The organism is Aestuariibaculum sp. M13 (genome assembly GCF_024723255.1).
GTDB lineage: Bacteria > Bacteroidota > Bacteroidia > Flavobacteriales > Flavobacteriaceae > Aestuariibaculum > Aestuariibaculum lutulentum.
The window spans coordinates 288357-403699 of the sequence record NZ_JANIAC010000004.1 but is presented as its reverse complement, the minus strand read 5'-3'; the positions used below and the strand labels follow the sequence as shown (position 1 = coordinate 403699).

Here is a 115343-nt window from a genome sequence, read left to right as displayed (position 1 = left end):
TAATCACCAAAACTCCAGTTTCCTAACATTTCGAATAAGGTGTGGTGATAGGTATCGTACCCAACTTCTTCTAAATCGTTATGCTTTCCTGAAACACGTAAACACTTTTGTGTGTCGGCAATACGATTGCTTTTAGGCACGGCATTTCCTAAGAAATACTCTTTAAAAGGTGCCATACCCGCATTGATAAACATTAGGGTTGGATCGTCTTTTAACACCATAGGTGCCGATGGTACAATTGTGTGCTTTTTTTCTTCAAAAAAACTTAAAAACTTAGATCGAATATCTTGTGACTTCATTTATATAAAATGGTTACTATGTTTATTAAATTACATTAATTACAAAACAAATTTTTATCTTTACTTCCTTGACAAAATCAAACTTATAAAAACTACTTTACATTTGCTATCCTTAGGGTTCACTTCTAATAATAATTCAAATGTTTGGTCGTTTGCTTTAAGAAAAAACAAATTCGAATTGCATTTAATATAAAGTGCAAAAATAGAATAAATTAAGAAATGAGTAAGGTAAAATATTATTACGATTCAGAATCGTTATCATATAAGAAAATAGAACGCAAAAAAAGGACAACTTTAAAGTATGCTTTTGTGTTTATATTGGGAGCTGCTCTTTTTGGTTTTCTGTTTGTTTTTATTGCAAGTCAATATATCGAATCGCCTAAAGAGCGTGCTTTAAAGCGTGAACTACAAAATTCTCAATTACAATTTGAATTATTAAACAAAAAAATGGCGGAAGCCGAAGCCGTTTTAACCGATATCGCCGATCGTGACAATAATATCTACCGCGTTTATTTTGAAGCCAACCCTATTCCGGAAGAACAACGCAAAGCTGGTTTTGGGGGTATTAACCGTTATAAAAACTTAGAGGGCTTCGATAATTCGAAACTGATTATAGAAAGTAACAAGCGATTAGACATCTTACAAAAACAGATTGTTGTACAATCGAAATCTCTGGATGAAATTACTAAACTTGCTGAAGAAAAAGAAAAATTACTGGCAGCCATCCCTGCAATTCAACCGGTAAGCAATAAAGAACTAACACGTATGGCCTCGGGTTACGGTATGCGTTCAGATCCGTTTACTAAAGTTCGAAAAATGCACTGGGGTATGGATTTTACCGCCCCTCGAGGCACTCCTATTTATGCCAGTGGAGACGGCGTTGTTGAACGTGCCGACAATGGCTCCAGTGGTTACGGAAACCATATTCGCATTAATCACGGCTATGGTTACGTTAGTTTGTATGCCCATTTGTATAAATACAATGTTAAAAAAAATCAGAAAGTACAACGCGGCGACCTTATAGGTTTTGTGGGTAGTACCGGTCGCTCTGAAGCACCGCATTTACACTACGAAATATTTAAGGACGGGCAACGTATAAACCCTATTAATTTCTACTACGGAAGTTTAACTGCCGAAGAGTTTAACGAGTTATTAGAACACGCCTCAATGGAAAACCAATCATTAGACTAATGCAAATAGAACTACCCGAAAAACGTTATTATAGTATTGGCGAAGTTGCTAAGGCATTTAATGTGAACACCTCGTTAATACGCTTTTGGGAAAAAGAATTTGATGCTCTTAAACCCAAGAAAAATGCCAAAGGTAACCGTAAGTTTACACCAGAGGACATTAAAAACCTGAAACTTATTTACCATTTGGTTAAAGAACGTGGGTTTACTCTTGAAGGTGCCAAAATACATTTAAAAGAAGGCAAAAAAGACACCCTGTCCAATTTTGAAATTATAAGTAAACTCGAAGAAGTTAAAAATCAGCTTATAAAAATTAAAGAGCACCTTTAATTGTTAACTTTTAGAAATTCTTTTTTAGATGAAGTAACATTCAGTAAAAAAGTGCGTCTAACAATCGTTAATTAAAAACACATTAAACTTATATAATTATGAAAAAATGGTTACCGTGGATTATTGTTGCAATAATTGTTTTCGGATTATACTCATGGGGTAAAGGCTTTAACAATACAGCTGTTACTCTAAACGAAAATGTTGGTGAAGCCTGGGGTAATGTACAAACCTCTTACCAACGCAGAAACGACCTTATTGGTAATTTGGTAAACACAGTAAAAGGTGCTGCCGATTTTGAACGCAAAACCCTTACCGATGTTATTGAAGCACGTGCTAAAGCTACGTCAATCAGCATCGATCCTAACAATATTACACCAGAACAATTAGCCCAGTACAACCAGGTGCAAGGTGGCTTAAGTGGTGCGTTAAAAAGTTTATTAGTAACCGTAGAGCGTTACCCGGAACTGAAAGCCAATCAGAATTTCTTAAAGCTTCAGGACGAATTAACAAGCACGGAGAACACGATTCAAACGGCAAGAACACGTTACAACGAAGCTATTAAACCTTATAATGTTCATATAAAAACATTCCCGAATTCGTTATTGGCTGGTATATTAAACTTCGATAGCAAACCGTATTTTGATGCTGAAGCTGGTGCTGAAAAACCTGTGGATGTAGAATTCGATTTTAACTAAAACACCATGTCTAAAGTAGAAGATTTCCTTACTGAAAGCGAAGAACAGGAAGTCGTAGAAGCCATACGCAAAGCCGAGTTAAAAACCTCTGGTGAAATTCGGGTACACCTTGAAAAAACATCAAAAGGTGATGCCTACAAACGTGCCTTGGAAGTTTTTCATTTATTAAAAATGGATAACACCAAAGAACAAAACGGCGTATTAATTTACGTGGCTGTTGAAGACAAAGCGTTTGTTATTTGTGGTGATAAAGGCATCAACGATGTGGTACCTAAAGATTTCTGGAATAGCACCAAAGACGTTATTCAATCACATTTTAAAGCCGGTAATTTCAAGCAAGGCTTAGTTGATGGCGTTTTAAAAGCAGGCAAAGAACTCGAAACACATTTCCCCTGGCAACATGGTGATGTTAACGAACTGTCGAACGACATTTCTAAAGGCTAAAAAATATGCAATTTTTCAAAACATTACCCCATTTGAAGACCTTAATCGTAACACTAACGCTCATCCTATTTGTAGGAAACCTTGGTTTTGCCCAATTCAATATACCCGAAATACCAAAAGAACAAACCAGTGTTTACGATTATGTAGGATTACTTTCTAATGCCGAAAAATCGAACTTAGAGCGTAAACTCATTAAATATTCCGATACCACCTCAACACAAATTGTAGTGGCTATTATTGGATCAACCAACGGTGAAAATATTGGTTTATTAACACCGCGCTGGGCACACCAATGGGGCATTGGACAAGCTAAGGAAGATAACGGTGTTTTTATTTTATTAGCGAGAGACGATCGCAAAATATGGATTTCTCCGGGCTATGGTGTTGAAGATAGATTGACTGCTGGTATTGTTGGTGAAATTGTTAGAAATGTTATTATCCCCGAATTCAAAACAGGTGATTATCATCAAGGCTTAAATAAAGGTACCGATGCTATTTTTGACGTCCTTACCGGAGCTTACAAAGGCACACGAAAAGCAGATGCTAAAAAAGATAATTCATCAAAGTTCTTTTTCATATTAATCATTATCATCTTTATCGTTATTGCCCTTTCCAAAAACAAACGTGGAGGTGGTAATAATCATAGAGGCGGAAACAGACATGGCGGTTTCGACATTTGGGATGCCATCATTCTGAGTAATATGGGACGTGGCGGATTTGGTGGAAGCTCCGGCGGAGGTTTTTCCGGTGGCGGCGGATTTGGTGGTGGTTTCGGAGGCGGCGGTTTCTCAGGAGGAGGCGCTGGTGGAAGCTGGTAACAACAAAACATAAAAAAAGCGCTGAATGGTATTCAGCGCTTTTTTTTTATATCTATTAATCATTACTTCTTACGCATATAAACACTTACAGGAACCCCTGTAAAATCGAAGTGTTCACGAAGTTTATTTTCTAAGAAACGTTTGTACGGATCTTTAACATACTGTGGCAAGTTACAGAAAAATGCAAACTGTGGTTGCGGTGTTGGTAACTGCATCACGTATTTAATTTTAACGAATTTACCTTTGTATGCCGGTGGCGGATAATTCTCTATAAGCGGTAAAAAGATTTCGTTAAGCGTACTGGTTTTAATTTTCTTCGTACGGTTTTGATATACTTCAACAGCTGTTTCAATAGCTTTATAAATACGTTGTTTGGTCATTGCTGAAATGAAAACAATGGGCACATCGGTAAATGGAGCTATTTGTTTTCTAATCGCTTTCTCGTATTCTTTGGTCGATTTGTGATCTTTCTCTACTAAATCCCACTTATTCACTAAAATAACGATCCCTTTACGGTTACGCTCGGCTAACCAGAAAATATTTTGTACTTGCCCGTCAAAACCACGATTAGCATCTAAAACCAATAAACACACATCGGCATGTTCGATAGCACGTACACTACGCATTACCGAATAAAATTCTAAATCTTCTTTTACTTTCGATTTACGACGGATTCCAGCGGTATCGACCAAGTTAAATTCAAATCCGAAACGGTTATATTTTGTATCAATCGCATCACGAGTTGTTCCTGCAATATCAGTTACGATATAACGATCTTCACCAATTAAAGCATTAATGAATGATGATTTCCCTGCATTTGGACGACCAACCACAGCAAAACGTGGTAACTCACTCTCTTCTACTTCTTCCTTTTCTGGTAAAGCAGCCACAACAGCATCCAACAAATCTCCTGTTCCGCTACCGTTAATACCTGCAACGGTATAATATTCACCTAAACCTAAAGCATAAAACTCTACAGCATCTTCAGCACGTTTGGCATTATCTACTTTGTTAACCACTAAAAACACAGGCTTATCAACACGTCTTAATAAGTTAGCTACATCTTCGTCCATTCCAGTTACCCCAGACTCAACATCAACCATAAAGATAATCGCATCAGCTTCATCAATAGCCAATTCTACCTGCTTATCAATTTCAGCTTCAAAAATATCGTCGCTACCAACAACATATCCACCAGTATCAATAAGAGAAAACTCCTTTCCATTCCAGTCGGTTTTTCCGTAATGTCTATCTCTTGTCACACCACTTACGGCATCAACAATAGCTTCTCTACGTTGAATTAAGCGATTAAAAAACGTTGATTTACCAACATTTGGACGACCTACTATAGCTACAATATTGCTCATATTCTCTTATGATAAAGCAGTTTCACAACTGACTTGATTACTATTTAAATTTTTTGCAAAAATAGGAAATATACATTAGCTAATCTTCTTTTTTAGAAAAGATTAAAAATGTTTTCATTTTAAGTAAATATCGCTAATTTATGCGAATAAAAACCGACAAACTATGTCTACTACCAACGACATTATTTTACGTCCCAGATTTAAATTTGAAAAACCTGAAAAGCATCAAGTGCTTTTACAATTATTTAAAGACGCTAAAACCAACCAATCTGATTTTATAATTGTGGTTGTAGACGGTCATGTGTTTATAAAATACCCTAAACACAAACAGCATTTCTGGTCACCTCAACTTCATCTGGAGATTAACGAAATAACCAACGATACTTCTGAAGTAAAAGGATTGTTCGGACCTAACCCAACGGTATGGACCTTTTTTATGTTTGTTCACTTCTTTTTAGCAGGTACTTTTATAGCTTTAGGCATCTGGGCTTATAGTAATTGGGTGATAAAAACAAGTGTTTTTCCCCAATTAAGTGGTATGGCTATTATAATTGTAGCCTGGATTGGGCTTTATATTGCCGGAACCTTTGGAAAAATATCGAGTAAAGACGATATGCTTGCCCTTAAAGATTTTATGAACAAAACATTAAATCAAAATTACTTTTGATTGTACCCGAAACGTCTTAACTGATTTTGATTACTACGCCAGTTTTTATTCACTTTCACATAGGTTTCCAAGTGAATTTGTTTCCCGAAGAAAGCTTCCAAATCCTTTCTGGCTTCAACACCAACACGTTTTAAAGCGCTTCCTTTATGCCCGATAATGATTCCTTTTTGTGTATCGCGCTCCACCATGATTACGGCACGCACACGAATAATATCATCCTCTTCTAAAAACTCTTCAGTTTCGATTTCTACAGCATAAGGAATTTCCTTTTTGTAATGCAAAAGAATTTTTTCGCGAATGGTTTCGTTAATAAAGAAACGTTCTGGCTTGTCTGTTAACTGATCTTTTGGATAGAAAGCCGGTGATTCCGGTAACAATTCAATAATTCGGTTGAATACTTCCTGAACATTGAATCCTTCTAATGCTGAAATAGGGAAAATTTCTGCATTAGGCACTTTCTCTGCCCAAAGCTGTACTTGTTCTTCCAATTGTTCCTGATTAGAGGTATCAATTTTATTTAAGAGCAATAATACAGGCGTTTTTGAGTTGGTAATTTTGTTGAAAAACGCTTCATCTTTTAATTCCTTCTCCCCGATTTCAACCATATAAAGTAGTACATCGGCATCTTCGAAAGCAGATTTTACGAAATCCATCATAGATTCCTGTAACTCATAAGCTGGCTTAATAATACCCGGTGTATCTGATAATACCACCTGAAAATCATCACCATTTACAATACCTAAAATTCTATGGCGCGTGGTTTGCGCTTTCGATGTGATGATTGATAATTTTTCACCTACAAAGGCATTCATTAATGTAGACTTCCCCACATTTGGATTTCCTATAATATTTACAAAACCGGCTTTATGACTCATAACTACTCTTCATTTTCTTGCTGCAAATTTACAACCTTGATTTGTTAATTGTACTATAATGCACGGTTATAAACGAAAAAAGCAGAAAAATAAATTTTCTGCTTTTTAATATATCGGTTAAAAACCTTTTAATTACTTAACAACCTCTAATAATTCTACTTCAAAAACTAATGTAGAGAAAGGTTTGATTTTTGGTCCTTGTTGTCTGAAACCGTAAGCTAAATCCTGTGGAATGTAGAATTTATATTTAGAACCTACAGACATTAACTGTAAACCTTCTGTCCATCCTGGAATTACCTGTCCCACTCCAAACTGAGTTGGCTCTCCACGATCTACAGAGCTATCGAAAACAGTTCCGTCGATTAATGTACCGTGGTAGTGAACTTTTACTCTCGACGTTGCTGTTGGTTTCTCTCCTGTTCCTTCTTTAATAACTTCGTATTGTAAACCACTATCGGTAACTTTTACGCCATCTTTAGCTTTATTCTCTTCTAAGAATTTTTCACCTTCTGCCTTGTTTTCAGCGAATTTCTCCTCAGCCTGCTTTTTCATATCCTCCTCTTGCTTCTTTCTGGCTTCAGCTTGTTTCTTTTGGAAATATTTACTTAAAACCATTTGCACTTGCTCTTCTGCAATTAATACATCAGAAGAATCAGATGCATTCATAAACCCTTGCATAAAGATTTCTCTATCAACTTCTGAAGCATTCGCATTAATGTTACGGGCTACATCCATTCCTATCGCATAACTTACAGAATCTATTTCTGTTTTCAACGCTTTATTAGGAACTCCTCCATTTTGATTACAAGACACCATTGCTAATCCAGCTGCCGCAACACCTAAACATTTAATTAATTTCATTATATTATTTTTTTATTAGTTTAAAAATTCGAAGGCTAAAGTAACAAATTTAATATCAGATAGCAGATAGATTTTTGCTATTTTTTAACGAAACAAACGTAAAAATTACCCTTTTTAAAAGACCTCAAACACTTTTAAAATACTTTTAAGCCCTAAAAAAATGGTAATCGCCAGAATGACGATTCCTAAAACATTTTGCTTTAAACTATTCTTATAAATTCCTAACACCGAAGTTCGGTTCATTACCCAAATCAAAAAGCCAGCAACCACAGGCAACAATATCCCATTTGCTACCTGAGCAAATTTGATGATTTCGATAGATTTAATTCCTAATGAAGAAGAAGCAATTCCAAAAATTAAAATAAACACCCAGATGCTTCTGAAACGTATTGATTTTAAATTACTGGTCCACCCCAAACACCCGCAAGCCACATAGGCTGCTGCCAAAGGCGCTGTAATGGCACTGGTAATTCCAGCAGCAAACAATCCAATAGCCAAAAAGTATTTTGAATAAGCTCCAAATAAAGGCTCTAAACCTTTAGCCAAATCGGCTGCACTATTAATATCTTCAGTTTGTATAGCGGCTGAAGACACGATGACGCTCATAGACACCAATCCACCAAGGATTACCGCTACTATGGTATCTTTTCTAGCATATTTTAAATCGCTTTTATCATGCCATTTTTCTTTAACCAACGAGGCATGTAAAAACAAATTATAAGGTACAACGGTAGTCCCAATTAAACCAATAATGGTAAAAATGCTATCCTGTGGATACGTTGGCACAAAAGCACCCTTTACAATATTAATAAAATTAGGTTTAGTTAAAATTGCTGTAATGAAGAACGCCAGACTCATTAAAATAACCAAAGCTACTAACACGCGTTCTATAACTTTATAATTTCCGATGTATAATAATATAAAAGCTAAAAGGCCGATAATTACACTAAACATGTTGAACGAAAACCAATCTGTTTGAATGTTTTGATCACCAAAAATAGCTTCAAGACCTAAAACGCCTCCACTAATATTTCCCGCTTCATAGGCTGTATTACCAACCACAATAGCTGATAATATTAAAAAGACCGCTAAACCTTTTAATACAGGTGATTTTATTTCCGCCCGAATGGTCTGCGCTAACCCCTTCTGAGTAATAATTCCCAATCTTGAGGACATCTCCTGAAGTACTATGGTGGCTATAACCGATAGTGCCATCGCCCAAAGTAAGGCATACCCAAATTTTACACCTGCCAAAGTACACATCGTTACCGTACCCGGACCAATAAAAGCCGCTGCAACCAATGGTCCTGGACCTATATTTTTAAACCAGTTTTTAATCATGAAAGCTATTTAAAAGGATTACTGCTTCCATAAGTTATTAACACGATATAACGGGTCGGTAGCCTGTAATAATTTATTTTTTAGCACAGGACTAAAATTAGGATTGTCCGCTAAAAACTGTTGCAAAACCTGATAAGCTTCAGGCGAAGTGTATTCTCCTATAGAAGCCACTAGCCAGGCTTTAGGAAAGAAGATATCTCCTGTCAACTGTATTTCTTCCAGTAAATCTAAACACAACCTTAAATGCTTTTGCCCCGATGCCTGACGTAACGGATGGTGAATACAATCTAAAGCATCCAACACCCAGGATTCCTTTTCACGATTTTCAGGTTTAGCCAGCGATTTCATAAAGGCATCTCTTACTTTCACATCGTTAGATAATGCAGGAAGAATAAATTCGAAATTCTTTTTTCTATCGGCATTAGTAATTTGCTCGTGCGCTATTTTTAAAATCTCATCGGCTTTCTCATGTTTATAAATGGCTAATGCCGAAGCAATACCTGTATAATCGTTTTCATTTAAATACACATTGTCTAACACGATAGATTTATTCCAAACGTTATATAAAAAGTCTTTTCCAGACTCAGAATATGCGACACTTTTATACAAATTGAAAACCGTTTTCTTAATACTCGGATCTAAATGTTCCTTTAAACGTTCCTGCAAAAATTCTTCCAAAGGAGGAAGCATTGCATGACGTTCTTCTTCTGTAAAGTATTTCCAGAAAATACTTTTTATCTCTCCGGAAACTAAGTTGATGATTAAATCTTCATTTTCAACTTTAAATCCATTAAGTAACTGATTGAATGCGTCTATAGCTGAAATTTTTCCGCTTAACATATTTTCATATAAATTGATGTAAGCAAAACCTCGAGCTACATCATCTTTTATATCATAAATATGATGATTTTTAATATCGACAGGAAAAACACCATACCCTAAACCATTGTAATTATAAACAATAGCTTCCGGCTTTGGCATACCTTCCAGCGTGTTTAAAGAAATTTGTTTAGCATTTAAATTTACTTCTTCTAAATGCACTGAATCTTTATACACTAACCCAATATTGAACGCCTGAGTCCAGATGTTATCTGTTCCGTCTTCGGCATGTTGAGAAACTTCAAAACGTTCAATTTTACCATCGGCATTATAAATAACCTGATCTGAGATTACCGGACGTCCCGATTTTGTTACCCAAACTTCGCTCCATTGCTTTAAATCTATTGGGGTTTCGTTGTCTAGTAACTCTACCAAATCGTTCCAGGTCGCATTGTCGTTAGCATATGTTTTTATGTAATTACGCATACCTCGACGGAAAGGTTCTTCTCCCATAATCACTTCCAACTGACGCATCATAATAGGCGCCTTATGATAAATGATATTTCCGTAAAGCGTTCCTGCATTTTTTAAATTCCCCAGATTCTGACGAATAGGTGTTGCCCCCTGCGTTCGGTCTTCGCTATATGCCGACGGATAATGTGATGTTAAAAATTTTAAATCGTGATTAATATTCGGAAACGAGCCATTAACCGTTTTATCGGCCATAAAATTGGCAAACACTTCTTTTAACCAAACATCGTCGAACCATTTCATGGTAACTAAATCGCCAAACCACATGTGTGCAGTTTCGTGAGCTATTAGTCGTGCACGATTTAATAAGCGTTCCTGAGTTGTTGTTCCATCTAAAAATAAAGATGATTCTTTATATTGGATAGCCCCAACATGCTCCATGCCACCATACTGAAATCCTGGAATGGTTGCATAATCCATTTTTTGAAATGGAAACGGATATTGCGTATACTCCTCTAAAAAATTTACAGCCTTTTGATGATGTTCAAAAATAGCATCGATACTGGCTTCAATTTTTGCTGAATCGTTTTCACGATACAACAAGGTCATTTCCATATTTTCAGGTTTTTGAGATGTTTCATTAAACACACCTGCTACAAATGAAAATAAATAAGTACTCATTTTATCGGTTAATCCGTAAACGTGTTTCGTATAATCATTTACTGTTTCTTCAGACACTAACGGTCCGCCACATAACACCTTCCAGTTTGAAGGCGCCGTAATTTCTAACTTGTAATTTGCCTTTAAATCCGGTTGATCAAAACACGGGAACAAGGTACTTGCACGGTCCGGCACTAAAAGCGTGTATAAATAATCGTCATTTCTGTTAAGCGACACTTCACCGGCATCGAAGGAAACAATTACTTCATTGTTTCCTTTAGCTAAATACTTCTGCGGAATTATTAAGTGTTCTCTTTCATGTAAAACCTCAATCGTTTTTCCATTCACTGAAACCGATTTTAAATGCGATTTATCCTCATTAAAATCTAAATACAAAGGATACTCCAAATCGTTAACCTGAAGCGTTAAATGAAGTTGAGAAGCAATCGCCTTTTCTCTTTCTAACGGAATGCTGAAAGACAGATTGTAAACTACATCTGAAACCTGCTTTTTTCTGTAGGTTGCAAGTTCTGATGAAATACCTTCGACTAATAAATAATTTTCTTCCTTTGGTTTTTTATTACATGATACTACGCAGGTAAGCAAAAAAACAAAAAACAAATTCCTCATGAATATAATTTAGTATGATATATTAAAAAACAACCCCGTGGTTTTATCACGAGGTTGTTACTTATTTTTTTTTTGACCTCAATATCAAAAATCGGTTTTTACAACTACAATTTTGACTATCGAGTAAAAATAAACTTTTTTTTATTTTGATTAAGCCTCTTTAGCTGCTAAATAACGTTCTGCATCTAAAGCTGCCATACAACCGGTTCCGGCTGCTGTAATCGCCTGACGGTATACGTGATCTGCAGCGTCTCCACTTACAAATACTCCCGGCACATTAGTTTTAGCTGTTCCCGGTGTATTAATAATATAACCCGTTTCATCTAAGCTGATATAATCTTTAAAGATATCGGTGTTTGGTTTATGTCCGATTGCCACGAAGAATCCTGTTGCTGGAATTTCATGTTTTTCGTTGGTTTTATTGTTATAAACTCGAACCGCTGTTACTACTTGTCCGTCACCAATAACTTCATCGGTTTCTGTATTGAATAAAATGTCAATATTTGGAGTGTTAGCTACACGTTCTGCCATGATTTTAGAGGCTCTAAACTCATCACGTCTTACTAACATGGTTACTTTTTTACATAATTTTGATAAGTAGTGTGCTTCTTCACAGGCTGAATCTCCTGCGCCAACAATCACCACTTCCTGATTTCTGTAGAAGAACCCGTCACATACTGCACATGCCGATACACCGCCACCTAACTTCAAGTATTTTTGTTCAGATTCTAAGCCTAAATATTTTGCTGAAGCTCCGGTTGAAATGATTACCGTATCACAGTGAATTTCCTTCTCGTCGTTTACCCAAACTTTGTGAACATCACCTGAAAAATCAACCTTAGTAATCCATCCGTCTCGGATATCAGCTTCAAAACGTTGTGCTTGCGCCTGTAACTCCATCATCATTTCTGGTCCTGTAATACCTTGTGGATATCCTGGGAAGTTCTCCACTTCGTTAGTGGTTGTTAACTGGCCTCCTGGCTGTGTTCCCTGGTATAATACCGGACTCATATTAGCACGTGCTGCATAAATCGCTGCGGTGTAACCTGCAGGTCCCGACCCGATAATTAAGCACTTTACTCTTTCTATTGTATCTGACATAATCTTTTTTCTAATTTGATAATTTAATTAAAACCAACCTTGTGTGATCTCTGCTTCAACGTGTTTGTTTCCGTTGTGAACGAATTCATTTTTAGCAGCGTTATAGGTATAATCATTTTCCCAAGTCGCAAAATTTTTGGCTACCTGCTCAATCGCATCACAAACAAATTCAACTTCGGCATTGGTCATGGTTGGGTGAACCGACATACGAACCCATCCCGGGCGCTCAATCATACAACCTTCTAAAATTTTCAACTCAATAGATTTAGAAGTCGGTTGGTCTACATTTAATAAATAGTGACCATAAGTCCCAGCACAAGAACACCCCCCTCTGGTTTGTACACCAAAACGATCATTCAATAATTTAACAACTAAGTTATAGTGTGCATGCTCGATATAGAATGAAATAACCCCTAAACGATCTGTGTGGTTCGGTGCTAAAATGGTTAAGTTTTTAATCGCTGATAATCTTTTGAAGATGATATCATTTAATTCATGCTCACGATCTAAGATATTTTGCACTCCCATTTTTTCTTTCAACTGAATAGATAAAGCTATCCTAATGGCTTGTAAGAAACCAGGAGTACCACCGTCTTCACGTGTTTCAATATCGTCTACATAATCGTGGTCTCCCCAAGGGTTTGTATAACTAACAGTTCCTCCTCCAGGGTTATCAGGCACTAAATTTTTGTATAATTTTTTATTAAAAATTAACACCCCTGAAGTACCAGGACCTCCCAAAAATTTGTGAGGAGAGAATGTTATAGCATCTAAATACTCTTCTTCATCTTCCGGGTGCATATTAATCTCTACATAAGGTGCAGAACAGGCGAAATCCACAAAACATAACCCGTTATTCTGATGCATGATTTTTGCTACCTTGTGATAAGGCGTTCTAATACCTGTTACGTTAGAACATCCTGTAATTGCAGCAATTTTAATTGGTGTTTCGCTATATTCCTGAACCAATTTTTCTAAAGCGTCTAAGCAAGGTAAACCGTTTTCATCAGCAGGAATAACAACCACTTTTGCGATAGTCTCCAGCCAAGATGTTTGGTTTGAGTGATGCTCCATGTGCGACACGAAAATGATTGGTCGCTTTTCATCAGGAATAGTTGTATGATCTTTTAAATTCTCGTTTACCTTAATTCCTAAGATACGTTGAAATTTGTTGATGGCTCCAGTCATACCAGAACCTTCAGTAATTAACACATCATCTTTCGATGCATTAACGTGTTTTTTAATAATCTCTCTGGCATCGTGATAAGCGTGTGTCATCACACTACCGGTGATAGAGGTTTCTGTATGTGTATTAGCAACATAAGGACCTATTTCATTTAATAACTTTTCTTCAATAGGTCTGTATAAACGCCCGCTGGCAGTCCAGTCGGCGTAAATGATTTTTTTCTTACCGTAAGGAGAAACAAAGTACTGATCTACCCCAACAACATTATTTCGAAATTGCTCGAAATATTTCTCTAATTCTGTTTCGGTTTTAGGTTGTGATTTAAAAAATCTTTTTAGTGCATTCATGCGTGAAAATTTAATAAGAGAAGCCTCCATAAAGAAGGCTTTCAATTATATATCTAAAGTTTTAAATAAGTCAATTAATTTACTGCTCGATGGTCTAGGTGCGTTAGCATCAACCACAATTCCAGCAGGATCGATAAGAATAAAACGAGGAATACCTGATACCATATAAGCTCTGGCAAAATCGTTATCCTCTTTGGCGAAAAGCTGAATTCCAGACAATTCTTTGTCTTTTACCATGCGTCTCCATGTTTCATAAGCGCTATTTCTATCTAACGAAATACTCACGAAAGCAATATTCTTATTATGATACTCCTTCTCAACAGCTTTTAAATACGGGATCTCCTGTTTACATGGTCCGCACCACGTAGCCCAAAGGTCGATATATACATACTTGCCTTTTAAATCATCAAGAGACATGTTGCCGCCTACATAATTCTCGTAGTCCACAAATTTTGGAGACTCCTGTCCTTTTAATGAAGAAACAGCCATCTTTTCATTATACATACGGCTAAGATCCTGCTTAATTCGCTCTATTTCTGTCCCCTGACCATTAACAAACGTTGAATCTAAGTGCGCAACAGAATTCAAAAGATCTTTAAACGCTTTATCGTTAGCCTCTAGCTTCGCATTAAAAGCAGCTTCATCTAGAGTGAACAGTTCATTAAAATCAATTAACTGTTCTTTTAAAAGTCCTTTTTTCGCTAAGAAATTATTCGCTTCTGATCCTTCTCCTTCGTAAGTGATTGATTCATCAAAAGATTTGGTATCTGCTTTAATGTTAAGATCGTAACCATTTTGTAAATATACAATGGCACGCTCCTTTCCATCGTAAAGCAAATAGTTTCCATCTTCAACTTTTAAGGTATCTGAAAACGTACCGTCAGGATTTACTTTAATGGTTTTAATAATGCTTCGTTGTGCAACGCATAACGAATCTGAATTCGGATTCGTTATGGTGCCTGAAAGCGTTACATAATCTTTTGGTTCCTTTTTACAAGCTACAAATGCCAGTGCGAAAGTTAAGGTATAGATTACTTTTTTCATGTTTGGTGTTTTAGATTACCTATTTACCAAATTTTGAAATCCCTTCGTTTAACCAAGATTTGTACTCGGCAACATCAGGTGTATATCCAACAGGATCGATTAAGCTGTTTTCCTCATGATCCATAATCACATAAAATGGTTGAGAATTTGCTTTATATCTGCTTGCCTGTAAGTCGCTCCATTTATCACCGAAGTCTTTCATAAACTTCCCTGGACGAGATACGTACTCGACTTTCATATCTTCAGGAAGTTCCTTTTTATCGTCTACATAAAGTGAAATTAAAACGACATCATTCTTTAAAATCTCTAAGATTTCTGGTTTTACCCAAACATTATTTTCCATTTTTCTACAGTTTACACAAGTGTAACCTGTAAAATCGATCATGACTGGTTTCCCTACTTTTTTAGCATAAGCTAAACCTGTTTCATAATCGTGGAATGCCATAATATTATGTGGTGCCATTAAATGCGCTCCTTCTGGTAACGCTTCATGACTATCGGCAGCTGCAACACCTCCACCTGCATTCTTATAACCTACACCGTAAGGTGATTCACTATAATTTGGCGGTGGTGGAAATGCACTAATTAGGTTTAATGGTGCTCCCCAAAGACCGGGAATCATATAAATGGTAAAGGTTAACGTGATAAGACCTAAACCTAAACGCCCTACCGAAATATGTGATAATGGTGAATCGTGTGGTAATTGAATTTTTCCGAATAAGTAGAATGCCAAAGCTCCGAAAACCGCAATCCAGATGGCAATGAATACTTCACGCTCTAAAATATGCCATTGCATAATATAATCGGCATTCGACAAGAATTTAAATGCTAAAGCCAATTCTAAGAATCCTAAAACTACTTTTACTGTATTTAACCATCCTCCAGATTTTGGTAATGAGTTTAACCATCCTGGGAAGGCTGCAAATAAAGCAAATGGTAAAGCAATAGCTAAAGAGAACCCTAACATTCCAACGATAGGTGCGATACCTCCTTTTGAAGCGGCTTCAACTAATAAGGTTCCAACAATAGGACCTGTACATGAAAATGACACAATGGCTAAAGCTAAAGCCATAAAGAAAATTCCAACTAGACCACCACGGTCTGCCTGAGAATCTACTTTGTTAGCCCAAGAGTTTGGTAACATGATTTCGAATGCTCCTAAGAATGATACAGCAAATACCACTAAAAGCACAAAGAATATAATATTAAACCAAGGGTTAGCTGCTAACGCATTCAATGCATCGGCACCAAAAATACCGGTTACAGCTGTACCTAATAACACGTAAATTACAATAATACAAATACCATAAATAATCGCATTTTTAATTCCTACCGCTTTGTTTTTACTTTGTTTCGTAAAGAAACTTACCGTCATTGGAATCATTGGGAATACACATGGTGTTAATAATGCTGCAAACCCAGATAAAAAAGCAAGAATAAAAATAGTAAACAAGCCTCTTTTAGAGTCTGATTTATCTGAACCTTCTACCGATTCTTTAACAACTGTATCATGAGTGCTGGCAGCAGCTACTTCATGAGAAGCTTCAGGAGTTTCCGTTACATGAGTTTCTTCTGACGCTGTAACATTTGCAGCTGTTTCATTTCCTGATGCAGCAACTGAAACTTTAGGTAAATTAAATGTTAATTCAACTTCAGAAGGAGGTAAACATCTGCTATCGTCACATACCATAAACTCCACAAAACCGTTTACTGTAGCTGCGCCTTCTTTTACCTGAATACGTTGTTTGAATGTAGCTTTATTTTCGAAATACTTAATTTCCATTTCGAAAACAGGATCCTGAATCGTGTGTCCTTCTTCCTCGGTTGTATTACCTACAATAGTGAAATTACCTTCGCTATCGTCGTAGATAAATGATGTTGCAATTGGTCCGTCGGCCGGAACATTTTGCGAATATAAATGCCAACCTTTTTCGATGGTTGCTTTAGATACTAAATCGAATTCTGTATCTGAAACTTTTTCTACTGATGTTGACCATTTTACTGGCTCTAATATTTGCGCAAACGCAGCTGTAGATAATACTAAAGCTGCGCATGCTAAAAGAAACTTCTTCATTTTAAATTTTCAAAAAATTATTTTACGTTGAATACTAAGTCTACTTCTGTAGGAGGTAAACATCTGCTATCATCACAAACCATGAATTCAACAGTACCTTTTACTTCAAACGGGGCTTTTCCTTTTAATTTAATACGTTGTTTAAAATCTGCTTTCTTCTCGAAATATGTGATCTCCATTTCGAAGATTGGGTCTTGAATGGTGTGCCCTTCTCCTTCAATAGTATTCCCTTTTTTAAGGTAATTTGCATTTCCTTCGTAAGCAAAACTAGTTGGAATTGGTCCGTCTTGCGGAACATTTTGAGAATATAAGTGCCATCCTGCATCGATTGTAGCTGTCGCCACTAATTCGTATTCTGTAGCTGATATTTTATTTACTGAAGTGCTCCATTTTACCGGCTCTAATATCTGTGCTTGCCCTACAAATGCTGCCAATAAAGCAAAAAATAAAAATACTTTTTTCATGTGTATTAATTGTTAAGAATTAGTTTTATTGTTTTGGTTTAAATATGATTTCGTATGACTTACCACCTTTAAGAATTTGCTTAGCCATTTTTTGAATGTCTTTTGCAGTTATGTTTTTAACGATGTCTACAAAATTCTTAGGATCGTTAATATTTTCATTATATCTGAAATATCTTGTAAGCATAGCCATGTCGTAACCATTGTTATCTTTTGCCTGCTCGTTTTCTTTCAGGTAGTTTGTTCTTGTTTTGTTTAAGTCTTCTTCATTAATTGTGCCATTTGCAATTTTTTGCAATTCGTTTTTCACAATATCAACCAAACGGTCTGCCATATCCGGGTTACAATCGAAGCTAAAGCTTACGTAAGCAGCAGATTGAGGCTCTCTTGAAAAACTTGCTCCTGCTCTTGGGCTATAGGCTCCCCCTTCAGATTCTCTTACGGTTTCTGTAACACGTAATTGTAACATATCTCCTAAAACACTTGTATAAACAGCATTTTTCTTAACATAAGGCATTTCCTTTTTGTAAACCACATTTACACTTGCTTTAGGATCTTCCATAGCAATGTAAATATCTTTATCGATAGTATTAGCAACCCACTCTACTGAATTATCTTTATAACTCTCTTTTGTATTGTGTGTTGGTAAGCTGGCAATATATTTTTCTATAAGCGGTTTTAATTGCTCTTCTTTTACATCACCTACTATAAAGAACTCGAAATCTGAAGCATCAGCAAATCTATCGGCGTAAATAGCTTTAATTCTATCGAACGATACTTCGTCTATATATTTCTGGTCAAAAATACGCTTTTTTGGGTTATTTTTTCCGTAAAGGGCATAAGTAAGACTGTCTTTCATTTTCTCACCTATATCTTTACCTCTTCTTAATAAGTAGTTATCAAGATTACTTTCTAAAACTTTGTAAGCATTCTCATCGAAACGAGGTTTTACGAAGTACACGTGCACTAACTGCAACATGGTTTCTACATCTTTGGTATTTGAACTACCTGAAACAGATTCAGAAATATCACCAAGTCCAACTTTAACATTAGCCGTTTTTCCTGCAAGTACCTTTTTTAAATCGGTTGCATTGAAATCACCTAATCCAGACATACTTACCATACCTGTTACAAAGTTAGCTGAAACTAAATCGGCATCACTTAATAAAGACTCTCCACCGTAGCTAACAGCGTTCAACGATACGATATCCTTTTGTTTATCGACAAACTTGTAGTGAACCTTTACGCCATTGCTTAAAACAAAGGTGGTTGCTCCAACTTTATCTTCATGAGATATTTTACTAATTGATCCAGGAACAATATTTAAATCTGAAACCAAAGTTTTTCCTTCTAAAGCCTCTGTATATGCTTCAATAGTATTATCGTTTTCTACAGATGCAATAATTTGTCTTACTTCGGTTTCTGTAATATTATCTTGACCTTCAACACCCGTAACATTTACAAAACGGTTATGCTTTGCATAAAGTCTTTTAATCGTGTTATGCACATCTTCTGCCGTAATTTTAGCAAATAACTGTTTTGCTATTTCGTATTCTTTCTCAACATCAGACATGGTTGAGTTAGACAAATAATTGCTTTGAATAGCACTTTCTATACTTTTATGACCTTTATCGTCTTTCTTAGCAATTTGGTTCTGGTAAGAGTTATCGAAAATGGTAATAGCACGGTCTATTTCAGATTGCGCATAACCAAACTTCACAGCTCTAACAACTTCAGTCAACACTTCTTTTAAAGCTTCCTTTTGCTGATTTGGCTTAGGGTAAATACTCATACTAAAAACCTTAGACGTTCTAGACAGTCCACTATAACCTACTCTACCAGATAAAAATGTAGCTTCCGGCTTTTGTGACACTTCTCTAATTCTTGAAGAAAGCGCACTAATGGCCATACTTTCTAATAAAGATTGTTTTAAATCGGCAACGGTTTCATCTGCCAAAGACTTTTTATGACGAATACCGAATGAAATAGACGCTGAAGACACCTCTGGATCCATACCAAAGCTAAACATCATATCTTCATTGTCTGGAATATCTACCGTATAACGCTCTTTAGGATTTTCTACTGCAGGAATCTTTGAGAATCTGTCGATAATTTTTTGTTCAATTTCAGCAACATCTATATCTCCAATAACAGCGATCGCCTGTAAATCTGTTCTATACCAATCATGATAAAAATCGCGTAAGGCTTTGTATTCAAAACCTTCTACAACCGACATTAAGCCAATCGGCATTCTATCTGCGTATTTGGCATGGTTGTAAGTAATAGGCATTGAAACCTCATATAAACGCATTTGCCCATTTTGACGCGTACGCCATTCTTCTTTAATTACACCACGCTCATTATCAATTTCCTCATCGGTAAGTAATAAATAATTAGACCAATCTTGTAAAACAGTTAAAGAAGTATCTACTAAACCATCTTTAGTTGGAATATTGCTTAAGTTATAAACCGTTTCGTCAAACGATGTGTAAGCGTTAATGTCTTTTCCAAAAACAGCACCGTGTTTTTGTAATGTATTTAAAATACCTTTTCCTGGAAAGTGTTCGGTTCCGTTAAACGCCATATGCTCTAAGAAGTGAGCCAAACCGCGTTGGTTTTCGTTTTCTAAAATGGAACCTACATTTTGAATGATATAGTAGCTCGCTGCGTCTTTAACAACATCGGTACTTTTTATATAATAAGTCATACCATTAGGTAAAACTCCTTTTTTTATACTTTGATCTACTGGTAAGGGCTGACTTAAATCTTGTGCGGTTACACAAAAAACAGATGCTACTACTAGAACATACGATAAAACTGTCTTCATTTAATTTTGTGTTTACAATTGGTTAATTATTATTTGTTTAATAAAAGTTCAACATTTATTATAGTTTTTCTCATTTTTAACCTTTTATTAAAAATAAAGAAACTTACTACGAACATTTCCCTTACAATTTTAAACCAGCCAAAACTAAAACTTTGAATATAATTTAAGATTAGTTTTAAGAAAGTTTTAATAAAAGAGGGCCGTATTAAACAGCCCTCTTTACCTTTCCTTCAATTTGTTTAAACGACTAACTCAAACAAAATTAAATATGAAAAATAAATGCCATCTTAGTTAACATCTACATTAATAAAGACGCAGAAATTCATAAGGGTGTTGTTAATCTTTTGTTAATTTTAAAAATCTCTTCTTCAACAACTTAGCAATTTTGGATAAAACTTTCCAAAACGCTCTCATTTTCAACTTATAATTATCTTTTTAATCCTAACGACTAACACTTGTATGACGCATTTTTTTAATGTTACCCTTATTAAGAATATGTTAAATTTTATTTTTTTAAGATTATTGGTGACTTTTTTAAAGATTTTTCAGCGAGAAAGAGAATTTATTTTTAAATAGCTAATGAACTTAATAATTAAAAAAAGGGCAACTCTAAAATGAGTTACCCTTTTTTGAAAGAGTGACTAACAAAACTTATCTCTCTCGATAAGCTATACTTTTAATTTTACCAAAACCGGTATAAGTTGCTTCTAACTCTATTTGTTTATTAACCTCGGGCACATAATATAATCGCATCGCTCCGTTTGAACCATCTTGCTCAGAAGGGTCATAACTGCAAACAATTAATTTTTTATCCATACCAGCATAAACAGGATTCCACCAACTTAAAAATGGTTCAAATTTTATTAATGTTATTTCTTCACTTCCCAAATCTTCCATAAGTTTGGTTTGTTTAGTGAAAATATCATATTGATACAACTTACTACCTACAGCGTAGAATAAATACCCATAATTTGGACTAATAGCGTAAGTCGTTGCCTTGTCAAAATCGGTCGCTTCAATTTCGCTGTAATGTTTTTGCTGCCCACTCCAACTTATAAACTGAGCAACATAAGACTTACTAGTTGCCGGGTCTTTTAACAAAGCAAATATGTTACTATAATAAAAATCACCGCCAAATGTATTATTTACCATATACAATATATCCTTGCCTGTTGTATAATCGAACAACCTTGACTCCGGAGCAGGATTAGGCATAACCGAAGAAATACCGAATTGCGAATTTCTAACAAAACGTTTATTGGTATTATCGTAAAACATAGCATAACCTCCATAAGTTAACTCCATGCACGAGATAGGAGACGCCTCAAAAGGTTCATTGTCTATATAATTTACTTTTACACCATAAAATTTACCAAGCGCATTGTAATAATGATAGAGATCTCCTCCAACATTTGCATATCCCCAATTAAATAATGTCCCCATTACTTTATCGGCCCTTAAATCTGTTGGTTGAGAAGTAACAAATTCACTTGATAAATTATAAATTGACTTCCACTCAAAGGTGTCCGGTTCTAATTTTATTGTTCCATTTCCTGAAGTAGATACGTAAATACCATAAAAGTTGGGTTTATAAGGGTAGGTGTAAACAAAATCGGCTGTACCAGATAATTCTATACCAGAACCTTCCAACACATTATAAATAGGATTAAATTCTCCCCCTACTTTAGACACCATATCTAATCTTGCTCCATTATTGGTATCACTTAACAATAACCATCCTTCTGAAAAACCAGTTACTACCTTTAGTTTAAATTTTTTATGAACCTCTAATTCGGTTGTTAAGTCCTTTACTGTATAATAAAGTTCGTATTCACCAGGTGTTAATGTTACTCTTTCCAACAAATCTCTTTCGGTAGACAACTCAAAAACCTTATCTCCACCAATAACATTTAAAGTTTGGATAGCTTCCCACTTATAAGAATATTTTCCCTGTTCATTCTCATCTAAAGTAAAACTGAGTTCAGGAACAATATTAAAATAATCTAACTGAAGCACTTCATAATTGTCTGGCAATCCGTCAATACTAACCTCATTAATTTCTATATAATCATAGTTTCCTTCATCTTCCATACAAGCGGAAAACATCAAAACCATTACTAAAACAATAGCGTGTTTAAATTTTATATAATTTGACATATTCTTTAATTTTAAGTTATAAATAAGCAGCATAAGGCCCTAAAGTCATAGGCGTCCCGTCGTCTTCCAACACCGGTGTACCACGTAATTCCTGAATTGTTAAATACTGTTTAAACACCGATGCTGATGCACGAAATGTTAAATCGGTTTGCGGATTAACTTTATTCCAATCCGGAACAGGCACTTCTAACACCTCAGCCCACAGATAAAGTTTTTTCTCTGAATAATCGCCTAAATATGCTGTTGGCCAGTATTGAGGTTGCGTTAAAATATCTGAAACCGCAATTTCAAATTCAGTATAACTCACCAAACGATCTCCGTTAAGCACCTTGTTGGTTTCAAGTAAATTATTATTGAAATTTTCATTCTCTTCTAATTTCAATTTTAATGATAACTCCTGCTCTTTCATATCATCTGTTCTAAGCAGAGTTACCGGCAAATAACCATTAATACTGTCTGCCTTAATCACCACTTTGTCTGGTAATGTAAAATGTACACCTTCCTGAGCTGTAGAACTACTTAAAACAGAAACACTTACTTCTCTATCAAAATACTTAACTGAACCCTGTACTTTAATTGGAATTTCGTAGGTTAACTGCTTTACTTCCGGAAGTTCATAAGCAAAAGTTATTGAAGTGCTATCTATATAATCTGGATTAAGAACCAACGGGTTAAGACTTTCTACAGCCCATTTATAATAAATAACATCCTTCCCTTCAAAACCCATAATTTCGTCATTTCCACATGAAAGAAATGTTAGTACTACAGATAATGATACTGTAATTATTTTTATAATATTTTTCATATTCTGAAGTTTTATTAATTAGCGATAATCTGTTTCTGACAATGGCAGAGGCACGACGTATTGTGCTGCAGTCATATCAATTTCTGATGACGTCGTTCCACTTTGAATTGAAGACATATTCTTTCTTTTATAGTAAAAGAACAATTGTCCCTCGCCTATAAATTCCTTTCTGTATTCTTTAAATATTTCATTTTGCAAGTCAACACCCGGAATTAATTGCGTACCGTCACCTAAACCTCTTTCTTCTCTAACCGTGTTTAAATAATCTAAAGCCGTTTGCTCATCTTCCGCCGTTTCAGCCGCGATATAGTACATTTCACTTATGCGAATCAGGGGTTGCATAAACCTTGAGGTTTTATCTTTATCTTCTATATCTGCAAACTTGAAGAAGGTTTCATAGTCTTTTGAAGCTTCATTAGAAATAAACCATGAATACGAAAAACGATAGTCCTGATTGTAATTTTCAAAAACTTCACCTAAACGATCTCTTAAAGGTGCCAAAATATTATCATACTCAAGACTCGCATCAAAATAACGCGTTTGGCGATTGTAAAGTTCTGTATTGTCTAATGCAAAAAGAACTTCTGTTGAGAAAATACGATCAATATCGGCCCCTCCAGAAACAATTTCTTCATCAACTACCCATGGAAAAAACTCTGTAGCTTCGTCTATTACAGCGTTAGCCGCAACAAAAGCAGCCTGATTATTTTCGGCATATAAGTTAACTCGTGCCTGCAAGGCTTTAACTGCGAAATAGTTTAAACGTAAATTTCTGAATCTAAAAAAGTTAGCACTAAAGTCACTGCCAGCACTTCTCATAGAACCGTTAACTCTTACAGGATCTTCGGCCAATAATATTTCTGCTGAATCTAAATCGGCTAAAATCCTTGATATAACCTGCTCTGCAGTTAACATTTCTGCCATTTGCGCTTTAGATTCTGTGTAATACGGAATGGCATCGTCCTGAGCATTTGTACTATAAACAGGCCCGAATAATCGTAACAAATCGAAATGCAACATCGCTCTTAAAGCATAAGCTTCACCAGCTACAATACTCTTTCTTTCTGCACTCAAAACATCTGGGTATAACTCTAATCCCAGTAGTAAGTTATTAACATTTAAAATACTCGTGTATAAGTTAGTCCAAATGGCATCAAACTTACCTTGTACGCCGCCATCAGTATAACTATAACTGGCATAAGGGTATTTTGTATGTCTGGAGTCGATATTATATTGTTGCGCCATAATCTCAATGGTACTCATGGTTAAATCGCCACCATAACCGTTTTCTGAAACTATTTTGGCATACACACCATTTAAAGCAGTATAAAACCCTTCTTCGGTACTGAACAATTGTTCCTCAAGGAACTTATCTTCCGGCTGTACATCGAGGTAATCGTCACAAGACAAAAAACCTATACACAACCAAAGACATAAAATATGTTTTATATATGTTTTCATTTTCTTTTATATTTTTTTGTTAGAACCTTGCATTTAAACTGAATGACACATTTTGAGCAAACGGATAATCGATACCACGCTCCACCTTAACTGATGACAGACGGAATGTATCATTCATATAAGCATTAAGTCTTAACTGACTTAAACCTAAACTTTTAACAAAACCGGTATTACTGAAATCATAGCCTAAATTGATGGACTCCCCAATAAGTACATTTTCTCTTTGAATAAAACGCGAAGAGATTGGTGTCGCATCAAAATTGGTAATACTTTTAAACATGGCCTCATCTCCAGGTTCTTTCCAACGTTCGGTTAATGCTCTTAAATCCTGATTACTGAAATCGTACTTACGAATATTTTCAACCTTATTAAACAATGCAGTATTTAACACATCACCACCTACTCTATAACGGAAATTAACACCAATAGATAAGTTTTTAAAACGCAGATTACTACTTACAACTCCCTCTACTGTAGGTCTGGAATTCCCCATAACTTTTACGTCATCTGAATTGTAAACATAAGTTGGCACTCCATCTAAAGTTTGAAACACCTCTCTACCTGTTCCTGGATCAATACCTAAAGATTCTACCGCCCACATATCGTCTGGACTATAACCATCTGTGTAACGAATTAAACTTGCATTTTGACGTTCCTGATCGTTAAGCGATTCTAAAATATTATTAAAGCCCCCATATTCATTTTTAAGTGCGCTTGCCGTTAAGCCAAGCGTCCAAATAAAATTCTCTTTTGGATTATAAATTGGCGATACTCTTAAAATAGCCTCTATACCTCTTGTATCCATATAACCGGCATTAATAGGATATCCGTATACACCAGTTGATGATGGCAGGTCAATTTTAACTACTAGCGGATCTGTCTTTTTTGTATAGGCATTAAAAGTAGCATTAACTCTATTTCCAAACATGGTCATGTCTATTCCCACACTGGTTGTTAGGGTATTTTGCCATTGTAGGTCGGGGTTAGCCAAGGTATTCACGGTAACTGCCTGACCAAAAACATTTACATACTGCTCAAAACCATAAATTGTAACCGATGACAGATTTCCGAAACCTTGGTTACCCACAGAACCTATATTTCCTCTTAACCTTAACTGAGACATTACCTCTGGATTAATATTGAATGCACTATGTAAATTAACACCAGCACCAGCAGACCAGAATGGCGAATATTTCTCATTAGAGCCAAAGGAAGTAGACCCATCAAGACGATACGTTGCATCTAAAAAATATGTATTATCGAAAGCATAGTTTGCACTTGCCAATACATTTACTCTTCTATATTTACTTTGAGCCGTTGATGGCTTAGAATCTGGCTGATAACTAAAAGCATAAGCAGGATTACCATTTGTCCCTAAAGGAAATCCAACCGCTTTAACTGATAAGCGATCAAAACTTGTTTCTTCTACTTCACCACGAATATTTGTTGTGACACTGTGTTTTTCGTTAAATACCTGAGCATATGTGGCCATGGTATTTAATCTGAAATTAAAATTGTCTGTTCGTGTATTTGTGTAACTACCACGTTGTTTGTAATTGGCACCTTTGAAGTCTGTATGCTCAGGTGGTAAAAACACTTCCGTTGTTGTTATACCTTTACTAAGCTGAAGACCAGACTGTACTCTAAACTTACTATTAAAGGAATAAATAGCCTGAAGGTTGTTGGTAAGTAATAAATTATCAGTATTGTTAAGCACATTAAGTGTTCCGTTATACAAAGGATTATTGTAGCTTGTTCCAAACAACCCATCGATATCTAAAAACTTCGTAATATTTCCTTCTTCATCGGTTTTTCTGAAATAAGGATTGGCCTTCGCAAAATTTGAAAAAGAACCATAAGGCGATTCGTTTGAGTCGTACCCATTAACTCTTAATCGGTTGGTGATATTCAATTTATCTTTACGATAAGTTAAATCAATATTGGCTCCCCAGGTCTCTCGATTAGAACCCTTCATTACACCTTTAAGATTTCTATAATTCACGCCTACACCGTAGGTAAAAACATTATCCCCTCCGTCGGCATAAATAGAATGTCCTTGAGTAACCCCAACCTGTAATGGTTCGTTTAACCAATACGTATCCACACCTCTTTTTACTTCTGCCAGTATGGTATTATATCTTCTATCGAATATTTTTTGATCGGTTGCATCTGCTGAATAATATAACCCTGACAGTTTCTCATATTCAAGCTTTTGCTCGGCATCCATTAAATTATAGTCGGTTAAGTCTGGCATTTCTAATCGTAAATCGGCATTATACATAATTCTTAATTTTCCCGATTTTGGTTTTACTGTTTCCACAACAATAACACCGTTAGCTGCCTTTGCCCCATAAAGCGCCGTAGAGGATGCATCTTTTAAAATAGTAATAGATGCCACACGACTCATATCTAAATCTATAATTGCACGAAGGGTGGTTTCAAAACCATCTAAAATAAATAATGGCTGGTTTGGATTATTCCCAAATTCATCTCTTAAATTATCTGTAGACACACTGGTTTTTCCTCGAACTTCTATATCTGGAATTCTATTAGGGTTCGATCCTAAATTATTATTTTCTACTATAACGAACGAAGGATCTAAAGTTTTTAAACTTTCTATAATATTTAAATTGCCAATGGCTTTTAACTCTTCACCTGAAACTGTTGTTACAGCCCCTGTAAAACTTTCTCTCTTTCTTTCAACAATTCCGGTAACTACAACCTCTTCCAGTTCACTTAAATCCGGTTCTAGAACCACATCTATTTTAGTTTTTTCACCTACAACAATCTCTGTGGTTTTATACCCAATATAACTAAATACCAAAACGGTTTCATCGTCGGCATAAACAGCATATTGTCCGTCAAAGTCGGTTGTTGTTCCTTTGTTAGTTCCTTTTATTAAAATTGTAACTCCCGGAAGAGGCATTCCGCTCTGGTCTTTTACAACACCCCTAATGGTTTCCTGAACCAGTTTAGGTTTCTTTATTATGATGGTATTAAATTCAGAAATCGAAAAATTCAAACGATTTGAAATAATACATTCTTTTAATAAATCAACAATTTTAATTTTTCCTTTTTTAAGATGTACCAAAGACATGTTTTCAAACAAATCATCAGAATAGATAAAATTATAATCTGTTTGATGACTGATCATGCTAAAAACTTGATCTATAGTTACGGCTTTATCTTCATCTACCACAATTTTGGTATTCTGAGATAACGTATTTGAGGGCGCCAAACTAAAGACTGTAAAACACCAGGAAAAAATCAGAGTTCGCATCATAATTTTTAAACACCGTTTACCCAACAAGGCACGGAGGTTAATTAAGTTAATTTTCATAAATTTGCATGAATTAGTTAGTTAAACCTTTTTAATTAATTATTTTCAATGTATAAGGAGGGAGAAATATTCACGGTCCAAGGTTTATATTCTTTTCCCTCTTTTTTTTTATTTCAAAATGATTGTTTTTCCTTTTATTTCATAAGACTCAAGCTTTTCTGTAGTCTTTATTAATTCTAATATGATTTCTAAATTTTGTTTTCGGCTTAATTGCCCGTTAAACTTTTGATGTTTAATTGATTCTCCTTGAATAACAAAGTCCACATCATACCAACGCGACAATACCTTTATAATATCCAGCAATGGCTTTTTATTAAACATAAAGTCGCCATCAATCCAGGCTAATTCGGCATATACATCGGTGATTGTTTTACTAATTTCTTTAGTTTTTGTATTAAAAACAGTCTGTTCTCCTGGCTCTAATAAAAATGTTCCGTTCTCACTTTCAACTTGTACTTTTCCTTCAGCTAAAGTGGTATAAATAAAGTCCTCATCTTTATATGCCTTCACATTAAACTTTGTACCAACAACTTCTATGCTTTGACTATTATTCAATACAAAAAACTTGCTTCCCTCATTTTCATCACTTGATGATACTTCAAAATAAGCTTCCCCATAAACAAGTTCTACTTGTCTGGTCCTTCCTTTTATAAAGTTTACAGGATATTTTATTTGAGTTTCAGAGTTTAACTGAACCTTAGTACCATCAGAAAGTTCCATAGAAAACTCGCCGCCTCTTGGTATGCTTAAGGTATTGTAAACAACAACATTGTTTTTCTTAGCCTGCGATTTGTAGACTATTTTTTCGCCGTTACTAACAATGTTTTCTTTCTCATAATTAGCTCCGTTTTCTAAAGCGATTTGAGTGCCATCATCTAAAGTTAAAATAGCTTTATCTACTCCAGGTAAAATTTTAGTCGTTACAAATTCTTGTGAAGATGATGATTCTTTTAAAAGCTTAGTAAAAACCGGAACGCTAAGTAAAATAACTACCATCGCTGCAACAGCATATTTCCAATATGATGATGTTTGGTTTTGAGAAGCTTTTATTTTTTCCTCAAGAAGTTCCCAGGCAGCGTCTTTATCAATATCGATATCATTTATTGAATCTGAATAGTTATTCTTGACGTGTTCGAAATAATCCCGATGTCTTTGAGATTCCTGATACCAAGATTCAAACTGAATGTTCTCCTCCTCTGTTATGGTATCGTTTAGTTTTTTAATGATTAATTTGAATTCCATTTGTTTGGTTTAATGTCTTCGTTTAACACTACGACAACACAACCTTAACAATGGGTGACAAATTTTTATAATTTTTTAACAAAAATGTTAAAAACTTTCATTTATCTCTTCAAATCGAGTAAAACTAAAACAACTGTAATCATTTCTGTAATTTTTATTTTTGATCGCTTAAGCTGCGTTTTTACCGTGTTTACAGAAACACCAAGCTCTTCAGCTATTTCAAGGTAAGTATAATTTTGAATAAATTTTAAACGGACTATTTCCTGCATTTTTTCGGGAAGCGAATCGATAATTTTTAAAATTTGATGATATATAATTTTTTTATCATCTTCTGAAGCAGTTTCAACAACATGCTCTGAAAACAATTCTATATTAAATTCGAGTAATTTAAAATTATCAGTAATCTTTATCGATTTTAAATAATTAAAACAACGATTTCTAACCATTGTGTAGAGATAACTATTTAGCGAAGTGTGCACGTCCATTTTAGAAGCATTTTCCCAAATGTAGATAAATACCTCCTGTACTAAATCTTCACTCGCGTCCTTATCAAATAAAAAGCCATTAGCATAAGCTACCAAGCCATTATAATGACTATCGAACAAGTTTTTAAAAACTTGTTCATCTTTATTTCTTATGCCTTGTAAAATAAGGTTCATCATCTTGACTTAGAGCGAATTTAATTATAAATCTAATAAAAAAATCTTACATAAAACAAAACGGCAATTCAAATGAATTGCCGTTTTGTTTTTGTTTTTATTTTAAGATTTCACAATATCTAATAATTTGTGAATTGCTTCTTTATTTGATGGTCTTGGCGCATCGAAATCTACAATATTACCTTGCGGATCGATTAATATAAATCTTGGAATGGAATTTATATTATAGGCCAAAGCAAACTCAGATTTTGTAGCATTTGGAGCCAATATTTGTACTCCAGACATATGTTTATCTTTCACCATTTTGCTCCATTTTTCCTTATCTGATGGTTTATCAACAGACATACTAACAAAAACGATATTCTCATCTTTATACTCCTTTTCCAATTCTTCTAAATAAGGAATTTGAGCCTTACACGGTGTACACCAGGTTGCCCAGACATCTATAAACACATACTTACCTTTAAAATCTGAAAGCGATGTTTTAGAGCCATCATAATTTTCATAATCAACAAATTCAGGAGAAACGCTCCCTTTATCTAACTTTGTGGCAAAACTATGTTCTTTCTCATATTTTGAAGTAATATTTTTAATATAGCGCTCTGTAAAAGTATTTTCTTTTTCTATTTGCTCTGGAGTAATAGTTTTATAGGAATGCAAAGCAGTATTTAAGGTTCCTCTTAACGTATTAACATGTTCTTCAAATTCAGCTTCATCAAAACGATACCAAATTTTAGGGTCGAAACCTATATCAGAGCTGATAATTCTGTATTTCTCACTTTGATAATTATTATAATCAGCAAAGTCATTACTAAACTTTATTGTATTTTTAAAATCACTTGCATCTACCTCTAAATAAATATTGGCTCCATTCTCGGCATATAATTTAGTCATCACCTGATCTTCGTTTAATAACATTTGAAAATCTGATTTACCGGACTTCACAGCGAACGTATCTTTAAAGGTTCCATTTTCCTGAATGGTAATTGTTTTATTATCACCTCCCATAGTATAAAGCGTAACCTCTTTAGATTTAGCATTATGTATAGTTCCTGATATTTCAACAAAATTAGGATGTGACCGATTTGCTTTGCAGGCAAACACACCACCTACCACAATTAATAATGCTAAAGTTTTAATTTGGTTCATTTTAATTCTAAATTATCTTTTCTGTTTTTAAATATATATCTATTTCTTTTCTATTTCGATTCACCTCTGTTTTTTTCAAAAGTTTTATCAAAACCTTCTCTAAATCGTTCCCATTCACTTTCGGTAAAATGAGGCTTAACCTTCCTTAAAAATTTATTAAAACCAGAAATATCATTATTACTCGCAAAAACCTTTGCTTTTAAGTTCACTGTAGAAGCGATATAGTTTCGTACAGGGACATGTCCATAAGCACTGGAAAGTGACGATGCATTTTCTATAATATAATCGGTATATTCACCTCCAATTCGTAGACCTGTAATGATTAAAAATGGTATTTCTTCACTTAAATTTTTCTGAGATTTTAGATACGCATCGACCACCTCGAAAGGCACTTGTCGTTTGTTCTTTAGGTATGCATCATTGTAAAATTCGGGGTACTCTCCTTCTAAAGCTTTTGAATACGCTTTAAATTGCTTTTTACTCTCATTAGACTTTGCCAATTCTAATACCGCGACTAATTCCTCTACACCATGATACCCTGAAGTAACCTCTATAGTATTCCCGTTAGCATCTAAAACAATAAACGAAGGAAACCCTGTGACACCATATTTTCGGGCAATTTTTTTACCAATATCTTCCTTAAAAATATCTGATTTAAAAGCGATAAACGATGTATTTAACACCTCAACCACTTTAGAGTCTGGAAACACTTTATCGTCCATTTGCTTACAAGGAAAACATCCTGTAAAATACAAATCGACAAATATTAATTTGTTTTCTTTTTTGGCTTGTACAAGTACTTCTTCCCATGATGCTTTATAAAAATTTGTTTGGGCAGAATTTAATAACGGACTAAACAATATAAATATAAAAACAAGACCTTTAATAATGGTTTTCATAAATTTTATTCGATTTTTTTGAGCCAAAACTTCAAATATTAACATAAAGGGTTGATTATTAAAACCAACCCTTTAATAATTTATCTTATTCTATAATACTTATCGCTGTCTGTATGCCACGCTTTTTACTTTACCAAATCCTGAATAAGAACTCACTAAATTTAATGGGTTATCAAGATTTTGAACATCATAGAACTCTAAAGTTCCTTCTATTCCATCATGACGACCAACAATTAAATGGTTTTGCATTTCTACGTACGATGTATTTACCTCTCCTGCGAAATCATGAAATTTAAGCAAGGTTATCTCATCGCTACCAGCGTCTAATTCTAATCGCACCTCAGGTGTTACCTTAGTCCAGTCGTATCTATACACTTTAGAGCCGATATTGTAGTAAATATATCCATAAACTGGATTTATAGCAATATGTTCTGCCTGAGCAAACGGCGCTTCTTCATCACCTGTTATTTCTTCATAGTAAGTTTGAGACGAATTACCAATATTAAAGTTGGCTAAGTAATGTTTAGAAGTAGCTGGATCTTTTAGTATACTAAACACATAATTTCCTTTTAACCCAGAATAATCATTACTTGTCATATAAACAAGATCCATTCCTGTGTCATTGTAGTTGAATTTAGTAGATCTCGATGCGGGCATCGTATACATAGCCCCTCGGTAAGCTCTTACATAACGCTTATTGGTTGTATCATATAAAGCTGCAAACGTTTGATAACCTTTTCCCATCATTGGAGATACATCAAAACGCTCTCCTGCAATAGTATTTAGTGGACTACTATAGGCTCTTTGCATACTAAAGTTATAAAAATAAACATTGTTATCAACCAAGGCAAAGCTGCTAAGCCCTACTGGAGACTCTAATGCATCCAACTCCAAATCTTCTGGTTGTGGACTTTGAAACTCCGCCGATACACGCATTTCTGGCGACCATTCAAAGGTGTCCGGATCTACTCTGGTTGTTCCATTACCTGTGGTAGACACATAAACACCATAAATAATCTCTCCCGTAGTCATATTCCTAGTAAAAGTGTAGCAATTCATGAATTTTGCTTCTCCACTAAGTTCTAAACCATTTTCTGCAAACACATCATAAAAAGGCTGATATTCTCCATTATACAAGGAAATCATGTCTACTCTTGGATTTTGGTCGGTATCGCTTAACACCAACCAACCTTCGTAAGTAGTATTAATCACTTCCAAGTTAAAATCGTATTGAGTTTCAATTCCTGTTTTTTCATCGGTAACAAAATAGTAACCAATATATTCCCCAGGTTTTAAATTAATAACTGCATCAAGATTTTTGGTTGTTCCCAACTCGGTTGCTTGTTGCTTTCCTGAAGCATCTGTAACGGCAACCCATCTATACGAATACTCACCTGCACCGTCTACATCTATACTGAATTTAACTTCAGGATTTATAACTAGGTTTGTAAAACGTTCTACGGTATAATCTTCGCTTACAGCATTAATTTCTACTTCATTAATATCTTTATAATCGTAATTCCCTTCATCGTCCATACAAGATACTCCCAATGTTAAGGCACCTGTTAGAGCAAGAAAATGTAATTTTATTTTATTTAATCTCATAATTTTTTAAATATTATGTAATTCAACAACTTATTAAATTGAGTAAGCATTATCTCCAACTCTCATCTCACTACCATCGGCCTCCATAACAGGATCGTTAGCTGCTCGACGTTCATCTAAATAATCTCTTAAAATTCTTGTGTCGGCAAATAACCCAGAAGGTGTGGCATATCCTGAAAAGAAGCTATCTAGAGGTTTGCCTGTTAATTCAACTAACAAATAAATTTTTCTTGAAGACCACTCTCCCAAATAGTTATCATATATAGACACCCAATAGGAAGGCTTAGTTAAAATATCAGAAAATGTAATTTCGAACTCCGTAAAACTTAATGGACGATCTACATTATGATATTCTTCTGTTGTATAAATATCTGTACCAAAATATTGGTTTGGTAACAACTTAAAACTTACAGATTTAATTTCCTCTCTTAAAGAAGCATCTCTAAATAAGGTAACTGGAATATAAGCTCTAACTGAATCTGCTGGTAATACCACCGAAGTAGGCATTGTAAAATTCACACCTTCTTCGGCTGTAGTTTTATCGCTTAAAATCTTTATATTAACTGTTCTGTCCATTTTAGAAGTATATCCTAAAATTTTAACAGGCACATTAATAATGGTATCTGTTACCGACTGATCAAATTGCACAAAAGAAAAATCTAAACTATCTAATGTTTGAGTATAATTTTCTCTTCCTTCTTTAGCCCATTCAAAATAAACATTGCTAACAAGTGTATCGAATTCCTGTAGTTCATCTTTAGCACAAGCCACTAAACTAAGAAGTGTGCTGCACGCTAAAATTGATATATAAATATATTTTTTCATCTTCTTAAATTTTAATTACGGTAATCAGTTTCAGACAATGGTAATGGCACCACATATTGATCGGCTCCCATAGTATAAGGAGATACACCTTGTGTTCCACTATTTATAGTTGGTACATTTAAGCGTTTGTAGTAAAAGAACAACTGACCTTCACCGTAAAACTCTTTTTTATACTCCTTAAAAATTTCGTTTTGTAAATTGCTAGGCTCTATATCTCCTGCTACACCTCTGTTAGCTCTAACCGTATTTATGTATTCAGCAGCTACCGCAGGGTCTGGCTCTGTTTCTGCCGCTATATAATACATTTCAGTCATTCTAATTAATGGCTGTTTAAACCTAAAATCTGAATGATCTTTATTTGCTACGTCAGCGTATTTATAGAATAAATGGTACGCTCTACCTGATTGTGGCACAATCCATGTAGTTGTAAATCGGTAATCTTGCAAAGTCTCAAAGGTGCTTAACAAAATACTATAATCTGCTGTTAAAACATCTTGATCTCTATTAGTGGTAAAATAATCAATTTGTCTACCATAAAGGTCTGTATTAATTAAACCAAAAATTACTTCTGTAGAAAATGTACGATCAGGGTCATTACTATCAAAAACTTTATCTTCATCTGTCCAAGGGAACCATTGAGACGCATTATCTATAATATATTTGGCGGCTTGTAAAGCTTCTGTTTTATTTCCTGCATATAAATTTACACGAGCCTGTAATGCTTTCACAGCATAGTAATTAAAACGATATTGTCTTAATTGATTTAATTTGTCCGCTTCTGATTCTAAAATTTCTAAACCTGGATCACCAAAACCATACAAATCTGCAGGACCTTCACTAATAATAGCATCGTTTTCTAAAAAGGTTTCTGCTAACTCCAAATCCGTTAATACCAATTTTATAACTTCACTTGCCGATAAAAATTCTAGGGTATTTCCAGAGTTATCTAAAGAATAAGGTATAGCTTCCTTCTCTGGGCTTACACTGTATACAGGTCCATACAAACGTAATAAATCAAAGTGCAACATTGCACGAAGGCCATAAGCTTCGCCTTTAACAATATTCTCCTCTTCTACTGTTAATACGCCCGGATACATTTCTAATCCTGTTAAAAAATTATTTAATGCTAAAATGGTGGCATATTGCGTAGACCAAATACTATTAAATGCACTTCTTGCTTTAGGATCTTCATAATCGTAATGAGCAATCCCATACCAAGAATGATTCTCTCCAGGTGTTTTATACTGCTGCCCTAATAAATCTACCGCACTCATGGTTAAATTTCCTCCATAAGTTTCTGGGCTCGCCATGTTTGTATAAATACCATTTAAAGCAGCTAGTATTGATTTCTTAGACTCAAACACTTGTTCTTCTAAAAACTTGTCTTCTGGTTTTATATCCAGATAATCGTCACAAGACACTAACACAACAAGCATTATTAGTGTTATAATATGTTTTATATATACTTTCATAATATATCTGTTTATTCTTTTTTTAGAAATTAGCATTTAAACTAAATGATATCGATCTGGCAAACGGGTAATTTATACCGCGCTCAGATTGAATTGATGACACACGGAAAATATCGTTCATGTAAGCGTTTAACTGTAAACGCTCCAATCCAATACTACGCATCCATGCTTTATTTCTAAACTGATATCCCAAATTAATAGATTCTCCAATAAGCACGTTTTCTTCCTGAACAAAACGAGAAGACATATTAACTCGCGTAAAATTGTCAATAGCCTTAAATAAAGTTACGTCCCCAGGATTTACCCATCTTTCGGTTAAAGCTCTTAAATCTTGATTATTTATAACATTAACTTTAGATATGTTTTCTACTTTGCTGTATAATGCATTATTAAACACATCACCTCCTAAACGGTATCTTAAATTCACACCCACAGTTAAATCTTTATATCTAAAGGTGTTTCCTATTACACCTTCAACAGATGGACGGCTATTACCTACCTTTTTAATATCACTAGCGCTATACTCGAAAGTAGGGAGACCTTCTTTTGTTAAAAACACTTCTTCTCCGGTTGCTGGGTCTATACCCAAAGATTCTACAGCCCATAAATCGTCTGGACTATAACCATCATAATAACGTTGTAAAGAATTATTTTCAGTCGCCTCGTCATTTAACTTTTGTAGAATATTACTGAAATTATCATATTTACTGGTTACGGTTGCAGTATTTACACTTACCGTCCATATAATCTGATCTTTAAGATTATAAACAGGAGAGAATCTCACCATACTTTCTATACCTGTTGTATTCATTAATCCCGCATTAATAGGGTATGATACAATTCCTGTAGATGATGGCTTATCTATTTTAACCACTAAAGGATCGGTTAATTTTTTATAAACATTAAACTGTGTAACGATTCTATTTTTCAATAATGATGCCTCAATACCAAAACTGTAATCCAATGTTTTTTGCCATTCTAAATCTGGGTTAGCTAAGGTTATTAAATCTAACGACTGGCCAAAATTATTAACACTTTTAAAGAAGTTATAAATACTTGCATCAGACAAATTACCAAAACCTTGATTTCCTGTTTGACCAACACTACCTCTCAATCTTAATGAAGACACATAATTTTCATCTAAGTCAAATTGATTCGCTAAGTTCCAACCTGCCCCAGCCGACCAGAATGGTGTGTATTTATTGTTTGCTCCAAAAACTGTAGATCCATCTAAGCGGTAGTTTACATCAAAGAAATACATTTTGTTATACTCATAGTTAGCACTACCTACAACATTTACTCTTCTATAAACATTTGAGGTATTTGAAGGTGAAGAATTATTCTGGTAACTAAAGGAATAACCAGGATTACCATTTGTTCCTAACGGAAATCCTTCGGCAGCCATGCTTATCCGTCTATTATCACTTTCTTCGACAGATCCTCTTAAGTTGGCCGTAATTCTATGTTTATCGTTAATAACTGTAGCATAGGTAGCCATGGTATTTAAATTATAGCTAAACTGCTCGGTTTGATTAAATTTATAAGTACCTGCCTTAGTAAAAGCTGCTTTCGCAAAACTTGTATGAGATGGATCTAAGAATACTTCGCCTGTTGTACTAGACTTATTGATTTGCAATTGTGTAGTTAAACGTAACTTAGGATTAATCGTTAATATTGCTTGTAAGTTGTTTGTTATTTGCGTGTTCTTAGTTTCATCATAAGAATTTAAACTCGCATTGTACAAAGGGTTTCCTATTAATGGTTTTAACAAACCATCATCACGTGTTTCTCCAACCCAATAATCGTTGATATCTAAATATTTAGGAATACTTCCGTCCTCATTATATTTTCTGAAATAAGGATTCGCTTTTGCGAAATCTGAAAATGACCCGTAAGGCGACTCGGCGGCATCATATCCATTAATACGTAAACGGTTGCTAATATTTAACTTTCCTTTTCTGTAGGTCAAATCGAAATTGGTTCCCCAGGTCTTACGCCCAGAACCTATCATAACACCTTCCTGGTCTCTATAATTTACACCAACACCATAAGTAATGTTTTCTGCTCCTCCGCTTATATATAATGAGTGCGCCAAAGAAGTTCCTACCTGTACTGGTTCGTTTAACCAATAGGTATCTACACCACGTTCTATTTCAGATAAAATATTGTTATACTGCTTATCTAATTCAAACTGACCAATATAGTTTTCTGTATTCGAGTATGTCCAATATCCAGCTAATCTTTCATACTCTAACTTTTCTCTGGAATTCATTAAGTTATAACCACTTAAATCTGGTGCTTCAATTCTAAAATCGGATGTGTAATTAATTTTTAATTTTCCAGCAACTGGTTTTACAGTTTCTACGACAATCACCCCGTTAGCGGCTCTTGCACCGTATAAAGCAGTAGATGCAGCATCTTTTAAAATAGTAATCGATGCCACTCGATTCATATCTAAATCGATAATATTTCTTAAAGTGGTTTCGAAGCCATCTAACACAAATAATGGCTGATTAGGGTTTCCTCCAAATTCATCGCGAATATCATCAGTAGAGATACTTGTTTTACCACGAACCTCAATATCTGGTAAACGGTTAGGGTTAGACCCTAAAGCATTATTCTCAACAATAACAAATGAAGGATCTAAAGTCTTCAAACTTTCAATAATATTTAAATTACCTATAGCTTTTAAATCTTCTCCTTTAACTGAAGTTGTTGCTCCTGTAAAGCTTTCTTTCTTACGCTCTACAATACCAGTAATAACGACTTCTTCTAATGCACTTACTTCTTCTTCTAAAGTAACATCTAATTTTGTTTTGCCTTTAACCTCTAATTCAACAGTTTTATATCCTATATAGCTGAATACTAATATTGACGAATCATCCACTGTTAATGCATAATTTCCGTCAAAATCTGTTGTGGTTCCATATTTTGTACCTTTTACGATAACGGTAACACCAGGAAGTGACATTCCACTTTTATCAGTAACAACACCAGATACTTTAATTTCATTTTCAAAAGATGCTGTATATTTCGGACTGATTAAAATAATACCATCCTCTGTTCTTTGAACATTATAAGTGTTCCCTAACAAAGTATATAAAGCATCTATAACATCAGCATTATTAAAATTAGCAGAAACTATGCGGTCTACATTTACTTCTTTATCACTGTAAAAGAAGTCTACATCTGCTTCCTTTTTAATTTCTTTTAGTGCATCATGCAATGTAACTTTCCCCATTTTAATGGAGATTTTCTGAGAAAAAGAAAAAGCAGTGATACTGAAAAATGCGATACATAACATGAGAGAACGTTTCATGAACCGTATAATTAAAGGGTTGAGTTTACTGAGTAACCTACAAGTTGTTGTGGTTAACTTTTTTTCCATAAATTTGTGTGTTTAGTTAATTAATTGAGTTTTAATAGTTTTTTATTAGCTAACAAATACTTACATGGGGAATGTTGCAGCATTTCCCATTTTTTTTGCTGCTAATATTACTTGGTTAGCGTTATTTCATACTTTTCTGTTTTGTTATTTTTAGTTATTTTATAATTGACTTTAGTGGTTTTACTTATCATATTTAGCAAATAGTCTACCTGCTTATTTTTATACGCTACACCGGTAAATGTTTCGCTTTTTAAGCTTTCATTTTCTATAATAACATCTACATTATACCAACGACTCATTTTTACAAGAATTTGTTCTAAACTTTCTCGCTCGAAATAGAATTTACCTTCTTTCCATGCCGTGTAGACTTGAGTATCTACCGAAGCCACATCTATACTTGGATTCATCTTTTCAATTACGGCACGTTGTCCAGGTGCTAATATTGTACTACTTTGATCCTTTAAATTTGAATTTAATGCAATGCTTCCTTCCACTAATGTTGAAGAGAAATATTCATCATCGTCATAAGATGATACATTAAACTGTGTACCAAGAACAGTGATATCTGCCGAATTGGTTTTTACTATAAAAGGACGCTTGCTTTTAGTCACTTCAAAATAGGCCTCTCCTTTTAAAGTTACCACACGTTGATCTCCAACAAAACGTTCTGGAAACTCTAACGATGTTGCCGAATTTAACCACACCTTTGTCCCATCAGGTAATTTTATTTGATACACACCACCAACTGGAACATTTAATGTGTTTATTTTCGGCTGTTCGGTAATTAATTCTTCCTGATTTGTTAATGCATCATACACTAAACCTTCTTTTGTATTTTGAATACTTGCAAGCTCGTCTTTCGAAATTAATTCGTCCTGATGAGCCGCCAAATCTACAACGCTACCATCAGATAAAACCAATGTTGCCTTTTGATCACCCGGAAGGATTTCCTTTAGAGCATTTTCGACAATAACCTCTTCATTTTTATACGTCTCATTATACACACCAATTCCAACGGCAATAAATAAAATTAATATTGCAGCATACTTAAATACCGTTTGAAGCTTAAATACTTTAGGCTCCTTACGTATTTTATTCATTAAAGTTTCGACCGTAGCTTTAGTATTCGGATGATTTACACTATAAGTAATAGCATAATTCGTCTTCACAAATTCTTTAAAGATTTGCTTATTTTTCGAATCTTCCAACCATTTTGAAAGCTGTCTTAATTCCTCTGGATTAGCCGATTGCGATAAATACTTTAATAATATATCTTCTATTTCTTTAGACATGTATTTCTACGTTGTTTTTTTAATTAATACTCAACAAAAATTACCCACCCTTGCTTTTATTCTTTCTTTTTTTACTTTTTATTATTTTTTTTGTGACATTTACGAAACATTTCCTTTTTTTTGACACAAACTATTTAATGTCTGCATCACATGAGCATAATATAAATTTAATCCTTCTACTCCAAAAAGGAGATGAAGAGGCCTTTACCAACCTTATAAACACCTACCACAAGCCTCTTTTTATTTATGCACTAAATCTATGTAAAGATCATGATACAGCAGAAGACATTGTTCAAAATACATTTTTAAAAACCTGGAAATACAGAAAAAAACTAAACCCTGATTTACCAATAAAAAACCTGTTATATAAATCTACCTTTAACAATTTTATTAGTCATTACCGCAAAGAAAAGCCTTTTCAATCAATAGAAGACACTTATATTGAAGCTATAAACGAAACAATTGATGAAGATAATGGGGAAATGTTAGCTAAAAAAATAGCGATGGTTACTCAAGGGATCGAGGAACTTCCAAAAAAATGCAAGGAAATATTTTTACTGAGTAAGCAGGACGGATTGACCAATATTGAAATTGCAGAATACTTAAATATATCGGTAAAAACGGTTGAAGGCCAGATTACAAAAGCCTATCGCATTTTAAGAGACTTAATAGGAAGTCAGTTAAAGGAAATACTGTTTATTCTATTCGATATTATGAAATAATACTATTTCGCAATTTCATTCTCAATTAACTTTTCTAATTCCTTTATACGTTTCACTTTTTTAGGCTTTCTGTACTTTTTAGCAAACTCGGTGAGGTATTTGTGATCTTTCAAAAATGTTATCTGCATTTTATTCCACTCCTCAACATCCAGATTAAACCCCTGATTATTCAATTCTTTTAAAAGCTGATCTCCGGTAACATAAAAATCTCTTCTTCCCAGATAATCCAAATCTGAATCACATATTATTTTTTCCAAGTTAGTTTTTGGAGATTGTGGCACTTTGGTGGCCAAAATCAATCCTTTAACAATTTTAATATCTTTTTCAGAGAAGTTGTACTGATGCATTAATCGCTTGGCTATAACAACACCTTTTTCTTCATGATTTTCTCTTCCAACGGTAAAGCCAATATCATGAAGTATAGCTCCTATACGTAATAATTTAGCATGATGATTATCAATTTTTTGTCTTCGAATATATTTATTGACCACGTTAAGAACATCAAGCGTATGAATAATATTATGATAACAAAGTTCTTCAGGTAATTCTGTGTTTAAAATATGTAGAGCATGTTTTCTTAATTTTAAGTAGCCTTTCATACGCTATTGCTTTATTCTCCAATAATCATTGGATTCAACAAAGATTGAATTATAATATTTTTCCTATTAAATATAATAAATTATTTAAACAGCAGTCCTATTCAATTGAAGCCGATCTAAAAATCCCTGATCTTTTATTCCGTTTACGAAAAACATTTTCATAATTCCACGGTTTTTCACTTCAATCTCACCCCGATATTTACAGTCGAAAACGTCTTTAACAATGTCATAAGTGTTTTCAGAAATATTAATTCTACCGGGTTCTGATAGCGACTCCATTCTTGAAGCTACATTTACAGTATCTCCCCAGATATCGTAAGCGAACTTATGAATTCCAACAACTCCGGCAACTATGGGTCCGGTATTAACACCAATACGAATATCGAATGTAGTTACGTTTTTTCCGGCATTTCGTTTCGATTCATCAATAAACTGCGCAATTTCGAAAGCCGCCATAATAACTTTAAAAGGATGATCGGAGGTTGGGAATGGCAAGCCTCCTGCACACATATAGGCATCACCAATAGTTTTTATTTTTTCGATGCCATATTTTTCCATGATTTCGTCAAACTTAGAAAAGTAATAATCTACACTATTTACAAGGTCTTCCGGAGACAAATCTTTAGCAAAATAGGTAAAACCTTTAAAATCGGTAAACAATACTGTAACAGATTCAAACTTCTTAGCTTCTACTTTACCTTTTTCTTTTAGCTCAACTGCCGTTTCTTCAGGAAGAATATTGTGTAATAAATTTTCTGATCGTTTCTTCTCCTGCTCAATAATTAGATTTGTTGCCTTCACAAACTTATAGCGTTTATATAGTCCCACCGCTGATATAAATACAACGAGAATAGTTAACAAAGAAACCAAAATAACACTTTTTTGTCTTTTTTGCTTGAGCTGCATAATTTCTGAATCTTTCTCTAAAAGACCAATTTGATCTTCCTTTTTCTCTAAATCAAAATCAAACTGAAGTCCTCTTATTTTATCATCTGTTTCTAGGTTAAATAAAGAATCTTTTTTAGCTACGTATAATTCATTGTAGTAGTAAGCTTTTTCAAAATCACTATTCATCGCATAAGTACTCGACAAACCTTTGTATATATCTCTCAACTCATCGTTAGCCTCAATACTTTTTGCTAAGGCTTCTGCCTCTTTGTAGGCTGCAACAGACTTTTTAAAATTTTCCTTTCTATAAACTTCTCCTAAAGCATCTAAGGCCTGAATCTGAGATAGTAATAACTCATTGGATTTTGAAATCTCATAAGCATCATTAAAATTTTGTATTGATTTCTTAATCTCATTTTTCTTTAATAATACTTTACCAATTTTAAGAAGATTGTCTACACGTTTAGAAACAATGTTATTAATAACCAAAGCTTCCTGATAATAATAAAGTGCTTCATCATATTGTCCTTTTTTATAGTATACTTCTCCAACTCCCATTAAGTATCCTATTAAAAGTTTGGAATCATTATCATTAACATTTTGCTTATAGTCATTAAACTTATTGAAATACTCCAATGCCTTATCATAATTCCCCATTTCTGCATAGAGCCCTCCAATATTTAACAAAGTTTGAGCTACATTATAATTGTCTTTAATTTTCTCCGAAATACTTAAAGAACGTAAATAATAATCCAATGCCTTAACATTTCCTCCCTGACTATAGTAAATAACTCCCAAATTATTTACTACTGTAGCCATACCAATTGTATCATTAATAGATTCAAATTCCTTTAATGATTGCGTCCAGGAATTAAGTACATCAAGATACTTCCCTTGATAAAACTGAGTTAGTCCTATATTTTTTAATGAATAAGCCACTCCCCTCTTATAATCTATCTCAATAGACAAATCATTAGCTTTCTTTGCAGCTGAATAAGATTCGTTAAAATCACCTATACCGATTAATTCCTTACTTAATTCATTTAAAGCAATAACCACTGTGGTATCCTTAACACCTGAGTTAACAATTCTTTTAAGACTATCTATAGAACTATTTTGGCCGAAACCTGAATAAGCTAACAGAAAAAACACACAAATAAAAAGTAACCCTTGCCTTAAATTCATAGAAACATTTATTCTTTTAAAATATTATAGGTTCTTATCTCTGATTCGCTGGCTACCTTAACAACATACAGACCTGTTGGTAAACTTGACATATTGATTTCCTTAGTACTAAGAGGGCTATCAAATGTTCCTGCATCGATGACTACAAATCCGTACATATTAATTACCAAAACTGAAACATTACTCTCCATAATATTCTGCTCAATATAGAGCGTGGTCGAAACTGGATTTGGATAAACGGAATATGCTCCATCCAGTTTAGCATCACATTTACCGCTTTCACTAGTAGATGCCGAGGATACCGAACTTTTTTGTGTACCATCATAGGTTGTTAGACTCCAAACCAATTGAGTCCCATCAAATTGAATCTCAAATATTCCTTCTCCTGGCATAAATACCGTTGGTAAAACACCACTATGAGGAGCACCTGTTAGCTTATTATCTTCTCCTTCATTAACATATACAGGATAATTATTATCATTTTCATATCTGTAAACTACTGTATATTTTAAATTACCTATAGCATTCGGATCGTAAGCAACACAATCGGCATAAGTTCTTACCTTTCTATTGCTATCTGAAGGGTTCACGAATACATGAGATGTATTGGAAATTATAATGTAATTTTCAGGTTCTGTTATTTTAATATAATACGATCCAGGAATACTGGTATCGTTAAAACTATTACCTGTATCATCTACAAAATAATAAGGCACACCACTTGGAAAGACCGTGCTTTCATCATCACCGGAGACAAAGCCATCAAATTCGAAAGCTAAATCGGGGTTTTCACCTTGAAGTACAACAGAATCATCAGGAGAAATAATAACATGAAGTGTTGCAGGGGTTATGGTTAAAGCGCCATAGGATTCATCATACAAAGAATTTATAACGTAATTTTTAGGATCTCTTATTTTAATCTGATATTCACCTAATGTACTAAGCTCTGACAATTCAAACTCCTGATTATCTTTCACAAAATAGAATGGCACGCCATCAGGAAAAACAATTTCAACAGACTCCATAGCTTCACCTTCAAATGCCCAACCATCAAATGTTGTAATATCCAAAAGCATGGCTTCAGTCAAATCAGTTCCATAAGGAATGGAAATGTTTTCTGTACTTACATTTAAATCCTTAGGATTAATAATAACATTCCCTATGCCATACGTAATATTAAAGTTTGCCGACATTTCATTCAAAAATGCTCCTGGATACACATAATTCTTATCTTCCTCCGTTGTTACATCTATACCAGTTAACATATTTAAAGCATAAATTTCAGAAATAGCCCGTTCATCATCAGTCCCATCTTCAGGAGGCGCATCCTCAGCATCTACTATTGTAAACACCTCAGCATACCCTTCATAAGGCCTCTCCGGATCATCTGAACTTACTAAAGCCTGAAATTTACTAACCAATGCCTGAAATTTATTTTCTATACCTAACTCCACATCGCCAGCAAATAAATCTTCAGCGCTTACCAAAGCTTGAAACTTACTCACTAAAGCCTGAAACTTACTTGTTGTTCCACTATCAAAATCTTCGCGTGCATCTATATAGTTAGTAAAATTATCATTATCTAAACTTATCACACTCATTCCACTAACTAATGCCTGAAATTTATTTTGAATAGTACGTCCGGAAGCACTCCAACTACCTCCATTTAAAAAGGTCATATCATAATTACTAACTAAAGCTTGAAACTTACTAACTAAAGCCTGAAACTTACTAGGAATACCATCCTTAAAATCACTGGCATGGGTTTCATCAATCAATAACCTAAATCCTTCTTCATCAGATATTCCTGTTCCATTAAATTGATAATTAAATCCAATAGTAATTGGATCCCCATAAGTATACTCTACATCTTCAGGCGTAATTGTTAAATCTTTTTTAGTAATCGTCAAATACCCTATTTTACCTATTTCCGGATCTGAATCGATATAGCCTGAAACGAAGTTTACCTGATATTTCTCGGATAACTCAGTAGATAACTCTTCTGCAAATGATGGTGTTATCACATAATCAAAAACAATGGGATATTCTCCTAATGCCAATTTTTCGTCCGCTCCCGAACTTAACACGACTTCAGGAAATCCTAAAGCTGCCATAATCTCAGGAAAAGATAAGGTTGAATCACCAATATCTTCAGGAGGCAGACCTTGAACATAATATGATAAACTAATATCCTGACCATATTCAAAAATAGCATTATTTGGCACAATATTGATAGCATATCTGCCATCAGGTAAAATTTTAACCGGATCGGAAAACCCACCATTCCCTTCAGTTCCAGGTTTTGGTGCTGTATAGATTTTTAAATCCGGGTTTCCTGTAAACTCTGGAATTATTGCTATAATTTCAGTATCGGAAATCACCTGAATATCCGTAATTTCCTTACCATCAAAATATACCTTGGCCGGATATGGCTCTTCACTTAAAGACGGAAAAAATTCTCCTATAATAGAAAGCTGAATAGGTTCTGCTCCCGGATTCCCTGTTAAAATAGTTAAAGACGTAATATTAGCTGTCTGTGCCGCCAGACTTTTAAAAGCATTTACCGTATTTAAAAACTGTGCTGCTCCGCCATCCCGAGCTGTGAAACCAACCGCTGTATTCTTAAACGTTGACAAGGCATCAGCATCTGAAAATGTTGAGGCTCCCGAACCATCAGGGTACCAATATGGTAATGCCGACTTAAGTAATGCCATGGCGGCGGCGGCATGAGGTGCTGCAGCAGAAGTTCCATAAAAATTTAGTGCATCATCTTTATCGCAAGTGTCACATGTTGCCAGTTGACCAATAGTTGTGGAAGCTGTATTCCCGCCATCTGGCGCATACATATCAATTTCTAAATTTACACCATCTTTTAATAACCCTCCATAACTTGAAAACGCTTCTGCTACCGGACTATCTGCAAACCTATAATCTACAGCTCCAACGGTAATGGATTCCGGTGTCATGGCATGTCCACTAACTGTAGGTGCTCCCGTACCGAAGTACTCTGGGAATGAAAGACCATCTGGTGTACCGTCTTCGGCCGTTGTTCTGAACGCAATATATCTAAATGGCACATTTGTTGGTCCGTTTGCACTCGTTATTAAAATATTCGCATCGCCTGTCCCTGTGGCTTTAAATACTATAATTTCAGTCGGGTCTCCATTCACATTTACACGATTATTTCCAACTAATAATCGACCCGAATCATCAACAATATAAATATCCAAATCGTTATCGGCTCCAACCTGATTTTGTTGTGATGCCACATCCTCCTTCCATTGCAATACAACCAAATAAGTTCCCGGAACAACACTTATTTTCTGTAAATAATCCTCGGAACCATTAGAATTCGTTCCAAAAACATGAGCAACTGTAGGTGTTCCGGCTGGTATAAAATTCGTTATTGGCGTTCCTGAAGAACTATTAAAATTAGCCTGATAACCTTTATTCGCAATGTTACCGGCGGAGGTATAATGAAAGCCACCTGTTTGACTTACAAAAGCCTGAACACTCTCTGAAATTCTACCAATCCCGAAGAAGGGTTCAGTAATAAACGTTATATCATCAACTATCAAATCGCAACCAGCATCTTTTAACGCATTAAATCCCACTTCAAACTGTCTTGGAGAAGCCGTTGCCGTATGAAATGCCAAAGAAGCTCCGGGCGCTACATCATGAATAATCTGTAACATGGCCCGACCTTCATCAGATGATTTATATTTATTATCAGCTAAAACCTGAACACCAGAAGGTAATTCCCCATTTTCAACATCTAGAGCAGCATATTCCGGACCTCCCAAGGCCATATCATAACTATCAGATAACACCCCTACCTTTACTCCCGTTCCGTCTACAGGTAAAACCGTTCCATCGCTTTGAATGATTCGAAAGGATTGTCTCACCAAATCTGAAGTCTGTGCGCCATCACCTTGCGAAACAATTCCTCCGGAATTATTGTAAGCCGGATAAACGGGCCTTGCAAAATTTATAATATCTGAATAATTATTAAGGAGACATACATCAGAAGGGATAATATACACATCAATTGCAGCAAGATTAAGGTATTCAGATACAGCCAGTAAGAAATCGGAATCAGGAATATTGAAGACCGGGCCTTGCAATAAATCCAAAACCGCTTGCATTTCACCGGCCTTAGGCACAATCTCTACTAACACCTTTCCTTCATCAATTTGAAAAATTAAATCGGAAGGTGTTTCTCCTGCAACACCATCACATAAAGCTGAAAGTTTCTGACCAATAATATCATAAGATTTTCCATTATTCCCCACCACAGGGAAAACAATACCATCGTCATCATAACATTTATTCGAATTAGCATTCGCTATAACGGTATGGGTATTTCCGTTACTAATAATAGTCCACTCTACATAATCATGCGGTCCATATATCTTTGTAAACGCCTTTTCAACAGACCCTGGCTTGAATTTATTTAAACCTTTAGCTACTTTTTTTCCGTTATTTGTTTTAACAATACTACCCGACTCATCAATTACAACTTCCTTATTAGTTGGGTTATAATAGCTAAAAGTAGCCTGATACAGACCATTGGTTAAATCTTTTACACATTCAACAACTGGCATAATATCTTTATTCTTTTGTGCAAAAGACGGTAATGAAATAAAAAAAACTATGAGGCAAAACAAAAAGACATCCTGAGGTAAGTAATTTTTTTTCATAAAAACAGATTTAATGTTAAACCCACTTTCTACGATGCGCTAATTCGTAAAAAATGATTAAAAATTACTATAACATAAATCTTAGAGAGGTTGAGAGGTGACCCGAGAAGCCTCGTAAATTTACCACAAATAATTGATTCTTAAGTAAATAAACCAATATTTAACATAGTCTCACTTTTTATGTTAATAAGTTAAATATTCATCAATAAAACCATCGATTATTTAAAAACTAATCATGTTTTATTTTTTAACTGATTATCAAATACTTAACAAATGCAATAACAAACACCAATTTTAAGCAACAAACACCACAAGAGGTTTTACTATTTCTTCACCAATACTCCAACTATATATTTTTTTGCGTACCTTAGACTAGCCTCAACCAAAACCAGAACCACCTCTTTTCGAATTAATTAGCAGCAATCTATAAGTTTCATTATTTAATTTAATGTCTATGAGTCATGTTAATTCTGAAGAGTTACACTTCAAAACCATTTTTTCGTTCAGATCCTTATCCTTAACCCTTTTAGGTGTTTGTTTTGCGGTATTTGCCATAAAAGGTTTTATGATACCAAATCATTTTCTGGATGGTGGTCTTTTAGGTATTTCCATTTTAATTCATGAGTTCTATCACATTAGTGTGAGTATACCTCTGGTTTTACTTAATCTTCCTTTTGTGTATATAGGCTATTTAAAAATTAGCAAAAATTTTGCAGCCAGCTCATTTATTGCTGTTATTCTATTAGGACTTATGATGCACATTTTACCTGTACCGGAAGTCACTAACGACCATTTTTTAACCGCAATATTTGGTGGTGTTTTTGTTGGATTAGGTATTGGATTTGTTATACGCGGAGGCGGTGTAATAGACGGACTTGAAGTTATTGCCGCTTACACCAACAAAAATATTGGACTATCTACCGCTGAAATTATTATGACAATTAATACAACCTTATTTTTAATCATTGCCTTCTATTTAGGCATCGAAAAAGCCATGTATTCTATTGTCACTTTTTATACGGCACTAAAAACATCTGATTATGTCGTTGACGGATTTGAAAAACTTATTTCCTTAACCATAATAGCCCCAGACTCTGAAAAGGTAAAATCGTTAATAGTTAACGATTTTAAAAAGGCAGTTACCGTATACAAAGGCGAACGCGGTAACTTACCTGGGTCTTACGGTATAAAACAAGACTGTGATATTATTGTTGCCGTTGTCACCAGAATTGAGGTGCATAAAATAAAAAAAGCGATTAGCAAAGCAGACCCAAAAGCCTTTATGTATGTGCAAAATATTAATGAAGTTGGAGGCGGTATTGTAAGCAAACGAAGCAACCACTAAAACCATTAATTTTCAACATTTTAATTAAAAAATAACGCCAGAGGTTCGATTCGTTTCTTGCTCGGGTTTTGTTCGAGTTTCGTTCGAGATTTGTTCAGTTATAAAAACAGGGGCATTTTCATGTATTTTATCAAAAAGTATCGCTAGACGAACAACCTCACAACTTAACTCATATTAAACCAAAGTATTAGTCTTTCCATTCAATTTTAATTCACCTAAGTTATCTAAATATTAAAATTCGAAAAGATGTAAGAAAAAGTGAAGATAATTCACTAAATTTAAGACAGAATATGTTAAACCTAAACCTTTTACAATGAAATATTTATTTATACTATTCTTTTTAGTTTCTGTTGCTACACAGGCTCAAAACGACAACTGGAAAAAATTAGCAGAAAAGACTGTTGCTTTTCAAAATGAAAAAGATAAAGTATCACTTTCAGGCTCTGAAAAAGACATTACCAAAGTAAAAATAACCTGTACGCAGGGTACTCTGGAATTAAAAAGTCTAACCATTGTTATGGAAAATGGTGAAAAAAAGGAATATGATGCCAAAGGCCTTGGGGTTTTAACCAATGGCATGTCCTCTGTACCTTACGCCGTGCCAAGTAAAGGCGATAAAGTAAAATACTTAGAAATGGAATACGACACTAAAGGCAAGGTCCTTTTAACCAAAAGAGCTAAAGTCGAAGTTTGGGGTAAAAAAGGAAAAGATTAAAACATAATTAAAAGCCAGATTTCATGAACATTAAAGTGAAATCTGGCTTTTTTGTCTCTATACCTAAAGCATTTTAACAAAACATTTTATGAAAAAACTCTTAACCCTTTTCAGCCTTTTTGCTGTTTGCTTTTCTCAGGCACAGACAAAAAGTATAGACTCTACAGCTGTTTACATTCTGGATAAAATGGCAGACATCATTGGTAGTCTTGAATCTGTAAAATTCGATATTAATACAGCAACAGATAAACTAGACGATAATGGTAATTTAAGCACTTATTATGCAATGAGCCATATAGCTATGACAGGTCCTGATAAATTCACCTCAACAACTACCGGTGACTCAGGTAATTTTGGATACTGGTATGATGGCGAATATGTTTCTTATTATTCATTAAGTGAAAATAATTACGTTACTCTTGAAGCACCAGACACTATTTTAACCATGATCGACTCCATGCATACCGCATTCGATTTTAAGTTTCCGGCAGCCGATTTTTTCTATCCATCATTTACAGATGATCTTATTGAAGATTTCAACACGATAAGCTATGAAGGACAACGCAGTATTGATGGCGAAAAATGTTTCTACATTACTGCAACAAATAATGAAAAACACATTCAGCTGTGGATAACAAGCAACACAACCATGTTACCAAAACGCCTGATTATTGTATACAAAAAAGAAGGCAACTTACAGTTTGAAACTAATTTCAACAACTGGGAGTTAAACCCAAATATTCCGGAAACCATATACAATTTCACCCCGCCACCGCATGCCAGTTTAATCAGTATTATGGCAAAATCCTAACCTTAAATAAACATAACTATGAAACTTATATTAAACAGCATTAAATACTTTTCAGCTACAGCCTTAATAGTTATTTTAAGCTTGGGAACCACCGAAAACTTAAACGCACAACGCTTAAAACATCCGGTGTCAAGAGGTGGCAATACAAGCATGGCTCACAAACCGGCAAGTCGCCCGGTAAGCAGACCCACTACAGCAAACCGAAAAGTCACAACCCCAACAAACCGAGGCGGCTCCATAAATGGTGGTCATACCAAAGTGGTTAACAGAAACAATTTACCTAACCGAAATACAAACAACAAAACGACTATAAACAGGAACAAACCGACTACAAACAATAATAACAAACAGGTTATTAACAGAAATAAACCAACAAATAACAAACAAGTTATTAATCGAAATAAAAATACTTCAAATGTAAAAACGGTAAATCGAAGACCTGGAAATACCGGTGGTGGGCACAATAACATTAACATTAATAACAGTCATAACAATATTAACATCAATGTTAATAACAATCACCACAACCACAGAAACACTTATGTAAGACACAGCCATTCGCATTATTCGCGACCACCTTACATTTTTGGAGGTTTTAGATTTTACTGTCACAGACCATATTTCTACCACCCGTATCGTCCATACTACTGGGGTCCACACTGGCATCCATGGGGTTATTTTGTAACCACATTAGCCACAACAGCCATTATTGTTGCCATTATTGACGACAGCAATGATAATAACGAGGAATACCATTACGACAATGGCACGTACTATTTAAAAACCGAAGATGGTTTTGAAGCGGTTCAGGCACCAATTGGTGCTCAGGTACCTTCTATCCCTACCGAGGCCGAAAAAGTCACTGTTAACGAAACTAATAACTACTATTACGGCGGTGCTTTTTATGAACAAAATGCCGATGGCTATATTGTAGTACCTGCAACAGCCGGAACTATTGTACCTAACTTACCGGAAGGTGGTGAAGAAGTTAAAATTGGCGACCAGACCTTTGTACAGTTTGGAGACACGTATTACCAACCTATTCAGGTAGACGGTAAAGACATGTACGAAATCGTAGATGTGCTTGAAGATGAATAAAAACAACACTAAACAATTAATGGGAACACCATAGCAACCATAGCAACGCTCTCTTTTAATGAGGGCGTTTTTTTTGAAATATAAATTCCTTATTCTTTTTTTTTTTGCACAGCAAGCAAGGGTTTACTACTTTTTGTGTGTTATTGATTAATAAACAATCAACTCAAATCCAAGAACTAAAACTTTTTGAGAATACACCTTTTATTAAATGAAACCATACAAACTTCTATCTTACACTTTATTATTATCCGTTTTCATATTTTCATGTAAACCTCCAAACACTTCTGAAAAGCCACTTGAAAACACCACACTCCATCCTCCATTAATGGGCTGGGCATCGTGGAACAACTATCGCATAAACATTAATGAAGACATCATTAAAGGACAGGCTGATGCTTTAGTAAATCAAAAATTAAATGATTATGGTTACACGTACTTAAATATTGATGATGGATATTTTGGAGGTCGAGATGAAAACGGGAAAATAAAATCTCATGAAACTCGTTTTCCCACTGGCATGAAAGCCATGGCGGATTATATTCACTCCAAAGGATTAAAAGCAGGCATCTATTCTGATGCTGGTATTAACACTTGTGCTTCTTACTGGGATAAAGACACCATTGGTGTAGGCATGGGGCTATACGGTCATGATAAACAGGATTTAAACTTGTTTTTAAAAGATTGGGATTTCGATTTTATAAAAGTAGACTGGTGTGGTGGCGAATGGTTAGGCCTTGATGAAGAATCGAGATATACTGAAATTGGTAAACTTGCCAAATCGATAAAACCTTCTGTAATCTATAATGTTTGCCGCTGGAAATTCCCTGGCAAATGGGTAACACAAGTCGCTAATTCCTGGAGAATAAATGGTGATTTAGCAGATACTTTTGAATCGGCTTTAAAAACCATTGACGCCAATGCCGACTTATGGCCTTACAGTTCCTACGGACATTATAACGATATGGATATGCTTCAGGTGGGACGTGGTATGACTTACGAGGAAGATAAAACTCAGTTCTCGATGTGGTGCTTAATGCATTCGCCTCTTTTATTAGGAAATGACTTAACTACACTATCGGAAGAAACCAAAGAAATCATAACCAACGAAGAACTTATTGAATTAAACCAAAGCACATTTGTTTACCAAGCCAGAAGAGTGATTGATTACGGCGAAACTGAAATCTGGGCAAAACCGGTAACCTCAACCATGAGTGGTATTGTAGCGGTTGCTTTATTAAACAGAACTAATGAACAACAAGACATTAGCTTTAATTTAAAAGATATTGGAATTGACGCTTCAGATGGTTATGACACTAAAAATTTGTGGTCTAAAGCTACTCAACCATCTTCAAAATCGTCTTCTATTACAAAAACGGTACCTGCTCATGGGGTTGTGGTTTTAAAAATTACTGGGACATCAATTCCGTACAACGTTTTTCAGTATAAAGACAAAAAACAAAACTAACAGACATAAAAAAGGCTTGGATAAACCAAGCCTTTTTTAATATTTTCAAACTGAATATTAATTGCAGTTTACAACCACTTTTACCGATTGACTACTATCTGCCTGAACTTCAAAAGCCTTTGGCAATTCATCTAATGGAAAACGGTGTGTAATAATTGGAGTTACATCAACCTTACCACTTTCAACCAACTCAATCGCTTCTGCAAAATCTTCATCTGTATAAAATAAAGACCCTTGTACATTTAAACGTTTGTAAACAACCAAATTAGGGTTCAACGTTGTTTCTTTACTGTAAATAGCCAAAACCGTCATTTTCCCATCTGGAGCTAAAAGTTCTAAACATTGTGCAAACAAAGCACTCACTCCCGTACATTCGAAAACCGAAGTTAAATTCGGTAATTTCCCTGTATAATCAAGAGCATTAACCTCGCCATACTGCTCAACAATAAAATCTTTTAAATTCCCATCTTTTGTTGGATTAAACGTAAACTTAGCTCCTAAGGTTTTAGCTAACTCTAGACGTTTTTCACTAATATCAGTCGCGATAATGTTCTCAATACCTTTACTTTTCAAAGCAGCAATAGTTACTAAGCCAATGGTACCACAACCCGACACTAATACATTATCTGATGACGTTAAATGTGTTTTATTAATCGCTGCCAAACCAACGGTTAACGGCTCTAAAAGCGCGCCTTTTTCACTGTTAATTTTATCAGATATTTTAAGGATGTTTTTCCCTAACTGTGCCTGATCAATTTTTACTTGTCTAGCAAATCCGCCAGGAGCCAACCCTAAACCTACACCATTATACATCGGATTAACCACCACGCGATCGCCAACATTTAAGCCTTCAACATCTTTACCAACAGCTGTTAGCTCTCCACTAAACTCATGTCCTAAAACAGAACCTGCTGGCACTAACCCTTCGTGGTAGATATGCAAATCTGTTCCGCAAATACCGGTTGCTCCTACTTTAATTATTACGCTATCGTCTGTTAAGTTTGGTAAATCTCTTTCTTCCACTTGTATATTATGGATACCCTGGAATACACCTGATGGATTATTTTCTTTCATCTTTTCTTCGCTATTTTTTAATCATTTTATACTTATAGTAAAGATACAACCTTTACAATAGTTGATTATAAGGGTTTAACAAAATACAACACTGAAAATCGAAAATTTAACAACAGATTAAGAAATTTAAGACTTTGGTAATATTGACTTATTAATCTATTACATGTGGTGTTCGTCATGAGATTCAGCCGCGTTTTCTCCAGACTGATTCATCTCCATAGCATGGTCATACTGGCAACACCCCGGTAAATTTTTATAAGCTTCTTCGCTTCCTGCAACTTTTTCTGTATCGTATCCTGAAGCAGCAATAGCCTTATGAATGGCCATAGCATCGGTTTTTGAACCATCAAAAGCGACATCGATTTTCTTTTTGTTAACATCCCAATCTGCTTTTGCTACACCTTCAACAGCATTAACTGCTTTCTCAATAGTATTTTTACACATCCCGCAATTACCGCGAACACCAAAAGACAATTCGGTTAACGCAACATCTCCAGCCATTTCTGTTTGTGTTGATTCGGCTTCTCTCTTTGTTTCATTTTTGCAGCTTACTAAACCTAACACTGCAATAACTGCTAAACTTAAAATTACTTTTTTCATGATTTTTAATTTATTTGATTATTCTATAATTTGTTTTACTTCTCCACAGGTTAACATGGCGTCTCCGAAATACGGATTTAAAATTTTATCTTCTTTGCTTAACCAATAGGCTCCGTTATTATCATTGGCCATTGGGCAAAACTCTAAAAAGACTTTTTCATTTATTCCGAAGGATTGAACAGCACTTATTAAGGCATCCGACAATTCTTTAAAATACTGTCTTTGCGCATCAATGTTAGAAGACTTTAAAATAGACGCTGTATTATTTTCTATCGCTTTTAACTGAGACATCCATCGCATGTGAGCTTCATTTTCTTTCAACAACTTCATATCGACTTTCATCAGGCTTTTTTCTAAACTTTGAGATGCCTTAGAAGCTGTTTCTGCATCTCCTTCAACCAATGCGTCTTTCAAAGTTATATATTCATCATACACAGATTTTAGCTGCGACTGAAAATCTTTAGACACTGTTAACCTATTTGTTTCCTGTTCCTCAGATTCCATCTTCATTTCTTTTGGATGGTTCATCATCGATTTTTTGCCTTGTAATTGCGCTGCAGCATCAACAGTAAAGGTGCCGTTAGTAACAATTTCATCACCAGCATTTAATCCTTCTAAAATTTCAAAAGTCTCTCCTAAACGATTTCCTAAAGTCACTTCACGCATTTCGAAAACAGAGGCTGTTTGACTGGCTTTTAAGTACACCACTGAACGCTCTCCCGTCCACATCACAGCGGTAGCTGGAATGATCAACATGTTTTCACGGTGTGCATTACCTCCTTTAATTTCAGCCTGAACAAACATCCCTGGTTTAAATTCTCCATCTGTATTTTTAAGAACCACACGTAAACTCACAGTTCTTGTATTGGCGTTAAGTACCGGATCTACAAAATCGACTTTACCATGAAATACTTTTCCCGGATAAGCTTTTGCTGTAACCTCAATATCCTGTCCCTTTTTAAATTGTGATATTTGATTTTCATACACATCGAAATTAGCCCATACCGTGCCTAAATTGGCAATTTTTAAAAGTGGCTGACCTTGTTTTATATAATCACCCTGATTCACTAATTTTTGAGTTACCACACCAGATACTGTTGCATACACAGGAAGATTTTCCTTAACCTTTCCAGTGGTTTCAATATTATTGATTTGACTATCGGAAAGTTTCCATAATTTCAATTTATTCCTCACAGCCTGATACAAATCCGGTTGGGATGCCTTCAACGAAAGCGCTGTTAACAATTCCTGCTGAGCCGCGTACAATTCTGGAGAATACACTGTTGCTAACAATTGTCCCTTTTTAACAGCTTCCCCTGTAAAACTAATATTCAATTTTTCAATTCTACCGGAAACGTAACTTACCTGAACAGCATTTTCACTTTCATTTTCAGCAATTTTACCTGATAAATTAATACCATGTTCTTCGCTGGCCACATTTCCAACCACGGTTGTTTGAATATTTGCTAAAGCCATGGCGTTTTCAGTTAGCTTAAACTGATCGGCACTTAACCCCTCTGAACCGGCTTCAGCTGGTATTAAATCCATACCACAAATAGGGCAATCTCCAGGTTCAGGCTGCATAATTTGTGGATGCATCGAGCAGGTCCACATTTGGGTTTCCGATATTTCAGCATCGTGAGTATGCTCTGTTTCCTGCATTGATTTCCCTCCAAATAATACCCAACCTAACAAAAGGCCAACACCTAAAATCGCCGCGTATATAATATATTTTTTCATTATTTATATTTTTACTTTTCTTAATCTTAATGCATTTGTTATTACTGACACCGAACTAAAACTCATAGCCAATGCAGCAATCATTGGGGATAATAAAATACCGAAAAACGGAAACAACACCCCCGCTGCCACTGGCACACCCAGCGTATTGTAAATTAGAGCAAAAAACAGATTTTGTTTAATATTCTTCATTACCGCATGACTTAAATGCCTCGCTTTTACAATACCTTGTAAATCGCCTTTTACCAAGGTTATCATAGCACTTTCTATAGCGACATCGGTTCCTGTTCCCATAGCAATACCCACATTACTTTTCGCCAATGCAGGCGCATCGTTAATACCGTCGCCGGCAACAGCAACCAGTCTTCCTTTATTCTGAAGTTTCTCTACTTCTTTCAATTTATCTTCTGGTAACATACCTGCCTTAAACTCCGTCAGATTTAACTCTGAAGCCACTGCTTGTGCCGTATCGTGATTATCACCTGTAAGCATAATCACATCAACCCCCTTGCTCTGCAATTCCTTTATAGCCGCTTTACTGGTTTCTTTAATTTTATCCCCAATAACCACATAACCTACAACCTCATTTTCAACAGCCAGGTAGGACACCGTTTTGCCTTGTTTCTGATAAGTTTTAACTTCCTCTTCCATCTGCGAATTAATATCAGCTTTTACATAATCCATCATTTTAGGATTTCCCAAAGCCAGGTTTTTTCCATCAATAACCGCTTCAACACCTTTTCCGGTAACCGCATTAAATTGCTCCGATTGTAGAGTTTTAGTTTGATGCATCTTACCATAATTCACCGTTGCTTCAGCTAATGGGTGCTCACTATTCGTATTTAAAGAAATTATATATTGTAATACCACATCTTCAGTTAAACCCTCACCAAAAACTCCAATTTTTTCCACACTTGGCTTACCTTCTGTAATGGTTCCTGTTTTATCGATAATTAAAGCATTAACTTTATTCATCAACTCTAAGGCCTCGGCATTTTTAATAAGCACACCATGCTGTGCACCGCGACCAACACCAACCATAACCGACATAGGCGTTGCCAATCCTAAGGCACAAGGACAGGCTATGATTAATACCGCAATCGCATTCACCAAAGCAAAAACATAGGCAGGGTCTGGACCCCAGATAGACCAAACGACAAATGTGATTATTGAAATAATAACCACAATGGGCACAAAATAGGCAGATACTTTATCGGCTAAATTCTGAATGGGTGCACGACTTCGGCTGGCATCATTCACCATATGAATAATTTGTGATAACAAGGTATCGCTACCAACCTTCTCGGCTTTCATTAAAAAAGTCTGATTACCATTAATTGTTCCACTACTAACCTTATCTCCTAGCTGTTTATCTACAGGAACAGGTTCTCCGGTGATCATCGACTCATCGACACTCGAGTTTCCTTTAACCAAAACGCCATCTACCGGAATTTTGTCACCGGGTTTTACTTTAAGAATATCGTTAATTTGAATGCTATCAATTCCAACCTCAACCTCATCATCATCTATCATTTTAATCGCTTTGTTTGGAGCCAGTTTCAATAATTCCTTAACCGCTGAATTGGTTTTACTATGTGCTCGCGCTTCCAACAACTGTCCTAAAAGTACCAACGTTAAAATCACTGTGGCTGCTTCAAAATAAACATGCACCGCTCCTGATTCAGTTTTAAACTGTGCCGGAAACATATCTGGTAACAGCATACCGACCACGCTAAATACCCAGGCCACACCGGCACCAATGCCGATTAAGGTAAACATATTTAGGTTCCACGTTTTAATACTTCTATAAGCACGCTCGAAAAACATCCACGCTGCATAGAACACTACAGGAAGCGATAATACAAACTGCACCATGTTCCAGTATTTTTGTTCCATAATATCGTATAATGGATTATTATGAAGCATCTCGCTCATCGCTATTAGGAAAATTGGCAAGGTAAACGCCGTGGCTATCCAAAACTTTTTCAACAGCGATTTATAGGTTTTCTCTTCAGCTGATGCTTCAAGCTTTAAAGACACGAGGTCCATGCCGCAAATTGGGCAAGAACCGGCTTCATCTTTCACCACTTCAGGGTGCATAGGGCATGTCCACTGTTCTGACGTTGTTACCAACAAATTTTGTTCTTCAACTAAATCCATCCCGCAAACCGGACAATCCCCAGGTTTACCATAAGTTTTATCACCTTCGCAGTGCATCGGGCAATAAAATACCCCTGTTCCTTTACCTTTTGGTTTTTCCACTTTTTTGGGAGCCTCATGGTGGTGATGTCCCGGCATATGAATACTGTATCTGCCGCCATCATTTTTTAATGCTAGCTGCAACCTTTCAATAGGAATGTGGTTTTCCATCTCTATCGTTGCCTCAGCCTTTGCCAAATCTACCGATGCATTGGTAACGCCTTCCACTTTAGCAAGTGTGCTTTCAACATGACTGCGACAGCCATTACAAGTCATTCCGTGTATGTGATATGTATGTTTCATCATTTTCTCATTTTAAAATTTACCATTCAAAATTACCGCAACTCTAAAATTTTGGGTTTTCTAATTATGGTTAATCTTTATACAATTTGGTCTATCGATTTTCTTTCCCAATTCTGAAGGTTTTTATAATCCGTCATCGACATGCCAGTCACACTTTTAAATTGCTTCGCCAAATGGCTACTGTTTTTATAATTAAGACTATAGGCGATTTGTGAAAAATTAAGCTGTTGCAACTGAATATACTCCTTAACCTTTTCAATCTTTAAATTTATCAGATACTTCTCAAGCGTGATGCCTTCATGCTTACTGAAAGTCTTGCTTAAAGCTGAATAATTCTTCCCAAGCTTTTTAGCAACTTCCGAAAGGATCACATCGGCATCACCCTTTTCAACGTCTTCTATTAAAGCTATTTTTATCTGCTCTACTATCGCTTCATTTGTTTCTTTAATAAGCTCAAAACCTAATTCATTCAACTCAATTTCCAAATCGGCATAATTATAATCTTTATTTTCAGCTACCACGACTTTTCCTAATTCAACAGACTGTACCTCAAAACGTAGATCTTTCAACACTTTTAAAACCGTCATTTTACAACGATCGCAAACCATATTCTTTATCATTAATGTATGCGACATAACTACTGAATTAAATAATTTATGATGGTAGACTGCATATAATAGGCTCTTACCGCTTCAATTTGATTCATTTGAAACTTTAACTGCAATTCCTGTATATCCAGAACATCGTTAAAATTTATAGTGCCTGTTTCATAACTCTTAATGAGAATGCTTTCGGCGTCTTTGGCTTGCTTTAAATTTTTAGTCTGCGTATTGAAACTAATACGTGCCGAAGTTCTATCGTTTATAGCTTTATCCAGAGTGGTTTCTAGGGTATTGTAACGTTCCTGCTTTTGAAAAACAATTTCCTGCTGCTGCAATTCGTTTTGCCTGGTTTGCGATTTGTATTTTTTATTGAAAATTGGAATGGAAACAGAAACCATCGGCATAATAATATCCTTACCATTATCCGTAAAATCCATATCAGGGCGCTTTTCAACATTAATGTAATCTAAACCAAATCCTATCATCGGGCTGCTTTCCTTTTGATTTAACAACTCCGACTCTTCAACCGAATGAAACAACTTATCGTACTTTATCAATTCAGGATGTAATTCCAATTGACCTAAAGTTTCATCAAAATCTGAACTTGGAATTTCTAAGTCCTGAACCACCTCAATTCTCGTATTCTTATCTCGATTCAACAATTTATTCAACTTGGTTTGCTCAGCCAAAAACTGCTGAGACAACACGTCTTTTAACTGTTGTAAATCGTTTTGACGCATTTGTAATCGCAATACACTTACCGCTGATGCTTTTCCAACTTCAACTGAAGTCAGCGCCATCGTTTCGTAGGTTTTCAACAGCTTTATATTTTCTGTTAATACTTGCTGTTTAGACTGAATGGTGTACAATTCGTAGTACGATTGTGATACCGAAGCCATAAGTTTTCGCTTAGCAATCACGTAGTCTTCATATTTAGCATCAGCCATAGCACCGACATAATTTTCTCTGGCTGTAACATTCCCAAACCAAGGCAACATTTGTTTCGCCGAGACTTTAAATTTTTGTGCTCCTGTTCTGGTTTCCGGTTCACTAACAAAATATCCAACCCCAAATTCGGTGTTTGGAACGGTATTGACTTCATTAACCTTTTCGGAAGCGATTTGATATTGCGTATCGAATTTCTGCAGTTCCGGATTATTACCTACTGCTTCATTTATTAAGGTGTTTAATTCTTGTGAATATCCATTCAGCATCGAGAATAAAGAACCAAGAATAAAGCCCCCTTTTATATTGAATTTTATATTCATCCTCTTTTAGTTTTTAACTTTCATTTCTGCTTTCCAACTGTATAATACAGGTACCACAAAAAGTGTTATCAAAGCAATTAACATCCCGCCAAAACTTGGAATCGCCATAGGAATCATAATATCACTACCACGACCCGTTGATGTTAACACCGGTAATAAAGCAAGAATAGTTGTTGCCGTGGTCATTAAACACGGTCTGATACGTTTTTCTCCGGCTTCAACAACCGATGCTCTGATTTCCTTTCTAGTTTCAGGTGTGTTTCTATCGAATGTTTGCGTTAAATAAGTCGCCATGACCACACCATCATCTGTAGCAATACCGAATAAAGCAATAAATCCAACCCAAACAGCAACACTTAAATTGATTGGATGCATTTGAAATAAGTCGCGAAGGTTTTCACCGAAAAAGGATATGTTTAAAAACCAACTTTGTCCGTATAACCAAATCATGATAAAGCCTCCTGCAAAAGCCACTGCAATTCCAGAAAACACCATAAGAGAAGTACCTACCGATCTAAACTGAAAATACAGAATTAAAAAGATAATTATAAGTGCAAGCGGCACCACTACCGATAAGGTTTTCTCTGCTCGCAACTGATTTTCATAACTCCCCGTAAACTGGTAACTAATCCCTTTTGGCACAACTAAATCCCCTGAATCGATTTTCTCCTGAATGAGCTTCTGCGCACTTTCAACTACATTAACCTCGGCAAACCCATCCAGTTTATCGAATAACACATAACCCACCAAAAAGGTATCTTCACTTTTTATTACCTGTGGACCTTGTTCGTAACGAATGGTTGCCAGTTCACTAAGCGGCACCGTACTTCCGTTTTCTACAGGAATATACACCTGCTCTAAATCGGTTGGGTTGTCACGTAATTCTCTTGGATAACGCACCCGCACCCCATAGCGCTCACGCCCTTCAACCGTTTGTGTTAACACCATGCCTCCAACGGCTACTTTCAACACATTTTGTACCTGTTCGATACTCACACCGTATCGGGCAATTTTATCACGATCGATATCAATTAATAAATACGGTTTACCAACAATTCTATCGGCAAAAACAGCTTCCTGCTTAACACCTTCCGCATGTTTTAATACATTTTCAAGTTCCATCCCAAAGGCTTCAATTTGTTTTAAATCCTGACCTTTTACCTTAATCCCCATAGGTGCACGCATACCCGTTTGCAACATCACTAATCGGGTTTCGATAGGTTGCAGTTTGGGCGCTGAAGTGACTCCCGGAAGCTTTGTTGCTTTTACAATCTCGTTCCAAATATCGTCTGGAGATTGAATTTCAGGACGCCAGTTTCTGAAAAATTCGCCATCATCATCAGGAATAAGTTGTTCCTTAACGTTAAGAGATTGCCACGCTTCGTGCTCTTCCGCTCGCAATGTCATTCCGTTTTTTAATACAAACTCTCCTTCGTCATTTACCTTATAACGCTGACGAACACCACTAACATTGAGCATATATTCAGGTTTGTACTGAATAATATTTTCGTACATCGACAATGGTGCCGGGTCTAAAGCCGATTCTGTTCTTCCTGCTTTACCAACTACAGTTTCTATTTCCGGAATATTTGCTACAGCCATATCAAGTTGTTGTAACACCCGTTTATTTTCTTCAATTCCCGAATGCGGCATCGACGTAGGCATCAATAAAAAGGAGCCTTCATTTAGAGATGGCATAAATTCTTTCCCGGTATTTTTCATAATGAAAAAACCAGCAATTACAATGGCTGCCGGAACAGACAAAAACATTACTTTATTATCGAGACACCAACGTAATATTCTGGTGTAATACATTCTGAAAAGCGTAAAAACACCTAATAATCCGAAACAAATAATAGCTACAAAAATGAGATTCCAAAAAATACTTCGATCCACCCCGAGAGGTCGCCAGTATTCGGCTAAAAGAAAAACAATAACTAAAGCCGAAATAATAATATTAATACTGTTGTTTGAAAGGCGAATCTGTTTATTAAAAACTAAAAACTCATAATTCTCTTTCCCAAGATACAAACTCATTAAAGTAACCCCTGCGAAACCAACAAGCACAAACCCCAACCAATATCCATTCACAATTGCCAAAATACCAACAGCTAATAAAATGATATTAACACCATAATTAAGTTTCCTTTTGATATCATGCTTCTTAAATATGAATGCCGCAAACGGTGGAATTAAAAATAACGCCAGAATAATGGAAGCCGTTAAGGCAAATGTTTTTGTGAATGCCAAAGGACGGAACAGTTTCCCTTCGGCACCTATCATAGTAAACACTGGAATAAAACTAATAATCGTGGTCATAACGGCAGTAACAATGGCTCCCGATACTTCGGCAGTTGCATTATAGACCACTGTATTTATAGAATGTGTTCCATCATTTTCATCAAGGTGCCGAATGATATTTTCAGAGAGGATCACGCCTACATCAACCATAGTCCCGATGGCAATGGCAATACCAGACAGTGCCACAATATTGGCATCAACTCCGAAGAATTTCATGGCAATAAACACCATTAGAACCGCCACAGGTAATAATCCGGAAATTAGTATGGAAGCGCGCAAATTGAAAACCATAACCACAATAACTAAAACAGTGATTAGGATTTCTAAAGTCAGTGCTTCATTTAAGGTACCTAAAGTTTCCTGAATAAGCTCCGAACGGTCGTAAAATGGCACAATTGTTACCTGAGATATTCTACCATCACTAAGCTCCTTCGATGGTAAGCCTGAACTTAACTCGTTTATTTTTTCCTTAACGTTGTTAATAACTTCCATTGGGTTCGCACCATATCGTGCCACGACCACGCCGCCAACAACTTCAGCACCTTCTTTATCTAAAATACCACGCCGCGCCGCTGGACCCAACGATACTTTAGCAACGTCCTTAATTTTTATAGGCGTAAAATCTTTTGAAGTCACTACTGCATCTTCGATATCGGCAATAGACTTCACATAGCCCAAACCACGCACTAAATATTCAGCTTGATTAATTTCTAAAGTCTGAGCTCCAATATCTCTGTTACTTTCTTTAACGGCTTTTACAATTTGCTGTAATCCGATATTATATTGGCGCATTAATTCTGGATTAACATCCACCTGATATTCCTGAACATAACCGCCTATTGAAGACACTTCGGAAACTCCACTTGCCGATGACAAGGCATATTTCACGTAATAATCCTGAATGCTTCTTAATTCCTGTAAATCCCAACCGCCGGTAACATTACCCTCCTGATCGCGACCTTCAAGCGTGTACCAGAATATTTGCCCTAAACCAGTAGCATCAGGGCCTAAAGCCGGACTAACCCCTTCTGGCAGTAATCCGCTAGGTAAAGCATTTAACTTCTCCAGAATACGACTTCGACTCCAGTAAAACTCCACATCTTCTTCAAAAATGATGTAGATACTCGAAAACCCAAACATAGACGAACTACGAATAGTTTTCACTCCGGGAATTCCCAACAAAGATGTGGTTAAAGGATAGGTAATCTGATCTTCAATATCCTGTGGCGAACGGCCGTCCCATTTAGTAAATACAATTTGTTGATTCTCTCCAATATCAGGTATAGCATCGACTGCAACTGGATTACTTGGCAAAAATCCTGTATCCCAGTTAAAAGGTGCATTTACTGTACCCCAACCTATAAAAAGGACAAGTAACAGAACAGCAACCAATTTATTTTCTATTAAAAACTTAATGCTTTTATTCAGCATGGTTTTGAAATTTTAGTAATTAAAATAGTGTATAAGATAAAACTGAGCGCTTAAAAAAATGCTCTAAACACAACAAGGTCACAACACATTAATGCATTATAACCGTTTTACTAAAATCAAATTAAATAGGTCTCGACCAGCTTGTAGATTTGCCTGCTGACGAGTGGTGGCTTGTAAGCCGTATAAAAATTAACAAGTTGTTTTTCCCCTTCAAAAAGATTGATAAAGGTGTAAACAAAAGACGTTACAAATAATTGTTGATTGAATGCTATTTTTTCTAAAGTTTGCTGAAGTTCGTCTTGTCCGTCAACAATTAACTGTTTATCATCACAACAATTTTTCTTTGTAATCGCACATGCATCGGTTGAAGGTGTATCCATTTCCATGCCGCAGCCTTTGGCTTCATGAAACACAGCCATTTCAACTAAGGTATCTCCGCAATAATGCATATCTACAGTAAATGACATGGTGGTAAACAAGACCACAAATGCCATTGAAATTGCCATTATTTTTAGAAATATACTTTTCATGATTAAAACAAAGTTACAAAATTTTAATTATGAGTATTCTATTTAACAGAAGTTTAGATTATTCTTCATACAATTCTAACACAAAACAAAAAAGGTTCCTAAAACAGGAACCTTTTATCTATTCTTATTTTTCTTCTGCTAAACTATGCTTAGCATAATTTAAATTCATGGCTCTATAGCGTTCTATTAAATTAGGAAGTCTTAATTTAAAATCACTCCAGTCTCGCTGGTCTTGAGCTGACCAAACCACCTCACTTAAAGCAGTCATTCTTGGCAAAATCATGTACTCCACATAATCGGTTGTTTCCATGTATTCTGTCCATACATTTCCCTGAGCACCTAAAATATACTTCTTCTCTTCTGCTGTTAATTCTTCCGGCTCCGGATTATAAGAATACACCTTTTCTACAGTCGTAAAACCACCAATAGCCAAAGGTTCACTGTCTTTATCTTTAGACTGATAATGGTCGAAATAACAATGAGAACCCGGTGTCATAATGACATCATGGTGTTGTTTTGCAGCTTCAATTCCGCCCTTAGTACCTCGCCATGACATTACGGTCGCATTTGGTGCTAAACCGCCTTCCAAAATTTCATCCCAACCAATAATTTGTTTGCCTTTTGCATTAACAAACTTTTCTATACGTTGAATAAAATAACTCTGCAACTCATGCTCATCATGCAAACCTAGAGCCTTGATTTTACTTTGACAATTTGGACAACGTTTCCAGTTTCCTTTCGGACATTCATCTCCACCAATATGAATATATTTTGATGGGAATAATGGCAATACTTCAGATAATACATCTTCTAAAAACTTAAAGGTATGTTCTTTTCCTGCACAGTACACATCACCAGTTACACCCCAAGTTTCATAAACCACTTTAGCCGTTCCGCTAGCTTGAAGCTCCTTGCTTTTTTCAGACATTGGACTTTTTCCTAAATCGGTTGGCTCCTCAGGAAAACAGCTTAATTCAGGATAGGCTGCAATGGCCGCTGCACTATGACCTGGCAATTCTATTTCAGGAACAACTGTAACATGTTTACTTTCTGCATACGCAACAACTTCTTTAATTTCCTCTTGAGTATAAAATCCGCCATAAACTTTCTGGTCGTTAGATGTTCCCGGATGATGCCCTACAATAGTTCCGTTTCTGTAAGCCCCTACTTCTGTAAGTTTTGGGTATTTTTTAATTTCAATTCTCCACCCTTGATCTTCGGTTAAATGCCAATGGAAAGTATTCATTTTATGCATCGCTATTAAATCGATGTATTGTTTGATGAAACTTACTGGAAAGAAATGACGCCCAACATCAAGATGCATTCCTCTGTAAACAAACCGTGGTTGATCTTTTACAATAACCGCAGGAATCGTGAAAGCACTTGCTATTTTGGCAGCTTTTTCTATTTCAGAAGGCATTAACTGTTTCAACGTTTGAATACCATAAAATACCCCCGTGCTAGTTTTTCCTGAAATAACAATTTCATTAGTATTAACCACCAATTCGTAACCTTCAGCATTCTCAATAGCATCATCTAATTTTAAAACAATAGCTCCCTTTTCGGCTTTAGTTTCAATTTTTAATGTTTTCCCTATTGCAGCACCTAAAATCTCAGACAAATAACTGGCTTCCTGATTAAGTTCTTCATTACAAACTATTTTTGTTTTTTTATCAACCTTAAATGTTCCTTTTAAAATTTCCTGAAAAGCAGGCTTTGGAATGATTTTATAATCGCTTGCCTTGTTTGCTGTTTGACCAAAAAGACTGGTATTGAACAAGATTAAGAAAACAAATAGCATTAATGCTGAAAATTGAAGTTTCATGTTTTATGTTTTAGTTTGACCGACAAGGTATTTGAATTCTCCAATTTTCAAAAAAAGTTTAGACGGAAGTAGTTATTTTAATAATGAACGACATGTTTTCATAAAAAAAGGCCTCCAATTACCTAAACTGAAAGCCTTTTAAACAACTAATTACACTATTCGAGCAAACGTTTTTGTTTGCCTTCTTTTATGACACCTTTTACAAGTTCGAACAACTCTTTTTTAAGTGCACGATACTCATTTAAAAAGGCGTTTACTTTTATAATAAGCTTACGGTGTTCGTCTCTATAAGCTTCCTCTTCTTCGTATTGATCTAACCCGTCGACCATAATTTCCAATCCATTTTCATGACGTTTTACTTCTTCAAGCAAATCGGTAATTTCATTATGAACTTTACTAATTTCCTCAGACATTTTTTTACCATCTTCAAAATGTTTGGATTCAATTAACTGAAGGGTGTAAGACTTGATCAAATCATTAAAAAACAATTGTTCGTCTTTTGCAAATTCTAACTCAGACACCCATTTAAGAGTACTTTCATGCATATTTTCGGAGTTTAGCCATACGCGATACCCTTTAACTTCTTGTGTTTTCATCTTTAATGCTGTTTTTATATCTCTTATTTAGTTTTTAGTTTAAATATTTCTCCTTCTATTCTGAAAGAGAATACATTTCAATTATTTCTTCATCAAACAACTTTGGAATAGTGGCATTCCAACCAAAAGTGCTCTTTAATTTTAGTCGTAAGGCATCTAAAGCTGTAGGTTCGCCATGTATTAAAAACACCTTTTCAGGAACATTCATAATATTGTTCATCCAGTCCAGTAATTCATATTGGTCGGCATGTGCCGATAGACTATCTATACTTTTCACGGTCGCTTTTACCGGATAGTATTTCCCGTAGAATTTTAGTTCGTGTGCCCCTTCTTTTAAAAGACGCCCACGAGTACCTTCAGCCTGATAGCCTACCAATAAAATAGTTGTTGAACGCTGATCGATAAGTTGCTGCAAATACGTTAGTACGCGACCACCGGTTACCATACCACTACCGGCAATAATTATTTTAGACCGGTTATCATCAATGGTTTCCCAGGTTTCTTTGTACGACTGAATAATATTCACATGATTGCACATGGCTTCGTACTCTGAATCAGATAGTTTATGCCACTTGTTGTATTGCTTAAAGACCTTGAGCACGTTGGTTCCCATGGGACTATCAACAAAAATGGGAATGTTAGGAATTTTGTTTTTCTTGTACAGTTTCCAAAGTAAAAACACCAAGGTTTGTAACCGTTCTACCGCAAAGCTTGGAATAATTAAATTGCCATGTTTGCGAATGGTTTTATTAATAATTTCAGACAGTTCCTCTTCAACATCATCTTTTGGATGCAGTTTATCGCCATAAGTACTTTCTACAAATAAATAGTCGGCCCACTCCGGTTTTTTAGGTGGTTCCAACAAATAATCTTTAATTCGCCCCACATCGCCAGAGAAGACAAAACGTTTACCATTAATATCTATTTCTATAAAAGTTGACCCTAAAATATGGCCATTAGATTGAAAACGATACGAGATGTTATCGGACAGGTAAATCCATTTGTTTGGCATTTCAACCTGAAACTTTCTAATAATGCGTTCAACATCTAATTTGGTATAAAACGGCAAGGCCGGATGGTGCTCGGTATAATCTTCCTTGTTCGCCTTTTCGGCATCTTCTTCATGTATTTTGGCGCTATCTAAAAGTACAATTTCGGCAATGGATAAAGTAGGTGCTGTTCCAACAATTGTTCCTTTAAAACCTTGTTTTAACAGTCTTGGTAAATAACCCACATGATCGAAATGTCCGTGGGTAAGTAAAATAACATCTATAGTACTTACATCTATGGGTAAATCGTTCCAGTTTTGTAACCTTAACTCTTTTAAACCTTGAAACATTCCGCAATCTACCATGATATTTTTTTCGGCTGTTTCAATAAAAAATTTTGAGCCTGTAACGGTTCCTGATGCACCTAAAAATGTTATTTTAACAGAATCGTCCATAATTATTGATGACATAACATGTTTATTTCGTTTAATATTTTTTCTTTTCTTTTTTCTGAAATCCCTAAATGGTCGAGATAAAAGGCATCTCCAACCAATTGCCGGCATAACACCACATCGCGACTCAACAAAAATTGCTTTTCTCGTTGCGTTAGTAAAGTAGAAACGGTTATGGGATACAACCCCAATCGATCAATCCGGTCCTTTAACCCATTATTTCCAGGATAATCCCAACTTAGCAAATACAAATTGACACATTGTCCATATTTTAGGGCATCCTCTGTAAACCGGGTATTTGTAACCACCCAGCCTTCGGTTAAATCAGAGGTGTTTTTGGGATTTTTATCCCAATGCGTTTTTATATCGTTATATCGGGAATTGATATACAGAGGCACTTTTACATTGCATTTAAAATTCTTCTCGCTATGAAACTTACACTCTACAATAGTGGTTGAATTATTCTTTGTCGCAACAACATCTACCTCATGTGAAATGCAATGTCCCTGCAATACTTTATCGACTTCGGTAGTGTAACCCGAATACATTAAAATTGCACTTATGAATCGTTCAAACGGAAAACCAGTTGGACCCAATTCATAAATGGCGCGTTTCAGTTTATATTTTGAAGCCAAATAACTTTTCTCCTTTCTTAACAAAGCAAAAGCTCTATTATAAATTTCCTTGGTAGAAATATTTTCATATAACTCCCCAACTACAATATCAACAATCTCATCTACCGTGGCCTGTTTAGCTCCACTTCTTAGCAAAGATTTCCTTAATTTATCTATTGAAAACTTCACCTTTTCACCAGAAGATTTTATGATATCGACAGTCGTTTTCATATTTTAATAGTTAGCTTCGAACTTTTAAAATTAAAAAACCTGTTACCCTCTTGCTATGATATTTATCAGTTTACTTTCTTCTTAAAAAGTCTTTTCATTTTTACTATCTTAGGTTCTTAACTTGTTATAAACACTTTCATGAAACTTCTAATATCCAAATCATTATCATGCTGCTTCATCATTTTTTCTTATTTCAACGTTTATGCGCAAACCTATGCTAAAAACGGCATGGTAGTATCGAGCAGTAAAATAGCTTCGGCTGTTGGTGTGGATATTTTAAAACGAGGAGGAAATGCTGTAGATGCTTCGGTTGCTACGGCTTTTGCTTTAGCTGTAACACACCCATCTGCAGGCAATATTGGTGGTGGTGGTTTTTTAGTTTATTTAGACACAACCGGCTTCTCTACAACCATCGATTTCCGAGAAAAAGCGCCTTTAAAAGCAAGTCCTGAAATGTTTTTGACCAAAGAAGGTGACTTACCTAAAGGGATAAATTTATATGGAAAAGAATCAACAATAAATCACATCGGGTTAAAATCGGTTGGCGTTCCTGGAACCGTTGCCGGTTTATATGTGGCACATGGTAAATATGGAAAATTACCTTGGAAAACTTTAGTGCAACCAGCCATTGATCTGGCCGAAAACGGCTTTGCTCTTCCTTATTCCATTGCTCAGTTTGCCATTTACACTAATGATAATTCTGATATTCAGTTTTTAAAAGATTATTTTAAAAATGAAAAAGGTGAACTGGTAAAATTTGGTGAACTATGGAAACAACCTGCTTTAGCGCATACTTTAAAATTAATTAGAGACAAAGGTAAAGACGGATTTTACAAAGGAGAAGTTGCCAACGACATTGAAAATTTCATGAAAAACAATGGAGGCATCATCACTAAAAAAGATTTAAAAAAGTACGAAGCTATAGAGCGAAAACCTGTAAAAGGAACTTTTAAAGGTTACGAAATCTATTCCATGCCGCCGCCAAGTTCAGGTGGGGTTGCCCTTCTTGAAATGATGAATATAACGGAACAGGCCAATTTAGAAACCATTGAATTTAACTCAACCGAATACGTACATCTTTTAGCTGAAGTAATGCGCCGAACCTTTGCAGATCGCGCCGAATTTCTTGGTGATCCCGATTTTAACCCAGATATTCCTTTAGATAAACTAACTTCTAAAACATTTGCCAAAACACGTTTTGAAAATATTGATATGACGCATGCTTCACCAAGCAATCCATCTAGATTCGGACAAATTTACGACGGTGAAAACACAACCCATTTTTCGGTGGTAGATAAAGACGGAAATGCTGTTGCCCTAACCTACACACTTGAACATTCTTATGGTTCTGGGATGGGTTCAAAAAAACTTGGTTTTATATTCAACAATGAAATGGGCGATTTTAATGCGAAACCCAATGTTACAAACGAAGAAGGTTTAATAGGCACTAACCCAAACATCATACAACCTGAAAAACGTATGTTATCTAGCATGACACCAACAATTGTTGCTAAAGATGGAAAACCTTATTTAGTAATTGGGAGCCCAGGCGGAAAAACAATTATTAATACCGTTTTTCAAACCGTATTAAATGTTTTAGGGTATAATATGCCTGTGGACAAAGCTATTGAAGCGATGAAAATTCATCACCAGTGGTTACCCGACAGAATTACTTACGAAGCCGATAAATTATCTCCCGATACCAAGAAAAATCTTGAATTCATGGGACACAAATTAACGCCAACCAATCGTTTGGGTGAATTAATGGGTATTCAAATAGATAACGAAAACCACATTCTTATAGGCGCATCAGATTCATCGAGTGCTGAAGGTGCTGCTGTAGGCTACTAATAGCTTAAGGCACAAAATACTTTAAACAAAAAAGAGCAACGTGTAGTTGCTCTTTTTTGTTTATTATCAATAATCTTAATTTCCTTTTTTTATCAGTTCTGTAAGCGCTGAAACAGGAATGGTAGCTTTCAATACCATTTGTGTTTTAGTTGCATCGTCGGAATGCTGAAGTGTTTTTGTATAAGACACGGTTCCTATAACATTTCCAAATTGATCAATAATGGCCGAGCCACTTGAACCTGCAGCAAAATCGGCAGAAATAGCCATAATATTTCTATAACCTCCAATATTAATTTCACTAAACTTATCGGTTACCATTCCCGAAGAAAAGGCATAATAATACCCTTTAGGATGACTAACAATAAAAACCGGATCACCAATTTCAGCATCTTTAGTTGCTATTGGTAATACAGGAAGTTCTCTACCTTTAGTGTCTATTTTTAAAATCGCCAAATCGTTTTTTTGATCTGCAGATAATATAGCTTCGACAGGAAAAATTGTACCATCTTTAAGCATTACCACCATAACATCTCTGGCATCTTTGTTATACTTCGTTATATAACTATTAGCAACATGATAGTTGGTTACGATAATTCCTTTTGAATCGATAATATAACCCGATGCTGGGTAGGTATGCACCTTATCACATGCTTTACCCTTCTCATCAACCTCGCCACATCGACCTGCAGGAGAAACAATAACAATAGATTCAGAAACACGATTATACAGTTCACTTGGTTTCAGACTTTTTTTCTTTGGTGATTTCAGGTTTACTTCTACCGGAGCATACCCCTTATTTTTAAAAGAAGGACTAAGAGAATCGGCTGAAATCACATGACCTGCATCAATAAGTTTCCCTGCCTTTATTGCTAATGGCACTTTATACTGACGGATGTTACTTTTATAATTCTGAGCCTGAGCTGCTACTGTAAACGCACATAATACAAAAACAATTTTCAATACGTATTTCATGATATAAAATGATAATTTGTCTGAATTCGACAACTAATAATAATTAAAATTTAAGAGCTCAAAGGTACATTTTTAGTACTAAAGCTTTCTTAGAGCTTTGTTAAAACTAAATTTTAAAACTAATATCACTAAATTAAAGAATAAAAAAGAGAACCTATTTCTAGATTCTCTTGCTTCGTAGCGGGAACAGGACTCGAACCTGTGACCTTCGGGTTATGAGTTCATCACCTGACAAATTCACGACACAAAATAAGGACTTCCCGGATGCTATATTTTAAATTCGTGTTCCAAAACGTGTTCAGTTTTGTGTTCACTTTGTTATTTAAATTTCTAATGCAATATAACAAAAAATGAAATACTCAATTTTAGAATTTTGAATCCAAAGTTTTGCCCCACTTTTCTATTAACCTTTTCGTTTCAAATTCTGTAATTGGAATAACTGTTCCATGTCTTGGGTGAAAATCCATTGAAACACTTTCATCTACAATTTTGAAATTGATTAGGTCTTTGGTTTTTGTAAATTGGTATTTACCCTGATTATAAACATCGTACATTAAAATATAGTCATCAGAACCAATTAACTTAAATATACTTGAGCCTTCTACAGCTTCATCGGTTTGATCCATAAAACCATCTACCTCTTCATATCCTTCTGTTAAACTATTGGAAACTGCCTGCATAATACCCTTTTTTCCTTCATCTTCATTTTTAAAAAACAAGTGATATTTACCATCTTTATATATAATATCTCCATCGATACAAGCACTATTTGTAGGACTGAAATATAATTGTTCTGGCGTCGTTTCTAAACCTGTAAAATCTGCATTAGCATAGGCATAATATATTTTATCTGGCCCAGATTCACCTAACATAGACCAATAAATCATATACTTTTTAGCCTTATTATCATAAATGGTTTGCGGTGCCCACACTCTTACAATATCTACAAACTTATTTGGAAAAGTCCTTGGAATATTAACCACTGTCGATGTCCAATGAATTAAGTCTGTAGATTTCATTAAAACCATAGCTCTGTTAGAACTCCATCCATTAGCTGAAACCATATCGGTTACAACCATAAAGAACGTTTTCCCATCATGCCCACGTAATATATGAGGATCACGAACACCACCTGTAGAGCTTATGTCTCCAGAATCTATAATAGGTTCATTATTGTTAAGTGCATAGTAATTAAAACCATCACGACTTAGTGCAAATCTAATAGACTCCTCTTCTGGACCATTACCCACAAAATATGCAAATAGGTAATTTTTAAACTCACTTTGAGTTTCTAAATTTTCATTACAAGAAACAAGTATCACAAAAAAGCAAGCTATAAATAACCTATATATCTTTTCAATATTTTTCATTCTTAATTCATATTTATTATAATCCTGTTCATCTGTAACAAATTTTACAATTAATGATTAACTATAATTTTTTTAGTAATATTTCCTGTATCGCTTGTCATTTTAAGAATATATAACCCCGACGTTAATCCCGAAACATCTAATTGTATATTATTTGAAAAGTGGGACTGTTTTTCAATTAACAGCTTTCCATTCAAACTATACAAAAACAATTTATAATTTGCCAAATGTGATTTTTCTGAAGTCGTAATATTTAAAAAGTCATCTGCAGGTACAGGCCACAAGTTAATCTTGTTAGCTATTAGTTTATCATCTTCTATAGACAGCGCATTATAAATTGCACCAACTGTACCTGGAGTCATTTGATAATTATAAATTCTGAAATCATCAACAAGTCCTTCAAAATACTTTTTATTACCTGTATTTACGCCTAAATAATTCAAAAAAGGCATAATATCAATCGGTCGTATGGAAGCGATTTCTGATTGTGCAACCACTTGCCCATTTATGTAAAGAAACATTCCTAAATCTCCTATCGTAATAGCAACATGAGCCCATTCTCCTGCTGGCAATGCAGCCGCATTTAATTTTTGTTCCACGCCATTGTGCTTAATTGCAAATTCGGTAAACCCGGAAATAGAAGGAGATAAATAAAAATACTCATCACTACCATTACTAAACTCAAATAGATACTGTCCTACATTAAACCCCGCCCATTTAACCCAAGTTGAAATGGTTAACTCTTCATAACTAGCTATATCTGAAGACAATTGCATAAAATCTGAACTTCCGTTTAAAGACACGGCTCCTTCGCCGTTTATTCCTGAAACAAAGCTCCCTCCATTAATAGCTGCATGGTTTAAATTTACAGTACTATCCTTAGTGTCACTATCTAAATTAAGACGAACAACCATATCATTTGCGCCGTTTACACTTGTAGTTACCTCATTTGAAAAATTTGACTGATTTAAAGATTGGTCAACTGCCTTTATTACATAAAAATAAGTTTCTCCCGCAAGCACTGTATTATCTACAAACTCCGTTGTAACCACGCTTCTTGATATGGTATTGTAAGCACCTCCCATTGTTTGAGATCGAAGAATATCATAGCCTAAAACATCAGATTCCGGACTCGCACTCCAACTAAGTTTTACCGATGTCGGTCGACTTTCTGCAACTAAATTCGTTGGTATGCTGGGTGCATCGAATTCTATAGGAGCGTCAACAGGAAGAAAACGCCACTGCTGGTTTTGTGAATTAGATTTTTCTCCTTGAACCAAATTACCAGAACCATTTATTTCTGCGCAATAAGAACTTTCTCTGCTTCTAATATAAAACCATCCATCTTCAGCGTAATCTAAATACCATTGCTGATTTCCATAGGGCCCATTATCCCAAATACTAACCTTCCCTCCTGGCTCTAATGAATACCCGTACAAATCCAATCTTCTATTGGCACTTGACACAGGTTTAATTCGATAGTAACTAAAATCGCCTCCTACTCTGGAGTCTACAGGAAACACTTCCCAGTGCTGTGTTAGTTTCCCTGAATAATTACCTTGATAAACACCTGCTTCGTTAAAATCGCCTGCAACTTCAAGTACTTGTCCTGTAGCTCTGTTTACCAATTTATAGGTTCCGTTTATTACTGGTTGTATATCGTCTCCCCAAGAGATGTTTATAACGCGCTCTGCATTGGTTTGACCTTGACCGTATCCTGTGCCTCCTGGCAACTCCAAAACAAAGCTTCGTTGAGGCCCATAACCATCATAATAAACTACCCTATCTTTTGATAAATAATTATATGTTGTCGTTACGGCCTGGCGTTCTGATGTTCCTCCGAAGGCCTGAACTTTCCCTTCTGGATTTCTGTACACGGCAGCTGCTGTCCAGTTAGATCGATGTTCTGCATACCCTAATCGCTCGCCATCAAAAGCCTTCACCATTTCCCCACTGGCCAGATCGATATCTGCCCACCAAATACCAGTTTGCATACCATATTCATAGCCAACCAAAGCTTCTACAATATTATGAAGTTCATCAAGTGTTGCATGATGTCCATTGGCTCTAACATTTTGAAGAAAGCTGGCAAACCCATTAAAACTGCCAGCTAACTGATGTGTATTCCCCTCATCAACACCCGCAGGCACTAAATAATCATACCATCCCTGAGCTTCATCACAATTTAAAGTATTACCTCCGGAAAGTCTAATCGCATCATAAAATGAATTATTGTTCATTAGATTAGTAATATCATACATATCCTGAGCTGAACCCTGACCCCAGCCATAATCCGGCTCATTGAATGCTCCTATGGTAACGATAGAATGCCCTGCATCGATAAACTTTTGCGCCGTAGTTCTAATTAATTGTTCCCAACGTGCCGGATTCCCGACATACCAATTATCTACCCAAGGATGATCGCAATTAAGCGCCAGGTTTGTGTTAGGCCCCACATAAGTATTAATCAAATTCAACCGATTATTAAGATCGTTAATTTGCTCTGTTGTAAGATCTGTCTCGTTGACCAAAGGATAGGTTGGCTGAAAAGATGCTCGAACAATATCAATTTGATCCAACCCCATAAAAAGGATATTACGACGAAAGTTTTGCATATCGGCCCAAGCTAAATCAGGACCAAATTCTATAGTTTTTGAAATTCCGTTTGCGGACAAATTAAAAGGTACTTTTCTATCAGCGATTGGCACTACTACCAAATTATCACTTGCACTAGCTATTTGCGCATATATACATTGTATTTCAATACTAGAAAGTAATATCAATACAATTAAAAGTTTAGTTGTTTTCATGATTTGCAATTAAAAGTTTCTATGCTCTTTTACTCTGCAAGGTTTACTATTAAAGACGCTTCAGTTAAACCAGAAGAAATTGCTTTAAGTTTTATTTCACCAGCTTCCTTTCCTCCTTTTATAACGACTAAAGCTCTCCCTTTCCAAACTTTATGAGTATGTACATTATATGCTGTTTCGTCCTTTAAATTTGCATTACCAACCCCTATAATTTTACCAGGACCAGTTATAGTAAATGATACACTATTATCTGCATTGGACACCAATTGACCATCGCTATCTTTTACCTCAACGGTTACGAATGTTAAATCCTGACCATTTGATTTTATAGTATTTCTATCTGCAGTTAATTTTATTTGTGAAGCCTCTTTTTCAGTTTTAAGTATACACGATTCTAATTCCTGATTATCCTGAACTCCAACTGCTTTTAAAATTCCTTTTTTATAAGGTAATGTAAAGATCGCTTTATACTCTTGATCTAGTCCTGTTTTTTGCTCTGCAATTAGTTCATTGTCTAGGTAAAGACGTACCCTTGGATATTTAGAATAGACCTCAACTTCAATAGGCTTTCCTTCATATCCAGGCCAATTCCAGCTTTCCCAAGTTGGCCACACAGCCCACATGGTTGTTTTTATTTCGCCTTCACTTGGATTTGGCTCACGAACTGCCATATAAATCTTTTCGGTATTATTCCAAAGAAGATCTCTATAGTGAGAAATAGGTTTACGCCATCCTATTAAATCAATATCACCACAATAAGCCCCATGCCAAGGGTAAAAATCCTGCTTCCAATGTTGTCCTTCAGGTTCTCCTGGATAATAGTAGCGTCCAATACTTGATTCCCCTAAATAATCCATAGCTGTCCAGACAAAATCTCCTATAATATAAGAGTGATCCTGAACCATTTTCCAATTATAAAAGGCATCTTTAGGATAAGACTCGGTTTGAACGATAACCCGTGAAGGATCTCTTTCATGATCGCCCTCAGATTCATGCATCATATAATTATACCCGCAAATATCATGCTCGGCCATTAATGGATCGAAAATATCCCAACCCTGATCCCATGACGTCATAGCCGAAGTTACAGGTCTTGTTGGATCAAGTTCTCTAATATAGCTATTAAGCAGTCTAGCTGTTTCTACGGCTTCGGGTTTTGTTCGCTCTATAATTTCATTACCACTACTCCACATAACAATTGATGGATGATTACGATCACGTAAAACCATAGCCTCTATATCTCGTTGCCACCATTCATCAAAAATACTAGCATAATCGTGTGTTGTTTTTTTCTCACGCCACCCATCAAACGCCTCATCAATAACCAATAAACCCAGTCGATCACAAGCTTCTAAAAAGCCTTCTGAGGGCGGATTATGTGCAGTTCTAACCGAATTATATCCAGCAGCTTTTAATAATTCAACTTTTCGTTCTTCAGCTCTATCGTATGCTGCCGCACCTAAAATTCCATTATCATGATGAACACAACCTCCATTTAATTTAATAGACTCTCCATTTAAGATAAAGCCCTTATCGGCTGAATATTCAATTGATCGTATACCAAAGCTATTTTCCTCTTGATCAATATTTTCTCCTCTCTTTTTTAATGTAGATGTTGCTACATATAAATTTGGGTAATCAGGGCACCATAACTTCGGATTGGTCACCTCTATATTTTGTGTAACCACTTGTTTGCCATTAGGCTTGAGCTCTATCTCCTGTTCTTCTTTTCCTGCAATTTCTCCACTAGAATTTGAAATTTTAGTAATCAACTGAAGACTTTGTATTTGATTCGTTTCGTTTTGAATGGTCGTATTAACTTGAACAGTGGCCCTTTCGCTGGAAATCTCAGGTGTTGATATTCCCACGCCCCAATTAGCTATATGTAAAGGCGAATTAACTTTTAACCAAACATGACGGTAAATTCCCGAACCACTATACCAGCGACAATTTTTTTGCTGTGAATTATCTACGCGAACAGCTAATGTATTTTTATTTCCATATTGAATGTAAGGACTTAAATCATGTTCAAAAGAGGTATATCCATATGGATGAACACCCAAAGACTTTCCGTTGATAAAGACTTCTGCATTCATATAAACACCTTCAAAATATATGCTTATTTTATTTCCTTCTAGTTCTTTTGAGATATCGAAATCTTTACGATACCAACCTATGCCAGCGGGAAAATACCCACCGTCATTTCCAGTAGTATTTTCTGGACTGATCTGACCTTCAACACTCCAGTCATGAGGTATATCAAGAGTTCTCCAATTTTCATCGTCAAAATTTAAATTGGCAGCCATGGGAAAGTCTCCCAATTTAAATTTCCAATTGAAATCGAAATTTTGTTTTCCAAATACATTCTCATTTTGTTGTTCTTTGTTGTAAGAACAAGCGAATATTGAAATACTTAAAAGAACAAGAAAATTGATTTTTAAATAGTGTTTCATGATAGTTAAGCTCTAAATTTTAATCTTTTATTTGATTATTTTACTTTAAATGTATTTAAGGAATGAGGTGGCAATGTTACATTTAAAAATTTTCCCTCTAATTTTACCGATATGGTTTTACTTTGCTCATTAAAGTTACCTGCAAAAACTAAATCTTCTCCATTGGGGTTTGTAGCTAACATTACCGGCAACTTGTCTTCCTTACCTGGTTTAAATGCTTTTATTATACTACCAGGAGTTAGGTACCGTGTATAATGCTTTACTGCAAAATATTCTGGTGTATAAGTTGCTTTTCGTGTTTTAGAATCGACACGAATTAATGCATTTTGCTTCCACCCCCAGCCACTTACACCTTCATCGTATAAAATAGCATTCCAAAACGTATATTCCTCACAACCATTACCTAAGTAATGATTTATTAAATTAAAGGTGTGTTCTGCTGCGCCCCAATCAAAAGCGCCCCAACCACATTCACTTTCTGTTTGAACATATTTATATTTTGGATATTTTTCACGAATGCGTGATAAAATTTGCCCGCCTTCCCATTGAAAACCAATTCCGCTAAATGTTTCTGGTTGAGTTAAATTGGACAAAACCTCATCAATTACTTCATAATGATTAGTATTTATTGTTCCAAAATATAAATCTACATTAGGATGCTGTTCTTTTAATGTTGGCCCCAAATACTCCTCGTTAAAACGAATTATCCCTTCGGGTGTCCAAGCACAACCTGGATAAGGGGTATAACTCCAAGGTTCATTTTGAAACATAACCATTTTAATAGGAATCCCTTCCTGTTGATAAGCTGTTATGAACTTACTAAAATAATTGGCATAGGTTTGTAAATAGCGTGGATCTTGAATAAAATAGTCATTAACTGCCAATTTCTGAGGAAACTGATTTTCATATTTTTTATCATTTCCTTCAAATAGCAAATAATCTAACTTTGGGTTTAGCTCATTATACTCTTCATTACTAACAACCGAATAATAATTATTAATTTTCATCCAGGATGGAGGTGACCAAGGCGAAATCCAAAACATTAAATCAGGATTGTATTCCTGTGCTGCTTTTATAAAAGGGATTAAAGTTGTTTTATCTCGATCTATATTAAAGTATTTTAGCTGAAAATCACCATTAACTTCATCGCAGCTATACCAATCGCGAGCATAATCGTTTGCATTCATAGAAAAACGTCCCATAGTAAATCTTAAATCACCTTCCGGAGAAAACAACTGACTTAAAATTTTTTCCTGATTAGTACGTGATAACATATTAATTGCATCCCATCCACGCTCATTAAAACAAGTTCCCCAAGCTTTAAAAACTAAACTCTTATAATCATCGTTAATCTCCAGAGTAGGAGTTTTTGTTCCTGTTTTTTCCAACTTAGAAGTTAAGTATTCATACATATTTTCTTCTGTGCTGCATACCCACTCCACTGCTTGCCCATTCATTTTAATCGTGGATATCACAAAAAACACAAGCATAAAACATTTAAAATACATCTATTTATTTTTTTTTCAATTTGAGGATTAACTTTTATTCTAATTTAAAAGAAAGACGTAGGGACACCAACTCCTACGTCCTTCCAACTACAATAAAACTAAATAATAATCTATTTTGCCATTAATACAATATCATCAAATCCGGTCCAGCCATCACCTCCATCAGCAGCTGCCGTATTAATTTCTATTCCTAATCTTGCTCCTACAGATTCTGCTGTAGCAGATGCACTTAATTCGATAGGGTTCCATTGAGACGAGACAAGATCTACTGTTTGCGTTTCAATAACATTTCGAACGCCATCGCCATTATTATAATACAGCGTTACTGTAAACTTGGCTCCATTCCAAATATCAAAAGCATCGACAGTTAATAGAAACTCTTCTCCCTCTGAAATCATATGATTCGTTAAATTATAAACCGGTGCATCTCCACTAAACTTATACCCCGCATAATCACTATTATCTGAGCTCATCCACCAAGCAGATGCTTCTACTCCAGAATCTACTGCCCCAGTATCACTACTCCATCCTGGAACATTTGCCCAATTCGTATATTTCGAATCACCTGGTAATTCAAAATCTGAATTTTCAACAACTACCGCCTCAAAAACAGGAGCATTAAACTCTACCATAATGTCTTTTGAGACCATAGCAGGTGTAGAACCTTCCATTCCATTTACTGTTAATGACACTGTATAAGTCCCATAATCGGTATAAGTATGGACAGGGTTTTCTTCGGTAGACGTTTGACCATCCCCAAAATCCCAAGAAAATGATTCTGAAGCAGTAGTTGTACTTGTAAACATTACCGTTAAATCTTCAATAGTTGCTGTGAATTTTGCCGTTGGATTTTCAATAACCGTTACTGATTTTGTAACTACAGCAGGCGTAGATCCTTCTTCTCCATAAACTGTTAACTTTACCGAATATGTTCCTGCTGAAGGAAATGTATAATCTGCACTTTTAGCAATTGATAATCCCCCATCTCCAAACTCCCATGACAGTGTTTTTCCATTCGTAGCTGTAGCTTCGAAAGAAACCAATAACGGATTCTCTGAATCAACTTCATAAGTAAAATCTGCTGTTGGATCCATAACATTTTCGTCACTACACCCCACAACAAACACAGACATTAGCATAGCTAAAGCTAAAGCTAAAAATCTTAAATTATATCTATTAATTATTTTCATTTTTAATTCGTTTAAAAATTATCTTATCTATGTTAGATTTGGCAGCCCTCTTCACTTTGTTATGCTCCAAGGGCCTACCAACTAAAATTTAGTAACCAGGATTCTGGATCAACTCATTATTTCTATTCAACTCATCCAATAAAATTGGAAGGAAATACGATTTATTATCATTCCATGCTCTCCCTTGAACATTATCAAGAACAGAATATGTTGGGGTGCTACTTCCGTAAGGATATACAATTTTAATACCCTCGGCTGGAGTAATTACATCTGGAGCAATCATCCATCGTCTTATATCAAAATAACGATGTTGTTCGTATGATAACTCGATACGGCGTTCGTTTCTGTAACGTTCCATTAAATCTACTCCTGTTTCACTTACTGGAACATCTGGCATGCCTGCGCGGTTACGTATCATGTTTAAATACGTTTTAGCCTCACCTTCTTCTCCTAACTCTATACATGCCTCAGCATAATTCAATAATACTTCGGCATATCGCATTTGTCTCCAAGGATATTTTTGCATGTTGGTAGCCGTATGATTTACTGCAGGATCTATAAACTTTCTCAAGTAATATCCCGTATACGTACCATTCCAGTCTTGCACCGGTCCCTGACGGGTATCTAGACCCGGGATGGTTGTACCATCTGCCTGAACATATGATCCTGTTTGTACTCTTCCGGTAGGATCAGTTCCTGCTGTAGACTCCGGACGTGGTTTCCAATATGCGCCATCGTAAAGAATGTTAGCATAAAATCTTGGATCTCGATTTTCATAAGGTGCAGCTGCCTGATCTGGATTGCTCCAATCAAAATAAGTTCCGTCTGCCATTTCATAATCATCAACCAATTGTCCAATTGGTGTATTTCCTCCCCAGTTTTCCCAGCCGTTAGGTCCGTTAAACAAACCAACGTTTGGGTTATCCCAGTTATTAGCATTATTAGCATGATCAAAGAAGCTTAAGAAAATATCTTCTTCATTTCCATTGTTCAAGAAAATATTGATGTAATTCTGTGTAGCAGCCTCTTGAGAATCAAAACTTGTACCCCCATAAAGACTATACACTCCCAGGTTAATAACAGCTTTAGCAGCATCTTTAGCCGCTTTCCAACGATCCATTTGACTTCCACTGGTATAACTGATTAATTCAGGATTTTCATAACCATTAGTCCATGATGCTGAAGCAAACAAATCACTAGCTGCGTATAATAAAATCTTAGACTTTAAAGTTAAAGCAGCTCCTTTTGTAGCTCTTGCTTTATCTCCAGATGCAGGCAACATCGCTGCAGCTGCATCGCAATCTGCAACAATGAAATTCACAGTCTCTTCCAGCGTATTTCGAGGCACTAAAAACTCATCTGTTGGTGTATATGCCTTATCTATTATTGGAACACCTCCGTAAAAGCTCATTAACCATCCATAGAAATAACCTCTTAAAAAGTGAACTTCACCTTTTAACTTATCGATATCGTCACCTTCTAAACCTGATTTTTCAATATTTTCAAAAAACAAATTACAAGCTCTAATATTTTTATAAAGACTATTCCAGGTTAGATTATAATAATCTCCTGTCCAATGCCAAGGGCTCAGTACACCTAAATAACTATCACTAATTTCACTGTTTAAAATTGGTTTTGCTTCCCAATCCCAAACGTCCATAGATTCATCACTTAGCGAGGACATCATTTCTGTTTGAAACGCATGATGTTGCCCCATGTAAATATTATCTACGTAAGCGGTTATTAAAGCCGGATCTGACCACACTGCCGAATCTGAAAATCGATCTAGCGGTGCTACTTCAAGAAAATCATCATTACATCCTGTTATTAACAAGATTAGTAATAATATATATATGTTTTTTATACGATTCATGATACTAAAAATTTAAAAGGTTACATTCAATCCTAGGTTAATAGCTTTATTCAACGGATAACTGTATCCTGCATAACCAGTTTGAACCATCTCAGGGTCGAAGTCCTTCATATCAGGACTGTGCGTCCATAAATTGAATCCATTCACATACATTCTTAGGTTATCAATCTTAATTTTATCGGTAACCGATTTAGGTAAAGAATACCCTAATTCTATTGTTTTTAAACGCACATAATCTGTTTTATGCAACCAATAAGTATTTGGCTGATTTACCCAGTATTCACCTGTTCTGTTATAAGTTCTTGGATGCTCTGTACTAGGATCTAACTCTGTCCAGCGGTTGTCGTAAAAACTCTTAAGATAATTACCGAACTCACCTGATTCTGTTCCTTGATAGAACACACCTCCAAGAGCTCCTTGAAATAATAGGTTTAAATCGAAACCTTTAAATCCGAAATTCATATTTAAACCTCCGGTAAATAATGGCGTGCGGCTTTTATCGTATCGCACCATATCTTTGCCATCTAAAACACCATCTTCGTTGTAATCTTCAAAAATGATATCTCCAGGTCTTGCTCCTGCTAAATGCGGATACGCATCTATTTCATCTTGATTTTGGAATATTCCAATCGCATTATAATATAAAGAAGCTCCAAGTGGTCTTCCTGTTGATTGTTGGTATACAGGTGCTCCAGGCGGTTCATCCCAGAAAAGTACTTTGTTTTTAGCATATACTCCGTTTACCCCAACACTATAAGTGAAAGCCGATGAATTATTACTGTACACTACATTAAAATCGAAACCTTTATTCTCGAATTCTCCTATGTTTTCATCTGGCAAGCTTAAACCTGTAGAGTTAGGTACTGAAGCATTTCTGCGAGCAAGAATATCGGTACGCGTATTTTCAAAATAATCGGCAGTAAGCGTTAATTTTCCATCAAAGAAATGTAAATCAACACCAACATCTTTTTGTGTAGCCGACTCCCAGGTTACCCCTGTATTTGGAACCACACCTTCATAAAGTACTTTATTGAATTGTGTTCCTCCATTAGAAACAAACGATAATCCTCCAAAAGAATATGATGACAAGTATTGATATGGAGAAATTAAATCGTTACCTGTTTGACCCCAAGATGCTCTGAATTTAGCAAAATTGATAAACGGAATGTTTTTTTGCCAAAAACCTTCTTTAGAAATGACATACCCTAAAGATACTCCTGGGAAAAACCCATAGCGACTGGATTGCTCAAAAATATAAGAAGCCTGATATCTCCAAACAAACTCAGCCAAATACTTATCCTTATAACCATAATTGGCTCTACCAAAATAGTTTAAACGTGTTTCTTCATATGCAGAACCACCGTTATTTATATCTTCTAAACCTCCGGCGAATAATTGATCGACCGCTGTTGACACAAAGTTTCTTCTAAAAGCCCAGAAGTCACTTCCTTTACCTTCAATTCGTTCTACACCTCCCATTAATTTTAAGCTGTGATCATCTGAAAAACTACTTTCATAATTAATCATTCCTCTGGTAAGTATATTTTGATTATCCCTTGCAGATTGACGTAATCTTGGGTCATCAAGACCTTGTTCAGAACCCACCAATAACGGATCGCCATTATCATCATAACTTACATTATCCCAAGAATACACAGTCCATGGTGTACTCCAGTTCTTAACAAAATTGAATGACTTATCTAAAGAGGCGTTTAAATTTACTGATAAACCTTTTACACCAGGAATATCGATATTCAATTGAAAATCGGAGTTTAAAACATACCATCTATCTTTTGAATATCCCGTATCATCTGTAACTAAAACCACAGGGTTATCTCCTCCTTCCATACCAGGCCCTGGTAAACCATTTGGCCAATAAGCAGGAATGATAGGTTTAGACCTCATCAGTTTATTAAATATCTCAGGTGCGCCACGTTGCGGAAAGTTTCTATCTTCATATCTTCCTGAAGTGTTCATTCTAAAATTGATATAATCATTAATTTTTATATCAAGGTTAGATCGCATGTCATATTGCTCAAATTTAGTTGAACTATTTCTGTAGAATGCGTCTTGAGACTTTGATGAAAGACTCACAAAATATTTTGTATTTTCAGTCCCTCCACTAATAGAAAGGTTGTTATAAGTTTGTGCCGACCAAGGTTTTAGAGTCTCTTTAATATAATCGCTATTAGGATAATTCCAAGGATCAGATCCATCTCTGAACTTCTGAATTTCATCTGGTGAATATCTTGGTCCTCGTCCTGCATAAAGATCTATTTCATTTAATAAAGTCGCATACTCTGCTGAATTAGTTAATTCAGGCATTACAGTCGGGCGAGTTAAACCGTAATTCGTAGTAAAGTCTATTTTTGGCTTACCTGGCGTACCACGTTTGGTTGTGATCAGAATAACTCCATTCGCCGCCTGTGCTCCATAAATAGCTGCAGAAGCATCTTTAAGTACAGACATACTTTCGATAGTACTTGGATCTATTCTTTCTAAAGATCTTCCAGGCACTCCATCAACAACTATTAATGGTGAAGCATTTCCAAAGGTATTAACACCACGAATAAGAATTGACACTCCGTCATAACCTGGTTCACCACCATTGGACACTGCAACAACACCAGGCAATCTTCCTGATAACCCTTGACTAACATTGGTTACAGGAATACTTTTTAATTCTTTACCTTTTACTGAAGAAACAGCTCCCGTTAATGTTGTTTTCTTTTGTGTTCCAAAACCTACTACAACTACCTCATCTAATTGTGCGGTATCTTCCTCCATGGTTACATTAATGGTGGACGTTCCTGCTACGGTTACTTCTTGTTGTTTCATACCTACATATGAAAACAGAAGTATATCTCCTTCCTTTACATCTGAAATAGTGTACTGCCCGTCAAAATCTGTGGCAGTACCGTTAGAAGTTCCTTTTACTATAATGGTAACTCCCGGAACCGGCATACCTGCACCATCTACAACAGTACCGGATATTGATTTCTGCTGCTCAAGTGCAAATGTTGCACAAACAGACATTAAAATTAAAATAACTGTTAGCCAGTTGGCCTTAGTTACTTTTTGCAAACACGGTTTGAAACCGTGAAAACATCGCTTTTCATTCATAATTAGTTTAGTTTAAGTTGCTTTTTATTTTTTATGAAGTAGAAATATTACTACTATAATCTCCTCTTAATTTTTATAACTTGCTCTTATTCCTTATCATCTCATTGTTTAATTTATGTTGTACTTCCTTTTGTTTCCACTAAAATATTTCGAAGTAAATAATTCAAGAATCTCAAATCAGTCAAATAGTGTCTGTATTTCACAACCCTCTATTTTTCAATAAAAAACAAATAAAAAAACAGTCTTATATTTACTTTATTCGGGCCCATGTATTAGTTTGGATAGAATCCTTTACAACCAGCCAAACGTGGTTGTAAATACCAAAACTGTCACTATAAATACCATTAGATTGTTTATTCTTACTCAATTTTACCAAAACAACATTCTCCCCTTCACTTTGCAAATAAGACGTTATGTCGCTTTCGAAAATTTCTGATGTATTATGATTAACACTAAGACATTTCCCGTTTATATAGATTTCATAAGGATTCGAAATCCCCTGAAACTTGATCCATATATTTTTACCATTCCATGATTCTGGGATATCAAAATGCTTTCTGTACCAGACTACTTTCGTTTCACCTGAAGGAATCCTTGTTATTGTGTGCGATTTTAAAAGACCATAGTCTTTATTGCAGTCGTGAGGTAAGTCTAAATTTCTCCAAACCTGATCATTATATTTAATATCCTCTGGAATATTAGTATTCCCATAATAAAATTTCCAGTTTAAATCGAAAAGCTGAGTTTTAACCACTTCTTTTTCCTGGGTATCACACCTTGAAAAACATGCCAAAACCACCAGATAGATTAACAAATATGTTATAGTATTTTTCAAAATATAATTTGATTACAACGTACAAAGAGCCATTTAAAATTTAACTCTGAGTAAAACTACCAATACGTAGTTCCGGAAGACATCGTTAATTCGTCAATCGTAGCTTGAAAACTCGTCAAACCATAATTCTGTTAAAAAGCACACGTGGAGGGCTTGTCTATTTTATTTAAATTTACATATCGACTAAACATTTCAAGCACGCTATACAAATGAATTATTGTAAACTATTTGTCATTATTTCTTTTTTTATTATTAGCTCTTTCGTAACTGCTCAAGAAATTCAAATTGAAAAATTAGGAATAGAAAAAGGACTTTCTAACAGCAACATATCCTGTATTACTCAAGATAGAGAAGGTTTTATATGGATTAGCACAAAAGATGGTTTAAATAGATTCGACGGGAGTAATTTTAAAATTTTTAAAAAAACTGACAATGAAGAAAACTCCATTTGCAGTAACATTCTCAACCATGTTTATGCTGATGAATTTGATGACGTCGTGTGGATTGGTTCAGAAAAAAATGGTGTCGATGCCTACAATTATAAAACCCATACATTTAAACATTTTGAACATAATTATGATTCACCTGAAGAAAATTCTATTAGTGCCAATGGAATCACCCATATTGATGCAGATGAAGCAGGCAATATTTGGTTCGCAACTTATGATGGCGGCATAAATGTATTAGATAAATCAAATAATAAGTTTACATATTACAATACCGATAATACTAAAGGCTTAGGATCAAACTTCAATTGGTGTCTTTACTATGATGACCCTGAAAACATATACATAGGCCATGTTAATGAAGGTTTTAGCATATTAAATTCAAAAACGAAAACGGCCATAAACTACAGACACGACCCGGAAAACCCTTCTTCACTTGTTAATAACACAGTCACTTCGATCACTAAAGATTTTAAAGGGCGTATTTGGATAGGTACCCGAGAAGGCCTCACATTATATGATCCGGCTAGTACGAAAATGATTAATTTTCAGCACAATCCAAAAAATCCAAATTCGCTATCAAACAACTTTGTTCAACAAGTCATTGAAACAAAAGAACATAAACTTTACATTGGTACTGAGGGAGGCGGATTAAATATTTTAGATTTAAACGACTTAACCTTTAACTTTAATCTATCCGATTTAAAATTTAGCCACATACTGGAATCAGACACTTCCAATGGACTATCCAGTTTATCCGTTCAAACCATTACCCAGGATTCTTTTGGAAACATTTGGCTTGGTGGACAAGGAAGTAATTTAAATTTTATTTCAAGCAAGCCAAATCAATTTAACAAAATCACCTACCTGCCATATATTTCAAACCATAATAGCTTGAACAATTCATGGGCGCATAGCCTTTGCGTTGATGCAGACCAAAATATTTGGGTTGCAAATGGCTCAGGTGGTCTGGCTATCTATAAAAATGAAAATAAAATTAGACAATACGATTATATAGATATCAATTTTAAAAATGAAAACATTATAAGTACTTACCAAGGACAGCAATACACCTGGATAGGAACATCAGACGGCAGAATTTATTACTACGATAAACAACAAAATAAATTTAACAGACTAGCCTGTTTTAGCGACATAGAAAACACGCCGGTATACTCCTTTTTTGAAGATTCTAAAAATAACATATGGATAGCTACCGATAAAGGCTTACATAAATATAATACCGAACTAAAAACCTGTGATATTTACACCGATAAGAATTCTGAGTTGCCAGATAATATCATTAGGGCTATTTCCGAAGACGGTGAGGGTAATTTGTGGGTGGGAACCTATATTGGAAACTTAAGTGTTTTTAATGAAGACTTCAATTTAATTAAAGAATACAATCCTTCGTATGCCTTTTATGCGATTAATTGCATTTATAAAGATTCTAAAAACCGCATGTGGATTGGTAGTCAAAACGACCTGTTCTTAATTAAAAACCATAACGACGACTCCATTTTACGAATAGGTGAAATTTCGGGTTTGGCCGAATCAAATATAAGAGCCATTACCGAAGGCAAAAACGAAAATACAATCTGGTTTAGCACGATTAATGGAATTAGCAAAATTGAGATTAATACCATGCATGTTACCAACTACAGTTTTAATGATGGAATTGTACATGGTGAATACCTATACAGATCTGTAGCAAAAACTAAGGATGGTAATCTGTTTTTCGGGTCTCAAAATGGAATTACCTGGTTTAATCAAGACATTGAAATTCCTTCTTTCGAATCACCAAAACCAAGTATTACAAGTATTTTAACTCCAATCAACAAAAACAACCTCAATCAATTTAAGCCTATACCTTTCAACGAAAAACTAAAACTAAACCACAACCAAAATACAATTCAAATAAAATTTAATATTCTTGATTATGCATTAACTGATATGGCCGAATTTGCTTATGAAATGAAAGGCCTCGATCAAGGATGGTTTCTATTAAAAAACGAGAGAGAAGTTACCTTTAGAAATTTAAAACCAGGAAACTATGTTTTCAATCTAAAATCGAAAATAAAAAACAGTGAATGGTCAGATCAGCTAAACACCATATTTATAGAAATCGATCCTCCTATCTGGCTTTCCTGGTGGATGAAACTTATTTATTTAATTGTTTTTTCGGCAATCTTTATTTTAGTTTCCAGATTTTACCAAAGAAAATTAAAAGTTGAAAACGCACTGATTTTAGAGAAAAAAAGCAGACAACAGGAGCATGATTTAAATGAAGACAAGCTTAAATTCTTCACAAACATTACCCATGAACTAAGAAGCCCAATGACGCTAATTCTGGGGCCTTTAGAAGACTTGATTTCTGAAAACTCCTTGACAGAAGACCAGTCGAAAAAACTTCAAATGATTCAGCGGATTGCCAATCGATTATTGAACATTGTAAACCAGATTCTTGAATTTAGAAAATCTGAAAATAAAAACAGAAAACTTAGCGTTATAAAAGACGACTTAAACCAATACATTCATGAAATTGGTATAAAATATAAAGACCTCAATCAAAACAAAGCCATTGATATTCAAATTAATGAGCCTAAACAAAAAACAGAAATGTTTTTCGACCCTAACGTTGTTACAATTATTATAGACAATCTTATTTCAAACGCTCTAAAATACACGCAAAAAGGCTCGATTACTGTAGATTTCAACAATTACTTAGAGGATAATATCGATTATACAGAAATAACCATTTCAGACACTGGTTATGGCATTTCTAAAGAAGATTTACCCCATATTTTTGACCGATACTACCAAGCCAAGAATGTTTCTCACCCGGTTAAAGGTACCGGAATAGGCTTAGCTTTAGTGAAAAATATGGTCGAATTACATGAAGCTAATATTGAAGTTTCCAGTGAGTTGAACCAAGGCACCACATTTAAAATTAAATTCTTAACCAATAACAGCTACCCCGATGCCATACATTATTACCCGGAAGAACCAGAAAATGAAGAAGATGACAAAAATGTTGTTTTAATTGTAGATGACGATCAGGATATCATTCAATATATAAAAGAATCGCTAAGCGATACTTATAAAATCATCTCTGCCGAAAATGGTAAAGTTGGTCTCGAATTGGCTAAAGAATCGATTCCTGATATCATTATTAGTGATGTCATGATGCCAATTATGGACGGTATAGACATGTGTAAACACCTAAAACAAGATATCGACACGAGTCATATTCCTGTTGTTTTATTAACGGCTAAAGTGTCTTTACATGATCAAAAAGTAGGTTACGATGTGGGGGCAGATTCCTATTTAACCAAACCGTTTAGTAGTAACCTTTTAAAAAGCAGACTCAAAAACATTATAGATACCAGAAAACAATATTCTTTAACCAGTGTTTCTAAATTTAAACAAAAACAACAACTGCTAAATGAATCGGTAGGTGAATTGGATAAGGAGTTTTTAAATAAATTAACTGAAGTAATTGAGGAAAACTTAGAAGATGAAAAAATGAACATTTCCTATGTTGCTGCACAGTTAAACATGAGCCATTCCACGTTATATAGAAAAATTAAAGCCTTAACAGATTTAACTGCCAACGAATTCATTAGAAAAGTTCGCATTAACTACGCAGAACAACTTTTAATCACCGGGCAGTTTAATATTTCTGAAATCATGTATCAGGTTGGGATTAATAGTAGTAGCTATTTCAGGCAATGTTTCAAGGAAGAATTTGGAACCAACCCAAGCGAATATCTACAAAAGCTAAAAGACAGCTAAACTAAATTTCCTTTTTTAACTTTTTGTAAAGCCGTATGAACATACCTCATTCGGCTTTTTTTATTCCTCCTTTATAAATGACCAATTACTAATTCCTTATTGGCGAATTTCAGATGCTCTTTCGATTTATATTTCCTTACAATTGATACGCTTGTAAATTTTCAATTCAACTAACTATTTAATAATTAAAATATGAAACTATTAAAACTAATTATCACCCCTATTGTTTTGCTGATATTCCAGTCTACCATAGGGCAAAATTATAAGCAAGACCACTTATATTACGGCGTTGCTTATTACGACGAATACATGCCATACGAACGTTTACAAAAAGACATTGACATGATGAAAGATGCCAATATCAATTTCGTTCGTATTGCAGAATCCACCTGGAGCACCGTTGAACCTCAGGATGGTGTTTATGATTTTTCCAGTATCGACAGGGTATTAGATGCCATGTATAAAAATGGCATTGGTGTCATCTTCGGGACTCCTTCTTACGCCATCCCTGCGTGGTTAGCACATAAACATCCCGAAATTTTGGCCACTACACCAGATGGAAATACAAACGTTTACGGGCCACGTCAAAACATGGATATATCACATGAAACTTATCGTTTTTATGCAGAACGTGTTATTCGTAAAATGATGGAGCATGTAAAAGATCATCCGGGCATTATAGGATATCAGGTAGACAATGAAACCAAACACTTTAATACCGCTGGAGAACCAGTTCAAGAAAAATTTGTCGCTTATATGAAAGACAAATTTAAATCTTTAGATAGCATCAACACGAAATACGGTTTAGACTATTGGAGTAACCGCATAAATTCCTGGGAAGAGTTTCCTTCGGTTAACGGCACCATAAATGCCAGTTTAAGATCGGAATTTGAACATTTTCAACGCTTGTTAGTTACAGATTTCCTTACCTGGCAAGCTAATATTGTACGTGAATATTCAAAACCAAATCAATTTGTGACACATAATCATGACTTGGAATGGCGAGGCTACTCATTTGGTATGCAACCCGATGCCGATCATTTTGAAATTGACCAAGCCATGGATGTTGTTGGTATTGATATTTACCATCCAACTCAAGACCATTTAACAGGCATTGAAATCTCATTTGGCGGCGATATGGCACGCTCCTTTAAAAACGGGAACAGTTACTTTGTTATTGAAACAGAAGCTCAAGGTTTTGCAAAATGGACTCCCTATCCAGGGCAATTGCGTTTACAGGCCTTCAGCCATTTAGCCTCAGGAGCTTCCATGGTTGGGTACTGGCATTGGCACTCCTTACACAACGCCATTGAAACCTACTGGAAAGGGTTATTAAGTCACGATTTTGAACCCAACCCAACATATAACGAAGCCAAAACTATTGGGGCAGACTTTAAACGTTTAAATGACCATCTTCTAGGATTAAAAAAGAAAAATGATGTTGCCTTTTTTGTGAGTAATGAAGCTATGACGGGGTTTGACGACTTTAGCTTTGGCTGGTTCAGTTCTGAAAAATACAACGACATTGTGCGTCCGTTTTATGATGCGCTTTATAAAATGAACGTTGGCGTTGATTTTGTAGACCCTTCAACCATTGAAAAGCTAAGTAATTATAAAATGATTATTGTTCCAGTCTTATATGCTGCCTCTAATGATATCCTGAATACCTTGAATAAGTATGTTGAAAATGGAGGTCGAATTGTATATACTTTTAAATCTGGTTTTTCTGATGAAAATGTAAAAGTTCGGCATACCAAACAACCCGGAATAATACAAAAAGCGACAGGAAATTACTATAGTCAATTTGCCAGACCTGAACATGCATCTATTAAAGGTGACAACTACGGATTAAACGAAAACGATGAAGAAGTTAAATACTTTATGGAGCTTCTTACCACCGACGACAACACGCAAGTATTAGCCTATTACGACCACCCTTTCTGGGGTCAATATGCTGCAATTACCGAAAACCAATACGGAAATGGTGTTGCTACGTATATTGGATTTATGCCTGGTGACAAACTCATAACCGAAATTTTAACAGACCAGCTTAAAAAAGCTAATCTTTGGGGCATTGATCAGGAATTGGAATATCCTCTTATTACAAAATCTGGAACTAACAGACAGGGTAAAACGATTCGATATTTCCTTAATTATTCTCAAGAAAAACAATCGTTTAAATATCAATATAGAAAAGGAATAGAGCTTCTTTACGGAGCAAAAATTCAACATAATCAAACTTTAGATCTCGAACCCTGGGGTGTTAAAATTATAGAAGAAAACTAAAATCTAGTTCCATTAAAAAAAGCTGCATGAATTACCATGCAGCTTTTTTATTTTCTTTTATTTTCTAATTACTTTTTTATAATCTTTTTTGTTACCTGTGATTCTTCGGTCGTTACATGTAACAAATAAATTCCTAAATTCAGTTGACTCATATCCAATTCATAAGTATTGGCTCCTAAAGCCGTTTTACTTACAAATATTAGCCTACCATTTAAGTCCATTATATTTATTCCTGATGGCTCTTTACTAAACTTAACAGTTAATCTACCTGATGTAGGATTAGGAAAAACAGACAAGTCTAAAAGTGCTGTTGTATCTTCTTCTAAACTTAAAGTCTTTGTGTTTACAGATGATTTTGCACTACTTGAACAATTATAAGTCATTTGAGAATCATTATATGCTAAACTACTATGAGTGGCATCACTAATACAAAAGTTAACAACTACACCTCCTTTGGCGGTAGATGATGTTTGAAAGCTAACAACACCATTAGAACCTGAAATTCCAGTTACGGATTCATTCCATGTACCTGAAAAATATCCAGTTACAGTGGCTCCAACAACAGGGTTAGATAAATCATCTACTAACACAACCTCAGCAGAACCATACTTACTTCCTTTTCCTGCACCTATAGTTCCTGTAACAACAGATTGCACACTAAACGTAGTCGCCTCACCAACTGTAATTCCTGCCAAATCTGCAATTTCGGTAGCAGACAATGGATAATTGTAAACTCTAAAATCATCAACTGAAGCATTTAATGCCGGATCTGGATACTGACTTCTTCCTATATAATTCTGGATAGGTTTAAAATCATTAGGACTCAAAACAAAGCCTGCATTGCTATCAACCAAACCTCCATTAACATACAAAGCGGCTCCATTTGCACCTAAAGTTACTGCGACATGCGTCCACTCTCCTGTTGCAATACTTGGGCCATAAAGATTTTCTTCGGCGCCATTATACTTAATTCCATATTGAATACCTCCTGTCCATGAATCTGGTGTTAAAAACATATATTCATCTGTACCATTTCCGAAATCAAAAACACGTTGCCATTGGCCACCACCATTATAGTAAATCCAAGCGGCAACTGTAATTTCCTGATGACTGGCAATATCTGCGGGAAGCTGAACAAAATCTTCAGCACCATCTAAATTAATTGATCCAGACCCCACTTTTCCAACACCATATGAAGGTTCACCATAAGTTGCACCGTGATTTAGGTTAACCGAGCTATCTAAAGCATTTCCATCAAAACTAATTTCTGTAACAATACTATTCGCTCCAGTTGCCTTAGCCGAAACCTGATTTGAATAATCCGAACGGTTTAACGAACCATCAATCGCTCTAATTTGATAAAAATATGGCACCCCTTCTAATGCAGTATTATCGACAAATGAGTTTGCAGTTACATTTCTGGCTATGGTATTGTAAGCGCCATTGGCACTTTCAGCTCTAAAAATAGTGTACCCTGCAACATCACTTTCTGAATTAGCTGTCCAATCTAGTTTAATTGAAGAGCCCTGAGCTGTTGCTACTAAATTAGCTGGCGCATTAGGCGGATTAAATTCAATAGGAGCACCAACAGGAAGGAAACGCCATTGCTGATCATAACTACCATCTTTACCCCATTGCACCACATTAGTTCCTTCAATATCAAGACATTTTGAACTTTCTCTGCTTCGAATATAAAACCAGCCATCTTCAGCATAATCTAAATACCATTGCTGATTTCCATATTGCCCGGCAGACCATTGGTGAATATTACCCCCATCATCCAGACTAAAGCCACTAAGATCTAAATACTTTGTACTACTTGAAGCCGGTTGAAATTTAAAATAACTAAAATCACCCCCTACTCGGCTATCTACAGGCGTTACATCCCACTGTTGTGTTGTTGCTCCAGAATAACTTAACAGGCCTACATTCGATCCGTCCTGAGCAGCATTACCTTCAATACTCATGACCTGTCCGTTTGCTCTGTTTACCAAAACATAACGTCCGTCGATTACAGGCTGAATATCGTCTCCCCAGGTAATATTTATAACGCGTTCTGCGTTGGTTTGACCATTACCATAACTTCCAGGTGCACCTCCGGGCATTTCCAATACAAATTCACGTTGTGGTCCATAACCATCATAATAAACTGCACGATCTTTAGATATGTAATTGAATGTTGTTGTTACAGCCTGTCTTTCGGAAGTTCCTCCAAAAGCCTGTATTTTCCCTTCCGGTGAACGATATACCGCAGCGGCAGTCCAGTTTGCTCTATGTTCTGCATACCCTAAACGCTGACCATCAAAAGCCTTTACCATCTCACCACTAGCTAAGTCAATATCTGCCCACCAAATTCCAGTTTGCATACCATATTCATAGCCAACTAAAGCTTCAACAATATTGTGTAGTTCATCAAGAGAAGCATGATGTCCATTAGATCTTACACTTTGTAAAAAACTAGCATAACCATCAAAACTCCCCGCCAACTGATGCGTATTTCCTTCATCAACACCTGCAGGTATTAAATAATCATACCAGCCTTGTGCTTCATCACAGTTTAAAGTATTCCCTCCAGAAAGACGTACATTATTAAAAAGAGGATTATTATTCAATAAGGCAGTAATGTCATACATATCTTGAGCAGAACCTTGTCCCCATCCATAATCTGGTTCATTAAATGCGCCTACGGTTATAACATTGTGCCCTGCATCTAAATACCTTTGTGTTGATACCTCAATTAACTTTTCCCATCGTGCCGGGTATCCCACATAATATGGATCGACAGAAGGATGATCACAATTCAACGCCAAATCTGTGTTTGGACCAACGTAGGTATTTATAAGATATAGTCGATAATTTAAATCGTCAATCTGTTCTTGAGTTAAATCGGTATCATTCACCAAGGGAAAGGTTGGTTGAAATGAAGCCCTCACAATATCGATTTGATCTAAACCCATAAAAAGAATATTACGACGAAAGGCTTGTTCATTTGCCCAGGCCAAATCTGCACCAAACTCCACAGTTTTTGATATACCTGTATCCGTAATATCGAAAGGAACTGAGCGATCTGCAGCAGGTTGGGCAACCAGATTATCACTCGAACTTGCCGTTTGAGCATGAATCTTTGCAATTGAAATTTCTAGCAATGTTAGAACCGCAAAAAACGCGATTTCCTTAAATGTAATTTGTTTTAACATAATTAATTAGTTTAGTTTAGTTCTTTCCTAAAAGGAATTTCCTTTTACGGCACTTTACAAAGTTGACTAGATACTGAACAAAACAGCGACACGAATCGTTCAATTTAACATCACAAATTCTTCAATCTATTGAACAACAAGTATTATCAAGAGATGAAGTTGTAATTTCGTTCTTGTAAACATCAAACTAAATAAACTTTAGACATCCTATTATTTGAAATGAAAAACTTAATAATTACCATCTCGCTCATCATTAGCATAACCTCATGTAAAGATCAAACTCAAAAAAAACCAGACACAAATACATTTGAACCGAACTGGAGCTCCTTACAACACTATGAAACTCCTGAATGGTTTAGAGATGCCAAATTTGGAATATGGGCACATTGGGGGCCTCAATGTCAGCCTGAATCGGGAGATTGGTATGGCAGACACATGTATAGCCAGGGACATTGGCAATATAATTCGCATATTAAACAATATGGACATCCGTCTAAATTTGGTTTTAAAGATGTTATCAATGAATGGAAAGCCGAAAAATGGAATCCAGAAAAACTGGTTGCTCTTTATAAACGTGCTGGTGCTCGTTACTTTTTTGCTATGGGAAACCATCATGATAACCTAGATTTATGGGATAGTAAATACCAAAAATGGAATTCTGTTGCAGTAGGCCCTAAAAAAGATATCCTAACAGGATGGAAACAAGCCGCTAAAAATAATGGATTACCTTTTGGTGTTAGCATCCATTCATCCCATGCCTGGAGATGGTATGAAACATCTCAAATGAGCGACAGCGAAGGGAAATATAAAGGAATCCCTTATGACGGAACCCTAACAAAAGAAGATGGCATAGGGCAATGGTGGGAAGGTCTTGACCCACAAAACCTTTATGCTCAAAATCATGATTTAAGCACAAACAGTGAAGACTTAAACAGCATTATGGAACAGTGGGATTGGAATCATGGATCTAGTATACCTACAAAAGAGTATTGCACAAATTTTTACAATCGTACCATAGATATGATAGACCAATTTCAACCCGATTTAATCTATTTTGATGATACTGCACTCCCCCTATGGCCCTTTAGCAATGTTGGTTTAGATATTGCTGCCCATTATTATAACTCAAACATGAAACAACATCAAGGTAAATTAGAAGCTGTTTTATTTGGTAAAATCTTAAGCGATCAACAAAAAGAATGCATGGTTTGGGACGTAGAACGTGGTGCACCGAATGATATTCAGGATAAGCCATGGCAAACCTGTACTTGCATCGGGGCATGGCATTACGACAGAGAGATATATAATAGTAATAGCTATAAATCGGCCAAAACAGTAACCCAAATGCTGGTTGATATTGTTAGTAAAAACGGAAATCTTCTGTTAAGTATACCTATAAGAGGAGATGGATCCATCGACGAACATGAATTAAAAATTGTAGAAGATATTACAAAATGGATGGATATTAATAGTGAATGCATTTATGACACCAGACCATGGCATATTTATGGAGAAGGTCCAAAAACTGAACGTTCTAATCCATTAAAAGAACAAGGCTTCAATGAAGAACAAGGCATTCCCTATACAGATAAGGATGTCAGATTTACTAAAAAAGGCGATGCCCTGTTTGCCATTATTATGGAACTGCCCGAAAACAATATCCCTATAAAAATCAAATCACTATCCACCAAAAACCCGTATTTACAAATTAATAATCGAAATGTACAACTTCTTGGAGGGGATATTAAATCCTTTAATTTCTCTTCAGATGGATTAATTATTGAATTAACTGAAAACCAAAAATTAATAGCGCCTTTAGTATTTAAAATTCAATAGCATATTGTAAACATCTAATCATTTAATTTCCATTGCCCTAAACCCTCATATCATAAAATATAGAGGGTTTTCATTTTTCCATTCCTTGCTTAACCTATTATGTTAAACCTTGCATAAAAATTACACCACCCCTTTAAAAATCCATTTGACTGATTTGTAAATCTCTCTTGATGAATTTCAGACGGTCCTTTTAAGAATCTAATACTAATATTGAGAAAACGTTTCAGATAAAGGGAAATGAGCAATTAATTTATAAGAATGCTTTCAATATGAAAATAATAATGTTTGAATGGGATATTGCAAAAGGGAAAAAGTTGAATGGTAAGAATTTAATGATTGGACAACATTTGCCTAATCAAGAAACAAAACATTCAGTTTCAAAAGAAATTTATGGAATATCTATTGACTTAGTTGATGACTCGAAAAAAAACAAACTTAAAAGATTTTCATGTTCAGACAAGTACATTACCGGTAAGCCAGCAGAAATATCAAAAAAGGAAGCAAGAACATTACTCATTAAGGAAATAGACAAAGCACTCGATTTAATGTTTGACAACCAACATATAACCAACACAAACCGAGACTTAAATATTTACAATCTAGTAGAAGATAAAGATGAAACTGAATTCGTGTTATAACCCCAATTTACCAGACCAAACTAAACCTAATAAGTGTAAAAATGGAGAACTAAACAATCTATTAACCATTTTAAATTTTAATTATTATGAAAAAACAATTACACTATTATCAAATTACAAGTAAGCAAGTTCCTTTGTTAATCATGCTTATGCTTTGTTCATTAAGCATTCTACACGCCCAAAGTAAAATCTCGGGAACTCTAATCGGGTTCGAAGAGACCTATAACAATTGTACCTCTTGTGGTAAGGATCGTGCGATTGATGGTGATTTAAATACTTGGGGAAGTTCCGCAGAGGGCGCAGGTTTTATAGGCTATGATTACGGAGAGACGGGCATTGTACTAACTAATTTTAAATATGCTCCGGATGCAAATCATGTGAACCGTATGGTTAACTCCGAATTACGCGCATCAAATGACCCCAATTACCTGAACAATTATGTAACTCTACATACTATAACTTCTGCTCCAGCAATAGGAATTCTAACAGATGTAGCAATAGGCCCGGGACCTAGCTATCGTTTTATATACTGGTATTCCCCATCTTGGGGGTATGCCAGTGTTTCAGAACTTGAATTTCACGATTCAAATGGAGAGGCAACTGGAGACCTTATTGGACATGATGGCTCTTGGGATGGTGTAAACAATTTAAAAACAAATGCATTTGATAAGAATTTTAATACTGTAGTTGATTCACCTCCATCTGGTATTAGTTTTATTGGTTATGACTTTGGCGAAGGAATGGGTGCACAATTAAGCAGTTGGAAATACGCCCCTCGACCAAATGGAAATGAATATCGTATGACCAAATGTGAAGTACGTGGATCAAATGGTCCAGATATTTTTAACGATTATACCGTTTTAGCGACTTTAGATTGGGGCGAAGCAGATGGATTAGGAGGCACATTAACCGAGCAAGTAATTTCTGATACAGGTCTTTACCGTTATGTATATTGGTATCCGATAAGAGGTGACTCTTTCGGTGAAATCGCAGAATTAGAGTTCTGGGGTAATACCGCAACCTTATCTACTCAAAATTCAGAAATCAAAAACACTTATTCATTATACCCTAATCCATTAAATGGAAAAAGCTTTAAAGTAACCTTAAATGGCTCAAGTGTTGGATCAAAAATTAACATAAAAATATATAGCATTTTAGGAAAAGAAGTGTTTAATCAAAATTTTGTTCCTACTTCCAAAACAATTGAGGTAAACCAAAATTTAAATTCTGGTATTTATATCGTAAAAGTTAACGATAAAGCCACATCAAAATTAATTGTAAAATAACATCTCTTTTTAAATAAAGTTAACATTGCACATTTTAAAACTCCTCAATTATTTTGAGATTGAGGAGTTTTTATCTCCAAAAAATGATGAAAATCTCTAAGAAATTATCAAAAATAATTTGCCTTACCATTATCTTCCTTTTAGTTTCATTTCTATCGATACAAGCTCAAACTAACAGTCTTCCTGTTACCGAAATTACTATAAACACCACCCTTGGCCAAAATATTGATACGTCATGGAAGCAATTATTTAACTTTGAATGGAAATTTCAATTAGGTGATTTTCAAATTGATGAATCCACTCCTATTAATGATGCAGCGTGGAGAGCTGTTAATTTACCACATGATTATAGTATTGAAGGAAAAACCTCTGCAGGCAACCCTATGGGTAATGATGGCGGTTATTTTCCAGCCGGCACAGGTTGGTATCAAAAACATTTTCAAGTTCCGGCAGAATGGCAGAACAAACAAATTTCTATCTATTTTGAAGGTGTTTACATGAACTCTGATGTATATATAAATGGTGTTTCCTTAGGCAACCGTCCTTATGGATACTCTTCATTCTATTACGACCTTACCGCCTACCTTAACATAACCGGAAACAATACGATATCTGTTCGTGTTGACAATTCACAACACAAAAACAGCCGCTGGTATAGCGGTTCTGGTATTTACAGAAATGTTTGGCTTTTAGCAAAAGGAAATGTTCAAGTCCCTCACTGGGAATCTTCAATCAAAACAACTAATGTAAGTGCTTCTCAAGCAACAGTAAATATAAAAACATTAGTAAAAAATACCACGAACACTACAAAAAACGTTGTTTTATCATCTCAAATTGAAGGCGAAGGTTCAACTGAAAGTAATATACAAATAGCGGCAAATTCTGAGCAAACTGTAGAACAAACTATAGTCGTTAATAATCCGTTTTTATGGTCTACAGATGATCCCAATTTATACAAAGCCACAATACAAGTCCTTGAAAGCAATGTCGTTCTAGACGAAACAAAACACACCTTTGGTATACGTTCTATTGACTTTAGTCTTGAAAATGGATTTTTACTTAATGGCGAACCTATGTTAATTAACGGCGGCTGCGTACATCATGACAACGGCTGTTTAGGCGCCAAAGCTTATAATAGAGCTGAAGAACGAAAAGCAGAATTACTAAAATCTGCCGGATTTAATGCCGTTCGCACAGCACACAACCCGCCTTCCGAGGCTTTTCTCGACGCCTGTGATCGTATTGGCCTACTGGTTATTGACGAATCTTTTGATGGCTGGCGTGTAAGTAAAACAACTTACGATTATGCTATGTTCTTTGATCAGTGGGCTATTCAAGATGTACAGGATATGGTACGTCGCGACCAAAACCACCCATCTATTATCATGTGGAGTATTGGTAATGAAATTATTGAACGTACCTCTACAGATGCTGTAAACACAGCAAGAATGTTATCTAATGCAGTTAAAGAGGTAGATACAACACGCCCTGTATCCTCTGCTATGACCACTTGGGGACAAGGTTGGGAAATATTTGACCCACTTATGGCAGAGCATGATGTTTGCGGTTACAATTACCAGATGCACGAAGCAGAAGCAGACCATCAACGTGTTCCAGATAGAATCATCTTTCAATCAGAATCTTACCCTAAAGATGCGTTTTACAACTGGAATATGTCACAGCAACACAGCTATATTCTAGGTGATTTTGTTTGGACAGCGATGGATTACCTCGGCGAATCCGGTATTGGACGTTACTACTATACGGGAGATACTCCTGGAGAACATTGGGATGCGAATCACTTTCCCTGGCATGGTGCCTATTGTGGGGATATTGACCTTATTGGTCATAGAAAACCTATTTCCTATTACCGCGAAATGTTATATAATGATAACAGAAAATTATATATGGCTGTTAAGGAACCAGCTCCTCTAGACGGTAGAGAGATTCACGAAACCTCTTGGTCTGTTTGGCCTACTTGGGAAAGTTGGACTTGGGATGGTTACGAAGGACTAAATATTGATGTGGAAATCTATTCAAAATACCCTAAGGTACGTTTATACTTAAACGATGTCCTTATTGGAGAAAAAAACACAAGCATTAATGAGGAATTTAAAACAGTATTTACACTGCCTTATCAACCAGGTACATTAAAAGCTGTTGGAGTTGAAGATGGTAACGAAGTTGAGACAACCATTTTAAAAACTGCTGGTGAAGCTACCAAAATTAAGCTTACTGCAGATAGACCTGACATACAAGCCGATGGACAAGATCTAGTTTATATAACCGTTGAACTAACAGATGCTGAAGGAAATATTCAACCTAATACAGATGAAAGACTGACTTTCGTAGTTGAAGGCGGCGGAGAAATTATTGGAGTTGATAATGCCAATCTTCAAGACATCGATTATTACATGGCTTCAACAAGGAAAACCTGGAAAGGTAGAGCTTTGGTTGTTGTTAAAAGTGATGGAAACGGTAGTGATATTACCCTAAAAGTAGGCTCTGCAGAATTAATGGCTGCAACCTTAGATAATATAGAACTTTCTGTATCAGCTCTAGATCCTATTTTTGATCCTGCAATAAAAGAATATACCGTCTATGTCGCTCAAGGCACAACTAGTATTGATGTAACAGGCATACCAACAGCTTCAAGTGCTACAGTATTAGGAAACGGTACTGCTACTTTAGTAAACGGTGTTGCCAACGTTAATCTAGAAGTTACCTCCCCTGATGGAAATACAACCGAAATTTATATTGTTAATATACAAGAAGTGGATGGTACCAACTTTGCCATGTATTTACCTGGAGGCAATGGTTATAATAGTAACATCAAAATTTCACGGCTAGAACTCAATTCTTTGCCTTTTACTATGGAAGTCTGGTTTAAACCTGAAGGCTCACAAACCTCTCGTTCTGGATTATTATTTGGAAGAAATCCTGCAAACAATGACAATGGAGGTATTCAGTATCTGGATAATAATAACATCATAGGTATGAGTAATTCGTCTGATGACTGGGATGGTATCAGTCCCGGGCAAGCAGCACCCGACCAATGGCATCATATCGCGTTTGTTGTAAATAGTAATTCACGTCGCATTTATTTAGATGGTATTGAAACCTCACAAAATGATGTTAATATTGCGGTAGATTATTCTGCGAGCAATGTCTATATAGGATTCGACAATGTTGGTACTGATCGCGCATTTAAAGGTATAATTGATGAAGTACGTGTATGGAATACAGAACTTACCTATGAAACGATAGAGGCTAATGCCCTTAAAGTTTTAAAAGGTGACGAAGCCAACCTTATTGGGTATTGGCATTTCGATTTACCCAATAAGTCTCAGGCCGTTGACATGACCAATAACAACCACGGTGTTATAACAGGAGGGATCTATGTGCCTTCATTCAAGCGTAACAATTTAAACTTAACAAGCCTTTCTATATCAGACGAAAATGGTTTTGTTAAGCAATTCGATCCAAGTTTAACTGAGCATCATGTTTTATTACCTGTAGGCACAACTTCAGTCAATATTGATGCTACAGCCGAAGACCCAAACACTAACTTATCCGGAATCGGAACCATCAATATAGAAGATCATGGAACCCTAACTATAACCATAAACTCTGAGGACGGTCTTGAATCGAGTGAACATACTATTAAATATATTGTTGATGTTGATAATTGTACACTAATGCATTCATACCCTTTTAATGACGGGACAGCTAATGACACTGTCGGCAATGCAGATGGAGTAATTTTTGGCGGAGCAATTGAAAATGGATTATACACTACTTATAATCAAGGCGATTTTATTAATCTACCTGGTAATGATATTGAAATAAACACATACCCATCCATTACTATTGAATCTTTCGTTACTGCAGGATTAAATAATGCTGCATTCACCATGTTAAGCTATTTTGGAAATACAACCGGGTCTTTTGGAACCAATCATTATTATACCACTCTGATTAATGGAGGGCAAAGTAGTACGGCTATATCTTGTGGTAATTTCAATGCACCCTGGAACAATGAAACTAGAGTAAATGGAGCTGTACTGAACGATGGAAAAACATATCATTTAATTAGTAAGATAGACCAAGAAAACATCTCTTGGTATATTAACGGTATATTAATCGATCAAAAAACTCTGGCATCCCATAATTCCATTCAATTACTCGATAATACCTTGGTCTATTTATGCAAAAGTGGATATGCCAATGATGCGACATGGATTGGTTCTATTGATGAATTTAATATTTATAAAGGCATCATGACTGCCGAAACTATAGCCTTCAGAGCCAAAAACGTACCATTGTCAACTACAACATGGAATCCTGATTTTTTAATTTATCCTACAGTATCTCAATCTGGAAAATTCACTATTAAAACCAATGGCACATTAACCCAAATTAGTGTTTACGATCTGGTTGGAAGAAAAATAAAACAATTTTCGAGTAGCTCAAATGAAATAATATTAAATTTATACACCTCACAAATGTACCTTGTTAAAGTCCAATCTGAAGGTTTTACAAAACTTTTTAAAATATTTAAGATCTAATATTACTTGAGACTCAAATAATATCTATGAAACATATTATTATATTAATTCTAACCCTATTAAGCTATTCTTCTACTTATAGTCAAAATGAAAAGCCAAGAGTTATTGTAACTACTGATGGAGAAGCTGATGACAGAGCTTCTATGGTTCGGTTTTTATTAACCTCCAACGAGTTTGACATTGAAGGCATAATAAATAGTAGTTCGCAATTCCATTGGGTTGGTGGTGAAGGATGGCATGCGTTTCATGATGTTAATTGGATTAAAGATTATATAAATTTATATGCTAAAGTTTATAACAATTTACTCTTACACGACTCAAATTATCCTAGTCCAGAATACCTTTTAAGCAAATGGAAAGTTGGTAACATAAATGAGATTGGAGAAGACTACCTTCGTACCGATGGCGCCAAACTAATAGCCAGTGTTTTACTAGACAACACCGATAAACGCCCCATATGGCTCCAGGCATGGGGAGGTTGCAATACGATTTCCAGAGCTTTAAAAATAATTCAGGAAGACCACCCAGAGCGCATGAGTGAAATCGCTAAAAAAACACGTCTTTTTCTAATTTGGGAACAAGATGAAACTTATCAGAACTACATTAGGCCTAACTGGGAACATTTAAAGATAACCACGATAATTTCAGATCAATTTGATTGTATGGCTTACATATGGCATAAAGTGCTTCCTGATGACATAAAATCCTATTTCGAATCAAAATGGATGGAAGAAAACATTTTAACCAATCACGGTGCTTTATGTGATGCCTATGAAAACAACCATGGCGCTTTTAATGCCGAAGGAGATACCCCTGCATTTCTCCATAATATACCGAATGGACTCAGAAGCACCGAGTCTCCAGACTTTGGTGGTTGGGGAGGTCGTTATACGAAAGTAAGGAATAATGTTTGGATGGACCTCCTACCCGATTCTGAAACAACATATCCTGAAGGACAAAGAAGTATACATAACAGTTGGTCTAAAAAAATGGAGCATGACACAGTTTCAAATAAGGTAACTGTAAGAAACAAATATTTTAAACCCTTATGGATGTGGCTAGAACATGTTCAAAATGATTTTGCCGCAAGGGCCGATTGGTGTGTGAACGATTATAATTCTGCAAATCACCATCCTATAGTAAATTTAAAAAACACCCCTTTAAACATTACTACTAAAGCGGGGTCCAAAATAAAACTAGATGCATCCAAATCCTTCGACCCTGATAATGATGATCTCCATATAACCTGGTGGAATTACACAGAAGCGAATACATATTCTGGTCAAGAAACTATTCCAAAAACTCAATCTTCAATTACAAAATTTATCTTACCAAAGGACGCACAATCCGGCGATACATTTCATATGATTTGTGAGGTTACCGATTCGGGCTCCCCTTCATTAACGAGATACAAAAGGGTAATTATTACTATTTCTGAATAAAATTATTTCTAGTTAGTATTTATTATCACAAAATTTCAGCATAAAAAAACGGGTACAACTACTTAAAGCACCTCCTAAAATGCATTTAAATAGCGGTTATTGACTACAATTGTGATCTGCATCACCCTAATTTTATTTTTTTCTAATATATAAAGTATTGATAGTTTATTTGAATTCATAACTTTAATTATTTGATTGATTTAGTGGAATATGAAATACCACCTTTTCAGAGTCCTTTTATTGAAGATTTAATATAATTTCTGAAACACTTGAATTTATTGCAAATAAAAAGAGAACCTATTTCTAGATTCTCTTGCTTCGTAGCGGGAACAGGACTCGAACCTGTGACCTTCGGGTTATGAGCTTGAAGCCACAACCTCCCAAAACCCTTTTTACTGGGGCTTTCAGCCGCTCGATTTACAAAAACGTATTCGTCTCCGTATTAAAATCGTATTCAGTTTGATGTCTGGATTAGACATTTAATTTCTCACTAAAACTAATATAATTCTTTTATATTTTCAACAGGATATCCTATCAATAAAGCAAAATTTATTTTTAACCTTAGATTTTTGTCTATTGAGCATCATAGATGCAGCTGTTTCTCCCATTAACTTGAAATTTGTAGACATAACAGAAATCCCTAACAATCTCTTAAATGGAGTTTCATTAAATGCGATTACACCAACATCTCTCCCTAACTCTAATTTTAATTGGTTTAACTTATCTAATAATTTTACTAAATCATCATCTTCTAAAACTATGAATAAATTTTCTTTTCCTACAATTGTATTATGAGAAACTTCATTTAAAACTTTGAATCCAAATTCATGATAATTACAAAATTTTTTACATGCATTTGTGATTTTATCAATGTACGAATAATTAAACCTCTTAGGGGTTACTAAAATTAACTCTTGATATTTTTTAATTTTAAAATACGCATTATTTAAACCTTCGAAAGTATCTCTTTCAAAATCTTGAAAAATTTCTATACATTGATTTCCTAACTTTAAATCATTGTTATCTAATATAATTAACCTATCGGAAGAAATACTCTTTATTAATTTTAATACTGTTTCGGAGAAATTCTGTCTTTCGTCGCTACTTGTATTAAAATGAGGCATGATTACAAAGTAATCGTACGTATGTAAATTTTGTTCTAATAAATTAAAAAACAAAACCTCATCGCAATGGTAAACTTCAAAATTAACAAGGTAATCTTCACCTAAATCTTTTGTAAAGGCATTATAAACTTCCAACTTATATTGACTAGGCTTATTAATAAGAAAAAGTACTTTTGTTTTGACGATAATCCTAGAACTGTTTACAAAAGTCCCCTTTCCCTTTTTAGCAACCAAAATCTTTCTTTGTTTTAAAACTTTATAAGCTTTTTCAACGGTATCTCTGGAAACCGAATATTTTTTACTAAAGGTATTTATGGAAGGCATTTTTTCATGAATATTTAAATTCCCCTTTTGTATATTATTAACAACCGCATTAGCTATTTGCATATACAATGGCAACACTGAATTATTTTCAAAACTTAAATTCATAAATTTATTCATTTTTAGTTATTTAACCTCTATTGTATACTCGCCCGAACCTAAACTATATTCCTTTCTATTTCCTTCTATTTTATTATACTGTTGGATAATTTTAAGTTTATCTTCTATGAAAACTTCTATATTTTGATTTTGCTTGTATTTAATCCGGACTTTAGCTGTTGTATTAGGTGGAATAGTAAGGTAGTATGTCGTTTTATCACCTTCGACAACCCATTTACTTTTTATCGTTCCATAGGTAGAATTATAATACCCCTCTGCCCAATCCATATTACCAGTAGGGTCTGGAGTTGGACTTAAAATAAATTCTTTGTAACCAGTTTTTAAAGGTCTTATTCCTAAAGAATAACCATACATCCAAGCTCCCACAGCTCCGAAAGAATAATGATTAAATGAGTTCATACTATTGTTTCCTCCAAACCCCTCTTCTTTTGTATAAGAATTTAATCTTTCCCAAATAGTAGTAGCTCCATTTGTTACTGAATACAACCATGAAGGATAGGAAGTTTGCTGCAACAGGTTATAAATAGCTTCATCATTATACCCCTCTGACAGCGCAATCCCAAGCGATACTGTGCCAACAAAACCTGTCATTAAGGAATTCACCGGGCGTAAAATATTATTAAAATCTGCATTTTGTCTGCTTACTGCCTGAACGAGATATTGTCTTGCTAAAAGCTTATACTTTTCATCAAATACATTAAAAGACAGAGGTATTGCATACGAGGCTTGTGTATCTACTAAATTCCCCTTTTCTGGTTGTAAAAAATCCTTGGGTTTTGTAGCCAACGAAGCACCACTGTAACCTGAGTGAATGGTCTTACCAGTTATAGCATCTACGTAAGTCTCATTAAAAAACACTTTTCGATTTTCATAATAGGATTTATATTTTTCCCGGTCTTTATGTTTACCCAATAATTCAGCAGATTTATATAAAATTTCTAAACTTCTAACTTGATAAGCTGTCCAAAATAAAGAATTATCATTTTTAAAACCTTCCGGACTCAACCAGTCTCCTAAAGGTCCTTCGTCTAAAACACCTGTTTCTTTATCTTCTTTAGATTCCAAAAAGTCTACATATCTCTTCATCGCTTCATAATGGTTCTCTATAATCCTTTTATCACCATATTGCTGATAAAGTTCCCACGGAATTGTAACCCCTGCGCTTCCCCACAACGTACCTCCAAAACCCGTTCCTACTGGTGCAATATCTGGAAACCGGCCTGAGGATTCCTGAAGATCTCTATTAGCAATTAGATGTCTTTTTAAAAACAGGTCAACATGACCTAAATAGGTCGCCGTTTTGGCAAAAACATTTATATCCCCATTCCATCCCATTCTTTCATTTCTTGCCGGAGTATCAGTAGGTATTGACAAAAAGTTACCCCTAAAAGACCATGTTATATTCTGCCAAAGCTTGTTTACCAATTTATTTGAAGTGTTATAAGATGATGCTAATTCATTAATAGAACTAATTACTTTTCCTTTTACACTCTCAATAGGTACTGGCTTTTCAATGCCAGTTATTTCAATATACCTATAACCATGAAAAGTAAAACGTGGCCTTATCAACTCACTTGTAGTTCCCTTTAAAATCCATTTATCGGTTGCTAATGCTCCTCTTATATTTTCCATCATAATCATGCCTACATTACCTTTATACTCGTCAAGGTTCGGATATTTCATTTCGGCATATCTTAATGTTATAGTATCTCCTGCTTCACCACTTAAGTTTATCTCTGGAAAACCAACCATATTTTGCCCCATATCATAAACAAAAACACCGGGCCTTACTTCTTCCATACTTTGAGCTGTTAGGGTTTTAACTATTGTAGCATTTTCACCTATTTGTCCTATAATTTTTAAATCGTCATAATTCAACTCTTTATCGATATAAGCATTTTTACTATTCAGATTAACTTCTACAGCAGTTTTCCAAAGCTCATCGTCATAACCAACTTGATTCCACCCTTCAATATTCTTTTCTTTCATAGCATTGTAATACTCACCTTGAAAAAAGCTCGAATACTCTATGGGTCCATCATTAAAATATTTCCATTCATCTGGATTTGTTGTTACGATTTTTGTTGATCCATCCTGGAATGTCAACTTCAATTTAACTAATAAAGATTGACGATCCCCGAAGTAGTTCCAATTATACCCTCGGTATGTTGCATTTCCACTCCACCATCCTTCTCCTAGTAGTGCCCCAAATGCGTTTTTACCATTGTTAAGCAATTCAGTCACATCATAAGTTTGATACATATGAGTTTTGTTATACTGTGTAAGGCCTGGATTAAAATAATCATTACTAATTCTTTTTCCATTTAAATACAACTCGTAAATACCTCTTGCCGTAACATAAAGCTTTGCAGATTGAATGCTATTATCCACACTAAACTCAGTACGTAACATCGGCATGGAATTTTTACTTGGATTTGCTGTAATGAAAACAGTTTCATTAGAAGCTCCAACTTTATATTGTCCATTAAGCACCTCAACCCCATTATTTATAAATTCCTGAAAAACACCCTTATACTCAACACTTCCCTTTAAATTTTCCTGAAAAACAGTATTTGATGGTTGTCTGAAATTTTTTACTTTTAAATTTTTAAATGAAGCCTTTTGTCCTTGATCCATTTTAAATCCTATATCCGCTAATAAAGGATAAACTATTAAGTCTCCTCCATTATCTCCAAGTGGATTTAAAGATACTCCTCTTACGTCTACCCAGTTAGGCACATCCATTGGTTCATTAATAATATTTTTATTTTCTTTCCCATCTATATAAATTAAGCACTTTCCAAAGTTCATCTCGAAATACACCTGATGCCAATCATATTTATTTTCTGTATTTATTAAACTTCTGGGTATAATGTAAGAGTACAAAGGCTCACTTTCTGAATCACCTGAAGTATAGCCTACCCTGTATACATCAAGTGTTGCATTACCATTGATGTTTTTAATATGGTCTACATTTAATTCAAAAACAAAATAGCTTTGGTCTTTTCCATTTTCAACTCCCATAATGTTAGAATTTTTATCCATCAGTCTGCGGTCGTTTGCTCCAAATACAAATCCAGCCTTTGATGATTGGCTTTCTTCATCTAACTTAACATCATAACTCAATTTAAACACAGAAAGCGCATGAGAGTACAATACCATATCCTCTTGAGAGCCACCAATCCATGTCGCCCCTTCCCAAGCCATTATATCCGAATTCATCAGTCCCGTTTCAAACCATGATTTATTTGTTAAAACTTCATCATTTTGATTCCAAACTTTCAAATCCCATGTGTATTTTGATTCTGATCTCAATGATTCCCCCTCAAATTCTATATTCAACGAAATATCAGATTCTACCTTACCTGAATCCCAAACCTGCAGTTCATTAACATCTTTTACAATAATCTGATATGCCTTTTGAAACAAGTTATTTTTATCATCACCTGAAACCATTTTCCAACTAAACCTAGGTTTAAATTCATCAATTCCTATTGGAGTTTCAAGGTATTCTACCATCAAATCATCAACTCTTGTTTTATTATACTTACAACCAGTTGAAACTAAAAAAGCTAAAAAACAACATATTATAACTCTCATACCAATCATATTTAATGAATAATAATTTTTCTTACTAATGGATCAGTTTTCTCATCATTTATAAAAAAAACATAAAGTCCTGGCCTTAAATCGGAGGTACTAAAATTCATTTCCCCCTCAACCCCATTAGTTTCTTTCACTAACTGACTAAACATATTAAAGACTTTAAGGTTATAGTTTTTTAAATCGCTCTTAATAATAACTTCGCCTTTAGCAGGGTTTGGATATATTTTTGCGGTAACATTTTTAGGTTTTCCATTAGAAAAATTGGTTCCCCAAGAAAAGACCTCCCAACCGTCAACACTTTGTCTATTAGCTATAACTGGTTTCTGTCCATCTTCAGAACTCACATAATAACCTTGTTTACTACGTAAAGCTATCCTACCATCTTCTATTTGTATAAACTTAAATGTTTCAGTGTCTCCTATGTTTAAAGCATTGCAAAGCATATTATTTACTCCGTTTCCTGCCGACACATACATATTATTTGCTCCTAAAAGTGCTATTTCTCCATTCCCTGCATAAACAACCTCAAACTTAACTTGGTTATCTACCTTAATTTTGTCACAACTTAACGTCTCATTATCATCGAGAATAGTTAAATATTTTAAATTATTACCTTTAATCCATATAGTTTCCCCGAAAGGCGGTAAAGTAACCTGAGTTGTGGTAAACTGCTTTACATTGTCTATATGGCCTTGATTTATTCTAAAATTAGGTGTTATATACTGACTCCACTTTTCAGAAATCACTTCCGGAGAATCATAATGAATATCAGGAATAGGACCATCAAATCCATCATAATAACCCCAATTCTCAACTGGATTATCTATTCGTTTTACCTTGTAAGCCCAATTAGACCAAGATACATTTAACTTATTCAAACCTGAAAGATAGCGTTCCCATAAATCCGGGAAATCCCAAAAATTGAATTCACCAGCAAGCACGGGCACATTCCAATTATACATATGATTTGCAACATCTAATAAAATAGCATCTATAAAACCATTTTGAGATGCCCAGTTGGTCTTATCTTCATTATAGTGATGTACTTGATAAAGCACATTTGTCCAACCATAATGTGCTGGAGGTACTACAAAATTGAACCCGGGAAAAGCCCCTATAGATATTATATGGTCCGGATCAATACTTCTAACTTCCTTATAAAGGGTATTATAAAACCCATGAATAGGGTAATTGGTCTGGTCTGAACTTAAAGGTTCGTTTAACAAATCATATGCTGCTACTGTTGGATTGTCTTTATAGCGGTGTGCTAATGCTTTCCAGATATCAATGGTCATTTGTTGATATGTACTGTTCGTCCATAGCTCATTAAAAAAGGCCTGACCACTAGTTATAAAACCGTTCATACCACCAGGCGCTCCGTGCAAATCTAAAATTACATACATGTTACGACTATTACACTCTGCTATTACCCAATCTAATTGATCAAAACCTTGTGGTTTTATAGTACCATCATTATACATTATTTCCATCCAGTAGAAGGGCACTCTCACCATATTCATTCCCATGGCCTTAATATTATCTAAATCATTTGTAGTTATCCAAGCCTTTTGAAAACTGTCTAAAACCACATCTGCTCCATCTTCTCCAA

73 protein-coding genes (2 of these 73 cut by a window edge) are annotated in these 115343 nt (G+C 35.3%); 20 read left to right on the top strand and 53 right to left on the bottom strand.

The window, feature by feature from the left end:
• Positions 1–299: the 5' portion of an alanine--tRNA ligase gene (alaS, locus tag NO995_RS15260; RefSeq protein ID WP_258228249.1), read on the bottom strand. Its footprint begins 2314 nt before the window's first position; only the first 299 of its 2613 coding nucleotides appear in the window; it begins with the start codon at positions 297–299; the stop codon falls past the left edge of the window.
• A gap of 219 nt (positions 300–518) precedes the next feature.
• Here alaS and NO995_RS15255 point away from each other — a divergent pair, with 219 nt between their 5' ends.
• From NO995_RS15255 to NO995_RS15235, 5 genes are all read left to right on the top strand, one after another.
• Entirely contained in the window at positions 519–1490 is a 972-nt protein-coding gene (locus tag NO995_RS15255) for a M23 family metallopeptidase (RefSeq protein ID WP_240575317.1), read from the top strand.
• Positions 1490–1819: a MerR family transcriptional regulator gene (locus tag NO995_RS15250; RefSeq protein WP_240575315.1), complete on the top strand. Its 330-nt coding sequence runs from the start codon at positions 1490–1492 to the stop codon at positions 1817–1819. Before NO995_RS15255 ends, NO995_RS15250 begins: the two co-directional genes overlap by 1 nt.
• A gap of 98 nt (positions 1820–1917) precedes the next feature.
• A complete protein-coding gene (locus tag NO995_RS15245; RefSeq protein ID WP_258228248.1) occupies positions 1918–2514 on the top strand; it encodes a LemA family protein in 597 nt (198 codons plus the stop codon).
• A 6-nt stretch (positions 2515–2520) separates the two neighbouring features.
• The gene (locus NO995_RS15240; protein ID WP_258228247.1) at positions 2521–2958 is read left to right on the top strand and encodes a TPM domain-containing protein; all 438 of its coding nucleotides are present in this window, start codon (positions 2521–2523) and stop codon (positions 2956–2958) included.
• Positions 2959–2990: 32 nt separating this feature from the next.
• Positions 2991–3776, top strand: coding sequence for a YgcG family protein (locus NO995_RS15235; protein WP_258228246.1), 786 nt, complete (start codon positions 2991–2993; stop codon positions 3774–3776).
• 62 nt (positions 3777–3838) lie between these two features.
• Here the strand turns inward: NO995_RS15235 and der are convergent, their stop codons facing one another.
• Positions 3839–5143, bottom strand: a complete 1305-nt coding sequence (gene der / locus NO995_RS15230; RefSeq protein ID WP_240575308.1) for a ribosome biogenesis GTPase Der — start codon at positions 5141–5143, stop codon at positions 3839–3841.
• A gap of 163 nt (positions 5144–5306) precedes the next feature.
• Here der and NO995_RS15225 point away from each other — a divergent pair, with 163 nt between their 5' ends.
• Positions 5307–5810 carry a GTP-binding protein gene (locus tag NO995_RS15225; protein ID WP_258228245.1) on the top strand — a complete coding sequence of 168 codons (504 nt, stop codon included), beginning with the start codon at positions 5307–5309 and terminating at the stop codon, positions 5808–5810.
• Here NO995_RS15225 and era read toward each other — a convergent pair.
• The 23 genes from era to NO995_RS15110 all read right to left on the bottom strand — a co-directional run bounded on the left by era (position 5801) and on the right by NO995_RS15110 (position 40801).
• Complete coding sequence (era, locus tag NO995_RS15220) at positions 5801–6685, bottom strand: GTPase Era (RefSeq protein WP_240575306.1); 885 nt, start codon at positions 6683–6685, stop codon at positions 5801–5803. The genes NO995_RS15225 and era overlap by 10 nt on opposite strands.
• 132 nt (positions 6686–6817) lie before the next feature.
• Positions 6818–7546 (bottom strand): FKBP-type peptidyl-prolyl cis-trans isomerase, encoded by a 729-nt coding sequence (locus tag NO995_RS15215; RefSeq protein ID WP_240575305.1) that lies wholly within the window; start codon positions 7544–7546, stop codon positions 6818–6820.
• A 114-nt stretch (positions 7547–7660) separates the two neighbouring features.
• Positions 7661–8887: an Nramp family divalent metal transporter gene (locus tag NO995_RS15210; protein WP_258228244.1), complete on the bottom strand. Its 1227-nt coding sequence runs from the start codon at positions 8885–8887 to the stop codon at positions 7661–7663.
• 18 nt (positions 8888–8905) lie between these two features.
• On the bottom strand, positions 8906–11467 hold the full coding sequence (locus NO995_RS15205; protein ID WP_258228243.1) for a M1 family aminopeptidase: 2562 nt from the start codon (positions 11465–11467) through the stop codon (positions 8906–8908).
• Between the two features lie 150 nt (positions 11468–11617).
• Positions 11618–12568 (bottom strand): thioredoxin-disulfide reductase, encoded by a 951-nt coding sequence (gene trxB, locus NO995_RS15200; RefSeq protein WP_258228242.1) that lies wholly within the window; start codon positions 12566–12568, stop codon positions 11618–11620.
• Positions 12569–12595: 27 nt separating this feature from the next.
• Positions 12596–14101 carry an aminotransferase class V-fold PLP-dependent enzyme gene (locus NO995_RS15195; protein ID WP_258228241.1) on the bottom strand — a complete coding sequence of 502 codons (1506 nt, stop codon included), beginning with the start codon at positions 14099–14101 and terminating at the stop codon, positions 12596–12598.
• A 45-nt stretch (positions 14102–14146) separates the two neighbouring features.
• Positions 14147–15145 (bottom strand): TlpA disulfide reductase family protein, encoded by a 999-nt coding sequence (locus tag NO995_RS15190; protein WP_258228240.1) that lies wholly within the window; start codon positions 15143–15145, stop codon positions 14147–14149.
• 19 nt (positions 15146–15164) lie between these two features.
• The gene (locus tag NO995_RS15185; protein ID WP_258228239.1) at positions 15165–17219 is read right to left on the bottom strand and encodes a thioredoxin family protein; all 2055 of its coding nucleotides are present in this window, start codon (positions 17217–17219) and stop codon (positions 15165–15167) included.
• Between the two features lie 17 nt (positions 17220–17236).
• Complete coding sequence (locus NO995_RS15180; RefSeq protein WP_258228238.1) at positions 17237–17683, bottom strand: protein-disulfide reductase DsbD N-terminal domain-containing protein; 447 nt, start codon at positions 17681–17683, stop codon at positions 17237–17239.
• Positions 17684–17708: 25 nt separating this feature from the next.
• On the bottom strand, positions 17709–20507 hold the full coding sequence (locus NO995_RS15175) for a pitrilysin family protein (RefSeq protein ID WP_258228237.1): 2799 nt from the start codon (positions 20505–20507) through the stop codon (positions 17709–17711).
• Positions 20508–21158: 651 nt separating this feature from the next.
• Positions 21159–22664: a PKD-like family lipoprotein gene (locus NO995_RS15170; RefSeq protein ID WP_258228236.1), complete on the bottom strand. Its 1506-nt coding sequence runs from the start codon at positions 22662–22664 to the stop codon at positions 21159–21161.
• A 16-nt stretch (positions 22665–22680) separates the two neighbouring features.
• Positions 22681–23469, bottom strand: a complete 789-nt coding sequence (locus NO995_RS15165; protein ID WP_258228235.1) for a DUF4843 domain-containing protein — start codon at positions 23467–23469, stop codon at positions 22681–22683.
• A gap of 18 nt (positions 23470–23487) precedes the next feature.
• Positions 23488–24930 (bottom strand): RagB/SusD family nutrient uptake outer membrane protein, encoded by a 1443-nt coding sequence (locus NO995_RS15160; protein ID WP_258228234.1) that lies wholly within the window; start codon positions 24928–24930, stop codon positions 23488–23490.
• A gap of 19 nt (positions 24931–24949) precedes the next feature.
• Positions 24950–28213, bottom strand: coding sequence for a SusC/RagA family TonB-linked outer membrane protein (locus NO995_RS15155; RefSeq protein ID WP_258228233.1), 3264 nt, complete (start codon positions 28211–28213; stop codon positions 24950–24952).
• Between the two features lie 165 nt (positions 28214–28378).
• Complete coding sequence (locus NO995_RS15150) at positions 28379–29512, bottom strand: FecR family protein (RefSeq protein WP_258228232.1); 1134 nt, start codon at positions 29510–29512, stop codon at positions 28379–28381.
• 101 nt (positions 29513–29613) lie between these two features.
• Positions 29614–30174, bottom strand: a complete 561-nt coding sequence (locus tag NO995_RS15145; protein ID WP_258228231.1) for an RNA polymerase sigma-70 factor — start codon at positions 30172–30174, stop codon at positions 29614–29616.
• A 99-nt stretch (positions 30175–30273) separates the two neighbouring features.
• The gene (locus tag NO995_RS15140; RefSeq protein WP_258228230.1) at positions 30274–31320 is read right to left on the bottom strand and encodes a TlpA disulfide reductase family protein; all 1047 of its coding nucleotides are present in this window, start codon (positions 31318–31320) and stop codon (positions 30274–30276) included.
• A 50-nt stretch (positions 31321–31370) separates the two neighbouring features.
• Complete coding sequence (locus tag NO995_RS15135; protein WP_258228229.1) at positions 31371–32219, bottom strand: thioredoxin family protein; 849 nt, start codon at positions 32217–32219, stop codon at positions 31371–31373.
• 99 nt (positions 32220–32318) lie between these two features.
• Positions 32319–33824 carry a PKD-like family lipoprotein gene (locus NO995_RS15130; protein WP_258228228.1) on the bottom strand — a complete coding sequence of 502 codons (1506 nt, stop codon included), beginning with the start codon at positions 33822–33824 and terminating at the stop codon, positions 32319–32321.
• A 33-nt stretch (positions 33825–33857) separates the two neighbouring features.
• The gene (locus NO995_RS15125; RefSeq protein ID WP_258228227.1) at positions 33858–34649 is read right to left on the bottom strand and encodes a DUF4843 domain-containing protein; all 792 of its coding nucleotides are present in this window, start codon (positions 34647–34649) and stop codon (positions 33858–33860) included.
• Between the two features lie 11 nt (positions 34650–34660).
• On the bottom strand, positions 34661–36121 hold the full coding sequence (locus NO995_RS15120) for a RagB/SusD family nutrient uptake outer membrane protein (RefSeq protein WP_258228226.1): 1461 nt from the start codon (positions 36119–36121) through the stop codon (positions 34661–34663).
• Between the two features lie 22 nt (positions 36122–36143).
• On the bottom strand, positions 36144–39362 hold the full coding sequence (locus tag NO995_RS15115; RefSeq protein ID WP_258228225.1) for a SusC/RagA family TonB-linked outer membrane protein: 3219 nt from the start codon (positions 39360–39362) through the stop codon (positions 36144–36146).
• Between the two features lie 254 nt (positions 39363–39616).
• On the bottom strand, positions 39617–40801 hold the full coding sequence (locus NO995_RS15110; RefSeq protein WP_258228224.1) for a FecR family protein: 1185 nt from the start codon (positions 40799–40801) through the stop codon (positions 39617–39619).
• Positions 40802–40938: 137 nt separating this feature from the next.
• On the opposite strand from NO995_RS15110, the gene NO995_RS15105 reads away from it, so the two are divergent.
• Positions 40939–41523 (top strand): RNA polymerase sigma factor, encoded by a 585-nt coding sequence (locus tag NO995_RS15105; RefSeq protein ID WP_258228223.1) that lies wholly within the window; start codon positions 40939–40941, stop codon positions 41521–41523.
• A 2-nt stretch (positions 41524–41525) separates the two neighbouring features.
• Here the strand turns inward: NO995_RS15105 and NO995_RS15100 are convergent, their stop codons facing one another.
• The 3 genes from NO995_RS15100 to NO995_RS15090 all read right to left on the bottom strand — a co-directional run bounded on the left by NO995_RS15100 (position 41526) and on the right by NO995_RS15090 (position 48895).
• A complete protein-coding gene (locus NO995_RS15100; RefSeq protein ID WP_258228222.1) occupies positions 41526–42122 on the bottom strand; it encodes an HD domain-containing protein in 597 nt (198 codons plus the stop codon).
• Positions 42123–42206: 84 nt separating this feature from the next.
• The gene (locus NO995_RS15095; RefSeq protein WP_258228221.1) at positions 42207–44195 is read right to left on the bottom strand and encodes an adenylate/guanylate cyclase domain-containing protein; all 1989 of its coding nucleotides are present in this window, start codon (positions 44193–44195) and stop codon (positions 42207–42209) included.
• Between the two features lie 8 nt (positions 44196–44203).
• Positions 44204–48895 carry a S8 family peptidase gene (locus tag NO995_RS15090; RefSeq protein WP_258228220.1) on the bottom strand — a complete coding sequence of 1564 codons (4692 nt, stop codon included), beginning with the start codon at positions 48893–48895 and terminating at the stop codon, positions 44204–44206.
• A gap of 454 nt (positions 48896–49349) precedes the next feature.
• Between NO995_RS15090 and NO995_RS15085 the strand changes: the two genes are divergently transcribed.
• The 5 genes from NO995_RS15085 (at position 49350) to NO995_RS15065 (ending at position 54329) form a co-directional block, all read left to right on the top strand.
• Positions 49350–50240: a YitT family protein gene (locus NO995_RS15085; RefSeq protein WP_240573515.1), complete on the top strand. Its 891-nt coding sequence runs from the start codon at positions 49350–49352 to the stop codon at positions 50238–50240.
• 313 nt (positions 50241–50553) lie between these two features.
• The gene (locus NO995_RS15080) at positions 50554–50955 is read left to right on the top strand and encodes a hypothetical protein (RefSeq protein ID WP_258228219.1); all 402 of its coding nucleotides are present in this window, start codon (positions 50554–50556) and stop codon (positions 50953–50955) included.
• A gap of 88 nt (positions 50956–51043) precedes the next feature.
• Positions 51044–51766 carry a DUF2092 domain-containing protein gene (locus tag NO995_RS15075; RefSeq protein WP_258228218.1) on the top strand — a complete coding sequence of 241 codons (723 nt, stop codon included), beginning with the start codon at positions 51044–51046 and terminating at the stop codon, positions 51764–51766.
• Between the two features lie 18 nt (positions 51767–51784).
• Complete coding sequence (locus NO995_RS15070) at positions 51785–52864, top strand: DUF6515 family protein (protein WP_258228217.1); 1080 nt, start codon at positions 51785–51787, stop codon at positions 52862–52864.
• Positions 52865–53072: 208 nt separating this feature from the next.
• Entirely contained in the window at positions 53073–54329 is a 1257-nt protein-coding gene (locus NO995_RS15065) for a glycoside hydrolase family 27 protein (RefSeq protein WP_258228216.1), read from the top strand.
• Positions 54330–54386: 57 nt separating this feature from the next.
• Here NO995_RS15065 and NO995_RS15060 read toward each other — a convergent pair whose 3' ends face one another.
• The 12 genes from NO995_RS15060 to NO995_RS15005 form a co-directional block, all read right to left on the bottom strand.
• A complete protein-coding gene (locus NO995_RS15060) occupies positions 54387–55403 on the bottom strand; it encodes a zinc-binding dehydrogenase (protein ID WP_258228215.1) in 1017 nt (338 codons plus the stop codon).
• A 159-nt stretch (positions 55404–55562) separates the two neighbouring features.
• Entirely contained in the window at positions 55563–56003 is a 441-nt protein-coding gene (locus NO995_RS15055) for a heavy-metal-associated domain-containing protein (protein ID WP_258228214.1), read from the bottom strand.
• A gap of 18 nt (positions 56004–56021) precedes the next feature.
• Positions 56022–57743 carry an efflux RND transporter periplasmic adaptor subunit gene (locus tag NO995_RS15050; protein WP_258228213.1) on the bottom strand — a complete coding sequence of 574 codons (1722 nt, stop codon included), beginning with the start codon at positions 57741–57743 and terminating at the stop codon, positions 56022–56024.
• A 3-nt stretch (positions 57744–57746) separates the two neighbouring features.
• Entirely contained in the window at positions 57747–60245 is a 2499-nt protein-coding gene (locus NO995_RS15045) for a heavy metal translocating P-type ATPase (protein ID WP_258228276.1), read from the bottom strand.
• Positions 60246–60322: 77 nt separating this feature from the next.
• A complete protein-coding gene (locus tag NO995_RS15040) occupies positions 60323–60880 on the bottom strand; it encodes an AraC family transcriptional regulator (RefSeq protein WP_258228212.1) in 558 nt (185 codons plus the stop codon).
• 2 nt (positions 60881–60882) lie between these two features.
• The gene (locus NO995_RS15035; RefSeq protein ID WP_375141562.1) at positions 60883–62115 is read right to left on the bottom strand and encodes a TolC family protein; all 1233 of its coding nucleotides are present in this window, start codon (positions 62113–62115) and stop codon (positions 60883–60885) included.
• Positions 62116–62121: 6 nt separating this feature from the next.
• Positions 62122–65847, bottom strand: coding sequence for an efflux RND transporter permease subunit (locus NO995_RS15030; protein ID WP_258228211.1), 3726 nt, complete (start codon positions 65845–65847; stop codon positions 62122–62124).
• A 116-nt stretch (positions 65848–65963) separates the two neighbouring features.
• The gene (locus NO995_RS15025; RefSeq protein WP_258228210.1) at positions 65964–66377 is read right to left on the bottom strand and encodes a hypothetical protein; all 414 of its coding nucleotides are present in this window, start codon (positions 66375–66377) and stop codon (positions 65964–65966) included.
• Positions 66378–66501: 124 nt separating this feature from the next.
• Positions 66502–68202: a beta-N-acetylhexosaminidase gene (locus NO995_RS15020; RefSeq protein ID WP_258228209.1), complete on the bottom strand. Its 1701-nt coding sequence runs from the start codon at positions 68200–68202 to the stop codon at positions 66502–66504.
• 155 nt (positions 68203–68357) lie between these two features.
• Entirely contained in the window at positions 68358–68798 is a 441-nt protein-coding gene (locus tag NO995_RS15015) for a hypothetical protein (RefSeq protein ID WP_258228208.1), read from the bottom strand.
• A gap of 55 nt (positions 68799–68853) precedes the next feature.
• Positions 68854–70257, bottom strand: a complete 1404-nt coding sequence (locus NO995_RS15010) for an MBL fold metallo-hydrolase RNA specificity domain-containing protein (protein WP_375141561.1) — start codon at positions 70255–70257, stop codon at positions 68854–68856.
• The gene (locus NO995_RS15005; protein ID WP_240573528.1) at positions 70245–71084 is read right to left on the bottom strand and encodes an ATP cone domain-containing protein; all 840 of its coding nucleotides are present in this window, start codon (positions 71082–71084) and stop codon (positions 70245–70247) included. The genes NO995_RS15010 and NO995_RS15005 overlap by 13 nt, the downstream gene beginning before the upstream one ends.
• Before the next feature lie 138 nt (positions 71085–71222).
• Between NO995_RS15005 and ggt the strand changes: the two genes are divergently transcribed.
• Positions 71223–72935, top strand: coding sequence for a gamma-glutamyltransferase (gene ggt, locus NO995_RS15000; RefSeq protein ID WP_258228207.1), 1713 nt, complete (start codon positions 71223–71225; stop codon positions 72933–72935).
• A 75-nt stretch (positions 72936–73010) separates the two neighbouring features.
• Here ggt and NO995_RS14995 read toward each other — a convergent pair whose 3' ends face one another.
• The 9 genes from NO995_RS14995 to NO995_RS14950 all read right to left on the bottom strand — a co-directional run bounded on the left by NO995_RS14995 (position 73011) and on the right by NO995_RS14950 (position 89069).
• Positions 73011–73907: a serine protease gene (locus NO995_RS14995; RefSeq protein WP_258228206.1), complete on the bottom strand. Its 897-nt coding sequence runs from the start codon at positions 73905–73907 to the stop codon at positions 73011–73013.
• Positions 73908–74272: 365 nt separating this feature from the next.
• Positions 74273–75277 carry a glycoside hydrolase family 43 protein gene (locus NO995_RS14990; protein ID WP_258228205.1) on the bottom strand — a complete coding sequence of 335 codons (1005 nt, stop codon included), beginning with the start codon at positions 75275–75277 and terminating at the stop codon, positions 74273–74275.
• 50 nt (positions 75278–75327) lie between these two features.
• Complete coding sequence (locus NO995_RS14985; RefSeq protein WP_258228204.1) at positions 75328–78087, bottom strand: LamG-like jellyroll fold domain-containing protein; 2760 nt, start codon at positions 78085–78087, stop codon at positions 75328–75330.
• A gap of 29 nt (positions 78088–78116) precedes the next feature.
• Positions 78117–80540 carry a sugar-binding domain-containing protein gene (locus NO995_RS14980; protein WP_258228203.1) on the bottom strand — a complete coding sequence of 808 codons (2424 nt, stop codon included), beginning with the start codon at positions 80538–80540 and terminating at the stop codon, positions 78117–78119.
• Between the two features lie 35 nt (positions 80541–80575).
• Positions 80576–81997, bottom strand: coding sequence for a hypothetical protein (locus NO995_RS14975; RefSeq protein ID WP_258228202.1), 1422 nt, complete (start codon positions 81995–81997; stop codon positions 80576–80578).
• Positions 81998–82158: 161 nt separating this feature from the next.
• A complete protein-coding gene (locus NO995_RS14970; RefSeq protein ID WP_308813200.1) occupies positions 82159–83238 on the bottom strand; it encodes a PKD domain-containing protein in 1080 nt (359 codons plus the stop codon).
• Between the two features lie 88 nt (positions 83239–83326).
• A complete protein-coding gene (locus NO995_RS14960) occupies positions 83327–85111 on the bottom strand; it encodes a RagB/SusD family nutrient uptake outer membrane protein (RefSeq protein WP_258228201.1) in 1785 nt (594 codons plus the stop codon).
• A 12-nt stretch (positions 85112–85123) separates the two neighbouring features.
• The gene (locus tag NO995_RS14955; protein WP_240573536.1) at positions 85124–88234 is read right to left on the bottom strand and encodes a TonB-dependent receptor; all 3111 of its coding nucleotides are present in this window, start codon (positions 88232–88234) and stop codon (positions 85124–85126) included.
• Between the two features lie 250 nt (positions 88235–88484).
• Complete coding sequence (locus NO995_RS14950; RefSeq protein WP_258228200.1) at positions 88485–89069, bottom strand: sugar-binding domain-containing protein; 585 nt, start codon at positions 89067–89069, stop codon at positions 88485–88487.
• A 209-nt stretch (positions 89070–89278) separates the two neighbouring features.
• Here NO995_RS14950 and NO995_RS14945 point away from each other — a divergent pair, with 209 nt between their 5' ends.
• Positions 89279–93310 carry a two-component regulator propeller domain-containing protein gene (locus NO995_RS14945; protein WP_258228199.1) on the top strand — a complete coding sequence of 1344 codons (4032 nt, stop codon included), beginning with the start codon at positions 89279–89281 and terminating at the stop codon, positions 93308–93310.
• A gap of 192 nt (positions 93311–93502) precedes the next feature.
• Positions 93503–95596, top strand: a complete 2094-nt coding sequence (locus NO995_RS14940; protein WP_258228198.1) for a beta-galactosidase — start codon at positions 93503–93505, stop codon at positions 95594–95596.
• 68 nt (positions 95597–95664) lie between these two features.
• Here NO995_RS14940 and NO995_RS14935 read toward each other — a convergent pair whose 3' ends face one another.
• A complete protein-coding gene (locus tag NO995_RS14935) occupies positions 95665–98793 on the bottom strand; it encodes an RICIN domain-containing protein (protein ID WP_258228197.1) in 3129 nt (1042 codons plus the stop codon).
• Positions 98794–99012: 219 nt separating this feature from the next.
• Here NO995_RS14935 and NO995_RS14930 point away from each other — a divergent pair, with 219 nt between their 5' ends.
• The 5 genes from NO995_RS14930 to NO995_RS14910 all read left to right on the top strand — a co-directional run bounded on the left by NO995_RS14930 (position 99013) and on the right by NO995_RS14910 (position 108563).
• Positions 99013–100629 carry an alpha-L-fucosidase gene (locus NO995_RS14930; RefSeq protein WP_258228196.1) on the top strand — a complete coding sequence of 539 codons (1617 nt, stop codon included), beginning with the start codon at positions 99013–99015 and terminating at the stop codon, positions 100627–100629.
• A gap of 269 nt (positions 100630–100898) precedes the next feature.
• Positions 100899–101267, top strand: coding sequence for a hypothetical protein (locus NO995_RS14925; protein WP_258228195.1), 369 nt, complete (start codon positions 100899–100901; stop codon positions 101265–101267).
• An 86-nt stretch (positions 101268–101353) separates the two neighbouring features.
• Positions 101354–102553: a T9SS type A sorting domain-containing protein gene (locus NO995_RS14920; protein ID WP_258228194.1), complete on the top strand. Its 1200-nt coding sequence runs from the start codon at positions 101354–101356 to the stop codon at positions 102551–102553.
• A gap of 83 nt (positions 102554–102636) precedes the next feature.
• The gene (locus NO995_RS14915) at positions 102637–107121 is read left to right on the top strand and encodes a LamG-like jellyroll fold domain-containing protein (RefSeq protein WP_258228193.1); all 4485 of its coding nucleotides are present in this window, start codon (positions 102637–102639) and stop codon (positions 107119–107121) included.
• Between the two features lie 26 nt (positions 107122–107147).
• Positions 107148–108563 carry a DUF1593 domain-containing protein gene (locus tag NO995_RS14910; RefSeq protein WP_258228192.1) on the top strand — a complete coding sequence of 472 codons (1416 nt, stop codon included), beginning with the start codon at positions 107148–107150 and terminating at the stop codon, positions 108561–108563.
• Between the two features lie 518 nt (positions 108564–109081).
• Here NO995_RS14910 and NO995_RS14905 read toward each other — a convergent pair.
• The 3 genes in view from NO995_RS14905 to NO995_RS14895 are tightly spaced (at most 11 nt apart) and all read right to left on the bottom strand, a layout consistent with a single transcriptional unit that may run on beyond the window.
• Positions 109082–110128 carry a GntR family transcriptional regulator gene (locus tag NO995_RS14905; RefSeq protein WP_258228191.1) on the bottom strand — a complete coding sequence of 349 codons (1047 nt, stop codon included), beginning with the start codon at positions 110126–110128 and terminating at the stop codon, positions 109082–109084.
• A gap of 6 nt (positions 110129–110134) precedes the next feature.
• Positions 110135–113728 (bottom strand): alpha-L-rhamnosidase, encoded by a 3594-nt coding sequence (locus NO995_RS14900; protein ID WP_258228190.1) that lies wholly within the window; start codon positions 113726–113728, stop codon positions 110135–110137.
• 11 nt (positions 113729–113739) lie between these two features.
• On the bottom strand, positions 113740–115343 hold the 3' portion of the coding sequence (locus NO995_RS14895) for a cellulase family glycosylhydrolase (RefSeq protein ID WP_258228189.1). It continues 643 nt past the right edge of the window; the window shows 1604 of its 2247 coding nt (coding positions 644–2247); the start codon falls outside the window, past its right edge — the gene reads right to left on this strand; it ends in the stop codon at positions 113740–113742.

Excerpts from the sequence above, each read along its gene's own strand:
- NO995_RS14945 (WP_258228199.1), top strand. The coding sequence starts at position 89,279 with ATGAATTATTGTAAACTATTTGTCATTATTTCTTTTTTTATTATTAGC.
- NO995_RS15035 (WP_375141562.1), bottom strand. The coding sequence starts at position 62,115 with ATGAATATAAAATTCAATATAAAAGGGGGCTTTATTCTTGGTTCTTTA.
- NO995_RS15090 (WP_258228220.1), bottom strand. The coding sequence starts at position 48,895 with ATGAAAAAAAATTACTTACCTCAGGATGTCTTTTTGTTTTGCCTCATA.
- NO995_RS14920 (WP_258228194.1), top strand. The coding sequence starts at position 101,354 with ATGAAAAAACAATTACACTATTATCAAATTACAAGTAAGCAAGTTCCT.
- NO995_RS14960 (WP_258228201.1), bottom strand. The coding sequence starts at position 85,111 with ATGAATCGTATAAAAAACATATATATATTATTACTAATCTTGTTAATA.
- NO995_RS14905 (WP_258228191.1), bottom strand. The coding sequence starts at position 110,128 with ATGAATAAATTTATGAATTTAAGTTTTGAAAATAATTCAGTGTTGCCA.
- NO995_RS15095 (WP_258228221.1), bottom strand. The coding sequence starts at position 44,195 with ATGAATTTAAGGCAAGGGTTACTTTTTATTTGTGTGTTTTTTCTGTTA.
- trxB (WP_258228242.1), bottom strand. The coding sequence starts at position 12,568 with ATGTCAGATACAATAGAAAGAGTAAAGTGCTTAATTATCGGGTCGGGA.
- NO995_RS15045 (WP_258228276.1), bottom strand. The coding sequence starts at position 60,245 with ATGAAACATACATATCACATACACGGAATGACTTGTAATGGCTGTCGC.
- NO995_RS14900 (WP_258228190.1), bottom strand. The coding sequence starts at position 113,728 with ATGAGAGTTATAATATGTTGTTTTTTAGCTTTTTTAGTTTCAACTGGT.
- NO995_RS15185 (WP_258228239.1), bottom strand. The coding sequence starts at position 17,219 with ATGAAGAAGTTTCTTTTAGCATGCGCAGCTTTAGTATTATCTACAGCT.
- NO995_RS15110 (WP_258228224.1), bottom strand. The coding sequence starts at position 40,801 with ATGTCTAAAGAAATAGAAGATATATTATTAAAGTATTTATCGCAATCG.
- NO995_RS15180 (WP_258228238.1), bottom strand. The coding sequence starts at position 17,683 with ATGAAAAAAGTATTTTTATTTTTTGCTTTATTGGCAGCATTTGTAGGG.
- NO995_RS14915 (WP_258228193.1), top strand. The coding sequence starts at position 102,637 with ATGATGAAAATCTCTAAGAAATTATCAAAAATAATTTGCCTTACCATT.
- NO995_RS15160 (WP_258228234.1), bottom strand. The coding sequence starts at position 24,930 with ATGAAAACATATATAAAACATATTTTATGTCTTTGGTTGTGTATAGGT.
- der (WP_240575308.1), bottom strand. The coding sequence starts at position 5,143 with ATGAGCAATATTGTAGCTATAGTAGGTCGTCCAAATGTTGGTAAATCA.
- era (WP_240575306.1), bottom strand. The coding sequence starts at position 6,685 with ATGAGTCATAAAGCCGGTTTTGTAAATATTATAGGAAATCCAAATGTG.
- NO995_RS15075 (WP_258228218.1), top strand. The coding sequence starts at position 51,044 with ATGAAAAAACTCTTAACCCTTTTCAGCCTTTTTGCTGTTTGCTTTTCT.
- NO995_RS14985 (WP_258228204.1), bottom strand. The coding sequence starts at position 78,087 with ATGAAAACAACTAAACTTTTAATTGTATTGATATTACTTTCTAGTATT.
- NO995_RS15080 (WP_258228219.1), top strand. The coding sequence starts at position 50,554 with ATGAAATATTTATTTATACTATTCTTTTTAGTTTCTGTTGCTACACAG.
- NO995_RS15245 (WP_258228248.1), top strand. The coding sequence starts at position 1,918 with ATGAAAAAATGGTTACCGTGGATTATTGTTGCAATAATTGTTTTCGGA.
- NO995_RS15020 (WP_258228209.1), bottom strand. The coding sequence starts at position 68,202 with ATGAAACTTCAATTTTCAGCATTAATGCTATTTGTTTTCTTAATCTTG.
- NO995_RS14910 (WP_258228192.1), top strand. The coding sequence starts at position 107,148 with ATGAAACATATTATTATATTAATTCTAACCCTATTAAGCTATTCTTCT.
- NO995_RS14975 (WP_258228202.1), bottom strand. The coding sequence starts at position 81,997 with ATGAATGGGCAAGCAGTGGAGTGGGTATGCAGCACAGAAGAAAATATG.
- NO995_RS15175 (WP_258228237.1), bottom strand. The coding sequence starts at position 20,507 with ATGAAGACAGTTTTATCGTATGTTCTAGTAGTAGCATCTGTTTTTTGT.
- NO995_RS15025 (WP_258228210.1), bottom strand. The coding sequence starts at position 66,377 with ATGAAAAGTATATTTCTAAAAATAATGGCAATTTCAATGGCATTTGTG.
- NO995_RS15030 (WP_258228211.1), bottom strand. The coding sequence starts at position 65,847 with ATGCTGAATAAAAGCATTAAGTTTTTAATAGAAAATAAATTGGTTGCT.
- NO995_RS15055 (WP_258228214.1), bottom strand. The coding sequence starts at position 56,003 with ATGAAAAAAGTAATTTTAAGTTTAGCAGTTATTGCAGTGTTAGGTTTA.
- NO995_RS15005 (WP_240573528.1), bottom strand. The coding sequence starts at position 71,084 with ATGAAAACGACTGTCGATATCATAAAATCTTCTGGTGAAAAGGTGAAG.
- NO995_RS15050 (WP_258228213.1), bottom strand. The coding sequence starts at position 57,743 with ATGAAAAAATATATTATATACGCGGCGATTTTAGGTGTTGGCCTTTTG.
- NO995_RS15190 (WP_258228240.1), bottom strand. The coding sequence starts at position 15,145 with ATGAAAAAAGTAATCTATACCTTAACTTTCGCACTGGCATTTGTAGCT.
- NO995_RS14970 (WP_308813200.1), bottom strand. The coding sequence starts at position 83,238 with ATGAAAATAATTAATAGATATAATTTAAGATTTTTAGCTTTAGCTTTA.
- NO995_RS15205 (WP_258228243.1), bottom strand. The coding sequence starts at position 11,467 with ATGAGGAATTTGTTTTTTGTTTTTTTGCTTACCTGCGTAGTATCATGT.
- NO995_RS15150 (WP_258228232.1), bottom strand. The coding sequence starts at position 29,512 with ATGGAATTCAAATTAATCATTAAAAAACTAAACGATACCATAACAGAG.
- NO995_RS15115 (WP_258228225.1), bottom strand. The coding sequence starts at position 39,362 with ATGGGGAAAGTTACATTGCATGATGCACTAAAAGAAATTAAAAAGGAA.
- NO995_RS15135 (WP_258228229.1), bottom strand. The coding sequence starts at position 32,219 with ATGAAAACCATTATTAAAGGTCTTGTTTTTATATTTATATTGTTTAGT.
- NO995_RS15165 (WP_258228235.1), bottom strand. The coding sequence starts at position 23,469 with ATGAAAAATATTATAAAAATAATTACAGTATCATTATCTGTAGTACTA.
- NO995_RS15100 (WP_258228222.1), bottom strand. The coding sequence starts at position 42,122 with ATGAAAGGCTACTTAAAATTAAGAAAACATGCTCTACATATTTTAAAC.
- NO995_RS15105 (WP_258228223.1), top strand. The coding sequence starts at position 40,939 with ATGTCTGCATCACATGAGCATAATATAAATTTAATCCTTCTACTCCAA.
- NO995_RS15170 (WP_258228236.1), bottom strand. The coding sequence starts at position 22,664 with ATGTCAAATTATATAAAATTTAAACACGCTATTGTTTTAGTAATGGTT.
- NO995_RS15060 (WP_258228215.1), bottom strand. The coding sequence starts at position 55,403 with ATGAAAGAAAATAATCCATCAGGTGTATTCCAGGGTATCCATAATATA.
- NO995_RS15140 (WP_258228230.1), bottom strand. The coding sequence starts at position 31,320 with ATGAACCAAATTAAAACTTTAGCATTATTAATTGTGGTAGGTGGTGTG.
- NO995_RS15225 (WP_258228245.1), top strand. The coding sequence starts at position 5,307 with ATGTCTACTACCAACGACATTATTTTACGTCCCAGATTTAAATTTGAA.
- NO995_RS15040 (WP_258228212.1), bottom strand. The coding sequence starts at position 60,880 with ATGTCGCATACATTAATGATAAAGAATATGGTTTGCGATCGTTGTAAA.
- NO995_RS15085 (WP_240573515.1), top strand. The coding sequence starts at position 49,350 with ATGAGTCATGTTAATTCTGAAGAGTTACACTTCAAAACCATTTTTTCG.
- NO995_RS14930 (WP_258228196.1), top strand. The coding sequence starts at position 99,013 with ATGAAAAACTTAATAATTACCATCTCGCTCATCATTAGCATAACCTCA.
- NO995_RS15120 (WP_258228226.1), bottom strand. The coding sequence starts at position 36,121 with ATGAAAGTATATATAAAACATATTATAACACTAATAATGCTTGTTGTG.
- NO995_RS14925 (WP_258228195.1), top strand. The coding sequence starts at position 100,899 with ATGAAAATAATAATGTTTGAATGGGATATTGCAAAAGGGAAAAAGTTG.
- NO995_RS15250 (WP_240575315.1), top strand. The coding sequence starts at position 1,490 with ATGCAAATAGAACTACCCGAAAAACGTTATTATAGTATTGGCGAAGTT.
- NO995_RS15065 (WP_258228216.1), top strand. The coding sequence starts at position 53,073 with ATGAAACCATACAAACTTCTATCTTACACTTTATTATTATCCGTTTTC.
- NO995_RS15255 (WP_240575317.1), top strand. The coding sequence starts at position 519 with ATGAGTAAGGTAAAATATTATTACGATTCAGAATCGTTATCATATAAG.
- NO995_RS15130 (WP_258228228.1), bottom strand. The coding sequence starts at position 33,824 with ATGAGATTAAATAAAATAAAATTACATTTTCTTGCTCTAACAGGTGCC.
- ggt (WP_258228207.1), top strand. The coding sequence starts at position 71,223 with ATGAAACTTCTAATATCCAAATCATTATCATGCTGCTTCATCATTTTT.
- NO995_RS14940 (WP_258228198.1), top strand. The coding sequence starts at position 93,503 with ATGAAACTATTAAAACTAATTATCACCCCTATTGTTTTGCTGATATTC.
- NO995_RS15195 (WP_258228241.1), bottom strand. The coding sequence starts at position 14,101 with ATGAATGCACTAAAAAGATTTTTTAAATCACAACCTAAAACCGAAACA.
- NO995_RS14935 (WP_258228197.1), bottom strand. The coding sequence starts at position 98,793 with ATGTTAAAACAAATTACATTTAAGGAAATCGCGTTTTTTGCGGTTCTA.
- NO995_RS15155 (WP_258228233.1), bottom strand. The coding sequence starts at position 28,213 with ATGATGCGAACTCTGATTTTTTCCTGGTGTTTTACAGTCTTTAGTTTG.
- NO995_RS15215 (WP_240575305.1), bottom strand. The coding sequence starts at position 7,546 with ATGAAATTAATTAAATGTTTAGGTGTTGCGGCAGCTGGATTAGCAATG.
- NO995_RS14990 (WP_258228205.1), bottom strand. The coding sequence starts at position 75,277 with ATGAAAAATATTGAAAAGATATATAGGTTATTTATAGCTTGCTTTTTT.
- NO995_RS14955 (WP_240573536.1), bottom strand. The coding sequence starts at position 88,234 with ATGAATGAAAAGCGATGTTTTCACGGTTTCAAACCGTGTTTGCAAAAA.
- NO995_RS15015 (WP_258228208.1), bottom strand. The coding sequence starts at position 68,798 with ATGAAAACACAAGAAGTTAAAGGGTATCGCGTATGGCTAAACTCCGAA.
- NO995_RS15240 (WP_258228247.1), top strand. The coding sequence starts at position 2,521 with ATGTCTAAAGTAGAAGATTTCCTTACTGAAAGCGAAGAACAGGAAGTC.
- NO995_RS15125 (WP_258228227.1), bottom strand. The coding sequence starts at position 34,649 with ATGAAAAAATATATTTATATATCAATTTTAGCGTGCAGCACACTTCTT.
- NO995_RS15010 (WP_375141561.1), bottom strand. The coding sequence starts at position 70,257 with ATGTCATCAATAATTATGGACGATTCTGTTAAAATAACATTTTTAGGT.
- NO995_RS15070 (WP_258228217.1), top strand. The coding sequence starts at position 51,785 with ATGAAACTTATATTAAACAGCATTAAATACTTTTCAGCTACAGCCTTA.
- NO995_RS15210 (WP_258228244.1), bottom strand. The coding sequence starts at position 8,887 with ATGATTAAAAACTGGTTTAAAAATATAGGTCCAGGACCATTGGTTGCA.
- NO995_RS14980 (WP_258228203.1), bottom strand. The coding sequence starts at position 80,540 with ATGAAACACTATTTAAAAATCAATTTTCTTGTTCTTTTAAGTATTTCA.
- NO995_RS15145 (WP_258228231.1), bottom strand. The coding sequence starts at position 30,174 with ATGATGAACCTTATTTTACAAGGCATAAGAAATAAAGATGAACAAGTT.
- NO995_RS14995 (WP_258228206.1), bottom strand. The coding sequence starts at position 73,907 with ATGAAATACGTATTGAAAATTGTTTTTGTATTATGTGCGTTTACAGTA.